Source organism: Nonomuraea sp. B1E8 (assembly GCF_039871515.1).
Lineage (GTDB): Bacteria > Actinomycetota > Actinomycetes > Streptosporangiales > Streptosporangiaceae > Nonomuraea.
On record NZ_JBDPLS010000009.1, the window covers coordinates 57,672 to 169,055 of the forward strand.

A 111,384-nucleotide genomic window follows, 5' to 3' on the forward strand; every position below is an offset into this window, starting at 1 on the left:
CCGCGCCGTTCGCCGCGAAGCAGGGGCTCGAGCCGGCGCCGTTCGAGTCTCAGCCGCATGCCTCCGTGCCTCCTCACGCGCCCGAGTCGACGCACGCGGTGCCGACGCCGCAGTCCTCGGCGCTCGTCGACGCCCTGGTGGCCGGCGAGAGGGCATCCGCGGCTCCCCCGCCGCGGAAACGACGCCGGGCGAAGAAGGCGGTGATCGCCTGCGTCTCCGGTGTGTGCGCGCTCGCCCTCGGCGGCGCCATCGTCTGGCTCACCCCCACCACGCCCACCCCCAAGACCACGAGACTCGCCGTCGTCAGCGACGCGCCGACGGCCTCTCCGTCCGCCACCAAGGCCGAGCGGCCAAGGCGCGGCCGTACCACCACCTCCCAGCGCGACGACTCGACCGGCACCGGCCGCGCCACGAAAGGCCGGCTGAGGCTGGTCTACGTACGGGCCGGAGGCACCAGGACCGGCGACTGCTGGGCCGGCGGCGAGGCGACGCTGCAGGCGCTGGTCGAGCGGACCGGCGAGGCGGTGAACTTCGCCTACACCTGGTACGTCGACGGGTCCGCCATCGGCCGCGCGACGGCGGGGATCTCGCGGAACGGCCGGCGCTATCTGGCCGCGCCGCGCAACCTCACGAGTGCGGGGGGCGTCCACAAGGTCACGTTGCGGATCACTTCTCCCCTCACCACCCAGCGGACCGTCTCCGTCACCATGTGCCCGCAGTAGCCCTATGGACGCCTCCTCAGCTGGTCGATGAGGTCGAGGGCGGCGTCGGCGATCACGGTGCCCGGCGGGAAGATCGCGGCGGCGCCGGCGGCCCGCAGCGCGTCGTGGTCGTCCGGCGGGATGACGCCGCCGACCACGATCATGGTCTCGCCGGCGTCGTGGTCGGCCAGCGCCTTGCGCAGCGCGGGCACGAGCGTGAGGTGGCCGGCGGCCAGCGACGACACGCCCACGATGTGCACGTCGGCCTCGACCGCCTGCCTGGCGACCTCTTCCGGGGTCTGGAACAGCGGGCCGACGTCGACGTCGAAGCCCAGGTCGGCGAAGGCCGTGGCGATGACCTTCTGGCCGCGGTCGTGACCGTCCTGGCCCATCTTGGCGACCAGGATGCGCGGGCGGCGCCCTTCGGCGCGCTCGAAGTCGGCGCAGGCCTGGCGGACGCGTTCGACGGCGGCGGAGGGGCCTGACTCGTCGCGGTACACCCCTGAGATGGTACGGACCTGCTCGGCGTGCCTGCCGAAGACCCGCTCCAGCGCGTCGGAGATCTCGCCCACCGTGGCCTTGGCGCGGGCGGCGTCGACGGCCAGCTTGAGCAGGTTGTGCTCCAAGCCGGGCGCCGGGTTGTCGGCGGCCTTGGTGAGCGCGTTGAGCGCGTGCTGGACGTCGGGCTCGTGGCGCTCGGCACGGAGCCTGGCGAGCTTGTCGAGCTGCTGGGCGCGTACGGCACTGTTGTCGACCTTGAGCACCTCGATGTCCTCGTCACCGGTCGCGCGGTACGTGTTCACGCCGATGACGGGCTGGCGGCCCGAGTCGATGCGGGCCTGGGTGCGGGCGGCGGCCTCCTCTATGCGCAGCTTGGGCAGGCCCGCCTCGATGGCCCTGGCCATGCCGCCGGCGGCCTCGACCTCCTGGATGTGCTCCCATGCGCGTTCCGCGAGGTCGTGGGTGAGGCGTTCGACGTAGTAGGAGCCGCCCCAGGGGTCGATCACCTGCGTGGTGCCCGACTCCTGCTGGAGGAGGAGCTGGGTGTTGCGGGCGATGCGGGCGGAGAAGTCGGTGGGCAGGGCGAGTGCCTCGTCCAGGGCGTTGGTGTGCAGCGACTGGGTGTGGCCCTGGGTGGCGGCCATGGCCTCGACGCAGGTGCGGGCGACGTTGTTGAACACGTCCTGCGCGGTCAGGGACCAGCCGGAGGTCTGGCTGTGCGTACGGAGGCTCAGCGATTTCGGATTTTTCGCGTTGAATCCGGAAACGAGCTTGGCCCACAACAACCGGGCGGCCCTCAGCTTGGCGACCTCCATGAAGAAGTTCATGCCGATGCACCAGAAGAAGGACAACCGCGGCGCGAACCGGTCGATGTCCATGCCCGCGGCGACCCCGGCCCGCAGGTATTCGACGCCGTCGGCCAGCGTGTAGGCCAGCTCCAGGTCACACGTGGCGCCAGCCTCCTGGATATGGTAGCCGGAAATGCTGATCGAATTGAATCTCGGCATCTTCTCGCTGGTATACGCGAAAATATCCGAAATAATCCGCATCGACGGCGTCGGGGGATATATGTAGGTGTTGCGGACCATGAATTCTTTGAGGATGTCGTTCTGGATCGTCCCCGCGAGCTGCTCCGGCGCGACACCCTGCTCCTCGGCCGCCACGATGTACAGCGCGAGAACGGGCAGCACGGCGCCGTTCATGGTCATGGACACGGACATGCGGTCGAGCGGGATCCCGTCGAACAGCTGCCGCATGTCGTAGATGGAGTCGATCGCCACGCCCGCCATGCCCACGTCCCCGGCGACGCGGGGGTGGTCGGAGTCGTAGCCGCGGTGCGTGGCCAGGTCGAACGCGACCGACAGGCCCTTCTGCCCGGCGGCGAGGTTACGCCGGTAGAAGGCGTTGGAGTCCTCGGCCGTGGAGAAGCCCGCGTACTGGCGGATCGTCCACGGCTGGTTGACGTACATCGTGGGGTACGGCCCGCGCAGGTAGGGGGCCGCGCCGGGATAGGTGCGCAGGAAGTCGAGACCGTCGAGGTCGCCGGCGGTGTAGAGCGGCTTGACCTCGATGCCCTCGGGCGTCTCCCACACCTCGCCCGCCGGCTCGGGGGCGTTCGTCCCCGGCTTGGGACCGCCGTTGAGGGGGATGCCGGAGAAGTCCGGGATCATCGGGTCACCTCCAGGTCGTCGAAGGTCGTGCGGAGCACGGCCAGCGCGTCGCAACCCGCGTGGAGGGTGGCGTCCACGCCGTCGTAGTCCCCCTTCCCCGCCAGCCACACCTTCTTCGCCCCCGCCTCGCGCAGGGCGGTGGCGACGGCCGCGGCGTGCTGGGCGTACAGCTTGTCGCTCGAGCACAGGCAGGCGACCGCCGTGCCGCTGACGGCGAAGGCGGTGGCGATCTGCTCGGGATCAGTGCCCGGGCCCGCAGTCTCGGTCTCCAGCCCGCCCGCCTGGAACAGGTTCGCCGCGAACGCGGCCCTGGCGGTGTGGGCGGCCACGGGGCCGATGGTGGCGAGGAACACCTTGGGGCGCTCGGCCTGAGCGTCGGCCAGATCGCGCAACTCCTCGAACGGCTCGGCGTAGCGCACCCGCGGCAGCCCCGCGCTCCCGCCGGCCTCCGCCGGCTCCGGAGAGCGGCCTGCCCGCGACGCGCCTGGAGGGCCTGACCCTTCCGGCGGCGCGTCCCTCCGGACGTCGTCAGGTGTCGCCCGCGAGGGTGTGCCGGAGGCCGGGGCAGGGCGGAGGGGTTTCTCGTGGAGGTCGGGGTATTCGCTCACGCCCGTGATCGGGTGGCGCCGGTGGGCGATGTCGTCGGCGCGGCGGGCACGGGTGGCGGCGATCCGGCCGGACACCAGCCCGGCCCCAGCCTCGATCCCCCCGGAGGCCTCGATCTCCTGGAACCAGCCCCACGCCCGCTCGGCCAGGTCGGCGGTGCGGCGTTCGACGTACCAGGAGCCGCCGGCGGGGTCGATCACCCGCCCCGCACCCGCCTCCTCCAGCAGCAGCGCCTGCGTGTTGCGGGCGATGCGGCGGGAGAAGGCGTCCGGCGGACGGATGCGGGCGTCGAACGGGCGCACCGTGACCGCCTCGGCTCCGCCCACGCCGGCGGCGAAGCAGGCGAGCGTGGTGCGCAGCATGTTGACCCAGGGGTCGCGGGCGGTCATCATGGCCGCGCTCGTCACGGCGTGCTGCGCCTGGCCCCCGTGCTCGGGGGCGCCGCAGACCTCGGCGACCCTGGCCCAGAGGCGGCGCGCCGCGCGCAGCTTGGCGATGGTGGCGAACTGGTCGGCGGTGGCGGCGTACCGGAACTCGATCTGCCCCAGCGCCTGCTCGACGGAGAGCCCGCCGCCGGTGAGCGCCCGCAACTCCGCGACGCCCCGCGCCATCGAGCAGCCGAGTTCCTCGGCGTCGCTCGCGCCGGCGTCGTGGTAGGGGGTCGCGTCGACGACGACGGCCCGCAACCCGGGGAACCCGGCGACGCAGCGGCGCGCCAGCTCGGCCCCGAGCGCGCCGGAGGCCCCCAGGTTGCCGCTCAGCGTGGTGCCGCGGGCGGCGGCCAGGCCGAGCAGCGCCTCGGCGGCCTCCGCGGCGAGCTCGCCGGCCTCCAGGACGACGGGCGCCAGGTCGAGGTAGACGTTCTTCAGCACCGTGCCGAGCTCGCCCACCGGGATGGCGCCCGGCCCGACGACCAGCCACAACGAGGTGACACCGCTCTCCAGGTCGGCCAGCACGGCCTCGGGGTCGGCCACGGTGTGCCGCTGCCGCACGTCCCACCCGGGCACGGCCCTGGCCCCGCGGACGTAAGGGGCCGCGCCTGGCAGCCCCGGATCCTCAGGCAGGTCGCCGGCGTCGTAGAGCGGCGCGACCGTCACCCCGTCGTAGGTCAGGGTCGACAGCGCCTCCTCGGGAGAGTCCGCCTCGACCCCGGATTTGCGCAGGACCGCCACCGCCAGCGCCCGCCAGTCGTCGCGCGACACGGGCGCGAACCCCGCTGCCAGTTCCATGTTCGGATAGTAGGCGGAAGGCCGCGAACCCAGGAACCCAGGGTCCACCCCTACGCGAGATCAGCTGGTCGGGGCCTCCCACGCCAGCCGCCAGGTGATCGGGCCCACGATCCCGTCGTCGTCGATCTCCTGCACGCGCTGGAACCTGCGGCACACGTCGCGCGACTCGGGACCGTACGCGCCGTCCACGTCGAGGTCCCAGCCGCGCTTGCGCATCTGCGCCTGCCACGTCCGCACGTCCTCGCCGCGCGTCACCGGAGGGTATCTCAGCAGCCGCCCGGGGAACGGCGGCGTCGAGGGCGCGGGCGTGCCGGGACGCGGGGCGCCACGCCTGACCCAGGCGTACAGCGGGTCGCCGGGGCAGTCGGTGGCGTAGCCGTCGCGGTGCCCCTTGACCTCCTTGCCCGCGCGCCCGCGTGCGCGCAGGTGCTCGACCGCGTCGACGATCGCGTGCAGGACGCCGTCGGGCGGCTGCACGAGCCCCGCGTTGCCCACCAGCCCGAGCACGGCGTAGTGGCCGGAGTTGAGCCCGGGGCCGTTGGCGGCGGGCAGATGATGCGCCCCGCGCCCCTCGAACACCCTGCGGTGCGGGCAGGCGATCATGGTGTTGCCGGTGAAGTAGACGGTCCCGTCCCTGCGCGCCAGCCAGCTCTGGTTCTCGGTCCTGGGACACCAGATCGGGCCGTGGTACGTCTCCCTGCTGATGGTGAAGCCGCCGTCGCCGCGCTCTTCGGCCGGTCGCGGCACGACGTGCCGCCGTCCGTCGACGGAGACCATCCACCCGTCCGTCTCCGTGTCACCGGCCGGCGGCACGCGGCGCAGCGACGCTCCCGAGCCGGACAGCAGCAGGGCGACCATGAAGGACTCGGCCGCAGCCCGGTCCTCCAGCACGAGCCCCGCGGGCCCGGCCTCACCCGCCGCCAGGGAGGTCTCCACGAACAGGGCGAGCTGCGCCCTCGACAGGGAGAGCACGAAGTCGAGCGCGGGCACCCTGCCGGGCGCCACCTCGAGCAACCGCCGCCCCGCCCCGGCCGGGAGACGGAACGCGACGCGATCGCCCGTGACCGTCTCCCGCCATCGGGGACCGCCGCTCCCCTGCCGGCGGAGCCGATCGGCGGGAGGGCCGAAGACCCCGTGGAGCGCGGCGCGGATGCGTACGAGATGCGCCTCGTCCTCCGGCGACCGGTGGATCGCGACGCCGCCCCCAGCCCGGGCGCCCCCGGCGGCCCCCGCCGTCCAGAACCACGCGGCCAGCTCCACGAAGGCGTCCGACCATTTCGGCTCGGCCGGCAGGCCGGCGCAGGGAGCCGCGATCGTGATGCGGTCGTCACGGCCGATGGTCTCGGTGGTCGCCCACGTGCGCTCACGAAGGGTGACCGCCCGGCCCGCCCTCCCGGCGGGAAGCCACGTCGTGCCGGGCTCCCTCCACCGTACGGGGCCGGGGCCGCGGCGACGGCGCTCCACCGGCCAGCGGTGATGGGGCGTGGTCAGCGAGGAGTGGCCGGCGCCCTCCATCCGGATCATCTCCCGCTCCCGCGCGGGGAACACGCACACCTCCAGCACGGGCTGCCACTCCGACATGCCCGTTCCTTGGTCGAGCGTGAGCGCGATGTCGCCGGGGCGCAGCTCACGGTGGGACCTCCACCCCTGCCGGGTGAGGATCTCGGTCTTCTCGTCGACGCAGTAGCCGATGTCGATCCAGCCGTTGCCGTCCATGTGGTGGCCCTGGATGGAACGTACCAAGGCCGTGCAGGCGTCGTGGTCGGAGACGATGCCGGGGTCGACCCTGCCGCCCGTGTAGTGGACCTTCACACCTTTGGCGGAGTCGAGCTGCGTGTAGTCGCCGCGTGGCGGGCGAGCGTTCCAGTCGCGCCTTGATACCAGGTCGATGGCCACAGGTGAGCTCCGGGGGTCGCTGTCGGTGACGACCGAGCGTAACGCGGGTGGCGCGGACCGGTCCTGGAGATGGGGGATTTGGTCAGGGGCGGATCACCCGCTGGTCCGTCACGATCGCGGTGATGAGGTCGTGCGGCGTCACGTCGAACGCCGGGTTGACCGCGCGCGTGCCCTCCGGAGCCACGCGCACCCCTCTGATGGCCACGATCTCGTCCTCGCCTCGGTCCTCGATCGCGATCTGCTCGCCGGACGGGGTGTTCTGGTCGATCGTCGACTCGGGCGCGACCACCACGAACGGCACCCCGGCGCGTTCGGCGCCGAGCGCGAGCGCGTACGAGCCGATCTTGTTGGCGGTGTCGCCGTTGGCGGCGATGCGGTCGGCGCCGACGAGCACGGCGTCCACCTCGCCCTTGGCCAGCAGGTAGGGGCCCGCGGAGTCGGCGATGAGCCGGTGCGGCGCGCCCATCCTGGCCAGCTCCCACGTGGTGAGCCGGGCGCCCTGCAGCAGCGGGCGGGTCTCCAGCGCCAGCACCTCGGTCAGCCGCCCGCGCTCGTGCAGCGTCTGGACGACGCCGAGCGCCGTGCCGCGTTCGACGGCGGCGAGCCCGCCGGTGTTGCAGACGGTCATGATCCGCAGCCGGTCGCCGTCGAGGAGGTCGGCGCCGCGCTCCCCCATGGACCTGCAGGCGGCGATGTCGGCGTCGCGGACGCGCAGCGCGGCGGCGAGCACCGCGTCGTGGCCCTCCGGCAGGTGGGCGGCGACCTGGTCGACACCCCAGGCGAGGTTGACCGCGGTCGGCCTGGCGGCGCGGAGCCCGGCGATCCGGCCCGGGTCGCCGCCGGCCAGCACGACGCCCAGCGCCCCGGCCACGCCGAGCGCGGGGGCGCCGCGCACGGCCAGCCGCCGGATGGCGTCGACGAGGTCGTCCACGGTGTGGATGCGCACCATCACGCACTTGTCGGGCAGCAGCGTCTGGTCCACGAGCTCGACCGCGCCGTCGACCCAGTCAATGGTCCTCACGGGGCACACGGTAACCCACCGCGGCGCGGGGTCAGCGTTCGGCGAGCACGATCACCGAGTCCGCCTCCTCCAGGACGATGGGCTCGGACTTGTCCGGGTTGAGGACGATGCCGTAGTGCGGCGGATCGTTCCTCGCCGTGTTCTTGCGGTAGCCGATGGCCGTCTCGCCCCTGCGCCTGGCGGACTCCACGACCGTGGAGAACGACACCTTCACGCCCGTCCCCACGTAGGAGGCGGCGGGGCGCGGGTAGATCTCCGATCCGCGCGAGTCGAACAGGTAGCCGAACACGTCGGCCAGGTGCCGGTTCTCGGCGAGCTGGGCGAGGAGCAGGCCGATGACGGTGTCGCTGATGACGATGTCGTCGGCTTCGGTGACCTCGGCCAGGGAGCGGTTGTTCTCGTCGTGCATCTCGCTGACGATCGAGTAGTGCTCGCCGAGCGCGCGCTGCATGTCGCGGAGCTGGAGCAGCGTCATGAGCGTGCGCGTGTCGGAGTGGTGCGGCTCGAAACGGTCGTCGCTGAGCACGATGACGTGCTGGAAGAGGCCGACGCCGAGCGATTCGAGGGCGAAGCGGTCGGTGGTGTCGCAGTCCTTGACGTTGACGGTGAGGTTGGCCAGACCGGCCAGGCCGGTGCCGGCCTTGGGGTGGTCGGCGGCGATCTCCAGGACGGCGCCGGGGGCGACGTAGCCGTCGAGGTAGCGGACGATCTGCTCGGCCCTGCCGTTCCAGTTGAGCAGCAGCATGCGCTCCGGCTCGGCGGGCGTGCGCTCCGTCCCGACGATGGCGCCCTCCTCGATGTACGGCATGCCGGCCGCCAGGCGGACGTGGGAGTCGTCGTGGGCGATGACGATGACCTGGTCGTCGGCGTCGATGACGGTGTCGCCCGGCGGGTTCAGCACGACGCCGGACGGCCGGCGCAGCCCGATCACGGAGGCGGTCTGGTACGCGTGCAGCGCCTCGCCGTACGTGACACCGACGAGCTTCTTCGGGGTGCGCAGGTAGATCTCGCCGCCGTCGAAGTTGAGCAGGTCCATGCACACCACGGACATCCCGGACTGGCGCGAGGACTGCACGATGAGCCGGGACGCGGTGTCGTCGGAGTCGACCAGGAGCACCTCCTGGCCGCCGGCCAGGCGGGCGGCGGCGATGTTGCGGCTGGAGGTCAGCGCCGCGACGGCCGGCGGGTGCACGCCCTCGCGCTTGGCCAGCGCGAGCAGGATCTTGATGACGTGGGCGTCGGGATCCTCGCGCTCGGGAGAGAGCACGACGACCGAGCGGGCCGCCGCCAGGTTCATCAGGTCGAGGTCGTGCGGCTCGGTGGGCCGCCCGGTGCGGCAGACGACGCGAGTCCTGCCCAGGTCGCCGGCCTGCTCGCGGATCTGGTCTTCCATCTCCAGTTTGTCACGTTCCGCCAGGATGGCGATCACTGAGCTGCGCTGGCTCGCCTGCGCCTTGGACAGCTCGGCCACGATCGTGAAGATCTGGTCGGACCAGCCGAGCACCACCGTGTGGCCGGACTCGACGATCCGCGAGCGGCCCTTGCGCAGGCGGTCGACCTTCTGCTTCAACCCGTTGGAGAGCAGGCCGACGAGCATGCTGACGATGAAGATGCCGCCGAGCGAGCCGGCGAACATCACCGTCATGTACGCCGTCGAACCCTCGTCGCTGGAGATCTTGCCGGGGCTGAGCGCGTGCATGAGCGCGATCCACAGCACGTGTCCGGGCCCGGTCACACCCTTCGGCTCGTTGGGCGCGAGCCAGAGCGTCAGCACCGTGACCACGACGAGGAGCGCGACCGACACCATGGCCAGCCAGCCGATCAGCGAAGCCGTCCCCCTGGACATGGTGTTGTCGAACCAGTACCGCGCCCTTTCGCGGAACGTGATCTTCGGCACTTCCCCTGATACCTCCGCGTAAGGAGTGAAATAACGCAACGATCTAAAATACCGTTGGATCTTGATATCCGCATGGCGATGGGATCTTTGTCGCGTGCGTGACGACGGTAACGTATCGCCCATGGTGACCCCCCTGACACCAGACGACCCGGCGTCACTGGGCGATTACCGCCTGGACGGCAGGCTCGGCGAGGGCGGGCAGGGAGTGGTCTACCTCGCCCGCTCCCCCTCCGGCGAACAGGTCGCGGTCAAGCTGCTCGGCACCGGCGACAGCGAGACCAGGGCCAGGCTCGCGCGGGAGCTCGACGCGCTGGCGGGCATCGCCTCCTTCTGCACGGCCCGGGTGCTCGATGTCTCCACCGGCGGGCCACGGCCGTACGTGGTGAGCGAATACGTGGAAGGCCCCTCGCTGTCCGACCGGGTGCGCGAGCGCGGCCCGCTGCGCGGCGGCGATCTGGAGCGCCTGGTGGTGGGCACGGCCACGGCGCTGGCCGCCATCCACGCGGCCGGGATCGTGCACCGCGACTTCAAGCCGTCCAACGTTCTGCTCGGCCCCGACGGGCCCAGGGTGGTCGACTTCGGCATCGCCAGGGCGGAGGGGGCGGCGACCATGACCTCCGGCCTGATCGGCACGCCCGCCTACCTGGCGCCCGAGCAGATCAACGGCACTCCCGCGGCTCCGGCCTCCGACGTCTTCGCGTGGGCCGCCTCCATGCTGTACGCGGCCACGGGCACGAGCCCGTTCGGGGCCGGCACCGTCCCCGCCGTGCTGCACCGGGTGCTGCACACCGAGCCGGACCTGTCGCCGCTGCCGCCGCGCCTGCGCGGGCTGATCGCGTCCTGCCTGTCGAAGGACCCCGCGCACCGTCCGTCGGCGCAGCAGCTCATGGTGTCCCTGGTCAACCCCGGCCGCCCGGCCGGACCGCTCGCGGGCCCGGGATCGCCTTCCACCGGCCCGTCACCGCACACCGGCCCCGCGAACCCCGCTGCGCCTTCCACCGGCCCGTCACCGCATGCCGGCCGCACCGGCCCCACGGGGCCGCCCGGCAGCGGGGGGGTCACGCGTGAGGCGCGGCGCCGCCGCACACGTGGCCTGCTGATCGGCGCGACGGCGGTCGTGGTCGCCGCCGCCGCGGCCACCACCACGGTCCTGCTCGTACGCCCTCCGCTCGCGGGGGGCGACGGCTCGCCCACGGCCACCCCTCCAACGTCGTCGCCGGGCGGCCCGTCGGACAGCCCGTCGGACAGCCCGTCGCCCGCCGGATCCAGCACCGCGTCCGCCGGCGCGACACCCACCGGGTCCGAGCCGTCGCCCCGTGCGGGCCTGCGGATCCCGGCCCGCTTCGAGGGCGTCTGGACGGGCCGTACGACCAGCACCAACCCGATGGACCCCGACGACAACGAGAACACGGTGGAGCTGGAGGAGGGCGAGTCCACGGCCAAGTGGCGGGAACGCGACGGCGACGACGACTGCAGCGGCACCATCACCCTGACCAAGGTGGAGGAGACCCGGCTGACCTTCGCCCTGGGCCAGAACGAGGGCGGTTGCGTCCCCGGCACCATCGTGCTGGCGTTGGAGGGCGGCTCGCTCACCTATACCTGGCGCGACGTCCCCGGCCTCGATCTCATCTCCCAGACGGGTACCCTCAACAAGGAATGACCACTTCTCCTCCCCGAAACCCTTCGACATCCGACGACCCTGCGGAGATCATTACCGATATGTCAGTGATCAGGGAGGTGCCGTTCCCCAGCCCCGACGCGGCAGGGCTGCCGATGAACATCTGCGTCGACGACGCCGACTCCGCCATCGACCTCATCGACGCCCTGGCGCTGTCGCCGTTCGCGACGGGCGCGCAGCCCTGGTCCCGGCTGGCCAACCTGGAGCGCGTACGCCCTGAGGCCACGCTCAGCCCCGCCGAAGGCCGCGTGCTGCGCACGGCGCGGGTCGAGGACGGCCCGGAGTCGCGGCTCATCGGCGGCGACGGCTGGACCCTGCGCGTCGTGCGCCACCGCGACCGCACCGCCACGGTCAGCGTGACGGCGGTGAGCGAGGAACTGGCCAAGTCGGTGCTCCACGAGACGATCGACGGCGCCGAAGAGGCCATGCCGGACGTCGACCACGTCGAGATGGGCTTCTGGTGGCGCGGCACGCACGGCGGCACCCGCTCGGAGCGGCCGATCACGGCGCAGCCGTGGCACGAGATCAGCGCCAACTACTCCGGCAAGGTGCGCGCGTCCCTCGGCAAGCTGATGTCCGTCACGCCCTCCGACGTGAACGGCCGGCTCATCCTCCTGCACGGCCAGCCGGGCACCGGCAAGACCACGCTGCTGCGCACGCTGGCCAGGCAGTGGCACGACTGGTGCCAGGTCGACTGCGTGCTCGACCCCGAGCGGCTGTTCAACGAGCCGGGCTACCTGATGGAGGTGGCGGTCGGCTACGACACCGACGATGACGCCCAGCGCTGGCGGCTGCTCGTCCTGGAAGACTGCGACGAGCTGATCAGCGCCGGCGCCAAGGCCCAGGCGGGTCAGGGTCTGTCGCGCCTGCTCAACCTGACGGACGGCCTGCTCGGCCAGGGCCGCGACGTGCTGGTGGCGATCACCACGAACGAAGACCTCGCCCGCCTCCACCCTGCCGTCGTACGCCCGGGCCGCTGCCTGGCGCAGCTCGAGGTGGGGCCGCTGAGCAGGGACGAAGCGATCGCGTGGCTCGGCACGCCGCAGGGCGTGGGCCCGTCGGGGGCGACGCTCGCGGAGCTGTACGCGCTCCGCGCCGGCCGCGAGCTCCCCCACTCCTCCGGCAACGACTCCACGGGCCTCTACCTCTGACCGCCGGGCCCGCGCACCCGCTCAGGACAGGCAGGTGCGCGGCGTCCCCGGCCCCGGCACGGTTCCGCCCGTCGTGGAGGGCCGGGCGGGTACGTAAACCATCCGATGTGCGACATGGAGTGCGAAACCACAATATGGGTGGTGCTCACCGTCGACCCGCCCCCCGTGGCCTTCACCCGCTTCACGATGCCCGACACGATGCCCGCCGCAGGGCCCGGCACGATGCCCGACGCAGGGCCCGGCACAGGGCCCGGCACGGGGCCCGACGTAGGGCCCGGCAGGGGAGCCGACGCGGGGCCGCGCATCTGGATCGGTGAGGAGCACCCGATCGGTTTCGCCGCCACGCAGCTCGTGCCCTCGTGGACCGCTCGCACCCCGCCGGGCACGTGGATCGAGATCGCGCTGCGCGCCACGACGGAGTCCGGCGCCCGCACCAAGTGGTACGTCATGGGCCGCTGGTCCGAGCACGGCGATCCGCGCACCTCGGTGCCCGGCCAGGGCGACGGGGACGGCGACGTGGCGGTGGACACGTTCGTCGCCAGGCGTCCCGTCGTGTCCTGCCAGCTGCGCGTCACCCGGCACGGCGAGGGCGCCCGCGTCACCGGCCTGGGCGTGATGGCCTCGGCCCTGCCCCAGCACCCGCTCCCCCCGGCCACCGCCGCCGGGCCGGGCACTGACACCGGCGCGGTGGACGCCGCCGGGCCGGGCACTGACACCGGCGCGGTGGACGCCGCCGGGCCGGGCGCGGACACCGGGCCGGGCGAGCCGGGGACCGGCGGCGGGGCAGGGGCCGTCGAACTGGCGGTGCCCCGGCACTCGCAGTACGCGCACGCCGGGCACCACCCGCGCTGGGACGGCGGCGGCGCCAACTGGTGCAGCCCCGCCTCGGTGGCCATGGTGCTCGGCTTCTGGGGCCGCGGCCCCGGCCCCGGCGAGCTGGCCTGGGTCGGGGCGGACGACCCCGCGCCGACGGTGGACCACGCGGCCATGGGCGTGTACGACGAGAGCTACCAGGGCACCGGCAACTGGCCGTTCAACGTCGCGTACGCGGGCCGGTACGGGCTGGCCGGCTTCGTGACGCGGCTGCGGTCGGCGGCGGAGCTGGAGCGGTTCGTACGGGCCGGGATCCCCGTGATCACGTCCCAGTCGTTCAAGGCGCACGAGCTGCCCGGCTCCGGCTACTCCACGAACGGGCACATCATGGTCGTGACGGGTTTCACCGCCGGGGGCGACGTCGTCGTGAACGACCCTGCCGCGCCGGCCGAGGCCGAGGTCCGCCGGGTCTATCCGCGGGCCGCGTTCGAGCGCGTGTGGCTCAGGAGCCCAGGCAGCGGCGGCGGTAGCGGCGGCATCGTGTACATCCTCCACCCACCCGAGCATCCCCTTCCTCCCTGCATGAATGGTAATTGGTGAATAAATGAGTATTCGTCCGATCGATGTGGCCCGTACCGACGGCGGCCCTCAGTGGGTGGAGGCGGTGGCCACGCCCTCAGGCACCGAGGTCTGGTGGGACGAGCCCCGCCCGCACGAGGGCGGCCGGCGCTGCGTGGTGCGCCGCCTGCCGGACGGCTCCCGCGTGGACGTCCTGCCGCCCGGCTGGAACGCGCGCAACCGGGTGGTCGAGTACGGAGGCCGCTCCTGGCGCCCGCTGCCCGGCGGCGGGCTCGTCTTCACCAACTGGGCCGACCAGCGCCTCTACCGCCTCGACCCGGGTGGGGACCCGGTGGCGATCACTCCCGTGGGTACGTACCGCTACGCGGACCTGTACCTGCCCCCGGGACGTGAGGAGGTGTGGGCGGTCAGGGAGACGGACAACGTGCGGGACCTGGTGGCGGTGCCGCTGGACGGCGGCCGGACCAGCGTCATCGTCAAAGCCCACCATTTCCTGATGAATCCTCGGATTTCACCCAACGGCCGCCAGGTCGCATGGATCGGCTGGGACCACCCCAACATGCCCTGGGACGGCACCGAGCTCTGCGTGGCCGACCTGCGCGCGGACGGCACGGCCGGCCCTCACCGGGTGGTGGCGGGCGGCCCGCGCGAGTCGGTCGCCCAGGCCGAGTGGCGCGACGACACCGCCCTGTACGCGGTCACCGACCCCACCGGCTGGTGGAACGTGCACCTCGTGCCCGCAGGCGGCGGGCCTGGCCGCAACCTCACGCCGATGGAGCTGGAATTCGGCGGCGCGGCGTGGAAGCCGGGCATGACCTACCTGGCGCTCGCGGAGGACGGTGACCTGGTCGTCGTGTACGGCACCGCCGACCGCCGCCGCCTGGGCGTGCTGGACCCGGAGACGGGCGACCTGCGCGAGATCGGCGGCGCGGCCACCCACTGGTCCTCGACCGTGTCGGTGGCGGGCGGCCAGGTCGCGGCGGTGCGCGCGACGCCGTACACGCCGCTGGAGGTGGCGCTGGTCGGCCTCGACGGCGCGTACGAGATCGTGTCGGCGCCCAAGCCGCTGCCCGACGGGGACCTGCTGCCCACGCCGGAGGCGAAGACGATCGAGGGCGTGCACGCGCACCTCTACCCGCCGTCGGGGGCCACCGGCCCGAGCCCGTACGTGATCTTCGTGCACGGGGGCCCGACCGGGCACCTGCCGATCGTGCTCGACCTGGAGATCGCCTACTTCACCAGCAGGGGCATCGGCGTGGCCGTGGTGAACTACGGCGGCTCGACCGGCTACGGCAGGGCCTACCGGGAGCGGCTGCGCCACCAGTGGGGCGTGGTCGACGTGCAGGACTGCGCCAAGGTGGCCCGCGGCCTGGTGGAGCTGGGCCGGGCCGACGCGTCGCGGATCGCCGTGCGCGGCGGCAGCGCCGGGGGCTGGACCACGGTGGCGGCGCTCGTCCACAGCGACGTGTTCGCGGGCGGGGTCGCGCACTACGCGATCACCGATCCGGAGAGCTGGGCCGCGGAGACGCACGACTTCGAGTCCCGCTACCTGGACGGCCTGGTGGGGCCGCTGCCCGAGACGCGGCAGCGCTACACCGAGCGTTCGCCGCTGCTGAACGCCGCCCGCGCGTCGGGCCCGTGCCTGATGTTGCACGGCCTGGAGGACGCGATCGTGGACGTCGGGCAGGCGGAGCGGTTCACCGCCGAGCTGGACCGGCACGGCAAGGCGTGGGCCCTGCTGACGTTCCCCGGCGAGCAGCACGGCTGGCGCAGGGAAGAGACCATTGTCGCGGTGCTGGAGGCCGAGCTGGCCTTCTACGGGCTGATCTTCGACCTGGAGACGCCCGAGGTGCCGCCGTTGACGCTTAAGGGGAGAGCATGAAGAACGTTGCCGAGATCTGCTCGGATCTGATCAGGTTCGACACCACCAACCCGGGCTCGGGCGAACGGCCCGCCGCCGAGTACGTCGCCACGCTGCTGGCCGACGCCGGGCTCGAACCCGTGGTGTTCGAGTCGGCGCCGAAGCGGACCACCGTCGTGGCCAGGATCGACGGCGACTCCCCCGACGCGCTGCTCATCCACGGCCACCTCGACGTCGTGCCCGCCGACCCGGCCGAGTGGCGGATGCACCCGTTCTCCGGGGAGATCGTGGACGACTGCGTGTACGGCCGGGGCGCGGTCGACATGAAGGGCTCGTGCGCGATGACCCTCGCGACCGTGCTCGACCTGGCCGCGCGGGGAGTGCGCCCGAAGCGCGATCTGGTGCTGGCCTTCCTCGCCGACGAGGAGGCGACGGGCGACTTCGGCTCGCGGCACGCCGTCACCGAGCACCGCGAGCTGTTCGACGGCGTCACGGAGGCGATCAGCGAGTCGGGCGGCTTCAGCGTGGCCTCCGGCGAGCACCGGGTCTACCCGATCGCGGTCGGCGAGCGCGGCACCGCCTGGATGCGGCTCACCGCGCGCGGCGTGGCCGGCCACGGCTCCAAGCCAGCCGTGGACAACCCCGTCGCGACGCTCGCGCACGCCCTGTCGCGGGTGGCCTCCCACCGGTGGCCGGTACGCCTGACGCCGCCGGTCGCGGCGCTCATCGAGCACCTGTCGGAGATCACCGGGCAGCGCATCGACCTCGACCGCCTGGACGAGGAGGCAGCCCGGCTGGGGCCGCTGGGCAGCCTGTTCAAGGGCCAGATCCGCAACTCCGCGAACCCGACGATGCTGGACGCCGGCTACAAGGTCAACGTGGTGCCCTCGACCGCCGGGGCGCACGTGGACGGGCGTTACCTGCCGGGCCTGCGCGAGGAGTTCCTGGAGACGATCGACGCGCTGCTCGGCCCGAAGATCACCCGCGAGTTCGTCAACCTGGAGGACGCGCCCGCCGCGCCGTACCCGTCGGCGTTCTTCGACGAGCTGGCGGGCTCGCTCGTGGCCGAGGACCCGCTCGCGCGGCCGGTGCCGTACGTGATGGCCGGCGGCACGGACGCGAAGTCGTTCGCGCGGATCGGCATCAAGGGGTACGGCTTCGCGCCGCTCATGCTCCGGCCCGACCTCGACTATTTCGGGATGTTCCACGGCAAGGACGAGCGGGTGCCGGTGGAGGGGCTGGAGTTCGGCACCCGGGTGCTCGCCCGCCTGATCGCCTGAGCCGCCGGCGCCGCCTCCCGAGCTCAGGCGGCGCCGTGCTCGCCGCACGGTCACGTCAGCCGAACTTGGTCTTGGGACGCTCCTGCAGCTCCCCGTCGAGGTAGATGTCGAGCTTCTCGTCGTAGAAGGCGATCAGCCCGGCGACCCGCTCGCTCTCGGGCAGCGGTGTCCGGTAGGACCAGGCGAGGTCCTCCTTGCCGTTGACCGACCAGTATTCGGCCGTGCCTTTGTACGGGCAGTGCGTGATCGTGGCGGTGGGTTCCAGCAGGTCGAGCCGGACGTCCGGTTTCGGAAGGTAGTAGCGGGCCGGCAGCCCCGTCTCGAAGAGGATGTGCGGGCTGCGGGAGTCGGCCACGGTCACCCCGTCCACCTCGACGCGCACGTGCCGCGAGCTCGGCAGGATGTCCACCCGGGTGTACGGGTCGCGCGGGTGGAAGAAGACCTCCTCGTCCTCCTCGAACCAGGCGTCCATGGCGTCCCACTCGAAGCGCACGTGGCCGCGGATCTCCTCCAGTGGAGAGTCCTGGTAGACCAGCGCCGCGCCGGGGGCCTCCTTGGCGCCCGCGGTGACCGTGTGCACCAGGCCGTCGCCCCTGCTCGGCGAGTGCTCGGCCGTGCCGGCCGGCTTGAGCGCCGACGCGTCGACGTCCGCCAGCGGGAAGTAGTAGGCCGGATAGTAGGGGACCTCCCACACCAGCAGGGCGGAGGCGGTGTCGGCCACCACCCGGCCGCCGAGGTAGGTCCGCACCCGTTTGGCCGTGCGCTCGACGCGTACCCGGCCGCGTTTCGTGGCATCCATGCTCGCGGCAACCGCCGCGGGCACCCCGCTATTCCGCGATCAGCCCAGTGATCAGCTCAGTGATCAGCCCAGTGATCAGCTCAGGCCGAACGCGGCCAGCGTGGCCCACGTCACCAGGGCACCCACCGCCGTGCCCGCCACCACCTGCGGCCAGGTGTGGTGCGTCAGGCGCACCCTGGCCCAGCACACCAGCGCCACCACGGCCGCGCCGGCGACCGCAGCCGGCCAGGAGGGCAGCACGTGCGCGAACACCACCACCGTGCCCGCGCAGACGGCGGCGTGGAAGGAGATCTTCCAGCGCAGCGTGATCGGCACGGTCACCGCCAGCGCGGCCAGCATCGCGGTCACGGTGGCGACGAGCAGCCTCGGCGCACCCATGAGGACCAGCAGCGCCAGCGCCACCAGCACCGCCGCCACCGCGGCCAGCAGCGGGCGCGTGCGACGGGCGCGGTCGACGATGTGGTGCGAGTCGAGCCGCCCCGAGCGCACGCCGACCGCGATCACCGCAGCCGGCACTCCCCCGCAGAACGCCGAGGCGACCAGGCCCCACGCCGCCCCGCTCCAGCCCTGCGCGAGCAGGCCCACGAGTGGCGGCATGACGATGACCAGCACCTGCGGTGCCAGCAGGTTGGTCACCTGTCTCGCCACGAGGTCACCCGTCATGACAGCCAAGATTACGCGATCATGGCGCGCGGCCCCGGCGACATGCCCGCCGGCCGGCCCGCGCGCCATGCCCGGCTGGGCGCCAGGGGCGGGGTCAGCCCTTTCCCGCCGCGTTCACGATGCGGGTGGTCGAGCGGCCGGGGATGGCGTCCATCTCCCAGCACTCCGCGCCCAGGATCGCCGCGGCGGCGGCCCGCGCGCCCGCGTGCGGGTCGCCCGCCGTGTGCGCGAGCGCGCCCGGCCGCATCGGGGCGAGCAGGTCGATGTAGTCCTCAGGCCCGTGCGCCTCGGGCGGCCCCGTCACGATGAACACCCCGGTCACGAAGCGGAGCGCGGCCAGCACCTCGGCGCGTTCCGCCGCCGGGTTGAGCGGCCTGCTGGGACCCTTCCACGCCCGCACCCGCGGATCGTCCTCGACGCCGACGACCAGCGGCAGCCCGCGCTCGGCCACCGCTCCCAGATAGCGCACATGGCCCACGTGCAGGATGTCGAAGACGCCGGTCACGACCGCCGCACCCGGCCGGTCGTACGGCCGCACCCAGACGGCATCCAGGCTGTTCACGCCACCTCCTCGCACGCTGCGCTCCCCCGTGGTCCGGACGACTCGTCGATCGCAGCGTACTCGGTCGCCGCCGGAGGCAGCGCAGGCGACCTTGGGAAAGCCCATTCCTACCTTTTCGCGATAATCTCCAGCACCCCTCTGGCGCGTCTCATAAAGTCACCGGATTTGGGGGAGGTCGCCGTGGCACCGCCGGACTCGCACCGCGTCGATGGGACCGAGGAGAGCGATCCGCCCGCCGGCCACGATCTCGTGGCCCGGCTGCCGGGAAGCCCCTCCCAGGTCTCCAGGGCCAGGAGCCTCGTGACGGACGCGCTCGGCCGCGATCATCCCCTCCACGACGACGTCGTGCTGCTGACCAGCGAGCTGGCCACGAACGCGGTGCTGCACAGCCGGTCCGGCGCCGGGGGGTCGTTCACGGTGACCGTGACGCGCTCGGACACGCTGGTGCGGGTGTTCGTGGCGGACGCCGGGTCGGATGGGCCTCCCTGCGTGTGCCGTACGAGTGCGCAGGCGACCAGCGGCCGGGGCCTGCCGTTGATCGAGGCGCTCAGCCACCGCTGGGGTTTCACCCGCGAGGCCGGGTCGACGACCGTCTGGTTCGAGCTGCTCCAGGCTCGCGTGGCCGCGGGGCTGGCCGTCTAGGCTTTTGGAACGGTCCCCCGGCTTCCCGGGACGCCGGGGCGGTAGTGCCAGACGAATTCCAGCCAGGGCGGCGCCACCGTCATGAAGTGCTGCCAGCTCCCCGGTTCGGCGTCGCGGGCGTCACCGCGGACCTCGGAGAGCAGCCTCAGCACGAAGCCCTCCCTGGTCAGGCTGTTGACGATCCGGCCCAGCGTCTGCGTGTACTCCCTGGGTTCGCGGACGACGCGGCCCGAGGGTGTGCGGTCGTAGACCCAGTCCTGGTCGGGATAGGACGTCATGGCCCCGTCGGCGTAGGGCTGCCGGAGCGTGTAGCCCTCCCCGTTCCACGACTCGTGCGTGAGCCCGGAGAAGAACGGGTTGGCGCACATCAGGTAGTAGTGGCCGCCCGTCGCGACGACTCTCGCGACCTCGCGGAAGACGATCCGGGAGTCGGGGACGAACGTCAGCGAGTACGGATGCCAGACCAGGTCGAACGAGGAGCCGCCGAAGGCCGACAGATCCCGCATGTCCCCTTGGACGGTGCGGACGCCGACGCCGTGGTGCTCGGCGGCCGAGCGGTCACGCGCGAGCTGACCCGGCGAGATGTCGAGCACCGTCACGTCCGCTCCGAGCAGGGCGAAGGCCGCGGACTGCTGCCCGCCTCCCCCCGCCAGGCAGAGCACCTTCCTGCCCGCCAGGTCGCCGGGAAGGCCCAGCCTCTCCAGGCCCAGGTAGTCGCGGGCCTTCTCCGCGTCCAGGCCGAGCATGGGGCGGGTGAACACGGCATCCGCCCGCACCAGGGCTTCCCAGCGTTTCTCGTTGTAGCGGTGGACGTCATCCTGCACGGCGATCACCCTTCCACGGCCCTCAGGGCGGTTGCCACTCCTTTACTGCCCGGACGCACCCCGCACGTCGAGGCGGCACAGGCCCTCGGCGAGGGCCTTGGTGGTCAGGCGGGTGCGGCTGTCGCAGCCCAGCTTGGCGAAGATGTGCTCCAGGTGGGTGGTGACCGTGCGGACGCTGAGCACGAGCGCGGCGGCGATCTGCGGGTTGGAGTCGCCCGCGGCCACCCTGGTGAGCACGTCCACCTCCCGGCCCGTGAGGTCGTAGGGCAGCGGGCACGGGCGCTCGGCGGCGACGGCGCCCTGCAGCGCGCCCTGGAACCCGACGCCCGCCCTGAGCAGCCGCAGCTCGTGCCATCCGCCGGCGCCGTCGAGCCAGAGCCCGTGCCTGCTCAGCTCGCGCGAGTCGATGAACGCGCGGGCGAAGGCGGCCATCGCCGGGTCGTCCCGCAGCGCGGGCGAGATCTCGCGCCCCGGCACCTCGCGCCGGGCGCCGAGCCGGTCGAAGGCGACCGCGCGGAAGTCGGCCGGCAGCCCCACCGGGTCGATCACGCACCGGGTCAGGTCGGTGACGTGGGCCAGCATGGGGCTCACGGCGGCCACGAGCGCTTTCGTACGGCGCGGGAAGTCGCCACGGGTGACCAGGTGCAGCAGCCCGGTGTAGCGGCCGCCGCCGAGGAACAGCGGCGCGGTCAGCCCGGCCCGCCACCCGTAGGGGGCCAGATGGCGCCGGAAATAGCGCTCGGTGCCCGGCTCGGGCATGCCGACCGGCGCTCTGGTGGCCAGCGCCCTGCGGTAGGCCTCCAGCCCGGCGTACTCCTCCGCCGCGTCGCGGTCGATGCGCGGGTGCCCGTCGGACACGACGCTCTGGTGCCGCCCGGTGGCGGGGTCGAACGCGACGAACTCGTAGGCGTCGAGCGGGACCACGCGGCGCAGCGCCGCCATCGCGGCGCACGCGCCGCCACCGCCCGCGACCTGGTAGCCGACCTCGGCGAACACCTGCAGCTGGCGAACGTCCAGGGTGATCTCGGCCACGGGCTCTTTATATCATTTGCCATTCCTTGGGAGTCTCGTGAAGGTTTTCTTCACCCACATCCCCGAGGCGCGCCGGATGTTATGGTCGTCGCATGCAGCGCGCTCTCGTCACGACGACGCCGGACCTCGTCCCGGCGCGCTGATTCCATGCTTCCCGGGCGAACGCCCGGGAACGCGGTCGTTCGCCCTTTCCACGCAAAGGACGATCATGAACGACCACCGCAAACTCGGCCGCGAGCTGGGCATCTTCGACACCGATCCGCTGATCGGCTCCGGCCTGCCCTGCTGGCTGCCGGCGGGCGCGGCCGTGCGCAAGGCCATCGAGGACTACGTCCACGAGCTCGAACGTCGCAACGGCTACCAGCACGTCAACTCCCCCGTGCTCGGCAAGCGCGAGCTGTACGAACGCTCGGGGCACTGGGCGCACTACGCCGACGACATGTTCCCGCCCATGAACGTGGGCGGCGAGGAGTTCGTGCTGCGGCCCAGCCTGTGCCCGCACCACGCGCTCATCTACCGCTCGCGCGGGCGCAGCCGCCGGGACCTGCCCTTCCGTCTGGCGGAGCTGGGCGGGATGTACCGCTCGGAGCTGTCCGGCGTGCTCGGCGGGCTGACCAGGGTGCGCGCCATCCAGCTCAACGACGGCCACGTCTTCTGCGCTCCCGAGCAGGCCGCCGCCGAGGTGTCGGCCTCGCTCGACCTGATCGAGGCCGCGCACGCCCAGCTCGGCATCCGGGCCGCCCGCTACCGGCTGTCGCTGCGGGGCGAGGGCGACAAGTTCGTGGACGACCCCGCCATGTGGGCGCGGGCGGAGGCGGTGCTGCGCGGGGTGCTGAAGGAGCGCGGGCGCGACCACGACGAGGAACGGGGCGAGGGCGCCTTCTACGGACCGAAGATCGACATCCAGATCACCGACCCGGCCGGCCGCGAGACCACCCTGTCCACCGTCCAGGTCGACTATTTCCAGCCGCAGCGCTTCGACCTGAGCTACGCCGGCGGCGAGCGGCCCGTCATGGTGCACCGCAGCGTCGTGGGCGGGATCGAGCGCCTGGTCGCGCACCTCGTCGAGATACACGGCGGGGCGTTCCCCTCCTGGCTGGCGCCCGTTCAGGCCGTGGTGCTGCCGCTGTCCGACGCGGAGCTGCCCGCCGCCGAGTCGGTGCTGCGGCGCTGCCTGGCCGCCGGGCTGCGGGCGGAGCTGGCGCCCGCGGGCCGGGGCAGTCTCGGGGCCAGGATCCGGGCGCACCGGCTGGTGCCGTACCAGTTGGTCGTGGGGCCGCGCGAGGCGGCGGACGGCGGGGTCGCGGTGCGGCGGCGGGACGGCAGCCAGGCCGGTGACGTGCCCGTCGAGCGGTTGGCGGCCGATTCGCGTCCCTTGTACGGATAGCGGAAACCAAAAAGGTAACGGCCCCTTCCCAGATCAAGTAAGCGGCTCGTAAAGTCCCTGCAACGCGCCCCGTCGGGAGGACGACTTGACCGAGCTGAGCGACCGTGAGGCCGACCTGGTTTCCGCGCACGAACAGGAACGCCCGGCGCGGCGGCTCGGGGGGGCCCTGCGGCTCGGCGTGTGGATCCTCGGCGGGCTGCTGTCGGTCTATGCGCTGGTGGTGGTGTTCCGGCCGGTCGAGGCGTTGCAAAACCGGATGACGTTCCTGGCCGTGGCGCTGCCGCTGGTGTTCGTCTGCTACCGCTCGGGCCTGCCGGACCACCTGCGGCGGGTGACGGAGCTGCTCCGGTCGCGGCGCCCGTCCACGGCCTCCGGCGAGCGCCCGTCCGAGGCCCCTGGCGAGCGCCCGTCCGAGGCCCCTGGCGAGCGCCCGTCCGAGGCCTCTGACGTGCGCCCGTCCGAGGCCAAGGCCGGTGCGCTGCGGTCCGAGCGGCCGAGCGTCATGGACTGGCTGCTGGCCGCGGCCTCGCTGGCCGTGCTGGTCTATCCGCTGGCCGCCCTCGACGACTTCCGCAACCGGGGCTCGGGCGCGGCGCTGACGGACCTCGACATCGTGGCCGGGCTGGCGCTGACAGTGCTGCTGCTGGAGGCGGTACGCCGGACCGTCGGCATGGCGTTGAGCATCATCTGCGTCATTTTCCTGCTTTACGCCTATTACGGGGCATATCTGCCGATCGATTGGACCATCGGTCACCGGGGGTTCGATCTCAGCCAGATCGTCTCGCAGCTCTACACCGGCACCGAAGGCTTCTTCGGCGTCCCGATGCAGGTGGCGGCGAGTTACATCATCCTGTTCACCATCTACGGCGCCGTGCTGGACTATTCGGGCGCGAGCCGGTTCTTCATCGACCTGAGCTTCGCCGCCTTCCGCAAGTCACGCTCCGCCCCCGGGCGCACCGTCGCCACCGCGGGCTTCCTGCTCGGCACCGTGTCGGGCTCGGGCGTGGCGACCACGGTCAGCCTCGGCAGCGTCGCCTGGCCGGTGCTCAGGCGGGCCGGCTACCCGAAGGAGCCGGCCGGCGGCATCCTGGCCGCGAGCGGCATCGGCGCCATCCTGTCGCCGCCCACGCTCGGCGCGGCGGCGTTCATCATCGCCGAATACCTCCGGGTCGGCTACCTCGAGGTGCTGCTGTACGCGACGATCCCGACCCTTCTCTACTACCTGGGCATCTTCCTGGCCATCGAGATCGACTCGCGCCGCTTCGGCACCCACGCCGTGCCGGTCGACGCGCCCAGGGCGGGCCGGCTGCTGCTGCGTTTCGGCTACCACTTCAGCTCGCTGATCCTCATCATCGTGCTGATGGCGCTCGACCGGTCGGCGTTCCAGGCGGTGGTGATCGCCACGGCGGTCGCGTTCGCGCTGTCGTTCCTCGACCCGCACCACCGGATGGGCCCGAAACGCGTCGGGCAGGCGCTGGCCAAGGGCGCGCTGGAGGTGCTGCCCGTGACGGCCGTGTGCGCGGCGGCGGGCATCATCGTCGGCGTCATCACCCAGACCGGCCTGGGACTCAACCTCAGCGCGATCATCGTGGACTTCGCGGCGGGCCACCTGATCCTGACGACGCTCATGTCCGCCGTCGCGGTCATGCTGCTGGGCCTGGCCGTGCCGGTGACCGCGAGCTTCATCATCGCGGCGGTCATCATCGGCCCGGCGCTCACCGCGCTCGGGGTGTCGCAGGCCGAGGCGTACATGTTCGTCTTCTACTACGCGGTGTTGTCGGAGGTGAGCCCGCCCACCGCGCTGTCGGCGGTCGCGGCGGCCGCGATCACCGGCGGCAACACGTACCGCACGATGATGATGGCCTGGCGTTACACGCTGCCGGCCTTCCTGGTGCCGTTCGCCTTCGTGCTCACGCCCAACGGGCAGGCGCTGCTCGGGCAGGGGCCGATCGGCACCGTGCTGCTGATGGCCGCCGTGTCGGCCGTCGCCGTGGCCGCTCTGGCCGTGGCGATGGGCGGCCTGTCCGGCTGGTTCGAGCGGGTGCTGGCGTCCGTGGCCGCGGTGCTGCTGCTGTTCCTCGAGCCCGTCCCCATCGTCGCCGGTCTGGCCGTGCTGGCCGTGGCCGCCGCCGTGCATCTGGTCAGAAGAAGGAGAAGGGACCCAGCGTGAAGCGGATTCTTGCGATAGTCGCAGCGACCGTCCTGACCGTGGCGGGCTGCGGCGGGGGTGCGGGCGGCGGCTCGGGCAACCGGCTGTCGATCGCCACGGGCGGCACGACGGGCGTCTACTACGTCTACGGCGGCGGCCTGGCCAAGCAGCTGTCGTCCAACATCGCCGACACCCAGGCCACCGCGTCCGTCACCTCCGCGTCGGTCGAGAACATCAAGCTCCTCGCCGGCGGCAAGGCCGACATCGGCTTCTCCCAGGCCGACACCGCGGCCGACGCGGTCAACGCCAAGGACACCTTCACCGCGAAACAGCCCATCAAGGCCATCGCCCGCATCTACGACAACTACGCCCACGTCGTGGCCGCCCCCGGCGTCGAGGCGACCAAGGTCGCCGACCTGAAGGGCAAGCGCGTCTCGCTCGGACCCGCCAACTCCGGCACCCAGGTCGTGGCCAGGCGCATCCTGGAGGCGGCCGGCATCAACCCCGACAGCGACATCACCAAACAGCAGTTGTCCATCAACGAGTCGGTGCAGGCGGCCAAGGACGGCACCATCGACGCGTTCTTCTGGGTCGGCGGCCTGCCCACGGCCGGCATCACCGACCTGGCGACGAGCAAGCCCGACATGAAGCTGCTCGACACCAGCGACGTCCTGGAGAAGATGCGTGCCACCTACGGGGAGCAGTACGTCCCGCTCGACGTGGACCTGTCCGTCTACAAGCTGTCCGGCGCCATCAAGACCGTCGGCATCGCGAACCTGCTGCTGGTGCCCGACTCGATGGACGAGCAACTCGCCTACGACATCACCAAGACCCTGTTCGCCAAGAAGGCCGAGCTGACGGCCGTGCACCCCGAGGCGGAGAAGCTCGACGTCAAGCTGGGCCAGCAGGTGGCGCCGGTCGAGCTGCACCCGGGCGCCGCCCGCTACTACAAGGAACAGGGCTGACCCGGCTGCTCCTGGCGCTCGCCCTGGTGGCGGCGCTCGGCTGCGGCGGAGGCGCCGGGCGCCTCACCGTGAACGGCCTGCCCGTCGTCGCGGGTTCCTTCGCGATCGCGTACGTGCACTCGGTCTACAAGGCTCCCTCGGCGGAGGTGTTCACCGTCGAGGGGCGCCGGTTCACCATGCGGGCGGTCGTCTCGGCGAGCGACAGCGTGCTCGACTACTACGCCCTCGACGGCACGCGCTCCCGCACCCCCGAGGGCCTGTGGGTGCTGCGCCTGGCGTCGCCCGCGACGTACGACGGGCTGTCACTGCTCACCACCTCGATCGGCCGCAGGACCCTGCTCGCGGGCGGCCGCTGCCTGCCTCTGTACCCCGCGTCCGGCGCCGCTCAGGTGCGGGTGGCGGTGCGGCTCACGAACGACGTGCGCGGCCGGGCCTGCCGGCCGCCGTACGACGGGCTGCGCGCGGCCGGGCCGCCTCCCGTTCTCGAGGACGCCGTTCCGGTAGAGACGCGTACGCACTAGCAGAGTCCGGTGAAGCGTCGCGCGTCCCGCACCGCCGCTCCCCCCAGGTCGTTGTTGAAGTAGACGTAGGCGTCCTGCCAGCCCGCCTCGCGCACCCGCCCGGCCCACGTCCTCAGCGCGACGTCTCCGTACGAGATGCCGGCCCGCCCCTGGTGCAGGCGTACGTACCCCCATCCCGCGGTGCGCCAGAACGGGCTCTGCGGCCGGCCGCGGCGATCCGCCCAGCACAGCGCGGCGCCCCGGGCGCTCAGGATGTCGCGCACCTCGCGGGTCCACCACGAGTCGTGGCGCGGCTCCACGGCCACCCTGACGTGCGCGGGGAAGCAGGCCAGGCACCGGTCGAGGCGGCCGGGATCGACCTGGAGGGTGGGCGGGAGCTGCAGCAGGATCGGCCCGAGCTTGTCCTTCAGCTCCGACGCGGCGCCCATCAGCCGCCGCACGGGCTCCTCCGGCTCGGCCAGCCGCTTGATGTGGGTGAGGAACCTGCTGGCCTTGACGGCCATCACGAAGCGCGGAGGTGTCCTGTCGCGCCAGGCGGCGAACATCTCGGGGCCGGGCAGGCGGTAGAAGGCGTTGTTGCTCTCGACCGTGGGGAACTCCGCCGCGTACGTCTCCAGCCAGAGCCGCTGCGGCACCCCCTGGGGATACAGCACGCCCCGCCAGTCCTTGTACTGCCACCCCGAGGTGCCCACCAGGCATGTCATGCCGTTGCAGCTACCCAGGCCCGCCGCGTGCAGTACCGTCCTTGTTCGTCAGGCGAGGAGGACCTTTCACCCGATGGGCGTTATCTGATGGGCGCCGGGCACGGGCACGGGCACGGCGCGTCCGCACCCCGCTCGCGGCGCACGATGATGGCGAGCCTGGCCGTCCTGGTGCCGGTGGCCGTCGTCACGCTGGCGGCCCTGCTGTGGCTCTGGCCGGACGGCCGGGCGGAGCTGAGCGGCGCGCAACCGTCGGCCGTCGAGCGGCTGGCCGGCACCGTCACCGGCGTCACGCTCAAACGTTGCCCCGCCGCCCCCGAGGGCGCGCCGCGGCCCGACCCCGCCACCTGCGGCACCGCCACGGTCAAGCTCGGTGAGGGGCGCGACGCCGGCCGTGACGTCACGCTCCGCCTGCCGGGCGGCCCGGGGGCGCAGCGCTTCGCGCCGGGCGACGGCGTGATCCTGCTGCGCGACGCCGAGGGGGCCTACCAGATCTCCGACCATGACCGGGCGACGCCGCTGTGGTTGTTCGGCGTGGCCTTCGCGGTCGCGGTGATCGCGTTCGGCCGCTGGCGCGGGGTGACGGCGCTCATCGGGCTGGCGGTCACGTTCGTGCTGCTGCTGACGTTCGTCATCCCCGGCATCCTGGAGGGCAGATCCCCGATGCTGGTGGCCATCGTCGGGGCGGCGGCGATCATGCTGACGGTGCTCTACCTCACGCACGGCTTCTCACTGCCCACGTCCATGGCCGTGCTCGGCACGCTGGCCAGCCTGGCTCTGACGGGCGCGCTGTCGTACGCGGCGCTCGGGCTCGCCCGGCTCAACGGGATCACCGACGACAGCGCGCTGACGCTGGGCATGAGCCTGTCGATCGACACGCAGGGGCTGCTGCTGGCCGGGATCATCATCGGCGCGCTGGGGGTGCTCGACGACGTCACGGTCACGCAGGCGGTGACGGTGGCCGAGCTGGCCCAGGCCAACCCGTCGTACGGCTTCGCCCGCCTCTACCAGGCGGCCGGCCGCATCGGGCGGGCCCACATCGCCTCGGTGATCAACACCATCATCCTGGCGTACGCGGGGGCGTCGCTGCCGCTGCTGCTGCTGTTCAGCATCGGGGAGCAGCCTCTGGGGCAGGTGCTGACGACGCCGGTCATCGCCCAGGAGATCGTCCGCAGCGTGGCCGGCACGCTCGGCCTCATCGCCGCCGTCCCCATCACCACGGCCCTGGCCGCCCTGGCGGCCACCCGCCACCGGGCGAACCCCGAGCAGCCCGCGTCACGCCGCCGCTCGGCCCCTGGGGACACCGCCTCGCGCCGGCGCGCCGGTCCCGAGGACCACCCGGCGGGGCCCGAGGAGCCCGCGTCGCGCCGTGGGATGAGCCCCGTGGCCACGGATCCGCGGGAGGACTTCTTCACCCCGCACCCGTCCCAGGACCGCGACGCGTCCCCCGCCCAGGAGGCGGCGCCCCGCCGGGCACCCGATCGCCCGGCCCGCCACCGCCGCCGCGCGGGCGCCTGAGAGCGGCCGGGCCGTCCCCGTCCCCGCGCCCGGGCCGCCCGAGCGCGGGGACGGGGCGTGCCCGCTCCCCGAGCCCGGTCAGTACGCCTCGGTGCTGCCGTTCACGCGCAGCTTGCGCCGGGCCCGGTCGTAGAAGGTGGTGCCCAGCCGCACCACCTGGGCCGCCCCCGGCCAGGCGGCGACCGTGACGTGGTCACCCGGGCACAGGTGCCCGACCACGGCCCCGTCGACCTCGACCGCGAGCCGCCCGCTGGTGGGCAGCACCTGGAGCGTCACCTCCTCGTCGGCCGGCAGCACCAGGGCCCGGTTGAAGGCCGAGTGGGCGGCGGAGGGCACGACGAGCACGGCCTCCACGCGGGGCGACACGATGGGCCCGCCGGCGGAGAAGCTGTAGGCGGTGGAGCCGGTGGAGGTCGCCACGATCACGGCGTCGGCGGCGAAACGCACGAAGTCGCTGCCGGCCGGGCGCACCGCGATGCTCGCCAGCCCCTCTCCGGGGATCCGTACGAGGGCGATGTCGTTGAACGCGGTCACGTCCGCGCCCCCGACCTTGCTCCTGATCGCCATGCGCGGCTCGATCGTGTAGCGGTGGTCGTCGATCGCCGACAGCGTCTCGGCCAGTTCGCTCACGTCGATCTCCGCCAGGAATCCGAGCCGCCCCACGTTGACCCCCAGGATGGGCGTGCGCCGCCCGGCGAGCAGCCGCATCGTGCGCAGCATCGTGCCGTCGCCGCCGAGCCCGACCAGCAGGTCGGACCGGTCGACGAGCGTGTCGGCGTCGACCGGCACGGCGCTGCAGTCGATGCGGCCCACCTCCTCGGGCAGACCGAGCACGGTGGCGTCGTTGCCGGCCGCCCAGCTCAGGATGGTGTCGATCGCCTTCCTTGAGTCGCGCTGGGGGTGCAGCACCAGCCCGACCGTCGTGACCATGCCCATGGGGCCACACTAGGTCAGCGGTCGAGGCAGGGGCGTTTCGGGTCGAACACCCAGTCCTTCACGAGATACCGCATGGCCACGGCGTCGTCGCGGGCGCCGAGCCCGTGGCGGAGATAGAGCTCGTGGGCCTCGGCGAGGGCCGCGCGGTCGAGCTCGACGCCGAGCCCGGGGGCGGTGGGCACGTCGACGGCGCCGTCCACGATCCGCAGCGGCCTGGTGGTGAGGGCCTGGCCGTCCTGCCAGATCCAGTGGGTGTCCAGGGCGGTGATCTCGCCCGGGGCGGCGGCTCCGACGTGCGTGAACATCGCCAGCGAGATGTCGAAGTGGTTGTTGGAGTGCGAGCCCCAGGTCAGGCCGAAGTCGTGGCAGAGCTGGGCGACCCTGACGGAGCCGGACATGGTCCAGAAGTGCGGGTCGGCGAGCGGGATGTCGACGGCGTTCGCGCGTACGGCGTGCGCCATCTCCCGCCAGTCGGTGGCGATCATGTTCGTGGCGGTGCGCAGGCCGGTGGCACGCCGGAACTCCGCCATCGTCTCCCGGCCGGAGAAGCGGCCTTCGGCCCCGCACGGGTCCTCGGCGTAGGCGAGCACGCCGCCGAGCCCAGCGCACAGCCGGACGGCGTCGGCCAGCAACCAGCCGCCGTTGGGGTCGACGGTGATCCGCGCTCCGGGGAACCTGCCGGCCAGCGCCCTGACCGTCTCGATCTCCTCCGCGCCGGGCAGCACCCCGCCCTTGAGCTTGAAGTCGGCGAACCCGTAGCGCTCCTGGGCCGCCTCGGCCAGCGCGACCACCGCGTCCGGGGTCAGGGCCTCGCGGCGGCGCAGCCGCGACCAGGCGTCGTCGCCGCCGTCATCGACGCGGTAGGGCAGGTCGGTCCTGCCCGGGTCGCCGACGTAGAAGAGGTAGCCCAGCATCGGCACCCGGTCGCGCTGCTGCCCGTCGCCGAGCAGCTCCGCCACCGGGACGCCGAGGTGCTGGCCGTGCAGGTCGAGCAGGCTGGACTCCAGCCCGGTGACCGCGTGCACCGTGGTGCGCAGGTCGAAGGTCTGCGCGCCCCGCCCTCCGGCGTCCCGGTCGGCGAACCGGGCGGCCACCGAACGCAGCAGGCTGCGGTGGCGCGCCACGGGCTGGCCGGCCAGCAGCGCCGCCGCCTCCTCGACGGTGCGGCGGATCGCCTCGCCGCCCGGCACCTCGCCGAGGCCCGTACGCCCGTCGGAATCGGTCGTGATGACGACGTTGCGGGTGAAGAACGGTCCGTGGGCGCCGCTGAGGTTGAGCAGCATGCTGTCGTACCCGGCCACCGGGACGACCTCGACGCTTCGGATGGTGGGAGACACCGGCGGGGACCCTCTCAGCTGATCTTGTTGACGAGGGCGGTCAGCTCGGCGAGCTCGTCCTCCGTGAGGTTCTGCAGCGGCGGCCGCACGGGCCCGCCATGGCGTCCCGCGGCGGTCAGCCCGGCCTTGATGATGGACACGGCGTACCCCTTCTGGCGGTCGCGGATGTCCAGGTAGGGGACCACGAACTCCCTGATGCGGCGGTAGACCGCCTCCCGGTCCTGGGCGCGGACGTCGGCGTAGAAGTCGAGCGCGTACTGCGGGACGAAGTTGAAGATGGCCGAGGAGTACGTGCTCATGCCGAGCTGGAGCAGCGGCAGCGCGAAGGTCTCCGCGGTCGGGAGGCCGCCGATGTAGGCCAGGCGGTCACCGACGCCGGCGTAGATGCGGGCGAGGTTCTCGATGTTGCCGACGCCGTCCTTGAAGCCGACGAGGGTCTCGTTCCTGTCGGCCAGGATCTCGACGGAACGGTCGGTCAGGACGGCGTTGGCGCGGCTGTAGACGACCACGCCGAGCCCTGTGCTGCGGCAGACCGCGCTGACGTGCTCGATCAGACCGGCCTGACCGGCCTCCGTGAGGTAGGGGGGCATGAGCAGCAGCCCGTCGGCGCCCGCGGCCTCGGCGGCCTGGGCCTGCGCGACGGCGTTGGCGGTGCCGCCGGTGGCGGGGGCCACGACCGGCAGCCTGCCGCCGACCTCGTCGACCGCCGCGCGGACCACCTGGTCGATCTCGGCGGAGGTCAGCGAGAAACCTTCGCCGGTGCCCCCGGCGGTGAACAGACCTGCCACGGGGAAGCTGCTCAGCCAGGCGAGGTGCTCGCGGTAGCGTGCCTCGTCGAACTGGAGGTCCTCGGTGAAGTGGGTGACGGGGAAGGACAGCAGGCCGCTTTTGAGCTGGGTCGCGAGCTCTTGCGGGGTGAAGCTGGGCATGGCGGTCCTTTGCTTTGCATGCGGCAGTGGGATCCCCCGTGCGCCGCAGGTCAGGTCTGTTGCCGCCAGGCTAGAGAGCAGGAGCGATTCCTGTCCAAGTGCATTTTCGTATCCGGCGATGCCATCAGGGCATCGAAGACCGGTCCGGGAGCGAGGCGCCCAGGTCGGGCAGCAGGTCGAGCACGCGCCAGAGCGCGGGGTTGGTCGAGTCGCGGTCCCAGATCACGTGCAGCTCGACCGGCTCGCCCGTGGCGTTCTCGTCGCTCTCCAGCGGATCTCCGCCGCCGCGCGCCAGCTCGCAGAAGGTGACGCCGTCCACGCCGAGCGAGCGCGCGCTGGCGGGCGCCAGCGCGACGCCGCGGCCGGCCGCCACGAGGAGCACCGCGGTGAGGATCTGGTGCACCTGCTGTTCGATCCTGGGGTGGGCGTTGGTGAGGAAGTGCACGGTGAGCTCGTGGAAGTAACGCGACTGCACCGGGTTGTAGCTGATCACCGGCAGGCCGTCGAAGTCGTCGGGGACGAGCGGCCGGCCGAGAGCGGCGAGCGGATGCCCGAGGGGCAGCACGGCGCACAGCGGCTCGCGGAAGACGACCCGCGAGTCGAGCGTGGCGATGTCGAACGGCGGGCGCGCGAGCCCCAGGTCCAGCTCGCCGCGGAGCAGGCCGTCGACCTGCCCGGCGGTGACCCGTTCGTGCAGGATGACGTCGATCTCGGGCAGCTGCTCGGCCAGCCGCCGCAGCAGCGCGCCCAGCATGCTGATCGCCGAGACGGCCGTGAAGCCGAGCCGCACGGTGCCGGCGGCGCCGCTGGCGATCCTGCGGGCGCGGTCGCCCGCGGTGTCGGCGAGCGTGAGCATGCGCCGCGCGTCGTCCAGGAAGGAGCGGCCGGCGTCGGTAAGGACCACGCGCCGGTTGTCGCGTTCCAGCAGGGTCACGCCGACGACCCGCTCCAGCTTCTGGATGTGGCGGCTGAGCGGGGGTTGGGTCATGCGCAGCCGATCAGCGGCCCGGCCGAAGTGGAGCTCCTCGGCGACTGCCACGAATGCCCGAATCTGATCAAGTGTTAGCATGATGCGGAAAGAGTATCACTTAATACCGAATTGAGCCTGGACAGGCATCGAAGCTGGTCCCTAGTCTCCGGAGACTACAGAGAACGGAACAGAACCCCATTCGACGTCCGTCCGAATCCCCGCTTCACCGCACCCCACGCCCACCCCACGCGCACCCCACGCGGGGCATCGCCCGCACGAAGGAGAAGTCCATGCCGGCATCCCGGACAGCCCCCCGCCGCGTTCTCGCGGGAGTCCTCGGCACCGTCGCCGCCATCGCGCTGACCGCGTGCGGTGGGGTCAAGACGACCTCCACCGGCGGTGACGGCGGCGAATATCCGTCGGGCAACATCGAGTTCAGCGTCGGCGCCTCGCCGGGCGGCTCGACCGACCTCATCACCCGGGCGCTGGCCCAGGGCATGGCCAAGGAGCTCGGCGTCTCCGCGCCGGTGCTCAACAAGCCGGGCGCCAACGGCGCGCTCAACGCCAAGGAGCTGCAGTCGGCCGCCCCCGACGGCTACAAGATCGCCGTACAGAACGCCTCGCTCTTCACCATCACGCCGCTCACGGTGTCGCCCGCCGAGGCCACGAAGATCGACTCGTTCGACGTCATCACCGGCGTCTCGCGCGACGACTACGTCATGGCGACCAACCCCAAGTCCGGTTACACGTCGATCAAGGACATGAAGAAGGCGGGCAAGACGATCCGCTACGGCACGACCGGCGTGGGAACGGGCGCCCAGCTGGCCTCCGCGCTGACCTTCAAGTCGGCCGGCGTCGAGGCCACGGCGGTGCCCTTCGACGGCGGCGCCCCCGCGCTGACCGCCCTGCTCGGCAACCAGGTCGACGTCTCCACCATGCAGATCGGCGAGGCGATCGAGAACGTCAAGGCGGGCAAGCTCGTGCCGCTCGCGGTCTTCTCCAAGGAACGCATCCCCTACATGCCCGACGTGCCGACGGCCACGGAGCAGGGCTTCGACGTGCAGGTGACGCAGTACCGCTTCCTCACCGCGCCCAAGGGCACGCCGCAGGACGTCAAGACGAAGCTGCTCGACGCGGCCAAGAAGACGTTCGCCACGCCGGAGTACAAGAAGTTCAACGAGCAGAACTCGCTCACTCCGATGGAGGTCACCCCCGAAGAGGTCCTCAGCTCCCTGCAGAGCGACACCGCCACCTACAAGAAGCAGCTGGACGAGTTCGGGGTCAGCCTGGCCGGCTGACCGAGGTCCCGGCAGGCCGCCCCCACCCGCTCGTCCGCCCGCCACCAAGGAGTGTGCATGTCCATGCCCGACCCCGCCAGGTCGCCCGATCCGCTCGACGACGTCGCCGTCGAGACCGAGCGGCTCCAGGCCGAGCTGGACGAGTCACGGCCGCCGCACGCGGGACCTGTCTCGCAGACGGCGGCGGCCCTGGCAGGACTCGGCGCCGGGATCTTCGGCGCGGTCGGATCGTACGCGCTCGGGCTCGGCAGCCTCACCCAGCCGGGCCCCGGCCTGTGGCCGTTCGCCATCAGCGTCGTCATCGTCGTGCTGTCCGCGGCGCTCGCCGCCGCGGGCCGCCGCCTGGAGGACGCCGAGCGGTTCTCGAAGGCGAGCCTGCTCACCCTGGTCGCGCTGGTGACGCTCGTGCTGCTCGCCGCGCTCCTCCCCCTGATCGGCTTCGAGATCCCGTCGCTGCTGCTGATGTTCGTCTGGCTGCGGTGGCTGGGCAAGGAGTCGTGGGTGTCGTCCATCGTGATCAGCGTCTGCACCGTGGCCGCGTTCTACGTGCTCTTCGTCCTGCTGCTGCAGGTCCCGCTCCCGCGCCTCATCTGAGAAAGTCACATGGACCTCACCCCGATTCTCAACGGCTTCGGCGTCGTCCTGGAGCCGGCCAACCTGCTCTACTGCTTCGCCGGCGTCATCATCGGCATGCTCATCGGCGTGCTCCCCGGGCTCGGCCCCGGCGCGACGATCGCCATCCTGCTGCCCCTCACGTACGGCATCGGGCCCGTTCCGGCGATCATCATGCTGGCGGGCATCTTCTACGGCGCCCAGTACGGCGGGACCATCACCTCCGTGCTGCTGCGCCTGCCCGGCGAGGCGTCCTCGGTGGTGACCGTCTTCGACGGCTTCGCGCTGGCCAAACAGGGCAAAGCCGGCACCGCGCTCGGCATCGCGGCCATCGGCTCCTTCATCGGGGGCACCGTCTCGATCCTCGGCCTGACGCTGCTGGCCCCGGTCGTCGCCGGCTTCGCGCTCGACTTCGGGCCCCCGGAGTACGCGGCGCTGGGCGTGCTCGGCGTCCTGCTGATCTCGTCGGTGGGCAACGGCCACAAGCTCAAGGCCATCATCGCCGCCTGCGTCGGGCTGCTGCTCGCGACCGTGGGCCGCGACACCTTCACGGGCGCCGAGCGCTTCACCTTCGACAGCCTCAACCTGGCCGAGGGCATCGACTTCGTGCCGCTCGCCATGGGCCTGTTCGGGCTCAGCGAGATCCTCTACAACATCGAGGAACGCCACAACCAGGTCCACTCCCCCGCCAAGGTCGGCAACGTCTGGCCGTCCCGCAAGGACCTCGGCCAGTCCAAGGGCGCGATCGGGCGGGGCTCGCTCATCGGCTTCTTCCTCGGCGTGCTGCCCGGCGGCGGCGCGACGCTGTCCTCCCTGGCCGCGTACGCGTTCGAGAAGCGGCGCGCGAAGCGGCCCGAGCGCTTCGGCAGGGGCGCCGTCGAGGGCGTGGCCGCGCCGGAGACCGCCAACAACGCCGCCGCCACCTCGTCGTTCATCCCGCTGCTGACCCTCGGCATCCCGGCCAACGCCACGATGGCCCTCATCTTCGGCGCGCTGCTCATCCAGGGCATCCAGCCGGGCCCGCAGCTCGTCGCCCAGCACCCCGACGTCTTCTGGGGCGTCATCAACTCGATGTACATCGGCAACATCCTGCTGCTCATCATGAGCATCCCCATGGTCGGCGTCTTCGTGCGGATCCTGCGGGTCCGGCCCGCGATCCTGGCGCCGATCACGGTGCTCATCACGCTGCTCGGCGCGTACACGGTGAACAACCAGGTCTACGACATCTTCCTGGTGATCGTCTTCGGCCTGCTCGGCTACCTGATGAAGAAGCTCGGCTTCGAGCCGGGGCCGCTCGTGCTGGCGTTCGTGCTCGGTTCGATGATCGAGAACTCCTCGCGGCAGTCGTTGCTCATCTTCGGCGGCGACCCGACCGGCTTCTTCACCCGCCCGATCTCGGGCACGGTGCTCGCGCTGGTCGTGCTGGTCGCCGTCCTGCCCCTGATCCGCCCCCTGATCAGCAAGGCCGTGCGCCGCCGCAAGCCCGCCGGGGAACCGGCCGGGCGCGCGGACGACCCCGTGGAGGAGAACACGCAATGACCACCAGCGCCGGACACCGGCCCACGCCGGGCGGAGACGCCGCCACGGGCGGCCGGGTCAGCCGGGTCTCCGTCACCCCCGTCGCCTTCCGCGACCCGCCGCTGCTCAACGTCGTCGGCGTGCACCAGCCGTTCGTGCTGCGCGCCATCGTCCAGGTGCACACGGACGCCGGGCTGGTCGGGCTCGGGGAGACGTACGCCGACCAGGCTCACCTCCAGCGCCTCGAAGCCGTCGCCGCCGCCCTTCCCGGCCTCGACGCGTTCGACCTCAACGGGCTGCGCCGCGTGGTCGTGACGGCGCTGGGCGCGTCCACCGGCGGCGCGGGAGCCAGCTTCGGCGGCATGCTCGACCTGTCGAGCGCGGTCGACACCGTGGCGGCGCCGTTCGAGGTGGCCCTGCTGGACGTGCAGGGCAGGGCGCTCGGCCGCCCGGTCAGCGACCTGCTCGGCGGCGCCGTACGCGAGCGCGTGCCGTACTCGGCGTACCTGTTCTACAAGTGGGCCGGCCACCCGGGCCGGGACGACGACCTGTGGGGCGAGGGCCGCACGCCCGAGCAGATGGTCGCCCAGGCGCGGCGCATGGTCGACGACTACGGTTTCGGCGCGATCAAGCTCAAAGGCGGTGTGTACGAGCCCCGCCACGAGATCGAGACCGTGGAGGCGCTGGCCGCGGCCTTCCCCGGGCATGCCCTGCGCATCGACCCCAACGGCGCCTGGACCGTCGGGACCTCGGTCGAGGTCGCGGGCCGGCTCTCCGGCGTGCTCGAATATCTTGAGGACCCCACGCCGGGCATCGACGGCATGGCGGCCGTCGCCCGGCGCAGCGACCTGCCGCTCGCGACCAACATGTGTGTCATCGCCTTCGAGCATCTCCGGCCCGCCGTCGCCGCCGGCGCCGTGCAGGTCGTGTTGTCGGACCATCACCTGTGGGGCGGCCTGCGGCGCTCGGCGCTGCTGGGCGGCATCTGCGAGACGTTCGGCATGGGCCTGTCGATGCACTCCAACTCACATCTCGGCGTGAGCCTGGCGGCGATGACGCACCTGGCCGCCGCGACCCCCAACCTCACCTACGCCTGCGACACGCACTACCCGTGGAAGTCCGAGGAGGTCATCCGGCCTGGGGTGCTGGAGTTCCGCGACGGGAGCGTGGCCGTGCCGACCGGGCCGGGCCTCGGCGTGGAGCTGGACGAGGACGCGCTCGCGGCCCTGCACGAGCAGTACGTCACGTGCGGGCAGCGCGGCCGCGAGGACACCACGTACATGCGGACGGTCGTGCCTGACTTCACGCCCAACACGGCCCGCTGGTAGCTAGGGCGCCTGGAGCCGGGCGCGCGAGTTGGACAGGTGCAGCCGCATCGCGGCCCGCGCCGCCGCCGCGTCCTGGTCGGCGACGGCGCGGTAGACGTTCTCGTGTTCGAGCGTCACCCGGGTGAGGTGGGTGGCGTCGGAGACCGTGTAGCCGTGCGCCAGGCGCGTGCGCGGCAACATGATCATCATGGGGCCGAGCGAGGCGAGCAGGTCGGAGTAGAACCGGTTGCCGGAGGCCAGCGCGACCTTGAGGTGGAACCGGAAGTCGGCCTCGACGGCGTGGCCGGGGTGCCGGTCGGAGCTCCCGAGATCGACGAGGGCGCGTTCGATGGCCTTGAGCTGCAGGTCGGTGCGGCGCTCCGCGGCCAGCCCCGCCGACTCGGACTCGACCCCGATGCGGAAGTCGATCATGTCGAGGACGTCGCGGTGCGTGCGGACCCGCGAGGCCTCCACGGAGAACGGCGCGGGGGCGGGCAGGTCGAGCACGAACGAGCCGCGGCCCTGGAAGGTCTCGACGAGCCCCGCCGCCTGCAGCCGCGAGATGGCCTCGCGGACCACCGTGCGGCTCACGCCGAACTCCTCGACCAGCGAGGACTCGGTCGGCAACTTCTGGCCGGGGGCGATCTCGCCGGCCAGAATGCGGGCCTTCAGCCGTTCGACGAGCTCGTGGGCGAGGCCACGCCCGGTGTCGCGATCGAGCTTTCTGTCCGGCGGCACGGATGACAATCTACCCGCCCGCCGCGCGGAACTCGACGGCGTCGAGACGCCAGGCCGCGGCCTCGTCCGCGACGCTGAGCCCGAGGCCGGGCCGGTCGGGGACCCGCATGCGGCCGCCCTCGATCGTGAGCCGCTCGTTGAACAGCGGCGACAGCCACTCGATGTGCTCGACCCAGGAGTCGCGCGGGTGCGCGGCGGCCAGGTGCACGTGGATCTCCATCACGAAGTGCGGCGCGACCTGGAGGTCGGCGTGGTCGGCCAGCGCGGCGACCTTGAGGTAGGGGGTGATGCCGCCCGCGCGGGGCACATCGGGCTGGAGGACGTCGCAGGCGCGCAGGTCGATGAGGCGCACCAGGTCGGGGACGCTGGAGAGCATCTCGCCGGTGGCGATGGGGGTGTCGAGGGCCTCGGCGAGCCGGGCGTGCCCTTCGGCGTCGTACGCGTCGAGCGGCTCCTCGATCCAGACCAGCCCCAGCTCCTCCACCGCCCGCCCGAACCGCAGGGCCGAGTGGCGATCCCACTGCTGGTTGGCGTCCACCATGAGCGGAACGTCCTCCCCAGGTGCTCGCGCACCGCCGCCAGCCTGCGCAGGTCCTCCCGCATGTCCGGCTGACCGACCTTGATCTTGATCCCGCCGATGCCGCTCTCGATCGACTGCGTGGCCCGCGCCTTGACCTCCTCGATCGGGGCGTGCAGGAACCCGCCGGAGGTGTTGTACGTCCTGACGGAGTCGCGATACGAGCCCAGCAGCTTCGCCAGCGGCAACCCCGCCCGCCTGGCCTTCAGGTCCCAGAGCGCGACGTCGATCGCGGCCAGGGCCTGCGTGGCCACGCCCGAACGCCCGACGGACGCCCCCGCCCACAACAGCAGGTCGTAGACCCTGCCGATGTCGGACGGATCCTGGCCCAGCAGGCGCTCCCCCATCTCCTTGGCGTGGGCGTACTGGGCGGCGGTGCCGGCGCGGGTGGTGTAGGAGAAGCCCAGCCCGCCCAGGCCGCCGGCCGTGGCGACCTCGCAGGTCAGCACGTCGACCTGGGACAGCGGGCGCTGGCGTCCCGTGGCGACCTTGGCGTCGCTCACGGGGCACGGCAGGGGCACGGCGTAGCGGCGGAACCGTACGGACTCGACGCGGTCGCCCGGCGGCATCACGGTCACGCCCGCCCGAACTCGACGCTGTCGGCCACCCAGGCGCGGCACTGCCCGCTCAGCGTGAAGCCGAGACCGGGACGGTCGGGGACGATCATGCGGCCGTCACGGGTCTCCAGACGCTCGTCGAACAGGGGATTGAGCCATTCGAAGTGCTCGACCCACGGGTCGCGCGGGTAGGCGGCGGCCAGGTGGAGGTGGATCTCCATGGCGAAGTGCGGCGCGAGGTGCAGGCCCGCGTGGTCGGCGAGGGTGGCCAGGCGCAGGAAGGGGGTGATGCCGCCGACGCGCGGCGCGTCGGGCTGGATGATGTCGGCGGCGCGGGCCTCGATGAGCCGGACGTGCTCGGCGACGCTGGAGAGCATCTCGCCGGTGGCGATGGGGGTGTCGAGGGCGTCGGCGAGCCGGGCGTGCCCTTCGGCGTCGTACGCGTCGAGCGGCTCCTCGATCCAGACCAGCCCCAGCTCCTCCACCGCCCGCCCGAACCGCAGGGCCGAGTGGCGATCCCACTGCTGGTTGGCGTCCACCATGAGCGGCACGTCCTCCCCCAGGTGCTCGCGCACGGCCGCCAGCCTGCGCAGGTCCTCCTTCATGTCCGGCTGACCGACCTTGATCTTGATCCCGCCGATGCCGCTCTCGATCGACTGCGTGGCCCGCGCCTTGACCTCCTCGATCGGGGCGTGCAGGAACCCGCCGGAGGTGTTGTACGTCCTGACGGAGTCGCGATACGAGCCCAGCAGCTTCGCCAGCGGCAACCCCGCCCGCCTGGCCTTCAGGTCCCAGAGCGCGACGTCGATCGCGGCCAGGGCCTGCGTGGCCACGCCCGAACGCCCGACGGACGCCCCCGCCCACAACAGCAGGTCGTAGACCCTGCCGATGTCGGACGGGTCCTGGCCCAGCAGGTTCTCCGCGACCTCCTTGGCGTGGGCGTACTGCGCGGGGCCGCCCGCCCGCTTGGAGTAGCTGAAGCCGGTGCCGCTGTGGCCCTCCTCCGTCGTGATCTCGGCGAACAGGAAGACGACCTCGGTCATCGGCTTCTGCCGGCCGGTGAGGACCTTGGCGTCGCTGACGGGAACGGCCAGCGGGAGCGTGACGGAGGAGAGCGAGACGTGGCGGATCTGGTCGGCGGCCATGGCGGTCCCAAGGGTCGGCTTGCTGAAGTCGCTCGTCATCATACGAACCTGAAAGTCGTATGACAACATGGCCGCGGTGTGCGGCGGTCTTCGATAACGTCGCGTTCATGCGGCTTCATGTGGGATGCGCGATGTGGACCCACGCGCGCTGGCAGGGACGGCTCCTGCCCGCTGGGCTTCCCCCGGGTGAGCGCCTGCGCGCCTACGCGACCTGGTGCGACGCGGTGGAGGGCAACACGACCTTCTACGCCACCCCGTCGAGAAGCACGGTGGAGTCGTGGGCCGGGCAGACCGGCCCCGGCTTCCGCTTCGTCGTCAAGCTGCCCAAGGCGATCACCCACGAGCGCCGCCTCACCGGCGCCGAGGAGGACCTGCACACGTTCCTGGAGGCGATGGAGCCGCTGGGCTCGCGGATCCACGCGCTCTGGCTGCAGTTGCCCGGCTCGTTCTCGCCTGCCGACCTCGGCGCCCTCGCGGCCTTCCTGCACCGGCTGCCCCGCTCGCACCGATACGCCGTCGAGGTGCGGCACCGCGCGTTCTTCGAGGACGAGCGGTCGCAACGCCTGCTCGAACGCCTGCTGGCCGGCTTCGACGCCGAATGGGTGCCCTTCGACACCACCGTGCTCTTCCAGAGCCCGCCCACCAGCGACGCCGAGCGCGACGCGTGGACGAAGAAACCGCGTGTGCCGCGCCGCACGCGCGCCCTCACCGCCCACCCGATCGTGCGCTACCTCGGCAGGGACGACGAGGCGCGCACGATCGACGGCTGGGGCCCGTGGGCCGGCACCGTGGCGGACTGGCTGCGCGAGGGACGCTCGCCGACCGTGTTCATCCACACGCCGGACAACGCGGACGCCCCGGCGCTCGCCCGCCGTTTCCACGACGACGTACGCGCCCGCGTACCCGAGCTGGAGCCCCTGCCGGAGCCGATGCCCAGCGAGCCACCGACCCTCTTCTGACCACGTCCCGCCCGTCCCGCGGCGGCGACCGCCAGCAGCAGCTCCGCCGGCTCGCCCGGCGCCGTGACCATCGCCTCGTGGCCCGTGCGCCTCGGTCCGCACGTGTACCGCCGGCGGTTCCGCCCCTGGGCCGACCCCGTGCTCACCGGCGGGCGGCCCGGGAGGCAGCGCGGCGGGCGGCCAGGCGGCCGGGATCCGGCCAGCGTACGGAGTGCGCCCAGCCCGCGCGCTCGAACCAGCGGATCAGCCGCGCGCTCGGGTCGAGCTGGCCCTTGAGCACCCCGTGCCGGGCGCACGCCGGCTCCACGTGGTGCCAGTTGTGCCAGCCCTCGCCCAGCGTCAGCATCGCCACCCACCACACGTTCGACGAGCGGTCCCGTCCCGGGAACGGCCGCTCGCCGAACGTGTGCGCGACGGAGTTCACCGACCACGTGACGTGGTGCACGACCGCGTAGCGGATCAGGCCGCCCCAGAAGAAGGCGGACCAGGCGCCCTCCCACGACATCGACCACAACCCGCCTGCCGCGGCGGGCAGCACGAACGACAGCACCACGACGGCCGGGTAGGCGGCGTCGAACCGCCGGACGTCCGGATCGGCCAGCAGGTCCGGCACCCAGTGGCGTCTGCTGGAGCGCCGGCGCGCGGTGAAGAACCAGCCGACGTGAGCGTGCGCCATGCCGCGCAGCAGGGCCAGGCCGTCGTCGCCGTAGCGCCACGGCGAGTGCGGGTCGCCCTCGCGGTCGGCGTACTTGTGGTGGCGCCGGTGCTCGGCCGCCCACAGGGAGACGGGACCCTCAACGGCCATGCCGCCGGCGAGCATGAGCGCGACCCGCAGCGGCCTGCGGCACCTGAAGGCGCGATGGGTGAAGAGCCGGTGATAGCCGATGGCGATCCCGAAGATGCTCACGAGGTACATCACGACGGCGATGACCAGGTCGCGCGGGCCGATGCCCCACCCCCACGCGGCGGGCACGGCGACGGCCAGGAGCAGCACGGGAAGCACCACGAGGACGACCAGGTAGACCGCTCGGCGGCCGGTGGTGAGCGTCACCGTCTCCGAAGTGCCCGAGCCCGCCCGCGGGGTGGGTGACGCGTTCACAGTGCCTCCGTGATCGGTGCAGACGACAGGGCCTCCCCATTGATGACCGGGCCCCTGGGCTCCGGCTATGGCCTGGAAGTGACGAGCTCATCACCAAGAGGAGTCAAAACACTCCGCACGGTAGCGGCAACATTCTGTCTAGATTGTGGCTACACAACGTGATGATCTCTGTTGGCTCCGGTCTCAGCGGAAGGTGGGCAAACGGCATGGGTGCTGCCGATCAGGCGACCACGAGCGGCCATCTGGAGAGATACGACGAGGCGCTGGCCCGCGACCCGATGGCGGCGCTGGGGCTCGTCCAGCAGTGGATGCGCACCGAGTGGCGCACCCTGTTCGCCGAGCTGCGCGAGCGGCGGCCCGTCTTCGTCACGCCCGCCTTCACGGTCGTGACGCGCTTCGCCGACGTGATCGAGGTGCTCTCCCGGGAGTCGGTCTTCTCGGTCCGCGCCTTCGGGCCGCGCCTGGACGCCGCGCTGGGCGGCCCGTACATGCTGGGCCGGGACGCCACCCCGATGAACTGGCGGGAAAAAGGCCTGATGCGGGTCATGCTCGACCCGGGCGACACCGCCCGCGTGCGGGCGCTCGCGGGGCGCCTGGCCGACGAGGCCCTCGACGCCGCGCTGCCGAGCGGCCGCGTCGAAGCGGTCCACGCGCTGTTCCGCCACGTCGCCCTGGGCGTGTGCGCCGAATACTTCGGGCTTCCCGGGCCCGACCCCGGCACCCTGTCGCGGTGGACGCGGGCCATCGTCACCGACGGCTTCGCCAACTACGCGGGCGACCCGGCGATCCAGGAGGAGTCGGTGCGCGCGGGCGCCGAGATGACGGCCTACCTGCGCGACCGGCTCGCCGGACTCCGGGCTGCGCTGCGCGACGGGCGTGACCTGCCGGACGACGTCTTCACCCGGCTCGCCCGTACGAACCTGCCTCCCGGCCTCGACCTGGACGACGAGCGCATCGTCGTCAACATGGCCGGCCTGCCGCTCGGCTTCGTCGAGAGCGGGCCGGGAGCCATGGCCGAGGCGGTCGAGCAACTGCTCCTGCGCCCGCGGGTGCTGGCGAAGGCCGCCGAGGCCGCCGCCGCTCCTGCCCGTTTCGACCCGTACGTGTGGGAGGCGCTGCGCTTCAACCCGTTCTTCAAGCTGCTTCCCCGCATGTGCGAGCGCGACCACGTCCTGGCCGCCGGCACCCCGCGCGGCACGCTGATCCCCGCGGGCACGCTCGTGCTCGCCGCGCCTGCCTCGGCCATGTTCGACGCGGACGTGGTGCCGGAGCCCGCCGAGTTCCGCCTCGGCCGGCCGCGCCACCACCAACTGTTCTTCGGCCACGGTCACCATTCCTGCCTGGGCGTGCACCCCGCCGCCGCGGTCGTCTGCGAGGTCGTACGCCGCCTGCTGCTGCGCCCCGGCCTGCGCCCTGTCCCGCCGCCGGAAGGGGCCCTCGTCCGATCGGGCGGCATCTTCCCCGACCGGTTCGTTCTCGCGTTCGGCCCCGCGGGCCGGGAAGGGTGACGATGGCGACGAGCACGGCGCGCAGCGCCGCAACCGACGGGGTCGTCAACCGGCTCAGGTTCCTGGCGCTGACCGGCGGCAGGCCTGTCTGGGACGTCGTACAGGCCGTCCCGGCGCTGCGGCGGCGGGTCAACGCCGCGCTGATCGACAGCGCGATCCGGGAGATGCCGCCCCGGCCCGAGCCGCTCAGCACGATGGCCGGCTACACGTCGTGGCCCTCACTGACCGACCGCACCTACAGCGGCAGGCACCTGCCCCCGCTCCCCCTGCCCGAGGCGAACCGGCCGGCCCCCGAGCGCGCCGCCGACCTGTTCGCCCGTGGCGACACCATGATCCCCTGTCCGCGCTCCTCCGTGTTGTTCGCCTACTTCGCCCAGTGGTTCACCGACGGCTTCCTGCGCGGCGACACCAACGTCCCGCGCGATCCCCGTAAGAACACCTCCAACCACCACATCGACCTCAACCAGCTCTACGGCCTGGACGAGACGGCCACGGCGGCGCTGCGCACGTTCGACGGGGGCCTGCTCAAGAGCCAGACCATCAACGGCGGGGAGTTCCCGCCGCACCTGTGCGAGAACGGCAAGATCAAGCCGGAGTTCGCCCCGCTGAGCGTGATCCGCTTCGACGAGCTCACCGACGCGCAGCGCGACACCCTGTTCGCGACGGGAAGCGACCGGGGCAACATCCAGATCGGGTTCACCATGCTCACGGTGCTGTTCCTGCGCGAGCACAACAGGGTGGCGCGGCTGCTCGCCGGACGCCATCCGCGCTGGGACGACGAGCGTGTCTTCCAGACGGCGCGCAACATCCTCATCGTGCTGCTGATCAAGCTGGTGGTCGAGGAGTACATCAACCACATCACCCCCTACCACTTCCGGTTCACCCTCGATCCGCGGCTGACGGCGATGCTGGCCCGCGCGCCCTGGCACCGCGAGAACTGGGCCTCGGTGGAGTTCAACCTCGTCTACCGCTGGCACAGCCTGATCCCGTCCCGCCTGTCGGTGGGCGGCCGTGACCTGCCGATGGCGCAGACCATGGCCGGCGGCGCGCTGATCCCCGAGCCCGGCCTCGGCCGGCTCTTCGAGGACGCCTCCCTCCAGCGCGCCGGGCGCATCGGCCTGTTCAACACCGACCCCCTCCTGAGGCAGGTCGACGTGGCCAGCATCGCCGACTCGCGGGTGCTCGGCCTGGCGCCGTACAACAGCTACCGGCAACACTGCCGCTTTCCGCGGGTGCGCCGCTTCGAGCAGGTCTCCGGCGACGCGCGGGTCAGCGGCGCGCTGCGCGACCTCTACCGCGGCGTCGACGACCTCGACCTGTACGTCGGCCTGTTCGCCGAGGAGCCCGGCTCGCCCGACGCCATCCTGCCGCCGCTGCTCACGAAGATCATCGCCATCGACGCGTTCTCCCAGGCGCTGACCAATCCCCTGCTGGCCCCGAGGGTGTTCAACGCCGCGACCTTCTCCCCGGAGGGCATGCGGATCATCGCGACCACGAGAACGTTGTCGGACGTGCTGCACCGCAACGTCCCGGAGGACCCGCGCCCCCACTTCGTCAGCATGACCCGGCGGCCGCCCCGGTGACCGCCCCAAAGAACGGACCGGAGAACGGACCGTCCAGCAGATCGGCGGACGCGCCGGTGGGCGGACCGTGCGGCGGGACGGCGGACGCGCCGGTGGGCGGCGGGGCGGGAGCCGCCGGCGGGCCGCTGCGGGGGGCGGCCCGCGAGCTCGTCGACATCGCCGTCACCATCAGGCAGGCCGGAGTGCACGCCACGGCCGCGCTGACCGACGGGACCCTGCTCACGGCCCTGCCCCACGCCCCCGCGGCGGGTCTCCTGGCCCACCGCACGCTCCTGCACGCCCTCACCGACGGCGAAGGGCTCGGGTACGCGCCCGCCGGCGGCCGGCTGGGCACCCTGGCGGCGCGGCTGGGAGCGCTGGCGGGCCAGGAGAGCCTGGCCGTCCGCGTGCTCGCCACCTCGCTGCGGCTGCGCATCGCCGCCGTCGCCACCGAGCACCCCGAGCTGGCGCGCGATCCGCTCATCGTCCGGCTCGTCGAGGCGGCCGCCGCCGACCGCGATCTGGAGGCCGTACGCGCGCTGCGCGCCCTGCTCAAGGACCGCGGCGTGGTACGCGCGCTCAGCCAGATCGCCCCGGTCTTCGGCGAGGTCCTCGCCCTGCGGGCGCTCCTGGACGAGAACCCGCTGAACGACCGCACCGCCTGGCTGATCGCGACCGGCACCGGCCACGCCACCGCCGACCCGATCACCGGCATCAGCAACCGGGCCGTCGCCGCGCTCGACACGGGGGCGGGCGCCGCGCGCAGGACCGGCCTGACCGCGGCCGAGACCGCCCGGATCGGCTCCGAGACGTCTCTGCTCGGCTTCCTGCGCAACATCAGCGTGCTCGGCACGACGGGCCGGGTGCTCATCCAGAGCGTCGAGGGCCCCGACGGGGTCGTGCGCCACGTCGTCCAGGCGCCCGGCATGCGGGCCGGGCGCCCCGACCACGACTCGCCCCAGGACCTGCTCGGCGCCTTCAGCAGCACCGTGCTCGACAGCAACCCGTACAGCCGCGCGCTGGCCGCGGCCGTACGCGACTACGGCCTGCCGCAGGGCGCCGAGGTGGCCCTCATCGGTCACAGCGCGGGCGGCGCGGCCATCATGAACCTGGCCCAGGACGCCGGGTTCTGCGCCCGCCACACCGTCACCCACGCCGTCGCCGTCGGCGCGCCCGTCGACTTCAAACGGCCCGCCGACCCCCGCACCTGGGTCGCCAGCGTCACCAACCAGCACGACATCGTCCCCACCCTCGACGGGCAGGGCGCGGGAGCCTGCTTCGACCCGCACCCCGACTGGTACGTGGTGGACTATTCCGACGCCACGCACCTGTTCCCGCTCTGCCACGGCATCGACCGCTACATCGCCAACCTCGCCGAGGACCTGCCCGAGGCCCGTGACCTGATGGACGCGCGGCTCGCGCCGTACCGGGGGCCGGTCGTGCGCTCGCAGGCGTACCGGCTGTTCGACCACGCGCCGCGCCCTGACGGCTTCCCCTTCCTCACCGTGCCCACCCACACGGTGGACGGCCCTGACGGGCCGGTCGAGCTGCCGATCAGGTGCGAGGACGGCAGCGCTCTGACGGCGTACTTCGCCGCCGACACCGCCGCGGTCGCACGCCTGCTGCACGGGACGGGCCTCGGCCGGGCCGTCGGGGTCGCGGGCCGCGCGCTCGTCACCGTGCACGCCTCCTGGAACCGGCGCACCAGCGTGGGCGGCTACCGCGAGTTCCACGTCGGGCTCGTCGTGGCGGACCCGTGGCACCCCCGGCCATCCCGCCTCGGCCTGCTCGGAGGTGCGGACCTGCTGCGCAGGGCCGACCGGCGGTGCTCGGGCGGCTTCATGGCGGGCTCCGTGGTCGACACCGCCGCCGTCCACGCCGTGGCGCCGAGGTTGTGGGGCGCCTGGCCGTACCTGGTGCCGCTGGAGTTCGGGCTCACCGCCAGGAGCGTCCGCGTCGCCGTCGGCGGCCCCGGGGACCGGCTGCTCACCCTGCACGGCCTGCTCGGGCCCGGGCTGCCCGTGAACGCCCTCGACCTGGTCGGGTACGCGCGGGGAGCGGCGGGAGAGACGCTGCGCTCCTGCGCGCGCGCCCGCGGGCGCGGCCGCCTGCACCCCCTCCCCCGGCTGCGGCTGACCGTTCAGCCGGGGTCGGCGCACCCGCTGGCCCACCGGCTTCGTGAGCTGGGCCTCGACGGTGCCCGTCCGCTGCTGTGCCTGTCGGCCGGCACCCGCCGGCTGCTCCAGGACGCCGCCGTACCGTTGCCCGCCCCCTGACCATCCGGAGGAGCCATGCCGGCCGATCCCGCGGTGATCGCCGCCCACGCCGAGGTCCTGCAGTCCGACGCCCGCGCGCTCGCCGACTGCGCCGAACGCCTGCGGACGCTCGGGGCGAGGTTGGAGGCCGACGGCATCGCGCCTCCTTGGCTGCACGAGGCGGTCAACGCCCACTTCGCCGCCTGCGCCGCCGCCGCCACGGACCTGAGCGCGGCGGCGGCCAGCCTCAGTGGCTACGCCGGTCGGGCGCGCCGCTGACGCGTCGCGCTCAGCGCGCCTTCGCGGGCCGCGCTCAGCTCGCCTCGTGGACGGCGCGGGCGGCGCTCAGCCCCGACTCCAGGGCACCCTCGATCCACGCGTGCCACAACGAGCAGTGCTCTCCGGCGAAGTGCACGCGGCCCTCCGGCGCGATGATCGCGTCATGCAGGCTGCTCTGCTGGTGCGGCTCGAACAGGGCGAAGGCGCCGGCCGCGTAGGGGTCGTTGTACCAGGCGTGCGTGACCCCGAACTCGAAGTGGTCGTGGATCTCCGGGTGGATCTTCGCGACGTCTTCCAGGGCCTGGTCGATCCGCTTCTGCGGCGGCATCGCGCCCCACCGCAGCGCGTCCTGGCCCCAGGTGTAGCCGGCCAGCAGGACCGAGCGGTCCTCGCCGGGAACCGGGTGCGAGGGATAGCAGATGCGCCGGATCGGCAGGTCGGTGACCGTGGTGCCGCCGACGATCCCGTCGGTCTGCTCCCAGAACGCCCGGCGCACCTGGAAGAGGATCTTGGTGGAGGCGTTGTAGTTGAGCTCGCGGATCGCGCGCTGCTTGCGGCGGGAGAACGCGGGCCTGGTCTCGATGTCGCGCAACACCGAGAACGGGATCGTGCAGATGGCGTGGTCACCGGTGAGCGTCGTCCGGCCGGAACCCGTCCTGACGTGCAGGGTGACCGCGCGGTCGTCCTGCTCGATGGCGGTGACCTCGTGGCCGAACCTGATGTGGGCCTTGAGCTCCTGGTAGAAGGCGGTCGGCAGCCGGTCGGCGCCGCCCTCGATCTCCTGCATGTCCTCGAACGCCCGCCCGATGATCTCGCGGAACTGCTCGATGACCGCCGCGTTGAGGTTGGACTCCCTGAAGCTCATCACGCCGTAGAGCTCGATGGCCCCCTCGGAGAACCCGCGCTCGCGCAGGAAGCTGCGGATGGAGTAGCGGTCGTACTCGGCGCAGATGCGGTCGAGCGCGTCCTCACCCTCCTGCGCGTACAGGTCGTGGATCTCCTGCGTGGCGGTGCGCCACAGATCCTCGTAGGTGCGGCCGCGTTCGTGCTCGGCCAGGTCGAAGTCGACGAGCCCGGGGTCGGCGTTCAGCTTCCCCATCGTGGTCCTGACGCCCTGGAGGTAGGCGAGGGCGCTGGGGTTGCCCATGACGAACGGGCGCAGGGTCAGGCCGAACTTCGCGCAGTAGGCGAGGGTGAGGTCGTGCACGCGGGGGATCCGCATCGCGCCCGCCTCGGCGTACAGGCCGGGGGCGAAGCCGCGCAGGGTGAGCACGCGCCCGCCCACCCGCTGCTGCGCCTCCAGGACGACGGGCTCGTGCCCCTGGCGCATCAGCTCGTAGGCGGCGACCAGCCCGGCCATCCCCGCTCCGATGACGAGCACGCGCTTGCCGGGGCGGCCTCCGCCGGCGAGCCCCTGCTCGGCCGTGGCGACCACCTCCGCCGGCACCCTGAGCTCGCGACTCGGTCTCGGCGCTCCCACGCCGGCCGGCTCAGGCATGGCCGCTGGCTCCATCCGCACTCCTCCACGGTCACGTAAAGCACATTCATGGTCACGCAAAGCGATGATACTCGCCGAGGGGCGACCTCTTGGAGTGCCCGGTCGCGGGCGAGGTGGGTCACGGCTCCGGCCAGACATGGGCCCCCACTATCTAGGCCAATATGGGGGATTGCAGCATGTGAGGCCGGATGTGCCCCACAATGGTGTGATGGCACACCCGCAGCAACCCCCGCCCCATGGGCCCTGGGGGCAACAGGGGCAGCAGGGGTACGGGCCGCCATCAGGCCAGGGCACCCCGGCGCCCGGATACGGCCCCCCTGGCCACCAGCAACACGGCCAGCCCGGTCGGCAGGGTCCCGGGCCGCACCCCGGTCCAGGCGCCCCACCACCCGGCTACGGGCAACCGCCCGCCCAGGGGCCCACGCCGTACGACCCGGGCGCGGGCCAGTACGGCCAGAACCCGGGCGGCCAGTACGGCCAAGATGCGGGCCAGTACGGCCAGGGCGCGGGTCACGGCCAGGGCCGGCCGCCTTACGGTCAGAGCCCGGGACAGTACGGCCAGGGCGCCGGCCAGCAGTACGGCCAGGGGCCTGGACAGTACGGCTACGGCAACCAGGCGGGTGCGCCGCCCTACGGTTCCCCGCCGCCGGGCGGCCGGAACAACAACGCCGTGCTCATCGGCGTGATCGTCGTCCTGTCGGTGCTCCTCCTCGGCGGCGGCGCGTTCGGCGCGTACAGCTATCTCAACGCCCCCGGCCCCGCACCCACCACCATCGCCCAGCCGAGCACCTCACCGTCCGCACCGCCCACCTCCGCGCCGCCGACGTCCGCGCCGCCGACGGCCACGCCGACCGACACCCCTGAGCCTTCCAGCACGTCCAGCGACAGTCAGGACACGCCGCTCGACCACACCGAGTTCGACGACTGGAACTTCTCCCTGAAGGGCGAGAAGTACGCGGCGCGCAAGGTCGGCGGCTGGACGTACGACTCGTGCGACCCGCTGGACGCCGAGGGCGTGATGGCCGACAACAACTGCGAGAGCGCCGTCCAGCTCGCCTACAGCGCGTACGGGGGGAACCTCAAGGCGGTGCAGATCATCCTGGCGTTCCCCTCCAGCACCGACGCCAGGAACACCGCGAAGCGGCTGAAGAACACCGCCGACAAGAACGTGGCCTGGCGCAGGAGCAGCGCCCACAGGAGCTACTCGTACGGCAAGATCTACACGGGCGCGTACGTCAAGCACCTGGTCATCACGATCGTCACCGCCAACTCGTCGGCCAAGTCCAAGGCCCAGAAGTTCCACACCGCCATGCAGACCGACCGCGGCGTCTACTTCTTCATGGGCCGCCAGAGCGAACGGCCCGTCACCAGCTGACCCGGAGTCCCCGACGTCAGGCGAAGTCGGCCGCCGTCATGCCCGCCGGATGTCCGGGCGGCCACTGCACGAGCTCGATCCTGTGGCCGTCAGGATCGGTCAGCCATGAGGTCCGTATCCCCGGCCCCGGCTCCGCCGGCGGCTCGGCCGTGACGCCCCTGGCCGCGAGCTCGGCGATCGTGGCATCGAGGTCGTCCACCTGGACGACGAGGTGGTTGACGGCGCTGATGTCCTTGACCGGTCGTGCGGGGTCGTGCACGAGCTCGAGGCTGACGAACGGGTCGTCGGGCAGCTTGAGCATCGTCAGGCTGCCGAACCCCGTCTCGGGGACCCGGCCGAGTTCGGCGTACCCGAGCGCGGTGTAGAAGGCGAGCGAGCGTTCCAGGTCGGTGACCCGCAGCCCGAGGTGCAACATGCGCATGCCCGGCAGACTAGCGCCGACGTGACAAGGGTCACCATCGCTCCGCTGTCACCGACTTCTCCCACCACGCGGCGTACGGGAGCCCAGCCGGGGTCCTCACGCCGCGACGTCCCCAGTTCCTCGGGTCCCTGCCCGCGGTGGATCCGGGCGCGATCGAGGGACCGCTCGGCCGGAGGCGTCTAGAGCTTGAAGCCGCCCGAGATCTCGATGTTCTGAGCGGTGACCCAGCGGCTCTCGTCGGAGACCAGGGCGGCGATCATGGCACCGATGTCGTCGGGTTCGCCGGTCCGGCCGAACGCGGTTTTCGCGGCGAGGGCCGAGACGACCTCGGGGAACCGGGTGAACGCGTCGCCGCCGAGCCGGGTGCGGGTCGGACCGGGTGAGACGGCGTTGACGCGGATGCCTCTCGTGGCGAACTCCTTGGCCATGTACCGGGTCAGCACGTCGAGACCGCCCTTCATCGACGCGTAGGCCGAGTATCCCGGCTCCAGGCCCGCCGTACCTGACGAACTGCTGCTCGTGTTGACGATGGCCCCGCCGTCCGCCATCAGGGGCAGCAGCCGCTGCGTGAGGAAGTACGGCCCCTTGAGCAGGACCCGCATGAGCCTGTCGAACGTCTCCTCGGTCGTGTCCTCGATCAACGACATCTCGGCGTGACCGGCGTTGTTCACCAGGTGGTCGAAGGTGTCGCGCTGCCACGTGTCGCGCAGCACGCCGGCCACCGCATCGCGGAAGGCCGCGAAGGTGCCGACGTCGCCGAGGTCCAGCGGCAGCGCGACGGCCCTGCCGCCCTCCTTCTCGATGGCGGCGGCCGTATCCAGCCCTGCTCGCGCGTTGGTGCCGTAGGTCAAGATGACTCCGGTTCCGCGCTTGGCGATCTCGATGGCGGCACTCTGTCCGATGCCGGAGCTGGCGCCCGTGATGACGGCGACCTTCATGGTGTGTTCCTCCTGCGTACGTGTCCGTGTTTGAGCAAGGCGGCGCCATGCGGCGGGGGCAGGTCTCGGGCGAGCCGATCGGTGCCATGGCCATGGCGGCGGTGGAATGAGGTGATTCCATCCAACCGGCTTGACCTGGGAGAACGTTAGAACGATCCTCGCCCGTACATGCACGATCCTCTCGCGTACGGGAACCACGCCCCGAATCGTGCTGCAATGGCCACATGCGGCTCGAAGAACTCCGCGATCAGCTGGTCCGGCATGCCCGGCCCGACTGGACCACCGCCATCGACGGTGTCCTCGTCTCGAAGATCGACCGTTCGGACCCGCCGGCGCTCTCGATGTCCGGCACGGTGCTGGCGGTCATCGCCCAGGGCGCCAAGCGCCTCGCGCTGGGCGACCGGATCTTCGAGTACGGCGCCGGACAGTACCTGGTCGCGTCCGTCGACCTGCCGATCACCGGGCAGTTCCTTCAGGCGAACCCCGAGCAGCCGGCGCTGGGCTTCGGGCTCACCCTGGAACCGTCCGCCGTCGCCGAGTTGCTGCTGGCGGCCGGGACTGGCGACCTTCCCCCCACCGGGGGCGGCGCGTCGCCGGGGATCGCCGTCAGCGACGCTCCGGCCGAGTTGCTCGACGCGGTGGTCCGGCTGCTGCGCCTGCTCGACGAGCCTCGCGACCAGGCCGTGCTGGCCCCGCTGATCAAGCGCGAGATCCTGTGGCGCGTGATCACCGGCGAGCAGGGTGCGACGGTCCGCCAGCTCGGCCTCGCCGACAGCGGTCTCAGCCACATCTCCCGCGCCGTGCGCTGGATCCGCGAGCACTACGCGCAACGCTTCCGGGTCGAGGACGTGGCGAGGCTGTCCGGCATGAGCGTCTCCGCCTTCTACCGCAACTTCCATGCGGTGACCGCGATGAGCCCCATCCAGTTCCAGAAGCAGATCCGGCTGCAGGAGGCCAGGCTGCTGCTCGCCATCCACCCGAACGACGTCACGGGAGTCTGCCACCGGGTCGGCTATGACAACCCGTCACAGTTCAGCCGGGAATACCGCCGCCAGTTCGGCCTGCCTCCCAGCCAGGACGCCGCGCGCCTGCATCACGCCGCGCGTACCCCTGCGAGTGCCCTCCCCTGAGCCGTCTCGGACGGGCGCTTCTCGCGTGTGCCCTCGGGAGGGCGCGTCAGATGGGGGTGACGGGTCCACCTCGCAGGAACAGCGGAAGCTGGTGCTTCAGGGCAGATCACACGACACCCGCCTGCAGCAGCACCGCCAACACGTTCAGGGCGACGGCAAGGACGCCGAGCCGGAGCCAGGCGATCGGATGGCCGAGGTCGAGGGTCCACGATGAGGAGCCGAGACGGTCGTGCACGAGCAGGGCCGGGTCGCGGCGGTTGACGTAGACGGCGCCGGCTTGCTGCCGATCCCGGCGGCGGACCGCGTGACCAGCAGCGCCGGGATCGTGACCATCGCGACGACGGCGACGAGCGCGCCCGCCGCCACGGTCAGGCGCGCGTAGGAACGACGCGCGGCGATGACGGCCGGATCGTCCACCCGCCTGCTCGCGTACACCGTCTGACGTTCGCCGACAGCCACCAAGGCTGGCTCGTGACCGGCCACGCGGCTGCCCGCGCGGTCCTGGCGAGCCCGCACTTCAGCAACCGGCCGGAGGGAGCGCACCCCGTGATCCCGGCCCGGATGGAGCTGGTCAAGGAGTTCCGGGTCCCGCCCGGGTTCTTCCTGCGCATGGACGCCCCCGAGCACACGCGCTTCCGCAAGCTGCTGGCCGGGCAGTTCACCGTACGCAGGATGAAACTGCTCGAACCCAGGATCGAGGAGATCACCAACGCCTGCCTGGACGAGATGGAGGCCGCCGGCGGCACCGTGGACCTCGTGCAGGCGTTCGCGCTGCCGATTCCGTCGCTGGTGATCTGTGAGCTGCTCGGGGTCCCGTACGAAGATCGTGCGCAGTTCCAGGAGGACTCCAACGTCCTGGTCAACCTCGAGACCAAGGCCGACGACGCCCGGGCGGCGATGCGGCGGATCTGGGCGTACCTGGGCGCACTCATCCAGCACAAGCGCAAGGAACCGGCCGACGACCTGCTCAGCGGACTCGTCGAGAGCGGAGAGCTGAACGACGAGGAGCTCGCCGGGGTCGGGGTCCTGCTGCTGGCCGCCGGACACGAGACGACCGCCAACATGCTGGGCCTGGGCACCTACGCGCTGCTCACCAACCCCGATCAGCTCGCCGCCATGCGCGACGACCCCTCGGCCATGGACAACGGCGTCGAGGAACTGTTGCGCCACCTCACGATCATCCACCCCGGCCTGGTACGCACCGCGCTGGAGGACACGGAGATCGAGGGCGTCGCCATCGAGGCGGGCGAGAACGTCGCCATCCATCTGCCCGCCACCAACCGCGACCCCTCCCGCTTCCCCGACGGAGATCGGCTCGACCTCACCCGGCCCGCCGGCGGGCACCTCGCCTTCGGCCACGGCATCCACCAGTGCCTCGGCCAGCAGCTCGCCCGCGCCGAGATGCGCATCGCCTACCCTGCGCTGCTGCGGCGCCTGCCTGGCCTGCGCCTGGCGGTAACACCCGAGGAGGTGCCGATGCGCTCGGACATGAGCATCTATGGAGTGCACCGCCTCCCTGTCACCTGGTAGGTCGTGAAGATCCCCGACTCCGGCGGATCGACGGTGACCGTTGATCGGACCGGAAACGACGAAAGCCCGTCATCTTGGAGAACTCTCCAGATGACGGGCTTTGCCCTACCGTCGGGACGACAGGATTTGAACCTGCGACCCCTTGACCCCCAGTCAAGTGCGCTACCAAGCTGCGCTACGTCCCGGTTGTGTCGGCCGCCCCCCCTGCGGGGCGGGACGTCATAACCTTAGCGCACATCGAAGGTGCACGCGTACACGGAGAGCGGGAGCGGAGGGGGCCGGGTGGGGCGTAAGCCGACCATTGATCGGGATGAGCTGGCCAGGCTGGTCGCCGAGGGGAGGAGCGTGCAGGAGCTGGCCGCTCACTTCGGTGTCAGCACGTCCGGGGTGTTGCAGGCCAAGCGGGCCGCCGGGCTGGCCAAGCCGATGCTCGACCACCGCGCCGCCGTCCCGTGGAAGCTGGCCCGCGCGCACGTCCAGTCGGGGCCCGCCACCAATCTGCGCAACCTGTCGGCGGCCGCTCAGGGGAAGCCGCCGGGGTCCGACCGGCTGAACACGGCGCTGCGCTGGGCGCAGCGGCTGGTGGACGAGGGGCTGGACGTGCGGTACGACCCCGATGCGGGATTCAGCGAGGTCCCCGCTTCACCAGCGGGCTCACATGTCGCAACGGTGCTGGCCGCGGCGCGGAAGGCGCTCGAAGCCAACTGAGGGCAAAAGTTTCGGCACGGCTCTCCCGGGAAGTCGCTGGTCTCGACAAAGAGACCGGAGGCGAACATCATGACCACCTACATCTGGGTGGCCGTCGTCGTCATCGCGGTGGTGGCGCTCGCCGCAGTTGCCTACGTGGCGCAGCAGCAGAGGCGCCGTCATCACCTGCGTGAGCGTTTCGGCCCCGAGTACGAGCGCATAGTCGCAGACCATGACAACCGCCGCGACGCCGAGCAGGAGTTGCTCGACCGCGAGCAGCGGCATTCCGAGCTCGACATCCGTCCCCTGCCGGAGGAGTCGCGGGAGACGTACGCCAACCGGTGGACCGAGGTGCAGGAGCGCTTCGTGGACGCGCCGGGCTTCGCGGTGACCGAGGCGGACCAGCTGGTCACCGCGGTCATGGCGGAGCGGGGATATCCGACGGAGGACTTCGAGCAGCGGCTGTCCGACCTGTCGGTGGGGCACGCGGAGACCCTCGATCACTACAGGACGGCTCACGAGATCAGCGGGCGGGCGGCCAAGAAGCAGGCCTCCACGGAGGAGCTCCGGCAGGCCATGGTCCACTACCGCGCGCTGTTCGAGGATCTGCTGCACGAGACCACGCGAGGACGGTGAAGGTGATGAGGAACAGCCACGACGAGCTGAAGGTGCCGTCGCAACGCGCTGACGAGGTCCGTGGCGACGACCGTGACGACGACCGGGCGGTCGCGGACCGCGGGCCCGGCGAGGAGGCCGGAGGGCCGATCGCCGGCCGTCTCGACGACATGGGGCGCGCCGACGGCCGCCCCGAAGGGCTGGAGCGCTCCGCCGACGCGTACGACCCCGCCGTTCCCGGCGCTGCCCCATCGGCCGGCCCGGGTGATGACGCCGCCCACCGGGACCCGTACGCGAGGGCCGGCGGCGACATGCCGGCCGAGCCCGGCCCGGTCGACGGCCAGGCCGAGCCCGAGGAGGTCCCGGCGCGCGCGGCTCCCCAGGACGTCGTCCTGTTCGACCAGGACCCCACTCAGGTGCAGGCGCGCTGGCGCGATCTGCAGGCGTCGTTCGTGGACGACCCCGGCGAGGCCGTACGGCGCGCCGACGGTCTGCTCGGCGAGGTGGTGGAGTCGTTCACCAGCAGCCTCACGAGCCGCACGGACGCCCTGCGGGACGGCTGGAAGGACACCGGTGCGCAGGACACCGAGCATCTGCGGCTGGCGTTGCGCGACTACCGGAACGTCCTGGAGCGCCTGCTCGCCCTGTCGGGAGCCCCCGGCCAGGGCACCGGCCCGGCGCCCGGACAAGCGCACGTCCACACGCACGACCAGGGCCACAGCCACGGGATGAGGTGATCTGACATGCTCGCGATAGTCGCGGCGATCGTCTTCGGGCTGGGCTTACTGCTCGACCTGCTGGGCGTGAACATCCCCGGAGGAGTCTCCGGTATGACGTTCGTCCTGCTGGGGCTGACCCTGCTGGCTCTGCACCAGGCGGGCATAGGCACGGCGAGCGTACGCAGCTACGGCGGCTGGCGTGGCCGGGCCAGGCGCTGACGGCGTGCGGTCCGCGCGCCGTCAGGGTGATGTGGCGGCGCGCGGTGTCGCGCGTCGCCGTTCTCCGGGTCACGCCGTGCCGCAGGCCCTTCGCCTGATCACGCATGGCCTGGAGTTCCGCCTCCGGGTCACGCATTCCGGGAGCCCTCTCCCCCGGGTCACGCCTTGCCGGGGAAGCGCATGACGACGCGGCTGCCGGCCTCTCCGGTGTGCACGATCAGCTCCGAGGAGAGCAGGCGGGCCACCCAGAGCCCCATGCCGCCCACGGCCCCCGGCAGAGGGCCGGGTTTCCATGGGCCCTTGTCGTGAACCTCGACGACCAGGTCGCCGCCGGCCGCCCACGTGCGCAGGAGGGCCTGATCGCCGCCGTGGGTGACGGCGTTGGTGGCGATCTCGTTGATCGCGATGACGAAGTCGGCGACGGCGTCCTCCGCCATGCCGGCCTCGCGGGCCTCCTCCTCGGCGAACTGCCGGACCTTGGGCAGGTCCGGCAGCCGGAAGCGTAGTCGTTTCACGGGCGCGCCGGGGGGCGGGCCCGTGTGGCCCGGCTGGGGCTCCACGTCCTCGTTCACCCGGCGACCGCCCCTGTTCAGCCGACGAGTTCGGCGCGTAGTTGATCGAGTACTTTGCGCAGGATGCGTGACACGTGCATCTGCGAGATCCCGAATTCGGCGGCGATCTCGGCCTGCGTCATGTTGCCGAAGAAGCGCAGCAGCAGGATGTGCTTCTCCCGGGAGGGCAGGGCGTCGATGAGCGGCTTGACGGCCTCCCTGTCGACCATGGTGCTCAGCGTGTCGTCGTCCTCGGGGATGACGTCGCCGAGGGAGGCCGCGTCGTCGTCGGTGCCGAGCGGGGCGTCGAGCGACAGGGTGCTGTAGGCGGCAGAGGCGTCGAGCGTGAGCAGGACGTCCTCTTCGGTGATGTTCATCTTCGCCGCGAGTTCGGCGACGGTGGGCGACCTGCCGAGGTCCTGGCTGAGATCGGCGACGAGCCTGTTGAGCTCGGAGCGGCGTTCCTGGTAGAGGCGCGGCACCCGGATGGCCCAGGTGCGGTCGCGGAAGTGCCGTTTGACCTCACCGGTCATGGTCACGACCGCGTAGCCCCTGAACGCGTGCCCGAGGCTGGGGTCGAAGCCGTTGACGGCTTTCATCAGGCCAACATATGCGGCTTGGAGAAGGTCCTCCAGTGGTTCGCCCCGGTAGCGGTATCGCCTGGCGATCTCCATGGCGAGCGGACGGTGCATTTCGACGATGCGCTCGCGCAGCCGCTCGCGGTGGCTGCTGGAGGTGCCCTCCCTGACCATCTCGGCCAGGAGCTCTTCCGCGCTCATCTCCTCGAGGATGTACTCCTGCACAGCCATGGCTGCTCCTCGTATGGCTCGCAGGCGGCCTCCACCCAAGCAGAAAAGCCCAGGCAGAGGCACGCCTCGCTCAACTCTCGAGACGGAAGCCCTCTGCTGGACCTCGCGAGAAGTGTCCCCCGTGCCACCAGAAGTATTCCTCCCTGGCGTGGTGACAGTAGGGTTGCTCCGTGACAATGCCGGAAAACGGCGACGGGCCCGCGGCGGCTCTGAGCCTGACGTCATCGACCGTCGACTCGGTCACCGTGGTGCGGGTCGACGGTGTGCTCGACGCCACGACGCGCGAGCAGTTCGCCGACTACCTGTCGTTGGCGGGCACCGATCTGATCCTCGATCTGGCCGGAGTGACGTTCATGGACTCGCGCGCGCTCGGTCTGATCGTGCACCACTGGCAGACGAGTCTGACCTCGGGCGCGAAGTTCGCGCTGATCGGGGTCGAATACTCCAAGTCGAAGGTGATGTGGATCACGGGGCTGGCCCAGCGCCTGCCGATCTACGACACGGTCGACGACGCCCTGGCCGCCATCGGGTGAGGCTCAGCCCTTCGACTTGCGCTGGTGCTCCTCGACCAGGAGCCTGGCCAGGTCGGCCACCTTGACCTGGTGGTGCTGGGAGATCCTGCGCAGTTCCTCGAAGGCGGCCTCGGCCGTGCATCCGCTGGTCTGCATGATGATGCCCTTGGCCTGGTCGATCACCGACCGGCCGGCGAGGGCCTCCTGCAGCTGGGCGGCGTCCGTACGCACCTCGTCGAATTCCGAGAGGTTGGCCATGGCCACCCCGAGTTGCTCGGTGAGCATGTCGGAGAGCGAGTGGGCGCCCTGCGGCGAGAACGCGCCGGGGCGCACCGAGTAGAGGCCGACGACCAGCACGGCGGGCGCCACGTCGATGGGGACGGCCAGCACCGAGCGCACGCCCCAGCGGGTGGCCAGCGCGTCGTAGCGCGGCCAGCGGGTCTCGGTGAGCACGTCGGCGACGGTGGCCCGCCCGCCGCTCTGCCTGGCCTCGGTGGACGGCCCCTCCCCCAGCTCGTGCTCGCCTTCGACGAGCATGATGAGCTCGCTGTGCGAGCCGGAGACCAGGACCCGATGATCGCGCCAGTGCTCGGCGGAGGCTCCGGAGCAGCCGGGCACTCCTGCGGTCAGCGCGGTCGTCAGGCCGCGCAGCACGCTCTCCGTCGAGGTGTCCTCACCGAGGCGGCCCAATGCCGCCAGGTCACGGGCGAGTCCGGGGGTGAGCATCGCGGTGGATTCCATAGCAACAAGCCTCTACCCCTTATGGCTAGCATTATCCCGCGTGGCGTAGCGTCAGACCATGACCACGCCGGACTTCGAACACGCGCTGGACGCGCTGGCCGGGCGCGTCTCATCGCTGCGTGCGGCGAGGGCCGCCTATCCCTCGGACCTCGCGCCCACGCTGGACGCGGCGCTCGCGGAGCTCGACACCGCCGCCGAGCTGCTGGCCGAGGCCAGGGAGCAGTTGCGCAAGTCCCCGAAGCGGGGAGGGGCGAAGAAGGACGGCGGCGCGCAGCGCGAGCTGAAGTTGCTGCGCCAGGTGTTCAGGGCCTTCCCCGTGCCCGTCATCGTCCTCGACGGCGGCGGCGTGGTGCGGCGGATCAACCCGGAGACCTCACGGATGCTGGGCAGCCCCGACGGCTACCTGGTGGGCCGGTCGTTCCCGCTGCTGGTGGACGTGTCGCGGCGGGCGGCGTTCCGGTCGCACCTGACGTCGGTGCTGCAGACCGGGCAGCCGTCGGCGTTCGAGACCCGGCTGGCGCACCAGGGGCGCACGCACACCGTGCAGCTGGCGATGACCAGGCTGACCATGCCGGGCGAGCCGCAGCAGATGGTGGCGGCGGTCGCGCTGCCGGTCGAGGTGCAGTTGCCCGAGCCGGGCGCGCGCAGGCCCGAGCAGTCCGACGGAGCGCTGCTGCTGGCGGCGGCCAAGCGGCAGGACCTGCTCGTCAAGATGGCCACGTTGCTGCTCGACGAGGAGGCGCTGCGGCGTCCGGTCGCGCTCCCGCGGGCGACGCGCCTGCTGGCGGCCGAGTGGGCCGACTGGGTGATCGCGGACGTGGTGCGCGACGGGGCGCCGCGTCGTTCGGCCGTGATGGCGCCGAAGGACCAGCCTCTCGGTGAGCTCGCCCGCCAGGTGGAGTCGGCCGACCCGGCGACCAGCCAGGTGGTGCTGCAGGTTCTCGACCGGGGCTCCGGCGTGGTGCACGAGATGGTCGAGGACGAGACGCTGCTCGGTTTCTGCGCCGACGGGCCGGTGCTGACGGCGATGGGCGCGAGCTCGCTGCTGAGTGTCCCGATCGGGGGCGCCGACGGCGTGCTGACGCTCGTACGCACGCACGACAGGCAGCCGTTCGCGCTGGCCGACCTGGCCGTCATGCAGGAGGTGGGGCTGCAGCTGGGCCTGGCGGTACGCGCGCAGAGCAGTTTCCAGAGCCGCGCGCGGGCGGCCGACGCGCTGTCGGCGAGCGTCGCGCCGCGCAACCTGCCCGACATCCCCGGCTACGAGGCGGCGGCCGTCTACCACCCGGGGTCGTCGGTGGGCGCGGAGTTCTACGACGTGTTCCCGGTCGCCGGCGGGTGGGGGTTCGCGTTCGGCGGCGCGGCGGGCAAGGGCGAGGAGGCCGCGTCGGTCACCGCCATGGTGCGGGGCGGCCTGCGGGTGCTGAGCGTCTGGGAGTCCGACCCCGACCTGGTGATGCGGAAGGTCAACGAGGCCCTGGTCGCCCAGGGTTCCGGCCTGTTCGTGATGGCCGTGGCGGGGTTCGTGCAGGGCCGTACGATCCGGCTGTCGTCGGCGGGGCACCATCCGGCGGTGCGGGTGGGCAACGACGGCACCGTGCGCTTCGTCGCGGGCGGCGGCGTGCCGCTGGGCATCGCGGCCGAGGCGGAGACGCAGGTCGAGACGTTGACGGTCCCTCCTGGCGAGACGCTGGTGTTCTATTCGGAGGGCCTGGTCTCCTCCAGGAACGCCGGGGGCGAGCCGTACGGCGACGAGCGGCTGGCCGACGTGCTCGGCCGGTGCGCGGGCCAGTCGCCGTCCACCGTGGTCAAGGCGGTGGAGGCGGACCGGCACGCGTTCTCGGAGGGCCAGGTGTGGGATGAAATCGTGGTGTTCGCGCTCCGAGGTGTCTGATCTGTAGGGGTTTGCGTTTCCGCCGAACCTGGGTATGGTCGATGCAGAACGACGTGCCTAAGACGCAGGCACACCTTTGAAGCTTTCCACGCTGGGGTGTGCCATGAATATCGCGATCGTCGCTTCGTCCAACGGAAACCAGCGCCACCGCATCATGTCGGTCGCACGTGAGCTGGGGCGCGAACACCACGTCACGATCTACTCCCGCCGTGACGACGCCGAGGGCAGGCCCAGGACGCGGGTGGCCCCGGGAGTCACCCTGGAGCACATCGACGTGGGCCCGGCCTGTGATCTTTCCGCGAACGACGTGGTTCCCTACCTCAACGACGTCGGCGCCCACCTGAAGAAGCGCTGGCGCCAGGACAGGCCCGACATCATCCATGCCCACTCGTGGACCAGCGGCCTGGCCGCCGTGGCGGGCGCCAAGGGGCTTGACGTGCCGGTGACGCAGACGTTCCACACGGTCGACACCGCGCACCAGAAGCTGGAGCGGGCGCTGGGCCGCCGGGCCAACGCGGTCATCGCCGGCTCGGGTGACGAGGAGTCGGCGCTGATCCGGCTCGGGGTCCCCCGCCACAACATCGCCATCGTCCCCTACGGCATCGACATAGAACGTTTCCAGCGTCGCGGCGCGGTCGCCACGAAGGGCTCGCGCAAGCGGCTCCTGCACGTCGGCCCTCTCTCGACCGAACGCGGCGCGCACACCGTCGTGCGGGCGCTGCAGGGTCTCGGCGACGTGGAACTGGTCATCGCCGGCGGACCCGACCCCGAGGAGCTGGAGAACGACCAGGACGCGCAGCGCCTGCGGGACCTGGCCGAGCAGCTCGGCGTGGCCGACCGGGTCACGCTCCTCGGTCAGGTGAAGCGCACCTCCGTACCGAAGCTGATGCGCAGCGCGGACGCCGTGGTGTCGGTGCCGCGGGAGGCCGTCACGGGGATCGTCGCCCTGGAGGCGATGGCCTGTGGCGTGCCGGTGATCGCCTCGGCCGTCGGCGCCCACCTGGACTCCATCGTCGACGGCGTCACCGGCCTGCTGGTGCCGCCCGACCAGCCGGCGCGCACCGCGCGCCTGGCACGCGAGCTGCTGTGGGACCCGACGTTGCGGACCGCGCTCGGCTACGCGGGGGCCGACCGGGCGCGCTCGCGCTACTCCTGGGAGCGGGTCAGCCAGGAGCTGGTACGCGTCTACGAGGCGGCCTGCGCCTAGACGCACCCCATCACTCCGGCAGGCGGCGCGAGCCGCCTGCCGGCACCATGTCCGGAGCGCCGTGACCGGTCCGCTGGTGTATGTGACGAAACTGACTGATGTGACGGATGGGGTGTTATCAGAGTGAAATCTTTGCTTCGATGGAGCGCATGTCCCAACGCAGTCCGATCCTGGCGGCCGCGGCGCTCGCATGCGTCGCCGCCCTCCCCCAGACCGCGCAGGCACAGACGACGGGCTGGGGCGACCCGGTCCTCGTGGAGCACTTCAACGGCTCGTCGATCAACACCAAGAAGTGGATGATCTACCACTCCCCCGAGGCCGAGCGGAACCCCCGCACCGGCAAGGCCGCGTCCGTCTCGAACGGCGTGCTGCGCCTCAAGGGCGGCATGTACGGCGGCAAGGACCTGTCGGGCGGCGTGGCCACCCGGCTCGCGCAGGAGTACGGCCGGTGGGAGGTCAGGTTCAAGGCCGAGGCGGGCGCCGGGTACACGCCGGTGGCGCTGCTGTGGCCGACGCGGCAGGGTGAGGGCGGCGGCTACGCCGAGGTCGACTTCGCCGAGATCGTCGACCCGAAGCGGCAGGGCGGCGGCATCTTCGTGCACGACGGGCACAGCCGGGCGCGCAAGACGCTGAAGGCCGACTTCACCAAATGGCACACGGTGGCGGTCGACTGGCTGCCGGGCCGGCTGACGGTCTGGCTGGACGGCGAGAAGTACTGGGACTACCGCGGCGCGCACGTGCCCAGCGGCCGCCGCATGGGCCTGGCGCTGCAGAACGACGTGGTGTGCGAGCCCCGCTGCCGCGACTCCTCCACGCCCCGCACCGTGTCGATGTACGTCGACTGGGTGAAGGTCTACCGGGCGTCCTGACCGCGCAGCCTGGCGGCCTTGAGACCGAGGTGCACGGCCAGGCGGTCGTCGCCGTCCGACAGATCCCTGCGGGTGAGGCGCTCGGCCTTGCCCAGCCGGTAGTAGAGCGTCTGGCGGTGGATGCCGAGCTCGGCGGCGGTCTTCTGGGCGTGGCCGCCGCGGTCGAGATAGGCCTCCACCGTGTGGGCCAGCTCCCCGTCGAGGGCCGCGGTCTCGGCCGCCAGCTCGCGCAGGTCGGACGGGCCGAGCCGGGCCAGCAGGCGGTGCACGCCGAGGTCCTCCCACCGGGCGACCGGCGCGTGGCGGGGGAAGTGCTCGGCGATGCGCAGGGCGTGGCGGGCCTCGCGCCAGCTCAGCCAGGCCTCGCCCGGGTCGTTCCGTGGCCCGCCGATGCCGGCCGCGGTGCCGTACGCGCTCTGGAGGGTCTGCGCGACCTCGCCCGCGAGGTGCGCGGGGGCGAGCAGGGCGACGGGTGAGCCGGCGCGGGCGAGCACGCCGCGCGGCAACGTCCAGAGGGCGGCCACGCGCTCGTGCGACTCGCGTACGGCGACGGCCGCGACCGGGCCGGGAACCTCGATGGCGGCCTCGGCGCGCTCCTCGGGGTCGGGCGAGAACAGGCCGAGCAGCCCGCGCCCGACGTCCTGCCGGCTCCTGGCCTCCTGGGCGAGCACGGCGGCCGCCCTGGCGACGAGCGGCGCGACGGCGTGCAGGGTCGCGTCGCCCAGCTCGCCCGAGTCGAGCAGCCACAGGTAGCCGTAGGTGACGCCGCGATGGCGCAGCGGCCAGCAGACCCTCGCCAGGACCCGCAGCTCGGCGTCCGCGGGGATCCTGACCGGGCCGTCGGCCCCGGCGATGCCGTAGCGCTCGAAGTAGTCGCGCACCTCGCCCGTCGCGCGCCTGCGCAGGATCGACTCCTGGCGGACCGTGTCGATGGCGCCGTGCTGCGCGCCGTAGGCCAGCAGCCGGAACGAGCGGTCCTCCAGCGTCGCCGACGCCCCCAGCCGGGCGGCGATCTCGTCGACGATCTCTTGCAGGTCTGCCGATTTGTGCATGTGTATGACAGCCTGCCACATCCGGCGTTACGCGCGTCGATGGCCCCCGCTGAGCTGGGTTTTTAGACTGGACGCATGCTCCGTCACCTGCTGCTCGCCGCCTCCAGGAGCGGTGCCGTCCGCCGCGCCGTGTCGGGCTTCCCGCCCACCAGGAGAGTGGTCGGGAGGTTCGTCGCCGGGGAGGGTGTCGAGGAGGCTCGCGACACGGTCGAACGGCTGCGCGACACCGGGCTCGCCGTGACCGTCGACCATCTCGGCGAGGAGACGTGCGACGCGCGGGCCGCGGCCGCCACCACGGACGCCTACCTCACCCTGCTCCGCGCGATCAGGCCGCTGGAGCTCGGCGCGAGGGGCGAGGTGTCGGTGAAGTTGTCGGCACTCGGGCAGCGGCTCGACGAGACCATGGCGCTGGAGCACGCCCGCGAGATCTGCGCCGCCGCCGCGGTCACCGGCTCGGCCGTCACGCTCGACATGGAGGACCACACCACCGTCGACTCCACCCTGGCCGTCCTGCGCAAGCTGCGCGAGGACCATCCTTCGACGGGCGTGGCGATCCAGGCCTACCTGTTCCGCAGCGAGCAGGACTGCCGCGACCTGTCCTCCGAAGGCTCCCGGGTACGCCTGGTCAAGGGCGCCTACCGCGAGCCCGCCTCGGTCGCCCACCAGGGCCGGACCGCCGTGGACAAAGCGTACGTACGATGCCTGCGCATCCTCATGGCGGGGAAGGGTTACCCCATGGTGGCGACGCACGACGATCGCATGATCGCGATCACGGAGCTGCTCGCCGACCGGTTCGGGCGGACGATCGGCGACCACGAGTTCCAGATGCTCTACGGAATCAGGACCGACCTGCAGGAGGCCCTGGCGGGGGCCGGCCACACGGTCCGCGTGTACGTGCCCTACGGCGACGACTGGTACGGCTATTTCATGCGCCGTCTCGCGGAGCGTCCGGCCAACGTCGCCTTCTTCCTTCGTGCCCTTGGGGGTAAGTAATGGATGCCATCAGCAACGTCCCCGTCCCCGCCAACGAGCGGGTGTACGGCTACGCGCCCGGCAGCGCCGAGCGGACCACGCTGGAGGACCGCATCAAGGAGCTGGCCGGGTCGCAGACCGACCTGACCATGACCATCGGAGGCGAGCAGCGCATGGGCGGCGGCGCTCCCATCGACGTGGTGCAGCCGCACAACCACGCCCACGTCCTGGGCCGCACCAACGACGCTACGGCTCAGGACGTGCGGGACGCCGTCGACAGCGCGCTGCGGGCGGCGCCCGCCTGGCAGGCGCTGCCGTTCGACGAGCGGGCGGCGATCTTCCTGAAGGCCGCCGACCTGCTGGCGGGGCCGTGGCGGGCCACGATCAACGGCGCGACCATCCTGGGCCAGTCGAAGTCGGTGCACCAGGCGGAGATCGACGCCGCCTGCGAGCTGATCGACTTCCTGCGGTTCAACGTGTCGTACGCGCGGCAGCTCTACGCCCAGCAGCCGAACTCATCGCCCGGCGTGTGGAACAGGATGGAGTACCGCCCGCTCGAAGGGTTCGTGCTGGCGATCACGCCGTTCAACTTCACCGCCATCGCCGGAAACCTGCCGACGTCGGCGGCCCTGATGGGCAACGTCGTCGTCTGGAAGCCGTCGCCCACCCAGCAGCTCGCGGCGCACTACACGATGCGGCTGCTGGAGGCCGCGGGGCTGCCGCCCGGCGTGATCAACCTCGTCACCGGCAACGGCCATGCCGTCTCCGAGGTGGCGCTGGCCCACCCCGCGCTGGCGGGCATCCACTTCACCGGCTCGACCGGCACGTTCCAGCACCTGTGGCGCACGATCGGGGCCAACATCGCCTCTTACCACGGCTATCCGCGCATCGTCGGCGAGACCGGCGGCAAGGACTTCGTGCTCGCCCACCCGTCGGCCGACCCTGAGGTGGTCTCGACGGCGCTGATCAGGGGCGCCTTCGAATACCAGGGGCAGAAGTGCTCGGCCGCCTCGCGGGCGTACGTGCCGCGGTCGGTCTGGAACCGCATGCGCGACGACTTCGTCTCCGTGACCGAGTCGCTGAGCGTGGGCGACGTGGCGAGCGACCTGTCGACGTTCATGGGCGCGGTCATCGACGGGCGGGCCTTCGCCAAGCACAAGGAGGCCATCGACCGGGCCAGGGCGTCCTCGACCATCGACGTGCTGACCGGCTCGTACGACGACTCCGTCGGCTATTTCGTGAAGCCGACCATCATGGAGTGCGCCGACCCGGCGGACGAGATCTTCGTCAAGGAGTACTTCGGGCCGATCCTCGGCGTGCACGTCTACGACGACGGCGACTTCGACGCGGTGCTCGACCAGATGGAGGGCATCGCCCCGTACGCGCTGACCGGGGCGGTCATCGCCCAGGACCGCTACGCCATCAAGGCGGCCAGCGACCGGCTGCGCTTCGCGGCGGGCAACTTCTACGTCAACGACAAGCCGACGGGCTCCATCGTCGGCCAGCAGCCGTTCGGCGGCGCGCGCGCCTCGGGCACCAACGACAAGGCGGGCTCGATCTTCAACCTGATCCGCTGGGCGAACGTCCGCACGATCAAGGAGACCTTCGTCCCGCCGACCGACCACCGCTATCCGCACATGGGCTGATCGTCCCCCGAACGCCCCCGGCCACCGCGTGTGCCGGGGGCGTTCGTCGTGCGGGGAGCCGGACGGATGGCGTGATCTGCAATGAATGTGTCGTTGACGCCACCATGCCGCGCGACCAGCATGAAAGCATGCAGCGACGCATCCTGGTGGTCGTCTTTCCCGGCTTCCAACTGCTCGACATGGCCGGGCCCGCCGACGTGTTCGCGACGGCGGCCCTGATCGCGCGCGGCTGCTACCGGGTCGAGGTGGCGGCCGTGGGCGGCGGCTCCGTGCCGGCGGGGAACGGCGTCACCGTCATGGCCGCGCCGCTCGGCGAGGTCGAGGGGCCGGTCGACACGCTGCTGGTGGCGGGCGGGTGGTCCGTGCCGCAGCAGATCGCGGACGGCGAGCTGGTCGCGCAGGTGGCCCGGCTGGCAGGATCCGCCCGGCGGGTCGCCTCCGTCTGCAACGGCGCGTTCGTGCTGGCCGAGGCCGGGCTGCTGGACCAGCGGCGGGCCACCACGCACTGGCTGGCCGCGGACGAGCTCGCGGCCCGCTACGCGTGCGTCGAGGTGGACCCCGATCCGCTCTACATCGAGGACGGCCGCGTCTGGACGTCCGCGGGCGTCCTGTCCGGCGTGGACCTCGCGCTGGCGCTGGTGGCCAGGGACCACGGCCACGAGCTGGCCCGCGACGTCGCCCGCGGGCTCGTGGTCTACCTGCACCGGCCGGGCGGGCAGAGCCAGTTCAGCACGCCGATGCGGGCCATGACGCCGCGCAGCGAGCCGATCAGGGAGCTGCAGGCCCACATCGACGCCAACCCCACGGCCGACCTCAGCGTGGCCGCGCTCGCCGCGCTCGCCGGCATGAGCGAGCGCCACTTCTCCCGCGTCTTCACCGAGCAGACGGGCCTGTCACCCGGCCGGTACGTCGAGCGCAGCCGGGCCGACGCCGCCAGGCGGCTCCTGGAGGTCACCGGTCACCCGCTGGCCACGGTGGCGAGGGAGTCGGGGCTCGGGACGCCGGAGACGCTCTACCGCGTCTTCCGCCGCCACTGGCGGATCTCACCCGGCGACCACCGTCGCCGGTTCCAGTCGAAGGAGAGTTGACCATGCAGGTGGCCATCCCGCTCTATCCCCGTTTCACCGCACTGGACGCGGTCGGGCCGTACACCGTGATGGCCTTCGCGCCGGGCTGGACGGTCACGTTCGTCGCGGAGGAGCCCGGCCCCGTCACCGACGACCAGGGCACGCTCACGCTGGCCGCCACGGCCTCCTACGCCGACATGCCCCGGCCCGACGTGATCGTCGTGCCTGGCGGCCTCGGCACCCTGGACGTCATGGGTGACACCGCGCTGACCGGCTGGATCCGGCAGGCGCACGAGCACACCATGTGGACGACCTCGGTGTGCAGCGGCTCGCTCCTCCTGGGTGCGGCGGGGCTGCTGGAGGGGCTGAAGGCGACCACGCACTGGGCCCTGCTCGACTTCCTCAAGCAGGTCGGCGCCCAGCCGGTCAGCGAGCGTGTCGTCACGGAAGGCAAGATCGTAACCGCGGCCGGGGTGTCCGCGGGCATCGACATGGCGCTGACGCTGCTGGCGCAGGCCACGGACGAGCCGACCGCGCAGAGCGTGCAGCTGGTGATCGAGTACGATCCGCAGCCGCCCTTCACGAGCGGCTCGCCGAAGACGGCGCCGGAGGGGCTGACCGAGCGCGCGCTCCGCCTCCTCGCCTGACCGGCGCCCGGGTGACGAGCCCGGGTGGCGAGCCCGGGTGACGAGCCCGGGTGACGAGCCCGGGTGACGAGCCCGGGTCCTGCGCCCTCCACGTGCGCACGTGTCAGGCGCTCTCCTCGCCCGCCTGCGTATGCCTGGCAGCGGTCGGGCTGGTGTGGCGCGCTGTGTCGGATCGAATTTCTAGGCCGTTGACCAGCACACCCGCACATTCCGACATATCCAGATCACGTTAGGCACCCAAAGGCCTGTGTTGAAGTGACATGATTATCCCCGAGCTTGAGGGGATGGTATGCGGGAGATCGGCGGACGGTACCTCCTGAACGAGGAGGCCGGTCGTGGGGGTATGGGCGTCGTCTGGCGCGCGTTCGATCAGCTTCTCCACCGTACGGTGGCGCTTAAGGAGCTGACCTTGGCCGGCGAGGCCGAGATGGTGCGCCGCCGGGTGCTGCGTGAGGCCAGGATGGCTGCCGGGCTGACGCACCCCAACATCGTCACGGTGCACGACCTGATCGAGGAGGGCGGCAAGCTCTGGATCGTGATGGAATATCTCGACGGGCTCTCGTTGCACCAGTTGCTCTCCCAGGTGGGCACGCTGCCCGCGCAGTCGGTGGCGGCCATCGGCCAGCACCTGCTCGCCGCGCTGCGCACCGCCCACCAGGCCGGCGTGCTGCACCGCGACGTGAAGCCGGCCAACGTCATGCTGACCGGTGACCGGGTGGTGCTGACCGACTTCGGCATAGCGACCGCCGAGGGCGACATCCGCATGACGACGTCGCGGCGCCTGCGCGGCACGCCCGCGTTCATGGCGCCCGAGCGGCTGCACGGCGGGCCGGCCAGCAAGGAGGCCGACATGTGGTCCTTCGGCGCCACCCTCTACAGCGCCGTCGAGGGCCAGCCTCCCTATCCGGGGCAGGACGCCGCGACCGTGCTCGGCATGGCCCGCAGCGGGCCCTATCCGCCGCCGCGGCGGGCAGGCGTGATGCGCCCGCTGATCGACGGGCTGCTCCACCACGACCCCGTGCGCCGCTACACCCTGGAGCAGACGGCGGGTTTATTGGCGGGCATGCGCGCCAGCGCCTACCAAGCAGCCATCTGACACCCCCGCTCCGATCACCGGGCGGGGGTCACGCGCGTCGGCGGTCAGTCCTTCTTGGCCCGGGCCTCCGCCTCGGCCGCGTCCATGGCCGCCGCCTCCTCGGGGGTCGGCGCGGTGCCGCCGAGATGGGCGGGCTGCCACCACACGCCCTGCGGCACCTCCGGATAGGTGTGCTGCGCCCGGTCGACCAGCTCCGACAACCGCGTGTGCAGGTCCGTCACGTGATCGTTGACGTTCTCGCCGCGTTTGGGGTGCATCGGCTCGCCCACCAGGATGGTGAGCGGCACGTGCCGCTGCAGGAGCTTCTTCGGCCGCCCCTTGGTCCACAGCCGCTGGCTGCCCCACAGCGCCACCGGGATCACCGGCACGTTGGTCGCCTGGGCCATCCGGATCGCGCCGTTCTTGATCTCTTTGACGGTGAACGACCGGCTGATCGTGGCCTCCGCGAAGACGCCCACGATCTCACCGGCCTTGAGCATGCGCAGCGCCGTCGCGTACGAGCCCGCGCCCGCCCCCCGGTCGACGGGGATGTGGTGCATGCCCCGCATCAGCGGGCCGGAGATCCGGTGCTCGAACACGTCCTGCTTGGCCATGAAGCGCACCAGCCGCTTCGACGGCAGCGCGGCGAACCCGGCGAAGATGAAGTCGAGGTAGCTGATGTGGTTGCTCACCAGCACCGCTCCCCCCGTCTGCGGCACGTGTTCGGTCCCCTCCAGGTGGAAGCGGATGTCGAGCACACGAAAGAGGGTCCGCGCGGCGGCGATCACCGGCGGGTACACGATCTCAGCCATGACCAGAAGGTAGCTGTTCAGGCGGGTCTCACGGTAGTCGGGGCCCGAGGCGCAAGGTGACGGCCTCCTGGTCGCGTGAGCGCCGGGCGGCCACCGCCCGGCGCCGACGCTTGCGTGGCCGTCAAAACGGGCAGATGTACACACCATGAAGAAGCTCATCAACGCTGCGGACTCCGTCGTCGAGGACGCGCTGAAGGGCATGGCCGCGGCCCATCCCACGCTGCGGATCCGCGACCAGGTGGTCTACCGGGCCGATGGCCCGCGCCGGGGAAAGGTCGGCCTGGTGTCGGGCGGCGGCTCAGGGCATGAGCCGCTGCACGCCGGTTTCGTCGGGTACGGCATGCTCGACGCGGCCTGCCCCGGCGAGATCTTCACCTCACCGGTGCCCGACCAGATCATCGAGGCGACCAAGGCCGTGGACGGCGGCGCCGGCGTGCTGCACATCGTCAAGAACTACACCGGCGACGTGCTCAACTTCGAGATGGCCGCCGAGCTGACCGAGGACGTCGAGGTGGCCAGCGTGCTGGTCGACGACGACGTGGCCGTCCAGGACTCCCTCTACACGGCGGGCCGCCGGGGCACCGGCGCGACCCTGTTCGTCGAGAAGATCGCGGGGGCGCTGGCCGAGGAGGGCGCGCCGCTGGACGACGTGGCCGCCGTGGCCGGCGCGGTCGACGAACGCAGCAGGTCGTTCGGCATCGCGCTGACCTCGTGCACGACGCCGCACGCGGGCAAGCCGACGTTCGACCTGCCGGAGACGGACGTGGAGCTGGGTATCGGCATCCACGGCGAGCCCGGCAGGGCCAGGGTGCCGATGGCGCCGGCGCGCGAACTCGCGGCCACCGCCATGGACGCGATCCACGGCGACCTGCCGTTGCAGGGCGACCTGCTCGTCATGGTGAACGGCATGGGCGGCACGCCCCTCATGGAGCTGTACGTGGTCTTCGCGGAGGTGGCGGCGTACGTCAAGGGCACGGGGGCGCGGATCTCACGGTCGCTGGTCGGCAACTATGTGACGAGCCTCGACATGCAGGGCTTCTCCGTCACCGTCTGCCGGCTCGACGACACGCTGACCCGCCTGTGGGACGCCCCGGTCGACACGCCGGGCCTGCGATGGTGACGTCTCCGTCCCGCGCCGGAGCGCACCGTGCGGCAACCGATTCGCCAGGACACCTGTGGAAGGGAGGGAGCGCGGACTCCTCCGCCGGCTGAGGCAGGCGGGGCACTCCGCGCGCATCCGATGGACACCGACCTGTTCGTGGCCTGGTTCGAGGAGACGGCCCGGCTCGTACGCCGCGACCGCGACCGCCTGACCCGGCTCGACGCGGCGATCGGCGACGCCGACCACGGCACCAACCTCGACCGCGGGCTCACCGAGGTCTGCAAGGCGCTCACCGAATGGCCACCCGAGTCGCCGGTGCAGGCGCTGACCTCGGCGGGCACGGCGCTGATCCGCCGCGTCGGCGGCGCTTCCGGGCCGCTGTACGGGTCGGTGTTCCGGCGGATGGGCAAGGTGCTGGAGTCGCCGGTGACGCTGGCCGGCTTCTCGGCGGCGTTCGAGGAGGGCGTCGTGGCGGTCGAGCGGCTGGGCAAGGCCGCGCCGGGCGACAAGACCATGGTGGACGCGCTGGCGCCGGCCTCGCGGGCCCTGGCGCTGGCCGTACGCGATGGGGTGGGGGTGCGCGAGGCGTTCGAGCAGGCGGCACGGGCGGCCGCGGAGGGGGCCGAGGCCACGATCCCGATGCAGGCGCGCAAGGGCCGTGCCAGCTACCTGGGCGAGCGCAGCATCGGGCACGAGGATCCGGGGGCGGCGTCGTCGGCGCTGTTCATGGCGGCCCTGGCGAGCGTGGCGTCATGACGGGCCGCACGGAGGACGCCGGGACCGGCCGCACTGGAGGCGCCACGACCATGAACGCGGGAGGCGCCACGGCCGGGCACAACGCGGCGCACACCCGTGCCCGCCCCGTCTCGCCTGGTGGGGTGGCGTGATGGTGGGGCTGGTGCTGGTCTCGCACAGTGCCGGGCTGGCGGCGGAGGCCGTGGCGCTGGCCAAGGGGATCGCGGGCGCCGGGGTGCCCGTGGCGGCGGCCGGGGGCACGGAGGACGGCGGTCTCGGCACGAGCGTGGACCTCGTCGAGGAGGCGGTGCGCGGCGTCGACCAGGGGGACGGTGTGGTGCTCATCCCCGACCTGGGCAGCTCGGTGCTGACGGCCCGCCTGCTGGAGGAGGACGGGCGCATCGTGGTGGCGGACGTCCCGTTCGTGGAGGGCGCGATCGCGGCGGCGGTGGCGGCCGGCGCGGACGCGCCACTCGCCGACGTGCTCGCCTCGGCCGAGGAGTCCCGCACCTTCCGCAAGCTCTGACCCGCCCGCCCAGCCGTGGCAGGTCCCACGTGACCGCCCATGGGAGGTACGGCGGTCAGTGGGACGTGAAGGCGTTCTCCAGCCACCAGGAGGCGTGGTCGCGGGTGACCTTGGCGTGGACCAGCAGCGCACGTTCCCGGGGGCCGTCGAGCCAGGCGGCCACGCCCGCCAGGTCGGCCTGCTCGGTGACCGTGACCGCGTCGAGCCCGTGACCCCTGGCGATGGCGGCGAAGTCGGCGGGCGGGAAGGTGACCGTGCCGAGCGGGTGCCCGTGGGGGCCGAAGTGGTGGACCTCGGCGCCGTACGCCTCGTCGTCGTAGACCACGATCACCATGGGCAGGCCCAGCCGGACGACGGTCTCGAGGTCGGCGAGGCCCATGAGGGCGCCGCCGTCGCCGAGCGCCGCCACCGGCAGCCGGTCGGGACGGGCCACGGCCGCGCCGATCGCGGTCGCGAGGCCCAGCCCGATCGACTGGAACGCCTGGGTGAAGCAGAACCCGAATTGGTCAGGGACGTCCATCAACATTGAGGGGTATCCCATGAAATTTCCGGAATCGGGAGAGACGATCCGCTCGTGCGGCAGCAGGTCGTCCAGCCCGATGGTGAGCGTCCTCGGGTCGATCCGGCCGCCCGCGCTCTCGTCGTCGTACGGGACGTCCCGCCAGCGCCCCTCGGCCTGGATGCGCCGCCCGGTCTCGGGCGAGCGGTAACCGCCTGCTTCGGCGACGCGGGCGGTCACGGCTCCCGCCACGGCGGCCACGTCGCCGACCACGCCGAGGTCGGGGGACGTGTACGCCGTGAAGACGCCCGGGTCGAGATCGACCTTCACCACCTTCGTCCCCGGCGAGATGAGGCCGCCGTGGCCGGTGGTCCACATGTTGAGCGCGCATCCCCATCCGACGACGAGGTCGGCGCCCCTGATCAGCTCGGTGGCGAGCGGGGTGGCGAAGCCGCCGCTCACGTCGAGGTCCCAGGGGCTGCCGCGGAACAGGCCCTTGGCCACCGCGGAGGTCGCCAGCAGCGCGCCCACCCGGCCGGCCAGCCCTTCCAGTTCGTCACGCGCGTGCCGGGCCCCGCGCCCCGCGATGAACACCGGCCGCCGGGCCGCGCCCAGCAGCCGCGCCAGGTCGTCGAGCGCCTCGCCGTCCTCGGGCCGGTCCGCCGCCAGGGCGGTGGGCGCGGATGTGGGCCCGGATGTGGGCCCGGATGTGGGCCCGGTGAGCGGGCGTACGGCGTCATCCCAGGTCGAAGGAGGGTCGAAGGGGGCGACCTGGACGGGGAGCGGCAGGTTCAGCAGGACCGTACGCCGCTCCTCCACGGCCACCCGGACGGCCTCGGCGGCCTGGGCGACCGCGGTGCCCGCCGAGGTGACCCGCATCGGCACGACCCCCACTGCCGTGGCCAGCGCGTCCTGGTCGACGTGGAAGTTGGAGCGCACGTCGGTGGCCTCCCCGGCGAGCACGATGAGCGGCGTGCGGCTCTTGGCCGCCTCGGTGATGCCGGTCATCGCGTTCGTCAGCCCTGGCCCCTGGTGCACCGACACCACCGGGACGCGCCCGCTCATGCGGGCGTACGCGTCGGCCATGGTGGCGGCCCCGCCCTCGTGGCGGGCGGCGATGTAACGCACGCCGTGGGCCACGAGCGCGTTGGTGACGTGGAAGTTGCCGCTGCCGACCACCCCGAAGGCGGTCTCGACCCCGCAGGCGGCCAGGGCCCGGCCCACGGCCTCCGCGACGATCAACGTTCGACCAGGGCGAGCACGCGCACCGGGCTGCCGGAGCCGCCCACGATGGGCAGCGGCGGCGCGAGCACCACGGCGCCGGTCACGGGCAGGCGGTCGAGGTTGCGCAGCTGGGTGAGCCCGTACTTGCCGGCGCCGAGCAGGAAGGAGTGGCAGGGGAAGGGCGGGGTGAAGGAGTGGGCGGCGCCCGCGTCGGTGCCGACGGTCTCGACGCCGAGCCCGGCGATCGGCGTCTCGGCGGCCAGCCACTCGGCGCACTCCACGGAGACGCCGGGCGTGTGGGAGCCGTTGAGGAAGTCGTGCTGGTCGCCGGAGCGCGTGTCCCAGCCGGTGCGGTAGAGCAGCCAGCCGCCGTCGGGGAGCGGGCCGTTGGCGCGCTCCCACTCCTTGACGTGGTCGATGCCCAGCAGGAAGTCGGGGTCCTTCGCCGCCTCGTCGGCGAAGTCGAGCACGACGGCGGGCGCGATCAGGCTGCGCGGGGGCACCTGGGAGACGTCCTCGCCGTCGCGCCCGGTGATCCAGTGCACGGGCGCGTCGAAGTGTGTGCCGGTGTGCTCGCCGGTGTGGATGTCGTTCCAGTACCAGGCGGGGCCGCGGTCGTCGTAGTGGCTGATCTCCTCGAGAGAGAACCGGATCGTGTTGCTGAACGGCTCGGGCAACTGGAGGATCGGCGTCTGCGACGACAGGGGCGCGGTGAGGTCGACCACCTCGATCGCGCCGCCGCGCACACCGTCGACCAGGCTCTTCAACACCGACATGACCTTCTCCTTCGTGGGGCTGTGCGCATCCTCCTACGCACGCCCTACCCGCGCAAACCTGCCATGTTCAGCCCTGAACAGCGTCATACAGGAGTCCACTCCGCGCATCCGCCGGTCTGGAACGCCTTGTCCGTGGCCTCGATGGTGACCGTGGCGGCGCCCGTCGGCATGCCGGTCGCGATCACATCGCCGTCCGCGCTCCTCATGCGGGCCCAGTAACACATCGTGAACCCGGCCGCCGGTCCGGACGTTCTGTAGGTGCCTGGCTGGACGTCCCTGCCCACGACGAGCGTCCGCAGGGACGCGGGATTGCCGGCCGGCGCGGTGCTCGCGCCGCCGGTCTGCGCGGGCCCTGTCTGCGCGGGCCCGGTCGGCGCGGGCCCCGTTTGCGAGGGAACGGGCTGCGAGGGCGCCGTCTCGGACGGCGCGGGCTGCGACGTGGCCGTCCGGGTGGGCGCCGTGGGCCCGGGCGCGCCCGTCACCTCGGTCGTCACGGTGATCCTGGGCGGGGGCGCGTCCGTCGACGTGCTCGCGCCGAACCCCACGAACACCCCCAGCAGGAACCCGAGAAGGGCGGCGAGCCCCGACACGAGCAGGATGATCGTCGGACTGCTCGTCGCCCGGCGATACTCAGGTGGAGGAGGCCCGTACATCACGGACCAAGCGTCCCACCACTGTCAACGGTGCAGATAGTCGACGAGCGACGCCTTCTCCGTCTCCAGCTCCTCGATCGCGCTCTTGACCACGTCGCCGATGCTGACGATGCCCACGAGCCGGCCGCCGTCGACCACGGGCATGTGCCGGACCCGCTCGGTGGTCATGGTGCGCCGCAGCGACTCGACGTTCTCGCCGGGGCCGACGGTGTGGACCTCGGTGGTCATGATCGCGGACACGGGGAGGTCCAGCACCATGGCGCCACGGTCGTGGAGGCGGCGTACGACGTCGCGCTCCGAGACGATGCCCTCGATGACGGCCCCGTCGCCGGAGACCACGACGGCCCCGATGTTGTGCTCGGAGAGCTTGGCGAGCAGCTCCCGCACGGTCGCCGCCGGGGTCACGGTCGTGACCTGACTGCCCTTGTCGCGAAGGATCGTCCCGATGAGCATCTGCATCACCTCTGCACCTCAGTGTTCCAACCCCTGCGCCAAGGCAAACTGCCCGCAGGGGAAGGAGTCAAGCGCTCACGTAGGCTGCCTGCCAGATAGCACGTCCGGCACGAAGGGGACCGCCGCATGACCGAGCCGCTCAACATCGGAAGCCACGACCTGCCCGTCACCGACGAGCTGGCCGCGTTCATGCGGACCGGCTGGGGGCCTGCCCGGCGGGACGACGTGCGCGCGCGGCCGGTCGCGCCGTGGGCGGCCAAGCGCCGCGCCGCGCTGGCCGCGCGCTTTCCCGGCGAGCGGCTCGTGATCCCGTCGGGCACGCTCAAGGTGCGCAGCAACGACAGCGACTACCGGTTCAGGCCGCACAGCGCGTACTCCTACCTGACGGGCGCGGGAGAGTCCGACGACGTGCTGGTGATCGAGCCGTCCGGCGAGGCGGTGTTGTACGTCAGGCCGCGCGCGCCGCGCGAGGAGGGCCAGGAGTTCTACCGCGACCGCCGCTACGGCGAGTTCTGGGCCGGTCCCAGGCCGGACCTGGCGGAGGCCGAGGAGCTCTACCAGCTGCGCTGCGCGCACATCCGCGAACTGGAGCTGGAGGGCCGCCCGGCCAGGGTGCTGCGCGGCGTGGACGCCTCAGTGGACGCCTCAGTGGACGCCGCAGTGGACGCGCGGGTGGCCGGTGGCGACGGCGACGCCGAGCTGGCGTCCTTCCTGTCGGAGATGCGGCTGGTCAAGGACGAGTGGGAGCTGGGCGAGCTGCGGCACGCCGTGGACGCGACGGCACGCGGATTCGAGGACGTGGTCCGCGCGCTGCCGCAGGCGCTCGGGCACCCGCGCGGCGAGCGTTACCTGGAGGGCGTGTTCGGGTTGCGGGCGCGGCTGGAGGGCAACGCGACCGGCTACGACAGCATCGTGGCCGCCGGGTCGCACGCCTGCGTGCTGCACTGGATCCGCAACGACGGCCGGCTGTCGCCCGGCGACCTGCTGCTGATGGACGCGGGCGTCGAGGCCGACACTCTCTACACCGCCGACGTCACCCGTACGATCCCGCTGTCGGGGCGGTTCAGCCCGATCCAGCGGCAGGCGTACGAGCTGGTGTACGAAGCGCAGACGGCGGCCATCGCCACGCTCAGGCCGGGGGCCCGCTTCCGCGACTTCCACCTGGCGGCCATGCGCGTCATCTGTGACGGCCTGCGCGACTGGGGCCTGCTGAAGGGCTCCACCGACTCCCTCATGGACAGCGGCCTCTACCGGCGTTACACGCTGTGCAGCAGCGGCCACATGCTCGGTCTCGACGTGCACGACTGCGCGCGGGCGCGGGCGGAGGTCTATCTGGACGGCGTGCTGGAGGAGGGCCACGTGCTCACCGTGGAGCCCGGCCTGTACTTCCAGCCCGACGACCTGACGCTGCCGGAGGAGCTGCGCGGCATCGGCATCCGCATCGAGGACGACCTGGTCGTCACCGCCGGCGGCGCCACCCTGCTGTCCGGCGGGCTGCCCCGTCACCCGGACGAGATCGAGTCCTGGATGGCCACCCTGGCGTAACGGGCCGGTCACGTTTCGTGCGGAGCTGACAAGGTGTGAGCTGCGTCTCATACCTTTTCCTCAAATTACCGGCAGAGCATCGACTGCTGGACAACCCGTCAGTAGGGTGACTGATCCGTAGGCGGCGGAGGTGGTCAGCTGATGGCCTTGTCCGGGTTCGTCGGACGTAGGGCCGGGTCGGTGCTCGGCCAGGTCGGCGACCTGTTCGTCATCGTCCTGGAGGGGCTGCGCCGCAGCTGGGACGTGCGCCGCTGGTGGTGGGAGTTCGTCGACCAGTGCTGGTTCCTGGCCCGCGTCACCAGCGTGCCCGTGCTGCTCGTCTCCCTGCCGCTCGGCGCGACCGTGGCGCTCCAGGTGGGCGAGCTGGCCTGGCAGCTGGGCGCGGGCTCGGCCACCGGCAGCGCCGTCTTCGTCGGCCTCATCCGCGAGGTGGCGCCGCTGGCCAGCGCGCTGCTGATCGCCGGCGCCGGGGGCAGCGCGATGACGTCCGACATCGGCGCGCGCAACATCCGCGACGAGCTGAGCGCGATGGAGGTCATGTCGGTCAACCCGATCCACCGGCTGGTCACCCCGCGTATGTGGGCGGCCAGCACGATCGCGGTGTGCCTGTGCCCGCTGGTCATCCTGGCGGGCGCGAGCGGCGGCTACTTCTTCAACGTCGTCGTGCAGGGCGTCACGCCGGGCGCGTACTTCGACGGCGCGCTGTCGCTGGTCGTCGCCTCCGACCTGTACGTCACCCTGTTCAAGGCGTGGATCTTCGGGTTCGTCGCGGCGGCGGTCGCCTGCTACAAGGGCATGACCTGCGCGACCAGCCCGGTCGGCGTGGGCCGGGCGGTCAACCAGTCGACCGTGGTGACGTTCATGCTGGTGTTCACGTTCAACTACGTGATCTCCGCCGTCTATTTCCTGGCCTACCCGCCGAGGTCGCTCTGATGGCCATGACGCGCACGGCAGGTCCCAGGCTCGCCTTACGTGGCCGGGACATCGCCGAGCGGTTCGCGGCGCTGGCCGACTGGCCGCTGTTCGTGTGGAAGGTGCTCTTCTACTCCGTACGCGACGTGGTGTTGCGGCTGAAGTACGCCAAGGTCGTCGTCAGGCAGGTCAGCGACGTCGTGGTCGGCGTCGGGGCGACGGTCATCGGCGGCGGCATGATCTTCGTGGTGTTCACGATGGCGTTCGTCGTGGGCGCGACCGTCGGCCTGCAGGGCTACCAGGGGCTGCAGGCGATCGGCGCCGAGTCGTTCATGGGCCTGGTGGGCTCGTTCGCCAACGTCCGCGAGATCACCCCGATCATCGCGGCCACGGCGCTGGCGGCGCAGGTGGGCTCGTCGTTCACGGCGGAGCTGGGCGCGATGCGCATCTCGGAGGAGATCGACGCCCTGGAGGTGATGGGCATCAACGCCTTCACCTACCTCGTCTGCACCCGCGTGGTGGCGGCGCTGCTGGCGCTGATGCCGATCTATCTCATCGCGTTGTTCGCCAGCTTCTTCGCCACCCGGCTGATGTGCACGGTGTTGTTCGGGCTGGCGCCCGGGGTCTACGACTACTACTTCTACCTGTACCTACCGGTCAGCGACATCGTGTTCAGCGTCGCCAAGGTGGGCGTGTTCGCCTTCGCCGTCATCGTGATCCACTGCTTCTACGGCTTCCACGCCACCGGAGGGCCGGTGGGCGTGGGCGTGGCGGCGGGGCGCGCCATCCGCCAGTCGATCGTCACGATCGTGCTGCTCAACCTGCTGCTGTCGTACCTGTTCTGGGGCGGCGGGGGCAACATTCCGCTGACGGGGTGAGCCGGTGAGCCGATCCGAACTCTCCCTTCCCGCCCGGGCCGGCGTCGCGCTCGCCGTCCTCGTGGTGCTCGCCGGGGCCACGCTGTACGTCGTACGCACCGCCACCGAGATCAGCGGCACCAGGATCGACGCCGTGTTCGCCCGGGCCGGGCAGGGCCTGGACACCAACTCCCCCGTCAAGATCCGCGGCATCACGGTCGGCGACGTGACGAGCGTGGCGCTCGACGCCAAGGGTGACGCCGTGGTGACCATGCACGTCGAGCCCGGCGTCAAGGTGCCCGCGTCCACGGTCGCCTCCGTCGAGCCGACGTCGGTGTTCGGCCCCAAGTACGTCAACCTCAAGCCCGGATCCGGCGAGACCACCGGCCCCTACCTGAGCAGCGGCGCGGTCATCACCGACACCGAGGGGCCGCTCGACCTGTCGGACACGCTCGGCGCCGCCTACCGCGGCCTGGACGCCGTCGACCCTCGCGAGGTCACGGTCATCGTGCACACCCTGGCCAAGGGACTCGACGGGAAGGGCGAGCACCTGCGCGAGCTGATCGGCGACGCCGGCGACCTCGTCGGCGTCGCGCACCGGCACCGGGACAGGGCCAGGCGGTTCCTGCGCGACGGCGCCCTGCTCGGCACCACACTGTCGGACAAGGGCGACGAGATCGTCGGGATCGCGTCCGACGTCAACGTGATCACCCCGGATCTGCTGGAGCGGGCCGACAAGGTGCGCGCGCTGCTGCAGGAGGTCACCTCGGTCAGCGGCCAGACCGCGCACGGGCTGGCCGAGCACCGGGGCAACCTGCGGGCCGGCGTGCATTCCGGCGAGCGGGTCGCCGCGCTCATCTACGCCCAGCTCGGGCTGGCCGGTGACGGCGTACGCGGCCTGAACCGGCTGGTCGACCTGCTCAACGAGCTGATCGAGGCGCCGGGCCCGGGCGGCACCCGCCAGCTCCAGGTGGAGGCGTTCGTCGCGACCGACGTCTGCGAGCTGATCGTCGGCGTCTGCGGCCCCACCGACGGGAGGCGCTGATGGAGCGCACCCGCCGCTGGTGGACGTTCGTCAAGTTCGTGCTCTTCGTCGGCCTGACCGTGGCGCTGATCGTGGTGATCAGCGTGCAGATCGCGCGGGTGAGCACGGGCGGCGGCTACCGGCTCGTCGCCACCTTCGACGACGTGTCAGGGCTGGTCGAGGGCGACCAGGTCAAGATCGCCGGCGCGCCCGTTGGGCAGGTGGACACCATCCGGGTGGTCGACGGCCGGGCCGAGGTGACCATGGAGGTGCGGGACGCGGTCAGGGTGCCCGCCGACACCGAGGCCGCCGTCCGCTGGCGCAACGCCATCGGCCAGCGGGTGATCTACCTGCTGCCCGGCACCGCGCCCGGCATGTTGCCGCCCGGGTCGCGCATCGCGCGTACCTCCTCGCTCGTGGACATCGGCGAGCTGGTCAGCGATCTCGGCCCGCTCACCCGGAGCCTCGACCCCGACCAGATCAACCAGCTGCTCACCGCCGCCGCCAAGTCCCTCAAAGGCAACGACAGGAACATCCCGAGGTTGCTCGACAACGTCAACGCCATCACCACCACGGTCAACGCGCGCAAGAGGACCATCGAGCAGCTCCTGCGGGACTACGCCACCGTCACCGGCGTGGTCGCCAGGCGCGACAAGCAGCTCGAGCAGCTCGTCGACAACCTCGTCACGCTGACGGAGGCGTTCGCCGACAACCGCGAGCTCATCGACGACGCGCTGGTGGAGCTGTCGGCGACCGTGCGCACCTCCAACGAGGTGCTCGGCAGGAACGCCGACGAGCTCGGCGCCCTGGTCGACAACCTGTCCGGCCTGACCGGCGGCATCAGGAGGAACGTGGACGACATCGGCAGGACGATCAGCACGTTCCCGCCGCTGTTCACCCGCGCCCGCTCCACCGTCGACCGCGGCCACTACTTCATCACCGCGGTCCCGTGCGTGGCACTGGGGCCCGCGCCCTGCCCGTACCCGATGAAGAAGCCGCCGCCGCTGCGCAACACCCGGGTGCAGAGCACCAAGGACCTCCGGAAGCTGCTGGTGGGCGACTGATGGCGCTCAAGTCCTTCCGCGACCGCAACAAGATCGCCGTCGGCCTGGTGTCGGTGGCCACGCTCGCCACGCTGCTCGTCGCGACCTTCCTGGTCGGCAACCTGGGGCTGCTGGAGAGCGGCTACCACATGTCCGGGATCTTCGTGGACTCCGGCGGCGTGCGCACCGGCAACGACGTACGGGTGGCGGGCGTGCGCGTCGGCAAGGTCACCGAGGTGCGCCCCGACTACACGCGCGGTCACGTGGTCGTCACCTGGAAGGTCGACAGCGACGTCCGCCTCGGCCGCGGCACCCGCGCCGACATCGCGCTGTCCAACCTGCTCGGCGGCCGCTACGTCAAGCTCACGGGCCCTGTCTCGCCCCCGTACCTCGACCAGCTGCCCGAGGCCCAGCGGCGCGTCCCCGTGACGCGGACCGGCGTGCCCACCCTGATCAACGACGCCATCAACGACGCGACCCGGCTCGTCGAGCGGCTCGACACCGACGCCGTGGACGAGCTGCTCACCGAGCTCGGCAAGATCGACACGTTCAAGCGCGGCCGCGTCACCCGGCTGCTGGAGAACGTCGGCGACCTGTCGGACACCATCAGCAAGAGCGAGCCGCAACTGCGGCGGCTGCTCGACAACGGCACCAAGATCATGAAGGTCATCGAGAGGAAGGACGAGCAGCTCGCCCGGCTCGTCGACGCCATCGAGGTCATGCTGGCCGAGCTGCGCCACCGCCGCGCCGAGCTGCGCACGCTGCTCGGCGACGGCAGCGACCTGGTACGCAGCACGACACGCCTGATCGACCGGCACGAGAAGAGCCTCGTGCGGGTCCTCGACGACAACGCGGCCATCACCACCAGGCTCGGCGACGACAACAAGCAGCTCAACTCCCTGCTGGCGTGGGCGGGCCCGACGTTCTCCGGCCTGTCCACGATGGGCGGCCAGGGCCCGTGGCTCGAAGCCATCGCCACGGGCCTCGGCCCCATCGACCCGGAGGTGCTCGCCGCCATCGCCAAGGACAGGAGGGCCGCCCGATGACCCGGCTGGTCACGGCGCTGCTGGCCTGGGCGCTGCTGGCGTCGGGCTGTTCCGTGCTGGGCGCGGAGCCGTACCGGCTGGTGGCGATCTTCAGCAAGGCGCCCTCCCTCTACGAGGAGGCACGGGTGAAGGTGATGGGGCTCGACGCCGGGTACGTCGACGACATCCGCATCGAGGGCGACCGCGTACGGGTCTCCCTCCGCGTCGACCGCCACGTACCGCTCCCCGCGGACGTCAAGGCCGTGGTCGCGCCGCAGAACACGCTCGGCGAACGCAACGTCGTGCTCTATCCCCCCTGGAAGCCCGGCGACCGGCGGATCCAGCCGGGGACGACGATCCCGCTGAAGCGCACCGAACTGCCGGTGGAGATCGACGACGCGCTCGACGCGTTCACCAAGCTGACCGACGCGCTCGACGACGAGAAACTCGGCGACGTGGCCGGCGACCTGGCCGACGGGGTGAGGGGACGCGGCAGGACCATCGGCGACGCCGTCTCCGACACCTCCAAGCTCACCGGCGTCCTGGCCGAGCAGGACCAGCAGCTCGTCGCCCTGGCCAAGGGGCTGAACCGGCTGGCCGCCGGCCTCAACAAGCGGGAGCGCCAGGTGACGGGCGCGATCGACTCCTTCGCCGAGGCGAGCTCGATCCTGGCGGAGGAGCGGCGCAGGCTGCGCGGGTTCGTCTCAAGCATGGCCGGCTTCGTGCGCCGCGGCGACGTGATCATCGAGCAGTACGCGCAACGGCTCCCCCAGGCCGCGAGCACCCTGGCCGAGCTGGTCCTGACGGTCAGGGCCAACAGCGCGTCCGCGGCGCAGGCGGTCAAGGGCGCGGCCGACTTCGCCGACGTGATCATCGACTCGTGGGACAGGAAACAGCACGTGCTGAAGATCCGCGTCGTGCTCAACGCGCTGACCAGGGCCTGGCTGACGCCACTGTTCGACTCGCTGAACCTGGGCGACGTGCCGTGCCTGCCCGCCGGGCTGAGCAACTGCCCCTACCAGAGGAGGCCGCGATGAGGGCCGCCGCGCTGGCCGGGCTGCTCGTGTTGTCGCTCACGACGTCGTCGTGCTCGCTGCAGACGCTCGGCGCGACCACCGGCGACCTGACCCTGCACGCCGTCTTCGACGACGTGCAGAGCCTGGTGGCGGGGCACAGCGTGCAGATCTCCGACGTACGGGTGGGCACCGTCACCGGCATCCGGCTGCAGGGCTACCGGGCCAGGGTGACCATGTCGATCACGTCGGAGCACCGGCTTCCGGAGGGCAGCACGGCCACCGTGGCCAAGACGTCCGTGCTGGGCGAGAACTACGTGCTGCTCGCCCCGCCCAAGGGCAAGGACCTCTCCGCGGGGCCGTACCTGAAGAGCGGCGCCACCATCGCCGACACCTCGGTCGAGCCGGACATCGAGCAGGTCACCGCCAAGGCCGGGCCGCTCATCGAGGCGCTCGGCGCGCAGGACGTGAACGCCATCCTGGACGCGGCCTCGACCGCGTTCGCCGGACAGGGCGACGACGTCAACAAGCTGATCAAGCAGACGGCCGAGGTCACCGACGCCTACGCCGCCGCCCGCCGCGACCTGGGCACCAGCATCGACGCCCTGGCCGAGCTGGGCGACGACCTCGCCAAGGGCAGCACCGAGCTGGACCGGCTGCCGGGTACCCTCGCCTCGGCCACCACGCGCATCGCGCACGGGCGCAAGCACGTGAAGAAGACCATCGTCGCGCTGACCGAACTGGCCAAGGAGGCCAACCTCACCGTCTACCCGCGGCACGCCGCGCGGTTGCGCACGCTGCTGCGGGAGCTGGCGGCCATCTCCTCGGCGATGCAGCGCGGCGGGGAGGACCTGAAGGCGCTGGTGGCCGAGCTGCAGAAGTTCATCGACGCCCCGCCGATCACGGTGAACGGGCAGGTGCTGATCTATCTGTGGCTCAAGGGTGTGCTGCTGCCCCAGCGGCGCGACGCCGACCGGCCGGCGCTGCCGAACAGGATCGAGGACTTCCGCCTGCTCCTGGAGCCGCCGCGATGAGCCGGCGGATCTACCTGAACCTGGGGTTCTTCGTCGTTCTGGGCGTCGTCATGACGGTGTGGGCGTTCAGCACCATCATCCGGCTCGACGCCATCGAGCGGCCGTACCGGGTGTCGGCCGAGTTCGTCTCGTCGCCCGGTCTCGTCCGCGGCTTCGACGTGGCCTACCTGGGCGTCCGGGTCGGCAAGATCGGCGACGTGCGGCTGGCACCCGGCAAGATCGTCGTCGGTCTCGACATCGACCGGGAGGTCCGGCTGCCGAAGGGCGTCTCGGCCGAGGTGCGGCGCAGGTCCGCCGTCGGGGAGCCGTACGTGGAGCTCTCGCCGCCAGCCACCGGGGCGGGCGGCCCTCCGCTCGCGGCCGGTGACACGATCACGCTGGCCAGGACGTCGGTGCCGCTCGACTACAAGAAGTTGTTCGAGGGCGTCGGCAAGCTGCTCAACGCGGTGCCGCCCGAGGACGCCAAAACGATCACCCACGAGCTGGCCGTCGCCCTCGACGGCCGGGCGCCGGCCATCAGGCGCATCATCGATGATGCCCACACCCTGACCGGCACCCTCGCCGACAACACCGAGGTGCTCGACGATCTGGCGGTGCAGCTCACCCGGCTCACCCACACGCTGGCCGGCAAGCGGGGCGAGCTGGCCTCCGGCATCACCGACCTCAGCACGGTGACGGCCGCCCTGCGCGCCTCCCGCGCCGACCTGAACACCTTCCTGGACCGGGGGCCGGGCGTGTTCGGGCAGCTCGACGAGGCCGTCCGGCGGTCGAGGCCGGGGTTCTCGTGCCTGCTGACCGCGGCGGGGCTGCCGCACAAGCCGGTCTTCTCCCCCGAGACCGAACGCAACGTGCACCACCTGCTGAGCATCATGCCGACCGCGCTGAGCCTGGCCGACGACATCAGCGACCGGCGCGGCGACACCGTGTACGGCCGGGCGTCGTTCATCTTCAGCGTCCCTGGCGGGCCGCAGCCCGCCGAGGAGTACGCGCGGGCGGCCGGGCCGCCCACCGTGCCGAAGCTGCGTGCCTGCCCGGACCGCGCGCCCGTTCCCGACAGCGCCGGGGACGGCACCCGCTCCGGCCGCGACCGGTCCGAGCGAGATCACCAGGACGCCGCCGCACGGCCGGACGCCGCCGCACGGCCCGACGGCACCCCACGACCGGACGGCACCGCACGACCGGACGGCACCGCACGACCGGGCGCCTCCGGACGGCCGGGCGCCGGGGACACCGTCAGGCCGGGCAGGAGCCCGCAGCCCGCACCATCGTCCAGTGACGTGGCCGCCACCGGCGCCACGTCCCCTGACCCGCCGAACACCGCCCCCCTGATCGCCGCGATCTTCCTCGCCGTAGTGGCCTTCGGTGGCATGGTGGGCTGGATCGCGGCAGGTCGGGCCGCCCGCCGCCGTGAGGAGTCACGATGACCACCGAGCAGGACCTCTCCGCAGCCCTCCGCACCGAGGAGGCCCGTCCGGAGACCCCACTCGCCGACGCCCCGCCTCCGAGCACCAAACCGGCCGAAACCCCACCACCCGTGACCGCGCCGTCCGAGACCTCACCATCCGGGACCGCGCCGTCCGAGACCTCACCATCCGGGACCGCGCCGTCCGAGACCGTGGCCGCGGGGGATGGCGAGCCCGCCCGGCGGGGCACGGCGGAAGCCGCAGACGGCGAGCCCGGCGCCCAGGAGCAGGCGCAGGCGGGAGACGGCGGGCGGCGGGACGTCGCCGTGGCCGGGCGCTTCTCCAGGGCTCGCGCGTGGTGGACGCTGGCGGCCATGGTGGTGGCCGCGATCACCGCCACGGCCGTGCTGCAAGGCATCTCCGCCGCCCAGGCCCGCGACGCCCGCGCCGCGCTCGAGGCCGAGCGGGCGCTGCGCCTGGAGGTGTCGGGAGCCGCGGGCGCGTTCAGCAAGGCCCTGCTCAGCTACGACTACCAGGACCTGCAGACCACCCGCTCAGCCCTGGCCGCCCAGGCCACGGGCGACTTCCTGAGCACCTACGACGCGGCGTTCGGCGGCGCGATGGCGCAGGTCATCGTCAAGCTCAAGGCGACCTCGCAGGCCACGGTGCGGGAGGTCTACCTCGCCGACGTGGACGAGGCCACCGCGCACGCCATCGTGGTCGTCGATCAGCAGGTGAACACCTCGGAAGCGATCCGCTCGGTCAAGGACTCGCACCTTAAGATCTCTCTTGTGAAGGAGAAGGGGGCCTGGAAGATCCACGACGTGACCGTGCTCGGCGCGTCCTCGGAGGACCAGTACACCCTCGACGGCGACGAGAAGAAGAAGGAGTGACGATCGGCCCCTTGGCGATGGGCGGCCGCCCCGACGAGGTGCGAGCCCCTGATGACTGGCTGACCGAGGTGGAACGCGAGCGGGCGGCACGGTTCAGGTTCGAGGCTGACCGTGACTGCTTCGTCGCCGCGCACCTCCTCGTACGCGTCTGCGCCGCCGCCGTGCTCGGCGTCGAGCCGCGCGAGCTGACGCTGCTGCAACACTGCGATCTGCACGGCCCCGGGCACGGCAGACCCTCCATCGAGCAGGCCCCGGAGCTGGGGGTCAGCCTCAGCCACACCCGCGGTTACGTGTGCGCGGCCGCCGGGCCGGGCAAGGTCGGCGTGGACGCCGAGCACGTGCCGCCGGGGCCGCTGGACACGTTGCTGGCCGACCGGGTGCTCAACCCGCGCGAGCGCTCGCTGGTCACCGGCAACGACGAGCTGATCAGGCACTGGACGCGCAAAGAGGCGCTGATCAAACGCGGCGAGCTGACCATGGACAAGCTGCGGGCCTGCGAGGACGACCTGTCGGGCCGGCATCTGCTGGAGTGGAGCGCCGGGCCGGACATCAGGGTGGCGGTCATCACAGACGCCCCCGCCAGGAGGGCGCCCCTCCCCGAATAGACTCGACGCATGTTCTACCGGAAGCCTCTTGAGGAGCGCATCGCCGACCGCATGGCGCAGCGTAAGCCGCTCGAAGAGGGCAAGACCTTCGAGCACGGACCGGCCAAGTTCGTGTTCGTGTCGCTGATCGTCGCGGTCGTGCTGATGCACGTCGTCGGCGTCGCGATCGTCATGGCGTTCAGCTGAGCGGTTTGCTGGGTCGCGGCCTGGCCGATGAGAGCCCCCGCGCGAACGAGATGCCCTCGAACACGAACGAGGCCGCCCGGCACCATGTACGCCGGGGTGAGGTTCGACAGGTCCTCGCCGTGACCGATCTCGTGCAGGCCCTTCGTGATGGCGAACCCGGCCCCGCCCACCAGGCCCGCGACGAGTTCCGCCAGAGCGATGGCGAGGTTGGCCGCGGCCGCCACGAGCACGGTGCGCAGGCTCTTCCCCTTCATGGAGCACGACTTCACGTGCGCTAGATTGGGGATCATGAGCGCGCCTCGCTGGCTTTCCCCCGCCGAACAGCGTGCCTGGCGCACGCACCTGGCGCTGCACAGGCTGCTCATGCACCGGCTCGACCGCGAGCTCCAGGAGTTCTCGCTGACGGTCAACGACTACGAGATCCTGGTCAACCTCTCCGAGAGCCCCGGGCGGCGCATGCGGATGAGCGACCTGGCCGACGCGACGATCCAGTCACGCAGCCGGCTGTCGCACCAGATCTCCCGCATGGAGGCCAAGGGCCTGGTCACCAGGGAAGACTGCCACGACGATCGGCGGGGCACGTTCGCGGTGCTGACCGACGAAGGGTGGGAGACGATCCAGCGGGTGGCGCCGTTCCACGTGGCCAGCGTGCGCGAGCACTTCGTCGACCGGCTCACCGACGATCAGCTCGAAACGATCGAGGCGGCCTACGCGCCGATCGTGGAGCAGCTGAAGAAGCTGCGCTGACACCCAACCGATATCGGCGAGGGTACGCGGACCTCCGTACCGCTCGCTACGATCCGCTCATGCTCAGAAAGCTACTGATCGTGGCCGTGCTGGCGCTGGCGGCGGCGTGCTCGTCCGGCGGTGACGCCGGCGCGTTGCCCGCCGGGCCCGAGCTGATGAAGAAGGCCTCCGAGGCCATGAAGGCCGTCAAGTCGGCCACCTTTGCGATCGCGACCGAGGGCGAGCCGAAGGTGCCGGTCAAGAAGGCCGACGGCAGGCTCACCGCCGCCGGAGACGCCGACGGCACGATCACGCTTGACGTGCTGGGCACCCTCCAGGAGGTCAGCTTCGCCCTGGTGGGGGAGACCGTGCACTTCAAGGGCCCGACGGGTGGCTTCCAGAAGATGACCCGGCAGCAGCTGGCGCAGTTCTACGACCCTTCGGTGATCCTCGAGCCGACCAAGGGCATCGCCCAGTTGCTCGCCTCGGCCACGGATCCGAAGGTCGAAGGCGTGGAGGACGGCGCCTACCGCGTCGCCACGACGTTCCCCGGGCAGGTCGTCGGCCAGATCGTTCCCGGCGTCACGCAGGGCGTCACCGGCAAGGTCTGGCTCGACCAGGGTTCCAGCCGGCTCACCAGGGCCAGCCTGCCGTTGCAGGGCGGCACGGTGACGGTGTCGTTCAGCGACTACGACGCGCCGGTCACGATCACCCCGCCCGCTGCGAGATGAGGCGCGCCCGCCGGGTCGTGCTCGGCGCGGGCGGCGCGGTGGTGCTGCTGGCCGCGCTCGACGCGTACGTCGTGGTGACGGTCCTGATCGACATCGCCGAGGACGTCGGCATCCCGCTGAACCACCTGGAGCGGGCCACGCCGATCGTGACGGGTTTCCTGCTGGGATACGTCGCCGCGATGCCGCTGCTCGGCCAGCTCTCCGACCGCTACGGCCGGCGGCCGCTGATCCACGCGTGCCTGGCGGCGTTCGCCCTCGGCTCGGTGCTGACGGCGCTGGCGGCCGGGGAGGTCATGGTGGTGGCCGGGCGCGCCGTCCAGGGGGTGGCGGGCGGGGCGCTGCTGCCGATCACGATGGCGCTCATCGGCGACCTGTGGGACGAGCACGAGCGGCCCGTGGCCTTGGGGGCGGTGGGTGCGGCCCAGGAACTGGGCAGCGCGCTGGGGCCGCTGTACGGCGGGGTGCTGGCGCTGGTCCCCAGCACCGTGGTGGCGGGGGTGGAGCTGGGGGGCTGGCACGCCATCTTCTGGATCAACCTTCCCCTCGCCGCCCTCGCGGCCGTCGCCGTGCACCTCACCGTCCCCGGCGGCCCCGTACGCTCTGCCCGGACGGCCACCGTCCCCGCGGACGTCACCGAAGCGGGACAGCCCCGCGCGGGCACGGCCGCGGGACGATCGTTCCCCCCGCACGCGACCGAAGCAGGCGACGCTCCCGCGGGCACGACCGCGGGGCGATCGATCCCCGCGCGGGCAGAAGCGGGCGACGCCCCCACCGGCAGCACCTCCCGAGGGCGATCGGCCGCCGCGGGCGGTGGTGGGCGGGTGGATGTGGTCGGCGGCGGGCTGCTGGCGCTGGCGCTCGGGCTGCTCGTGGCCGGCCTGTACAACCCCGACCCCGCCAAGGCCGTGCTTCCCCCGTGGGGCCCGCCCGTGATCGCCGCCGGCGCGCTGGCTGCCGTGATCTTCGTCTGGTGGGAGATCCGCTCCCCCGTCCGCCTGCTCGACCTGTCCGGCACCCGCAAGGGCCCGCTGCTCGCCACCCTCGCGGTGAGTTTCCTGGCCGGGGCCGCGCTGCTCGTGACCATGGTGTTCGTCCAGTTCACCGCGCAGACGCTGCTCGGCGCCGACGCGCTGGGGGCGTCACTGATCCTGGCCAGGTTCCTGGCCGCGCTGACGGTGGGTGCGCTGCTCGGCGGGCTCCTGGCGCGCAGGACGGGTGACCGGGCCGTGGCGGTGGCGGGCATGGTGCTGGCGGCGGCCGGCTACTGGCTGATGAGCCGCTGGCCGCTCGACCTGGAGAGCGCGGGCCTGCTGATGGACCTCCACCTGGTCGTCGCCGGGCTGGGCCTGGGGCTGGTGATCGCGCCGGTGTCGTCGGCGGTGCTGCGGGTGAGCCCGGCGGCCCGGCACGGCGTCGCCTCGGCGGCGGTCGTGGTGGCCAGGATGATGGGCATGCTGATCGGCATCGCGGCCGTGTCGGCGTGGGGTTTCTACCGGTTCCAGTCGCTGACCGCCCACCTGGACACGCCGCTCCCGTTCGGCGTGGACGCCGCGACCTACCAGCGGCGGTTGGCCGACTACACCGCGAAGGTGCAGGCGGCGCTGCACGTCGAGTACACCGAGATGTTCCTGGTCACGGCGTTCATCTGCCTGCTCGGCGCGGGCGTCGCGCTGCTCATGCCGTCCATCGCCCGGGCCCGCTGAGGGGCCCGGGCGATGGCGGCGGGCGATGGCGGCGGGCGGGTTACGGGGAGAGGCGGTGCAGGTCGCGGGGGAAGGCGGTGGTCTGGCGGATGTTGGCGGCGCCTGTCAGCCGCGCCGTCCACCGTTCGAGCCCCAGCGCGAACCCGCCGTGCGGCGGCATCCCGTGCTTGAAGGCCTGCAGATACCCTTCGTACGCCTCCGTCCCCTCGCCCCGGGCGGCCAGCGCGGCGACGTAGTCCGCGTACGCGTGCAGCCGCTGCCCGCCCGTGACCAGCTCCAGCCCTCGGAACAGCAGGTCGAACCCGTTGGAGTAGCCCGGCCTGGCGGGGTCGGGGTGGGTGTAGAAGGGCCGTTTGGCCATCGGGTAGCCGGTGACGAAGAGGAACTCCGACCCGTGTTCCCGCAGCGCCCACTCCGACAGCCGGCGTTCCTGCGCGGGTGACAGGTCGGGCTCCCCGGAGGACGTCAGCCGCTGGGCCTCGGTGAAGTGGACGGCCGGGATCTCGGCGGGCACCTCGGGCAGCGTGGCGCCGAGCAGGGCGGCCGCGGAGGCGGCGCGGAGGCGTACCGACTCCAGCATGCCCGCCACCGTCTCGCGCAGCACCGCCATCACGTCCCGGTGGTCGCGGACGAAGCCGAGCTCGGCGTCGAGGCTGGTGTACTGGGCCAGGTGGCGTACGGTGTCGTGCGGCTCGGCGCGGAAGACGGGCCCGACCTCGTAGACCCGCTCGAACACCCCGACCATCGCCTGCTTGTAGAACTGCGGCGACTGCGCCAGGTAGGCGGGCCGGCCGAAGTAGTCGATGCCGAAGACGTTCGCGCCGGACTCGGTGGCCGAGCCGACGATCTTCGGGGTGTGGATCTCGGTGAAGCCGAGCCGGTCGAGCGTCTCGCGGAACCCGGCCACGCTGGCGGCCGCGATCTCCAGCGGCGCCCTGAGACGGGGGTGCCGCAGCGCGACGGGCGCGTGGTCGAGGATCGTCGGGAGCGTCGCGCCCGGCTCCGGCCGGTAGAGGTCGAACGGCGGCGCCGCGCACGGCTCCGCCAGCACCTCGATCTCCGGCGCGACCAGCTCGAACCCTCCGGGGGCCCGCGGGCTGGCCGTCACGGTGCCGGTGACCTCGACGACGCTCTCCTCGCCCGGCAGGTCGCGCACGGTCACCGCCTGGGCGAGGCCGGTGCGGTCTCTGACGACGAGGAAGGACACGGACTTCAGTTGCCGGCGGCGATGGACCCAGCCGGCGATCGTCACTCGTTGCCCGGCGTGCTCAGCGAGCTCCGCCGACATGACACGAGAGATCATCACAACTCCTCACGAGGAAATGCATGATCCCTTGGGAGTGCGGGGGAGAAGGGAGCTCCCGGTGCCACCGCACTTTCGCCGCCTCTGGTCGAGGCGGCCTCGAGGACCCGATGACGCTGGTCAGGCGGCGGGGCATTTCCTCCCCGCACTCGGGAGTGTCTTCGCCGGAGGTGCACGGGACCGCCTTCACAGCTGCCGGCGGCTCTCTCGGCCCGTGCGGGACCTCGGCTACTCGTCTCCGTCGACGTTTGCGGTCGATCCTACGAGCCCGCGGAGGGGACGGCAAAACCTTTGCCGCCCCCGGCGCGCTATCGGTCCTTCTTCGAGCGCTTCTCCCGGATCTTCATCGTGACCTCGATCGGCGACCCGGCGAAGCCGAACTCCTCGCGGATGCGGCGCTCGACGAAGCGGCGGTAGGTGTCTTCGAGCCAGCCCGAGGTGAACAGCACGAACTTGGGCGGCTCCACCGACGCCTGCGTGGCGAAGAGGATCTTGGGCTGCTTGCCGCCCCGCACCGGCGGCGGCGTCTGCTGCACCAGCTCGGTCAGGAACGCGTTGAGCCGGGCCGTCGGCACCCGCGTGGACCACGAGTCGAGCGCCTTCTCCAGCGCGGGGACCAGCCGGTCGACGTGCCGTCCCGTCTTGGCGGAGATGTTGACGCGCAGCGCCCACGGAGTGCGTACGAGCTGGCGGTCGATCTCCTTCTCCAGGTAGTAGCGGCGGTCCTCGTCGACCAGGTCCCACTTGTTGAAGGCGACCACCATCGCCCGCCCCGACTCGATGACCAGGCCGATGATGCGGAGATCCTGCTCGGTGAGCGGCTGGCTGGCGTCGATCAGCACGATCGCGACCTCGGTGCGCTCCAGCGCCGCGCGCGTGCGCATGGCGGCGTAGAAGTCGGCGCCCTGCAGCTCGCGGTCGCGCCGCCGGATGCCGGCCGTGTCGACGAAACGCCAGGTGCGCCCGCCCAGCTCGACCAGCTCGTCGACCGGATCGCGGGTGGTGCCGGCCATCGGGTCGACCAGGACCCGCTCCTCCCCCGCCAGCTTGTTGAGCAGCGAGGACTTGCCGACGTTGGGCTTGCCGAGCAGGGCGACGCGGGCGGGCCCGCGCTCGGCTCCGAACGTCACCTCGGGCGTCTCCGGGAGCGCGTCGAGCACCACGTCGAGCAGGTCGCCGCTGGAGCGGCCGTGCAGGGCGGAGACGGGATGGGGCTCGCCCAGCCCGAGCGACCACAGCGCGGCGGCCTCCAGCTCCAGCTGCTGGTTGTCGACCTTGTTGGCGGCCAGGATGACCGGCTTGCCCGACTGCCGCAGCACCGAGCCCACGGTCTCGTCGGCGTCGGTCGCGCCGACGGTGGTGTCGACCACGAACACGATCACGTCGGCCAGCTCGGCCGCGATCTGGGCCTGCTCGGCGATGCGCAGGTTCATCCCGGTCGCGTCAGGGTCCCACCCTCCGGTGTCGACCACGGTGAAGCGGCGGCCGCGCCAGTTGGCTTCGTAGGTGACGCGGTCGCGGGTGACGCCCGGCACATCCTCGACGACCGCCTCGCGGCGGCCGATGATGCGGTTGACCAGCGTGGACTTGCCGACGTTCGGCCGCCCCACGATGGCGACGACCGGAAGCGGCGCGGCGTCGCCGTGCTCGGTTATCTCAAGATCGTCGAGGTCGGCCTCGACCCAATCCCCCGTTGACACGATGTTTCGTCCTTAGTGAGTACCGCACCTGCTCGTCAGGTGCGCTCGCGAATGCGGTCGCCGCCGGGCCCGCTCGGGCCCGTCTGCTCGGCGACCAGTCTCAGCACCTCCGCGATGACCTCGTCGAGGCTCATGGCGGTGGTGTCGAGCTCGACGGCGCCATCCGCCATCGAGAGTGGGTCGGCCTTACGTGTCGAGTCGAGGGTGTCACGCCTGGCCATGGCCTCCTGCTGCGCCTGGACGGTCGAGCCGGCCAGTTCCGCGCTGCGTCGCAGGGCACGCGCCTCGGCGCTGGCCGTCAGGTAGATCTTGACGGCGGCGCCGGGGCAGACGACCGTGCCGATGTCGCGGCCCTCGACCACGACGCCGCCGTCGCCGATGATCTCCCGCTGCCGCGCGACCAGGCGGGCGCGCACCTCGGGGACGGCGGCGACGACGGAGACGGCGCCGGTGACGTCGGCTTCCCTGATCGGCCCCGCGACGTCGACCTCGCCGACATGGATCGCCGGGCTGTCGGGGTCGGTGCCGGAGACGATCAGCGGCTCGCCGCAGCGGGCCGCGATCGCGCCGGGGTCGGCCAGATCGACGCCCTGCCGGAGCATCCACCAGGTCATCGCGCGGTACATCGCCCCGGTGTCGAGGTAACGCAGGCCCAGCGCGCGGGCCACTCCGCGCGAGACGCTCGACTTGCCCGACCCCGAAGGGCCGTCCATGGCGACGACCAGACCGGTCACGGTCTCTCCCTCTTCACGTTGTTCCACCCGACTTGAAGAGGCTACAGCCTCCGGCTCGGTCGGCGATCCAGCTTTCGAGCGGGCCGAGCGGCACCCTGACCGGCAGGCGGGGGCGGCATCGATGACCGGAAGGGCCGGGTTCGCCCTCATCCGCCTGCCGGAGACCTTGGCTCGGTCGTGTTCGCGGTCACCGATTCCTGGCGGTGAACGTGAGGTGCGTGACGCCGGACGGCGTGTAGGCGTCGAGGTTGTGGAACGTGGTGCCGCCCTCCATCTCGATCGATGGCCGCGGCCGGTGGGTGAGCACGAAGACCGGCGTGTGGAACGGCGGGTTGGCACCCCACGCGCCCGCACGCCATCCTCGACGGTCTCGAACACGCCATCGCCCGGCGCCCCGCCCCGGCTCTGATCAGGACTAACGACCGCCGCCCCGGTAAGTGACCGGGTGTGACAGGGACGGACAACGCACGGGTCACCGTCGTCGTGGCCAGTAAGGATCGGCTGCGGGCGCTGGCCCGTTCGCTCCCGAAGCATCCGCGCCCGGTGATTTTGGTGGACAACGGCTCGACCGACGGGACGGCGGGATTCGTCAGCCGGCACTTTCCCGACGTCCGGCTCGTGGAGCAGGGCACGAACCTGGGCGCGCCCGCCCGCAACATCGGCGTGCGGATGGCCGCGACGCCGTACGTGGCCTTCGCCGACGACGACTCCTGGTGGGCGCCCGGCGCGCTGGAGCGGGCCGCCGACGTGCTGGACGCCCATCCCCGGCTGGCCGTGCTCGGCGCGCGCGTGCTGGTGGGTCCCGAGGAGCGGCTGGATCCGGTGTCGGAGCTGATGCGTCACTCGCCGCTCGGCATCGAGCCGGATCTGCCGGGGCCGAGCGTGCTGGGGTTCCTGGCGTGCGGGGCGGTGGTGCGCAGGGAGGCGTTCCTGGAGGCGGGCGGCTTCGACGACGTGATCTTCTTCTTCGGGGAGGAGGAGCGCCTGGCGGTCGACCTGGCCGCGAAGGGGTGGGGGCTGGCGTACGTGGACGACGTCGTGGCCCACCACCACCCGTCGCCGGCCAAGGACCCGCGTGGCAGGCAGGCGCTGGCCCTGCGGAACGCCGTACTCACCGCGGTGTTGCGCCGCCCGTGGCCGGTGGTCGCGCGGCGGGCGCTCGACGCCCTGCGTGCGGGACCCGCCGGGTGGGAAGGGCTGCGTACAGCCGTACCGCGCCTTCCAGGGGCGCTGGCGGAGCGGCGGGGGTTGCCGCGCGCCGTGGAGCGGGCACGGCGGCGGCTGGAACGGGCCGGCGGCTGAGCGCGGGCGTGCGGTTACGTCTCACGGAACGGGGGCAGCAGGCGGGCATGAGTACCGCACCTAACCCGATCGACCTGCAGAAACACCTGGGTGGTGTCGACTACCCGGCAGGCAAGGCCGATCTGATCAAGGCCGCGCGCGACCACAACGCGAGCAAGGACATCGTCGAAGCCCTGGAGGCCATGCCCGACCGCGAGTACGACGGCCCGAACGCCGTCAGCGAAGCCGTCACGAAACGCTGACTCGCGGGAACGCGGCGGGCGGGGCTGGGGGCCTGCCCGTCCGCGGCGGCGGCTGAACGGAGATCGCGCGCCGGCTCGCCCGCGCACCCTCCACCATCAGCCGGGACGCCGTCGCCGCCGAACTGAGCGGTTCGGCCGGCATACGTCATGATGACCACATGACTGACATATTGAGGTACGCCGCTTTCACCACCACTCCCACCGGCGGCAACCCCGCCGGAGTGGTCTTGGACGCCCGGGAGTTGTCAGACGCGGAGATGCTCGCCATCGCCGCCGAACTCGGCTACTCCGAGGCGGCCTTCTTGCACCCCACCACGGATGAGCGCCAGTACCGGATCCAGTACTTCAGCCCGCTGAGCGAGGTCGCCTTCTGCGGCCATGCGACGATCGCCGCCTCGATCGCGCTCGGCGAACAGATCGGCCCCGGAACCGTGAACCTTGCTACCCAGGCGGGCGCGGTCCCGGTGGAGATCGCCGCGGATCCGACCGGTGGGCTCATCGCCACCTTGACCAGTCCGCCGACCTCCACCCGCCAAGCCTCCGAAGAGGAGACACGGCCCGCGCTGGCCGCACTGGGCTGGTCGGCCGACGATCTGGACCCCGACTACCCGGTGCACGTCGCCTCCGCCGGCAACGACCATCTCGTCCTGGCCGCGTCAAGCCGGAGCCGTCTGGCCGATCTCGACTACGACTTCGATGCCCTCAGCAAGATCATGTCCGACTTGGGATGGATTACCATCCACCTTTTCTGGCACGAATCCCCCGCCGTCTTCCACGTCCGCAACCCGTTTCCGCCCGGTGGCGTGGTCGAGGACCCCGCCACCGGTGCCGCGGCCGCCGCCTTCACCGGCTACCTGCGTACGCTGGGACGTCTCGAAGATGGCGTCGTTCTCACCATTCACCAGGGCGTCGACATGGGGCGGCCCAGCCTCTTGACGTGTACCACCGTTCCCGGCGACGCCCGTGTCAAGGTCTCGGGCACCGCAGTGCCCATTCGCTGACCTCCTCCCCGGCCTGAAGGCCGGAGCACCACGGACGAATCCGGTAGCGGCAGTTCAGGGCTCGCTGTCCAAGGTCGACACCCGAGGCCCCGCCACACCCGATCAGTGGAGTTGTCCGGCAGGGCCACCCCGTGGCTCCACTGGCCGGTGCCGATATCGACGGCGCGATGGCTCCGGGCCGTCCCTCGGCAGCAGGACGACGTGCAGGCACGGGTGCGTCTCGGCGAGGCCGACTCGACGCCGGTCAGCCGCCGCCCACCACGACCACCGTGCACTGCTCGAAAGCTCCATGGCACGACATTTGCCGAGACTGATCGGGGCTGCCAGAGTGACGAGGTGTCTAGACTCGTTCCCGAACTGAGCTGCTCCGACATCCAGGCCAGCCTGGCCTTCTACCGCCTGGTGGGCTTCGAGGTCCGCTACGAGCGTCCCCAGGAGCGGTTCGCCTACCTGGAACGTGGCGGAGCGGACCTGATGCTGGAGCAGCCGTTGACCCGGGACCGGCTCTACCCACGCGCCGCACTCGATCATCCCTACGGGCGTGGGGTCAACCTCACTGTCGAGGTGGAGTACGCGGGCCAGATTCACGCCACGCTGCTCGCCGCCGGCCACGATATGTGGCTCGCGCTGGAAGAGCGCTGGTACGAGCGCGCCGTCGATGCCGTGGGCGTGCGCCAGTTCGCGGTGCAGGACCCGGACGGCTATCTCCTGCGCATCTCCCAGCACCTGGGGACTCGCCCCCGATAGCCGCCCACGTCACCGAACGCCGGACTCGAACTTCGTACGGGCCGAGAAGTGCTGAAGCAGTCCTGGAATCCCACACCGGACATCGCCGACGGATTCCGGGCGGATGACACTAGGGAACCTGCCAGCCGCGTTCGCGCAGGGCCTCGGAGAGCGTGGCGGCCGCGTCGGGCTCCACCGACAGCTCGGCGATGCCCAGCGGCAGCCCGGGTGCGTGCTCAAGGCGCACGTCCTCGACATTGACGCCGACCTCGTCGCACACCTGGAACAGCCGGGCCAGCTGGCCGGGGCGGTCGCCGATGACGACCTGGACGACGGCGTAGGAGGAGGCGGGGCCGCCGTGCTTGCCGGGGATACGATCGTGGCCGACGACACCCCGCTTGAGCAGCTGCGTGATCTCGCCGGTCGCGGTGCCGTCGCCCTCGGCCAGGGCCCGCAGCGCGCTCGCCGCGTCGGCCAGGTCGTGCGCGACGGCTTCCAGCACCTCGGCGACCGGGGAGGCGTTGCCCGACAGGATGCCGAGCCAGAGCCCGGGGTCGCTGCCCGCGATCCGGGTGACGTCGCGCACGCCCTGTCCGGCCAGGCCGAGGGCGACATCGGTGGCGTCGGCCAGGCGCGCGGCCACGGCGGAGGCCGCGACGTGGGGCGCGTGGGAGACGACGGCGACAGCACGGTCGTGGTCGGTGGCGCTGACCTCGACCGCGTTGGCGCCGCACAACTCGATCAGGCGCAGCACGGCTGCCTTCGCCTCGGGGTCGGCCTCCTCCGTGGGGCACAGCGCCCACGGCCGGCCCAGGAAAAGGTCGTCCCTGGCCGCCCCCGGGCCGGACTTCTCGCGGCCGGCGAGCGGATGGGAGGCGACGTAGGCGGACAGGTCGCAGCCGAGCTGCGCTGCCCGGTGGATGGGCTCCGCCTTGACGCTGGCGACGTCGGTGTAGAACCTGGCCGCCTGGAGCCGCTGCAGCTCGAGCAGCTCGGTCGCCACGTGGGCGGGAGGCACCGCGATGATCGCCAGGTCGGCCTGCTCGGTGGCCCGGCCCTCCTGCGGCCCCGCTTCCGCGACGGCCTGGCCGCCGGGCCTGGCGGGGTGCGGGCCGCCGGGCCGCCACTCCTCGCCCGCCCCGAGCTCCCGTGCCAGCCGTACGGCTCCCTGATCGCGGTCGGCGAGCAGCACGCGCACACCGCGCTTGCGCAGCGCCAACGCCGCGGAGGTGCCGATGAGACCGGTGCCGACGACGAGCACGGTGCGAAGTTCCATCTGGTGTCCTGATTTATCGGGCCATTGGGATAGCCAGTATCTCGTTATGTGATGCCCGGTCGCTCACTGCGCGATGTCCTGCCGCAGCGCCACCGCGCCACGCAGGTAAACATGCTGGATCTCGGCCCTCGGCCGGTCGGTCTCCACGTGGGCCATGAGCCGCACCACGCGGGGCAGCGCACCCGGCACGGCGATCTCGGTGCAGCAGATCAGCGGCACCTCGTGGAAACCCAGCTTCCGCGCCGCGAGCGCGGGGAACTCGGCGGTCAGATCGGGCGTGGCCGTGAACAGCACGCTGATCACGTCATCCGGGGTCAGCTCGTTACGCTCCATGATCGCGCTGACCAGCTCGGTCGTCCCTTCGATGATCGAGCCACGGTCGTCGGCGTCCACCTGGATCGCCCCACGAATCGCGCGCACCATGTGGTCAGTCCCCTTCCCCTAACCGGGAGAGCCCGCGCGAGGATCGCACGGGCTCCTTCTTCCGGCCAGGTTACAGCTTCACGGCGGCGTAGAGCTCGCCGACCTCCTTCAGGCTGAGCGCCCGGATGGTGCCCGGCTTCGTACGGCCCAGCTTCACCGGACCGAACTCGATTCTGGCCAGGTCGATCACCCGGTGGCCCGCCACCTCCAGCATGCGCCGCACGACGTGCCTGCGGCCCTCGTGCAGCACGACCTCGACCAGCGCCTGCTGCCCGTGCTCCTGCACGACGGTGAAGCTGTCGGCCTTGACGATGCCGTCCTCCAGCTCGATACCCTGCTTGAGCCTGCGGCCCAGGTCACGCGGGATCGGCCCGGGCACCTTGGCCCAGTATTTCTTCTGCACCCCATAGCTCGGGTGCGTCAGCCTGTTGGCCAGCTCGCCGTCGTTGGTGAGCAGCAGCAGGCCCTCGGTCTCGGTGTCGAGCCTGCCCACGTGGAACAACCTCGGCGCCAGCTCCTCGACGTAGTCGGCCAGGCACGGGCGGCCCTGCGGGTCGTCCATCGTGGAGACGACGCCGATGGGCTTGTTGAGGGCGTAGTAGACCAGGTCGGGGGCGGTGGGGATGCGCTTCCCGTCGACGTGGATGACCTGCGTCGCGGGATCGACCTTGGCGCCGAACCTCCGTACGACCTGGCCGTTCACCGTGACCCGGCCCTCGCCGATCATCTCCTCGCACGCCCTGCGGCTAGCGACACCCGCCTGGGCGAGCACCTTCTGCAGCCGCACGCCGTCAGGGACCTCGGTGGTGTCGCGCTCGTCGGAGTAGCCCTCAGGGTAGAAGTCACGGTCGCGCAGGGGCTGGCGGGCCGCCTTCACCCGATCGTGCTGAGGGCTGCCGTAGCCCTTTCCGCCGCCGCGCCCGCCCCCGATCGTCTGGACGTCGTCCCGCCGGGGAGTACGACCTGTACGCCCGGCGTCGCGCCCGGTGCGGGCATCACCGTCGCGCCTGCCGTAGCGGGACCTGGTGGACTCGGCGCCCCGGGGAGCGGCCTCACGGCGCCCGCTCCTGTCGGCCCGGAACCCGCCGCGCTCCTCACGCCGCTCGCCTCCGTAACCACCCCGGTCGGACCTGCCGCCGCCCTGTTCGGAACGGTAACCGCCACCACGCTCGTCACGCCGCTCGGAACGGTAACCGCCGCCACGCTCGTCACGCCGCTCGGACCTGTCACCACGCTCGGAACGGTAACCGCCGCCACGCTCGTCACGCCGCTCGGAACGGTAGCCTCCCCGGTCGCCACGAGGCCGCTCACCACGTCCGTAACGATCCTCGCGGCCATCGCGCTGGTAACGGTCGTCGCGGTTGTAACGGTCATCGCGGTCGCCGCGTGTGAAGCGGTCGTCGCGCGCGGAGCGGTCGTCGCGCGCGAAGCGGTCGTCGCGGCCGGCTCCGCGCGAGTAGCGGCCGCCGCCGGCGTCGTCGCGCCCGGCGGGCCTGCCGTACCGGGCGCGGGTGCCGCCCCGGTCGGCGCGGAGGGAGTCGCGGGAGGGCCGGGAGTCGTGGGAGGGCCGGGAGTCGCGTACGGAGTCGCGACCGCGGCCACGGTCGTCGCCCCGGAAGTCGTCACGGCGGGACGAGTCTCTGGAGTCTCTTCGGCCGGTCCCACCGCGGAAGTCGTCGTCACGCCGGGAGTCGCCACGGGCGTCGTCGGAGCGGAAGGCGGGACGCCCACCACGGCCGGAGCCGCCCGTGCGTCCACGACCGCGTCCATCACCGGACGGGGTGCTGCGCCTGTTGATCACTTTGTTGTCTCCTCGAGGTTTTCCACGTCGTCGGGGAGGAAGGGCGCGAGCTCGGGGAGCTCGCTCAGATCCCGTAGTCCCAGACGTTCAAGGAAGTATGAGCTTGTCCGGTAGAGCACCGCTTGGCTCTCCGGGTCGGTGCCGGCCTCTTCGACCAGCCCCCTGGCGACGAGTGTGCGCATGACACCGTCGCTGTTGACGCCGCGTACGGCGGCGACGCGGGAACGGCTCACCGGTTGCCGGTAGGCCACGACCGCGAGTGTTTCGAGCGCGGCCTGGGTCAGCCGCGTCTGCTGGCCGTCGCGTACGAACCTTTCGACCAGCGGCGCGCAGTCGGCACGCGTGTAGAAACGCCAACCACCCGCCACTTCTCTCAAGTCGAAACCCCGTCCGGTGGCGGTGTATTCCGCCGCCAGCCCACGCAGTGCCACGGCGACCTCGTGGGTGGGCCGTTCGAGCACCTGAGCCAGGGTCACCTCGGCGACCGGCTCGTCAACGACAAGCAGGATAGCCTCCAGCGCCGCCTCGAGCCTCGGCCCCTCCCCCGGCTCGGTTTCCACCGCGGGTCCGGCAGCGGCGAAGTGCGATCCGCCGGCCCTCGCCACCGGCTCCTCTTGCGGCGCTCTCTCCCTGACCGGCGCCACGTCCCCGTCCGATCCCAGGTCCTCGCGCGGTTCAAGGTCCTCATCCGGTCCCAGGTCCTCGTCCGGCCGTGTCCCGGCTCTGGGCGGCGTGTCGTCCTGGGACGGCGTCTCCCCACGGACGGGCCTGCCCCTCTGGACCACCGGCTCGCCCAGGCCGAGGGCGTCGTCCGCGGCCCGCGCCTCCGCGGACAGCGTGTCGTCGGCGACGGACGTCTCCGCACGAGACAGCGCGCCTTCCTCGACGCGCGTGTCGTCCGCGACGGACGTCTCCGCACGAGACAGCGCGCCTTCCTCGACGCGCGTTGGGTGGTCCGTGACCGGTGCCTCCGCGCGGGATGGCGGGTCGTCCTGGAGCGGGTCCTCGTGGGGCGGTGGCTGGTCGTCGGGTGGGGAGGTCTCCGCCTCCGGGGCGCCGGGCTGGACGAGGGAGCCGGGGAGGGTCATCCAGGCGGGCAGCGGCGGCTCCGAGTCGGGAGATTTGCGGGGGTTGGGCAGTGGGTTGTCAGTCATGGGATGGTTTCTCCGCGGATTCCTCGTAGTCGTCCCCCACCGCGACGTCGCCGTCGTCGGCGCCCGTCCAGGTGACGTGCAGGTCGCCCAGCGGCTCGACCTGCTCGAACGTGACCGCCGACTCCCGGAACAGCTCCAGCACGGCCAGGAAGCGGGCGATGACCTCGAAGGTGCCCTCGCAGTCGGCCACCAGCGCCCTGAAGGTGGCCCGCCGGAGGCGCCGCAGGTGCATGACCAGGATGGCCGCCTGCTCCTTGACGCTCGCCAGCGGCTGGTAGATGTGCCCCACGTTGACCGTGGGCGGCAGCTTGGGCGTGAAGGCCCTGGCGGCGATCTTGGCAAGTTCTTCGGGCCCGATGCCCAGGATGAGCTCGGGCAGCAGGTCGGCGAACTGCGGCTCGAGCGGCGCCGTACGGGGAAAGCGCAGGGACTCCTCGGCCATCCGCCCGGCGAAGATCTTGGCGACCTCTTTGTACGCTTTGTACTGCAGCAGCCGCGCGAACAGCAGGTCTCTGGCCTCCAGCAGGGCCAGGTCTTCCTCGTCCTCCACCTCGCCCGACGGCAGCAGCCGGGCCGCCTTGAGGTCGAGCAGGGTGGCCGCGACCAGCAGGAAGTGGCTGGTCTGGTCGAGGTCCCACTCGGGGCCGCGGGAGCGGATGTAGGCGATGAACTCGTCGGTGACCTTGGAGAGCGAGACCTCGGTGATGTCGAGCTTGTGCTTGGCGATGAGGCCGAGAAGCAGATCGAAGGGACCCTCGAAGACGTCCAGGTGAACCTGGAACCCTTGGGGCTCGGTCTGCTCTGCGGTCACCTGGCCATTGTGGCAGGCGCGGGCCAGCGCGAGAGCACTTCGCGCGCGAGCTCACGGTAGGCGTTGGCGCCGAGGGACGAGGGGTCGAACGTGGTGATCGGCTCGCCGGCGACGGTCGCGTCGGGGAAGCGCACCGTGCGGTTGATGACGGTGTGGAACACCTTGTCGCCGAACGCGTCGACCACGCGGGCCAGCACCTCGCGGCCGTGCAGGGTGCGGGCGTCGTACATGGTGGCGAGCAGGCCCTCGATCTCGAGGTCTTCGTTGAGCCGCTCCTGGACCTTGGAGATGGTGTCCATCAGCAGGGCCACGCCGCGCAGCGCGAAGAACTCGCACTCCAGCGGCACCATGACGCCGTGGGCGCACGTGAGCGCGTTGATGGTGAGCAGGCCGAGCGACGGCTGGCAGTCGATGAGGCACACGTCGTAGTGCGGCAGCAGTGGCTTGATCACGCGGCCGAGCACCTGCTCGCGGGCGACCTCGGTGACGAGCTGCACTTCGGCGGCCGACAGGTCGATGTTGCTCGGCAGCAGGTCGAGCCCCTCGACGCCGGTCTCGAGCAGGACGTCCTCGGCGGTGACGCCGCGCTCCATCAGCAGGTTGTAGACGGTCAGGTCGAGCTGGAGCGGGTTGATGCCCAGGCCGACGGAGAGCGCGCCCTGCGGGTCGAAGTCGACCAGCAGCACCTTGAGCCCGTATTCGACGAGGGCCGCGCCCAGGTTGATGGTGGTCGTGGTCTTGCCGACCCCGCCCTTCTGGTTGACCATCGCGACCACGCGCGCCGGGCCGTGCACGTCGGGCACCACCGGCTCGGGGAACACGGGTCTGGGCCGCTGCGTGGGCCCGAGGTTGACGCCGTTGGAAGGCGCGTTGGTCTTCGTGTCGCCCCAGGGGTTGTCGGGGGTCCCCGGGGTCGAACCCTTGGTCGTCACAGTCACCAGCTCGAACCTCCCTGACGATCCCGAACCGGACCGTCCGGACGGACACTATGGCGTCACCACTTAACGCGGCAAGGCGGCACGCCGAGGGTGCCGCACACCGCAAAGACTATAGATCACTGCCGGGCCCGTGGATGCGCCGCGGCGTAGACCTCGCGGAGCTTGTCGACCGTGACCAGGGTGTAGACCTGGGTGGTCGTCACCGAGGCGTGGCCGAGCAATTCCTGGACCACCCTAACGTCCGCGCCGCCGTCCAAGAGATGAGTTGCGAAGGAATGTCGGAGAACATGGGGAGATATGTTTTTCAGCCCGGCTCGCTCGGCGGCCGCGTGGAGCACCTCCCACGCTCCCTGCCTGGTCAGACGGCCTCCCCTGGCGTTCAGGAAGACGGCCGGCGTGCCGCGCCCGTGGGCGAGCAGGCCGGGCCGGGCGCGGACGAGATAGGCGTCGAGGGCGGAGCGGGCATAGCGTCCCAGCGGCACGACGCGGGTGCGGCCGCCCTTGCCGCGCAGGCGCACCTGCTCGTCCTCGAGGTCGTCAACGGCCAGCCCGACGGCCTCCGAGATGCGGGCGCCCGTGCCGTACAGGAGCTCCAGCAGGGCGCGGTTGCGCAGCGTGAGGGGCGCTCCGTCCGGGCCCGAGGCGGCGATGAGCCGCTCGACCTCGTCGACGGCGATGGCCTTCGGGAGCCTGCGCATCGGGCGCGGCGGGCGTACCTCGTGGGCGGGGTCATGGGCCGTGACGCCTTCGCGCAGGGCGAAACGGTGCAGCCCGCGCACGGCCGACAGGGCGCGGGCGGCGGAGCTGGCGACGAGCGCCGGGTGCTCCCCGTCGCCCTCGCGCAGCGCGGCGAGGAAGGCCAGGACGTCGGCCTCGCCCACCTCGTGGAGCTCCAGCCGCCCGCGCGCCCGCAGGTGTTCGGAGTAGCGGCGCAGGTCACGGCGGTAGGACGCGAGCGTGTTGGCAGCCACGCCCTGCTCCACCGCCAGATGGGCGAGGTAGCTGGAGAGCACGGCCTCCACGATCGGTCCTTCCGTCACGCCTCCGGGGCGTCGGCGGGGCGCAACAGGGCGAGTCCCTCAACCGAAGCCGCGTACGCGGCGAGGATACCGGCCACGGCCGGGGAATTGTGGATCATTCCCATGAGCGCCTTTTCTACCGCGTCGGGCAGAGGGACCCATTCGACTGGCATGTCGATTTCTTCGTGCCGGTGCACGAAGCCGTTCTCCTCGTCGGGGATCTTGGTCAGGTCGCGGGCCAGGAACACCCTGATGCGCTCGTCGCTCATGCCGGGCGAGGTGCGCAGGTCGATGAGCGTGTGCCAGGTGGCGGCGCGGTAGCCGGCCTCCTCTGCGAGCTCGCGCGCGGCCGCGTCGACCAGCGGCTCGCCCGGCACGTCGCGGATGCCGGCGGGCAGTTCCCACATCAGGCGGCGGGTGGGGTGACGGTATTGCCTGATGAGCAGGACGCGGTCCTGGTCGTCGAGCGCGAGCACGGCGACGGCCCCGGGATGGACCACGTAGTCGCGCTCGGCCGCCTCGTCGCGCGGCATCCTGACGGTGTCGGTGACCACCTTGATGATGTGGCCCTCGAACCGCTCCTTCGTCTCGAGCACGTCCCACGACTCGGGCGTGTCCTGGATCATGCCCGGCACGCGCCGGTCGGGCGAACCGTCGCCGCCGGCGGTCACTGGCCCACCGTCGTCGCGCCCACGCGGCCGTCGGCGTAGGCCAGGGCCGCGCCGATGAGGCCCTTGAACATCGGGTTGGCCCTGGTGGGCCGGGAGCGGAACTCCGGATGCGCCTGGGTGCCGATGAAGAACGGGTGGATGTCGGGGGGCAGCTCGGTGTACTCGACCAGGCGGCCGTCGGGCGACACACCGGAGAAGACCAGGCCGACCTTCTCCAGCTGCTCGCGGTAGGCGTTGTTGACTTCGTAGCGGTGGCGGTGGCGCTCGTCGGCCTTGGCCACGCCGCCGTAGAGCTGCCGGGCGAGGGTGCCCTCGGCGAGCTTGGCGGTGTAGCTGCCCAGCCGCATCGTGCCGCCCATGTCACGCTCGCCGGCGACGACGTCCTCCTGGTCGGCCATGGTGGAGATGACCGGGTGCTTGGTGTCGGGGTCGAACTCGGTGGAGTTGGCGTCCTCGACGCCCGCCATGTTGCGGGCGGCCTCGATGACCATGCCCTGCATGCCGAGGCAGATGCCGAGCAGCGGGATCTTGTTCTCGCGGGCGTGGCGGATGGCGCCGATCTTGCCCTCGATGCCGCGCACGCCGAACCCGCCGGGGATCAGCACGCCGTCGACGCCGTCGAGCTCGCGCGCGGCGCCCTCGGGGGTCTCGCAGTCGTCGCTCTTGACCCACCGGATGTTGACCCGAGCGTCGTTGGCGAACCCGCCGGCCCGCAGGGCCTCGGTCACCGAGAGGTACGCGTCCGGCAAATCAATATATTTCCCCACAAGGGCGACAGTGGCTTCCCTCGCCGGGCGGTGCACGCGGCGCAGGAGCTGCTCCCACTCCTTCCAGTCGACGTCACGGAAGGGCAGGCCGAGCCGGCGCACCACGTACGCGTCGAGGCCCTCGGAATGGAGCACCTTGGGGATGTCGTAGATCGAGGCCGCGTCCACGCAGGAGACGACGGCGTCCTCGTCGACGTCGCACATCAGGCTGATCTTGCGCTTGATCGACGTCTGCACGGGCCGGTCGGAGCGCAGCACGATCGCGTCCGGCTGGATGCCGATGCTGCGCAGCGCGGCCACGCTGTGCTGCGTCGGCTTGGTCTTGAGCTCCCCCGAGGGCCCGATGTACGGCAGCAGCGAGACGTGCAGGAAGAAGACGTTGTCGCGCCCCACCTCGTGCCTGATCTGCCGCACGGCCTCCAGGAACGGCAGCGACTCGATGTCGCCCACCGTGCCGCCGACCTCGGTGATGACGACGTCCACCTCGGGACCGGCCATGCCCCTGATCCGGTCTTTGATCTCGTTGGTGATGTGCGGGATGACCTGGACGGTGTCGCCCAGGTATTCGCCCCGCCGCTCCTTGGCGATGACGTTGGAGTAGACCTGCCCGGTGGTGACGTTGGCCGAGCCGTGCAGGTCGGTGTCGAGGAAGCGCTCGTAGTGGCCGACGTCGAGGTCGGTCTCCGCGCCGTCGTCGGTGACGAAGACCTCGCCGTGCTGGAACGGGTTCATCGTGCCGGGGTCGACGTTGAGATAGGGGTCGAGCTTCTGCATGGTGACCCTGAGACCGCGCCCTTTGAGCAGGCGACCGAGGCTGGATGCCGTGAGGCCCTTGCCGAGACTGGAGGCGACACCGCCGGTGACGAACAGATGCTTGGTTTGCGATGCGCTGCGCAAAGGGGCTCCCGTGGCTCGAGGTGTGGTCGAAGTGTCCACGGGCTCTCAGGATATCAAACAACGCCCCTCACATGGGCGAACGGCATGACCTGAGGGTAACTTTGGACTCTATGTCACTCGTACGGCGGGCAACGGGCGCGCTGATTCACCGTGTCTACCGGGCGATCCGCCGCGCGGGCGCGATCACTCCGGCCAGCCCGGCGGGCCACCGGTTCCGCCGGCTCGGTGACGGGGTCAGCATCGCGTTCCCCCCTGGCGCGATCTTCGGCGAGCAGTGGATCGAGGTCGGCGACCACACCCTGATCGGCGAACGGGTGTCGCTCTCATGCGGCATGGGCCCGGGCGTGGACCTCGGCCCGGGATCGATCCTGCGCATCGGCGGCGGCTGCTCGATCGGCCGGGGCACGCACATCGTGGCCCACCAGTCGATCGACGTGGGCGACGACGTCTTCACCGGCCCGTACGTCTACATCACCGACCAGAACCACGTCTACGACGACCCCGACGTGCCGATCGGCAGGCAGTGGCCGCGCAACAGCCCGGTCTCGATCGGCTCGGGCTCGTGGCTGGGCGCGGGCGCGATCGTCCTGCCCGGCACGACGCTCGGCCGCCAGTGCGTGGTGGCCGCCGGGGCGGTGGTGCGCGGCGAGTTCCCCGACCACAGCGTGGTGGCCGGGGTGCCGGCCAGGCGGGTACGCGGTTACACGCCCGAGTTAGGCTGGCACGCCCCCGACGTCGTCCTGGCCGACAGCGGATCCTGATCTGGACCGAACATCGTTCTGACGGTTAGCGTCACATCATGCGAACCGCCATCTGCGAACGCCTGGGCATCGAGTTCCCCCTGTTCGCGTTCAGCCACTGCCGCGACGTGGTGGCCGCGGTGACGAACGCGGGCGGCTTCGGGGTGCTGGGCGCGATCGCGTACTCGCCCGACCAGCTCGACACCGAGCTCACCTGGATCGACGAGCGGGTGGGCGGCCGGCCGTACGGCGTCGACGTGCTCGTGCCGGGCAGGGTCGACGCCTCCGCGCTCGACCGGCGCGCGCACCTCATGGACTTCATCCCCGAGCGGCACCGCGACTTCGTCACCCACCTGCTGTCCAAATACGGCGTGGGCGCGGCCCCGCAGCCGATGACGGCGGTGGCCGACGAGTTCGGCCGGCGGGTGACGGCGCCGGGGGCGACGGAGCTGATCGACGTCGCGCTCGAACACCGGATCGGGCTGATCGCCAGCGCTCTGGGCCCGCCGCCGCCCGAGATGGTGGCCAGGGCCAGGGAGGCGGGCGTGCCGGTGGCCGCGCTGGTCGGCACGGTCGAGCACGCGCGCAGGCAGGTCGCGGCGGGCGCGGACCTCATCGTGGCGCAGGGCACCGAGGCGGGCGGGCACACCGGCGAGATCTCCACGATGGTGCTGGTGCCGCAGGTCGTGGACGCGGTGGCGCCGGTGCCCGTGCTGGCGGCGGGCGGCATCGCTTCGGGGCGGCAGATGGCCGCGGCCATGGCGCTCGGCGCGGACGGCGTGTGGTGCGGCTCGGTCTGGCTCACGACGGAGGAGGCGGAGACGCCGCCCGCGGTCAAGCGCAAGTTCCTGGCGGCCTCGTCGCTGGACACGGTCAGGTCCAGGTCCCGTACGGGCAAGCCGGCCAGGCAGCTCAGGTCGGCCTGGACCGACGAGTGGGACTCCAGCCAGGAGAGCCCTGGCCCGCTGGGGATGCCGCTGCAGCTGCTGGTGGCCGAGGGGGCCATGGCGCGCATCGCGGCGGCGGCGGAGAAGGGCGAGCCGGGGGCGGTGGAACTGGTCAACTACTACGTCGGGCAGGTCGTGGGCCAGCTCGACCAGGTCAAACCGGCCAGGCAGGTGGTCTACGACCTGGTCAGCGAGTTCGGTGAGGCCGTGGAGCGGCTCAAGCACCTGTCCGGGTGATGCCCGGCCGCGGGGAGCCGCCGAGGGATGGCCGGGCTACGATGCGCGTGTGGTCGGGACACCGCCTCAGCTGGAGCGCGGCACCGGCGTCCCCGCGCACGTGCAGATCGAGCGGTGGCTGCTCAGGTCCATCTCCAGCGGCGAGCTGGCGCCGGGCGACCGGCTGCCCGGCGAGCGCGAGCTGGCCGGGCGGCTCGGCGTGAGCAGGATGACGCTCAGGCAGGCGCTGGCCACGCTGGAGCGCGACGGCGTGCTCGTCAGGACGCCCGGCAGGGCGGGCGGCGCGTTCGTGGCCGAGCCGCGCATCGAGTGCGACCTGACCGGGCTGACGGGGTTCACCGAGCAGATGCGGCGGGCGCACCTGCGGGCCGAGGCGCGCATCCTGGTGGCGGCGACGGTGCCCGCCCCCGCGGCGGTGGCCAGGGCGCTGCGGATCGCTCCCGGCTCGCCGGTGCACGAGGTGGCCAGGGTGCGCTCGGCCGGCCGGTCGCCCGTGGCGCTCGAACGCTCCTACTTCCCCGACCTGCCCGGCCTGCTCGACCAGGACCTGACCGGCTCCCTCTACGCGCTGCTGGCCGGCCGCTACGACCTGGCGCCGCGCACGGCGGTCGAGCGGCTCGACCCGGTGATCGCCCGTCCGGCCGAGGCCGCGGAGCTCGGCATGACGCCGGGCGCGCCGCTCATGCTGATCGAGCGCACGGCGTACGCGGCCGGCGGCATGCCCGTGGAGTTCGCCCGCGACCTGTTCCGCCCCGACCGGGTGCGGATCTCGGTGCGCAGCGGCGTCACGGAACCAGCGGGGTCCTGAC

110 protein-coding genes, 1 tRNA gene and 2 pseudogenes (2 of these 113 running past the window's edge) are annotated in these 111,384 nt (G+C 71.8%); 65 read left to right on the forward strand and 48 right to left on the reverse strand.

What is annotated here, in order from left to right; genetic code table 11:
- A protein-coding gene (locus ABGA98_RS27755; protein ID WP_347621351.1) for a protein kinase crosses the window boundary here: on the forward strand, nt 1–722 show its final stretch. Its footprint begins 1,861 nt before the window's first position; 722 of the gene's 2,583 nt are visible here — the last part of the coding sequence; its start codon lies off the left edge, out of view; the stop codon is at nt 720–722.
- A 2-nt stretch (nt 723–724) separates the two neighbouring features.
- On the opposite strand, the gene scpA is transcribed toward ABGA98_RS27755, so the two are convergent.
- The 5 genes from scpA to ABGA98_RS27780 form a co-directional block, all read right to left on the reverse strand.
- Nucleotides 725–2,872 (reverse strand): methylmalonyl-CoA mutase, encoded by a 2,148-nt coding sequence (gene scpA, locus ABGA98_RS27760; RefSeq protein ID WP_347621352.1) that lies wholly within the window; start codon nt 2,870–2,872, stop codon nt 725–727.
- A complete protein-coding gene (locus ABGA98_RS27765) occupies nt 2,869–4,707 on the reverse strand; it encodes a methylmalonyl-CoA mutase subunit beta (RefSeq protein ID WP_347621353.1) in 1,839 nt (612 codons plus the stop codon). The genes scpA and ABGA98_RS27765 overlap by 4 nt, the downstream gene beginning before the upstream one ends.
- 60 nt (nt 4,708–4,767) lie before the next feature.
- Nucleotides 4,768–6,603 (reverse strand): peptidoglycan-binding protein, encoded by a 1,836-nt coding sequence (locus tag ABGA98_RS27770; protein WP_347621354.1) that lies wholly within the window; start codon nt 6,601–6,603, stop codon nt 4,768–4,770.
- Nucleotides 6,604–6,685: 82 nt separating this feature from the next.
- A complete protein-coding gene (mtnA, locus tag ABGA98_RS27775) occupies nt 6,686–7,624 on the reverse strand; it encodes an S-methyl-5-thioribose-1-phosphate isomerase (RefSeq protein ID WP_347621355.1) in 939 nt (312 codons plus the stop codon).
- Between the two features lie 31 nt (nt 7,625–7,655).
- Entirely contained in the window at nt 7,656–9,521 is a 1,866-nt protein-coding gene (locus ABGA98_RS27780) for a TrkA C-terminal domain-containing protein (RefSeq protein ID WP_347621356.1), read from the reverse strand.
- A gap of 121 nt (nt 9,522–9,642) precedes the next feature.
- Between ABGA98_RS27780 and ABGA98_RS27785 the strand changes: the two genes are divergently transcribed.
- From ABGA98_RS27785 to ABGA98_RS27805, 5 genes are all read left to right on the forward strand, one after another.
- Nucleotides 9,643–11,181, forward strand: a complete 1,539-nt coding sequence (locus ABGA98_RS27785) for a serine/threonine-protein kinase (RefSeq protein ID WP_347621357.1) — start codon at nt 9,643–9,645, stop codon at nt 11,179–11,181.
- Nucleotides 11,182–11,240: 59 nt separating this feature from the next.
- Nucleotides 11,241–12,350 carry a DUF5925 domain-containing protein gene (locus ABGA98_RS27790; RefSeq protein WP_347621358.1) on the forward strand — a complete coding sequence of 370 codons (1,110 nt, stop codon included), beginning with the start codon at nt 11,241–11,243 and terminating at the stop codon, nt 12,348–12,350.
- A 114-nt stretch (nt 12,351–12,464) separates the two neighbouring features.
- Nucleotides 12,465–13,763: a C39 family peptidase gene (locus ABGA98_RS27795; RefSeq protein ID WP_347621359.1), complete on the forward strand. Its 1,299-nt coding sequence runs from the start codon at nt 12,465–12,467 to the stop codon at nt 13,761–13,763.
- A 4-nt stretch (nt 13,764–13,767) separates the two neighbouring features.
- The gene (locus ABGA98_RS27800) at nt 13,768–15,624 is read left to right on the forward strand and encodes a prolyl oligopeptidase family serine peptidase (RefSeq protein WP_347621360.1); all 1,857 of its coding nucleotides are present in this window, start codon (nt 13,768–13,770) and stop codon (nt 15,622–15,624) included.
- On the forward strand, nt 15,621–16,883 hold the full coding sequence (locus tag ABGA98_RS27805; protein ID WP_347621361.1) for a M20/M25/M40 family metallo-hydrolase: 1,263 nt from the start codon (nt 15,621–15,623) through the stop codon (nt 16,881–16,883). Before ABGA98_RS27800 ends, ABGA98_RS27805 begins: the two co-directional genes overlap by 4 nt.
- 55 nt (nt 16,884–16,938) lie before the next feature.
- Here ABGA98_RS27805 and ABGA98_RS27810 read toward each other — a convergent pair whose 3' ends face one another.
- The 3 genes from ABGA98_RS27810 to ABGA98_RS27820 form a co-directional block, all read right to left on the reverse strand.
- On the reverse strand, nt 16,939–17,682 hold the full coding sequence (locus ABGA98_RS27810; RefSeq protein ID WP_347621362.1) for a DUF427 domain-containing protein: 744 nt from the start codon (nt 17,680–17,682) through the stop codon (nt 16,939–16,941).
- 75 nt (nt 17,683–17,757) lie between these two features.
- Complete coding sequence (locus tag ABGA98_RS27815) at nt 17,758–18,345, reverse strand: hypothetical protein (protein WP_347621363.1); 588 nt, start codon at nt 18,343–18,345, stop codon at nt 17,758–17,760.
- A gap of 94 nt (nt 18,346–18,439) precedes the next feature.
- Nucleotides 18,440–18,907: an adenylyltransferase/cytidyltransferase family protein gene (locus tag ABGA98_RS27820; RefSeq protein ID WP_347621364.1), complete on the reverse strand. Its 468-nt coding sequence runs from the start codon at nt 18,905–18,907 to the stop codon at nt 18,440–18,442.
- 180 nt (nt 18,908–19,087) lie between these two features.
- Here ABGA98_RS27820 and ABGA98_RS27825 point away from each other — a divergent pair, with 180 nt between their 5' ends.
- Complete coding sequence (locus tag ABGA98_RS27825; protein ID WP_347621365.1) at nt 19,088–19,549, forward strand: ATP-binding protein; 462 nt, start codon at nt 19,088–19,090, stop codon at nt 19,547–19,549.
- On the opposite strand, the gene ABGA98_RS27830 is transcribed toward ABGA98_RS27825, so the two are convergent.
- Nucleotides 19,546–20,373: a methyltransferase domain-containing protein gene (locus ABGA98_RS27830; protein ID WP_347621366.1), complete on the reverse strand. Its 828-nt coding sequence runs from the start codon at nt 20,371–20,373 to the stop codon at nt 19,546–19,548. The genes ABGA98_RS27825 and ABGA98_RS27830 overlap by 4 nt on opposite strands.
- A 42-nt stretch (nt 20,374–20,415) precedes the next feature.
- The gene (locus ABGA98_RS27835) at nt 20,416–21,405 is read right to left on the reverse strand and encodes a LuxR C-terminal-related transcriptional regulator (RefSeq protein WP_347621367.1); all 990 of its coding nucleotides are present in this window, start codon (nt 21,403–21,405) and stop codon (nt 20,416–20,418) included.
- 76 nt (nt 21,406–21,481) lie between these two features.
- Between ABGA98_RS27835 and thrS the strand changes: the two genes are divergently transcribed.
- The 4 genes from thrS (at nt 21,482) to ABGA98_RS27855 (ending at nt 26,427) form a co-directional block, all read left to right on the forward strand.
- Complete coding sequence (gene thrS, locus ABGA98_RS27840; RefSeq protein ID WP_347621650.1) at nt 21,482–22,792, forward strand: threonine--tRNA ligase; 1,311 nt, start codon at nt 21,482–21,484, stop codon at nt 22,790–22,792.
- A gap of 85 nt (nt 22,793–22,877) precedes the next feature.
- Complete coding sequence (locus tag ABGA98_RS27845; RefSeq protein WP_347621368.1) at nt 22,878–24,962, forward strand: TRAP transporter fused permease subunit; 2,085 nt, start codon at nt 22,878–22,880, stop codon at nt 24,960–24,962.
- A complete protein-coding gene (locus tag ABGA98_RS27850) occupies nt 24,959–25,906 on the forward strand; it encodes a TAXI family TRAP transporter solute-binding subunit (RefSeq protein WP_347621369.1) in 948 nt (315 codons plus the stop codon). The genes ABGA98_RS27845 and ABGA98_RS27850 overlap by 4 nt, the downstream gene beginning before the upstream one ends.
- Before the next feature lie 26 nt (nt 25,907–25,932).
- On the forward strand, nt 25,933–26,427 hold the full coding sequence (locus tag ABGA98_RS27855; protein ID WP_347621370.1) for a DUF1850 domain-containing protein: 495 nt from the start codon (nt 25,933–25,935) through the stop codon (nt 26,425–26,427).
- Here ABGA98_RS27855 and ABGA98_RS27860 read toward each other — a convergent pair.
- Nucleotides 26,424–27,131, reverse strand: coding sequence for a DUF72 domain-containing protein (locus ABGA98_RS27860; RefSeq protein WP_347621371.1), 708 nt, complete (start codon nt 27,129–27,131; stop codon nt 26,424–26,426). The genes ABGA98_RS27855 and ABGA98_RS27860 overlap by 4 nt on opposite strands.
- Before the next feature lie 87 nt (nt 27,132–27,218).
- Between ABGA98_RS27860 and ABGA98_RS27865 the strand changes: the two genes are divergently transcribed.
- Nucleotides 27,219–28,646: a YibE/F family protein gene (locus tag ABGA98_RS27865; protein WP_347621372.1), complete on the forward strand. Its 1,428-nt coding sequence runs from the start codon at nt 27,219–27,221 to the stop codon at nt 28,644–28,646.
- A gap of 78 nt (nt 28,647–28,724) precedes the next feature.
- Here the strand turns inward: ABGA98_RS27865 and ABGA98_RS27870 are convergent, their stop codons facing one another.
- From ABGA98_RS27870 to ABGA98_RS27885, 4 genes are all read right to left on the reverse strand, one after another.
- A complete protein-coding gene (locus tag ABGA98_RS27870) occupies nt 28,725–29,582 on the reverse strand; it encodes an NAD(+)/NADH kinase (protein WP_347621373.1) in 858 nt (285 codons plus the stop codon).
- A gap of 14 nt (nt 29,583–29,596) precedes the next feature.
- A complete protein-coding gene (locus tag ABGA98_RS27875; protein WP_347621374.1) occupies nt 29,597–30,919 on the reverse strand; it encodes an enolase C-terminal domain-like protein in 1,323 nt (440 codons plus the stop codon).
- 14 nt (nt 30,920–30,933) lie between these two features.
- Entirely contained in the window at nt 30,934–31,848 is a 915-nt protein-coding gene (kdgD, locus tag ABGA98_RS27880; RefSeq protein ID WP_347621375.1) for a 5-dehydro-4-deoxyglucarate dehydratase, read from the reverse strand.
- A gap of 124 nt (nt 31,849–31,972) precedes the next feature.
- Nucleotides 31,973–32,917 (reverse strand): LysR family transcriptional regulator, encoded by a 945-nt coding sequence (locus ABGA98_RS27885; protein WP_347621376.1) that lies wholly within the window; start codon nt 32,915–32,917, stop codon nt 31,973–31,975.
- A 191-nt stretch (nt 32,918–33,108) separates the two neighbouring features.
- Here ABGA98_RS27885 and ABGA98_RS27890 point away from each other — a divergent pair, with 191 nt between their 5' ends.
- Genes ABGA98_RS27890 through ABGA98_RS27905 form a run of 4 tightly spaced genes read left to right on the forward strand, consistent with a single transcriptional unit; the run spans nt 33,109 to nt 37,574 of the window.
- Nucleotides 33,109–34,116 carry a tripartite tricarboxylate transporter substrate binding protein gene (locus ABGA98_RS27890; RefSeq protein ID WP_347621377.1) on the forward strand — a complete coding sequence of 336 codons (1,008 nt, stop codon included), beginning with the start codon at nt 33,109–33,111 and terminating at the stop codon, nt 34,114–34,116.
- A gap of 57 nt (nt 34,117–34,173) precedes the next feature.
- Nucleotides 34,174–34,710, forward strand: a complete 537-nt coding sequence (locus ABGA98_RS27895; RefSeq protein WP_347621378.1) for a tripartite tricarboxylate transporter TctB family protein — start codon at nt 34,174–34,176, stop codon at nt 34,708–34,710.
- Nucleotides 34,711–34,719: 9 nt separating this feature from the next.
- On the forward strand, nt 34,720–36,267 hold the full coding sequence (locus ABGA98_RS27900) for a tripartite tricarboxylate transporter permease (RefSeq protein WP_347621379.1): 1,548 nt from the start codon (nt 34,720–34,722) through the stop codon (nt 36,265–36,267).
- A complete protein-coding gene (locus ABGA98_RS27905; RefSeq protein ID WP_347621380.1) occupies nt 36,264–37,574 on the forward strand; it encodes an enolase C-terminal domain-like protein in 1,311 nt (436 codons plus the stop codon). Before ABGA98_RS27900 ends, ABGA98_RS27905 begins: the two co-directional genes overlap by 4 nt.
- Here the strand turns inward: ABGA98_RS27905 and ABGA98_RS27910 are convergent, their stop codons facing one another.
- The gene (locus ABGA98_RS27910; protein WP_132597708.1) at nt 37,575–38,291 is read right to left on the reverse strand and encodes a FadR/GntR family transcriptional regulator; all 717 of its coding nucleotides are present in this window, start codon (nt 38,289–38,291) and stop codon (nt 37,575–37,577) included. It abuts the gene before it with no gap.
- A 10-nt stretch (nt 38,292–38,301) separates the two neighbouring features.
- Nucleotides 38,302–38,832: an enolase C-terminal domain-like protein gene (locus tag ABGA98_RS27915; protein ID WP_347621381.1), complete on the reverse strand. Its 531-nt coding sequence runs from the start codon at nt 38,830–38,832 to the stop codon at nt 38,302–38,304.
- Nucleotides 38,833–38,928: 96 nt separating this feature from the next.
- Between ABGA98_RS27915 and ABGA98_RS27920 the strand changes: the two genes are divergently transcribed.
- Nucleotides 38,929–39,168, forward strand: coding sequence for a hypothetical protein (locus tag ABGA98_RS27920; RefSeq protein ID WP_347621665.1), 240 nt, complete (start codon nt 38,929–38,931; stop codon nt 39,166–39,168).
- Here ABGA98_RS27920 and ABGA98_RS27925 read toward each other — a convergent pair.
- Together ABGA98_RS27925 and ABGA98_RS27930 are read right to left on the reverse strand one after the other, a co-directional pair.
- Nucleotides 39,093–39,437: pseudogene (locus ABGA98_RS27925) on the reverse strand (enolase); the annotation flags it as partial. The gene ABGA98_RS27920 and the pseudogene ABGA98_RS27925 overlap by 76 nt on opposite strands.
- Before the next feature lie 5 nt (nt 39,438–39,442).
- Nucleotides 39,443–40,570: a mandelate racemase/muconate lactonizing enzyme family protein gene (locus ABGA98_RS27930; protein ID WP_347621651.1), complete on the reverse strand. Its 1,128-nt coding sequence runs from the start codon at nt 40,568–40,570 to the stop codon at nt 39,443–39,445.
- Nucleotides 40,571–40,677: 107 nt separating this feature from the next.
- Here ABGA98_RS27930 and ABGA98_RS27935 point away from each other — a divergent pair, with 107 nt between their 5' ends.
- Entirely contained in the window at nt 40,678–41,529 is an 852-nt protein-coding gene (locus ABGA98_RS27935) for a DUF72 domain-containing protein (protein WP_347621382.1), read from the forward strand.
- A gap of 142 nt (nt 41,530–41,671) precedes the next feature.
- Here the strand turns inward: ABGA98_RS27935 and ABGA98_RS27940 are convergent, their stop codons facing one another.
- Nucleotides 41,672–42,628 (reverse strand): acyl-CoA desaturase, encoded by a 957-nt coding sequence (locus ABGA98_RS27940; protein WP_347621383.1) that lies wholly within the window; start codon nt 42,626–42,628, stop codon nt 41,672–41,674.
- A 206-nt stretch (nt 42,629–42,834) separates the two neighbouring features.
- On the opposite strand from ABGA98_RS27940, the gene ABGA98_RS27945 reads away from it, so the two are divergent.
- From ABGA98_RS27945 to ABGA98_RS27960, 4 genes are read left to right on the forward strand one after another with little or no spacing between them, the layout of a single operon-like run.
- Nucleotides 42,835–44,136, forward strand: a complete 1,302-nt coding sequence (locus tag ABGA98_RS27945) for a cytochrome P450 (protein WP_347621384.1) — start codon at nt 42,835–42,837, stop codon at nt 44,134–44,136.
- A 2-nt stretch (nt 44,137–44,138) separates the two neighbouring features.
- On the forward strand, nt 44,139–45,719 hold the full coding sequence (locus ABGA98_RS27950) for a peroxidase family protein (protein WP_347621385.1): 1,581 nt from the start codon (nt 44,139–44,141) through the stop codon (nt 45,717–45,719).
- A 56-nt stretch (nt 45,720–45,775) separates the two neighbouring features.
- A complete protein-coding gene (locus ABGA98_RS27955; protein ID WP_347621386.1) occupies nt 45,776–47,974 on the forward strand; it encodes a hypothetical protein in 2,199 nt (732 codons plus the stop codon).
- Between the two features lie 15 nt (nt 47,975–47,989).
- Complete coding sequence (locus ABGA98_RS27960) at nt 47,990–48,232, forward strand: hypothetical protein (RefSeq protein WP_347621387.1); 243 nt, start codon at nt 47,990–47,992, stop codon at nt 48,230–48,232.
- Nucleotides 48,233–48,266: 34 nt separating this feature from the next.
- On the opposite strand, the gene ABGA98_RS27965 is transcribed toward ABGA98_RS27960, so the two are convergent.
- Nucleotides 48,267–49,730, reverse strand: coding sequence for a flavin monoamine oxidase family protein (locus ABGA98_RS27965; protein WP_347621388.1), 1,464 nt, complete (start codon nt 49,728–49,730; stop codon nt 48,267–48,269).
- Between the two features lie 208 nt (nt 49,731–49,938).
- On the opposite strand from ABGA98_RS27965, the gene ABGA98_RS27970 reads away from it, so the two are divergent.
- Nucleotides 49,939–51,105 carry a hypothetical protein gene (locus ABGA98_RS27970; protein WP_347621389.1) on the forward strand — a complete coding sequence of 389 codons (1,167 nt, stop codon included), beginning with the start codon at nt 49,939–49,941 and terminating at the stop codon, nt 51,103–51,105.
- Nucleotides 51,106–51,121: 16 nt separating this feature from the next.
- Here the strand turns inward: ABGA98_RS27970 and ABGA98_RS27975 are convergent, their stop codons facing one another.
- Together ABGA98_RS27975 and ABGA98_RS27980 are read right to left on the reverse strand one after the other, a co-directional pair.
- Nucleotides 51,122–51,526: a VOC family protein gene (locus tag ABGA98_RS27975; protein WP_347621390.1), complete on the reverse strand. Its 405-nt coding sequence runs from the start codon at nt 51,524–51,526 to the stop codon at nt 51,122–51,124.
- 179 nt (nt 51,527–51,705) lie between these two features.
- Nucleotides 51,706–52,464 (reverse strand): SDR family oxidoreductase, encoded by a 759-nt coding sequence (locus ABGA98_RS27980; RefSeq protein ID WP_347621391.1) that lies wholly within the window; start codon nt 52,462–52,464, stop codon nt 51,706–51,708.
- A 224-nt stretch (nt 52,465–52,688) separates the two neighbouring features.
- Here ABGA98_RS27980 and ABGA98_RS27985 point away from each other — a divergent pair, with 224 nt between their 5' ends.
- Nucleotides 52,689–53,594, forward strand: coding sequence for an AraC family transcriptional regulator (locus ABGA98_RS27985; RefSeq protein WP_347621392.1), 906 nt, complete (start codon nt 52,689–52,691; stop codon nt 53,592–53,594).
- Between the two features lie 106 nt (nt 53,595–53,700).
- Here the strand turns inward: ABGA98_RS27985 and ABGA98_RS27990 are convergent, their stop codons facing one another.
- Nucleotides 53,701–53,829 carry a hypothetical protein gene (locus ABGA98_RS27990; RefSeq protein WP_347621393.1) on the reverse strand — a complete coding sequence of 43 codons (129 nt, stop codon included), beginning with the start codon at nt 53,827–53,829 and terminating at the stop codon, nt 53,701–53,703.
- Here ABGA98_RS27990 and ABGA98_RS27995 point away from each other — a divergent pair.
- Nucleotides 53,824–53,976, forward strand: coding sequence for a hypothetical protein (locus ABGA98_RS27995; RefSeq protein WP_347621394.1), 153 nt, complete (start codon nt 53,824–53,826; stop codon nt 53,974–53,976). The two genes, ABGA98_RS27990 and ABGA98_RS27995, sit on opposite strands and share 6 nt — an antisense overlap.
- Before the next feature lie 89 nt (nt 53,977–54,065).
- On the forward strand, nt 54,066–55,124 hold the full coding sequence (locus ABGA98_RS28000; RefSeq protein ID WP_347621395.1) for a cytochrome P450: 1,059 nt from the start codon (nt 54,066–54,068) through the stop codon (nt 55,122–55,124).
- 111 nt (nt 55,125–55,235) lie between these two features.
- On the opposite strand, the gene ABGA98_RS28005 is transcribed toward ABGA98_RS28000, so the two are convergent.
- Nucleotides 55,236–55,309: transfer RNA gene (locus ABGA98_RS28005), tRNA-Pro, on the reverse strand.
- A gap of 97 nt (nt 55,310–55,406) precedes the next feature.
- On the opposite strand from ABGA98_RS28005, the gene ABGA98_RS28010 reads away from it, so the two are divergent.
- From ABGA98_RS28010 to ABGA98_RS28025, 4 genes are all read left to right on the forward strand, one after another.
- Nucleotides 55,407–55,832, forward strand: a complete 426-nt coding sequence (locus ABGA98_RS28010; protein WP_347621396.1) for a hypothetical protein — start codon at nt 55,407–55,409, stop codon at nt 55,830–55,832.
- A 69-nt stretch (nt 55,833–55,901) separates the two neighbouring features.
- Entirely contained in the window at nt 55,902–56,447 is a 546-nt protein-coding gene (locus ABGA98_RS28015) for a hypothetical protein (RefSeq protein ID WP_347621397.1), read from the forward strand.
- A 5-nt stretch (nt 56,448–56,452) separates the two neighbouring features.
- Entirely contained in the window at nt 56,453–57,163 is a 711-nt protein-coding gene (locus ABGA98_RS28020; RefSeq protein ID WP_347621398.1) for a hypothetical protein, read from the forward strand.
- 6 nt (nt 57,164–57,169) lie between these two features.
- On the forward strand, nt 57,170–57,364 hold the full coding sequence (locus tag ABGA98_RS28025) for a hypothetical protein (protein WP_347621399.1): 195 nt from the start codon (nt 57,170–57,172) through the stop codon (nt 57,362–57,364).
- Between the two features lie 158 nt (nt 57,365–57,522).
- Here the strand turns inward: ABGA98_RS28025 and ABGA98_RS28030 are convergent, their stop codons facing one another.
- Both ABGA98_RS28030 and ABGA98_RS28035 read right to left on the reverse strand, forming a co-directional pair.
- Complete coding sequence (locus ABGA98_RS28030) at nt 57,523–57,879, reverse strand: ATP-binding protein (protein WP_347621400.1); 357 nt, start codon at nt 57,877–57,879, stop codon at nt 57,523–57,525.
- Between the two features lie 74 nt (nt 57,880–57,953).
- The gene (locus ABGA98_RS28035; RefSeq protein WP_347621401.1) at nt 57,954–58,724 is read right to left on the reverse strand and encodes a SigB/SigF/SigG family RNA polymerase sigma factor; all 771 of its coding nucleotides are present in this window, start codon (nt 58,722–58,724) and stop codon (nt 57,954–57,956) included.
- Nucleotides 58,725–58,900: 176 nt separating this feature from the next.
- On the opposite strand from ABGA98_RS28035, the gene ABGA98_RS28040 reads away from it, so the two are divergent.
- A complete protein-coding gene (locus tag ABGA98_RS28040; protein WP_347621652.1) occupies nt 58,901–59,257 on the forward strand; it encodes an STAS domain-containing protein in 357 nt (118 codons plus the stop codon).
- Between the two features lie 3 nt (nt 59,258–59,260).
- On the opposite strand, the gene ABGA98_RS28045 is transcribed toward ABGA98_RS28040, so the two are convergent.
- Complete coding sequence (locus tag ABGA98_RS28045; RefSeq protein ID WP_347621402.1) at nt 59,261–59,977, reverse strand: GAF and ANTAR domain-containing protein; 717 nt, start codon at nt 59,975–59,977, stop codon at nt 59,261–59,263.
- Nucleotides 59,978–60,035: 58 nt separating this feature from the next.
- On the opposite strand from ABGA98_RS28045, the gene ABGA98_RS28050 reads away from it, so the two are divergent.
- The 3 genes from ABGA98_RS28050 to ABGA98_RS28060 all read left to right on the forward strand — a co-directional run bounded on the left by ABGA98_RS28050 (nt 60,036) and on the right by ABGA98_RS28060 (nt 63,947).
- The gene (locus tag ABGA98_RS28050) at nt 60,036–61,871 is read left to right on the forward strand and encodes a SpoIIE family protein phosphatase (protein WP_347621403.1); all 1,836 of its coding nucleotides are present in this window, start codon (nt 60,036–60,038) and stop codon (nt 61,869–61,871) included.
- Between the two features lie 103 nt (nt 61,872–61,974).
- Nucleotides 61,975–63,078: a glycosyltransferase gene (locus ABGA98_RS28055; RefSeq protein ID WP_347621404.1), complete on the forward strand. Its 1,104-nt coding sequence runs from the start codon at nt 61,975–61,977 to the stop codon at nt 63,076–63,078.
- A 149-nt stretch (nt 63,079–63,227) separates the two neighbouring features.
- Nucleotides 63,228–63,947, forward strand: a complete 720-nt coding sequence (locus ABGA98_RS28060) for a glycoside hydrolase family 16 protein (RefSeq protein WP_347621405.1) — start codon at nt 63,228–63,230, stop codon at nt 63,945–63,947.
- Here ABGA98_RS28060 and ABGA98_RS28065 read toward each other — a convergent pair.
- Complete coding sequence (locus tag ABGA98_RS28065; protein ID WP_347621406.1) at nt 63,932–64,999, reverse strand: helix-turn-helix domain-containing protein; 1,068 nt, start codon at nt 64,997–64,999, stop codon at nt 63,932–63,934. The genes ABGA98_RS28060 and ABGA98_RS28065 overlap by 16 nt on opposite strands.
- 75 nt (nt 65,000–65,074) lie before the next feature.
- Between ABGA98_RS28065 and ABGA98_RS28070 the strand changes: the two genes are divergently transcribed.
- The 5 genes from ABGA98_RS28070 to ABGA98_RS28090 all read left to right on the forward strand — a co-directional run bounded on the left by ABGA98_RS28070 (nt 65,075) and on the right by ABGA98_RS28090 (nt 70,427).
- Entirely contained in the window at nt 65,075–65,992 is a 918-nt protein-coding gene (locus ABGA98_RS28070) for a proline dehydrogenase family protein (RefSeq protein ID WP_347621407.1), read from the forward strand.
- Complete coding sequence (gene pruA / locus ABGA98_RS28075) at nt 65,992–67,617, forward strand: L-glutamate gamma-semialdehyde dehydrogenase (RefSeq protein ID WP_347621408.1); 1,626 nt, start codon at nt 65,992–65,994, stop codon at nt 67,615–67,617. The genes ABGA98_RS28070 and pruA overlap by 1 nt, the downstream gene beginning before the upstream one ends.
- A gap of 128 nt (nt 67,618–67,745) precedes the next feature.
- The gene (locus ABGA98_RS28080) at nt 67,746–68,705 is read left to right on the forward strand and encodes a GlxA family transcriptional regulator (protein WP_347621409.1); all 960 of its coding nucleotides are present in this window, start codon (nt 67,746–67,748) and stop codon (nt 68,703–68,705) included.
- Between the two features lie 2 nt (nt 68,706–68,707).
- The gene (locus tag ABGA98_RS28085) at nt 68,708–69,331 is read left to right on the forward strand and encodes a DJ-1/PfpI family protein (RefSeq protein WP_347621410.1); all 624 of its coding nucleotides are present in this window, start codon (nt 68,708–68,710) and stop codon (nt 69,329–69,331) included.
- 289 nt (nt 69,332–69,620) lie between these two features.
- Entirely contained in the window at nt 69,621–70,427 is an 807-nt protein-coding gene (locus ABGA98_RS28090; RefSeq protein ID WP_347621411.1) for a serine/threonine-protein kinase, read from the forward strand.
- 44 nt (nt 70,428–70,471) lie between these two features.
- On the opposite strand, the gene ABGA98_RS28095 is transcribed toward ABGA98_RS28090, so the two are convergent.
- Entirely contained in the window at nt 70,472–71,218 is a 747-nt protein-coding gene (locus tag ABGA98_RS28095) for a lysophospholipid acyltransferase family protein (RefSeq protein WP_347621412.1), read from the reverse strand.
- A 145-nt stretch (nt 71,219–71,363) separates the two neighbouring features.
- On the opposite strand from ABGA98_RS28095, the gene dhaK reads away from it, so the two are divergent.
- The 4 genes from dhaK to ABGA98_RS28115 all read left to right on the forward strand — a co-directional run bounded on the left by dhaK (nt 71,364) and on the right by ABGA98_RS28115 (nt 73,581).
- A complete protein-coding gene (gene dhaK, locus ABGA98_RS28100; RefSeq protein ID WP_347621413.1) occupies nt 71,364–72,338 on the forward strand; it encodes a dihydroxyacetone kinase subunit DhaK in 975 nt (324 codons plus the stop codon).
- A gap of 120 nt (nt 72,339–72,458) precedes the next feature.
- A complete protein-coding gene (dhaL, locus tag ABGA98_RS28105) occupies nt 72,459–73,076 on the forward strand; it encodes a dihydroxyacetone kinase subunit DhaL (protein WP_347621414.1) in 618 nt (205 codons plus the stop codon).
- Nucleotides 73,073–73,207, forward strand: a complete 135-nt coding sequence (locus ABGA98_RS28110; RefSeq protein ID WP_347621415.1) for a hypothetical protein — start codon at nt 73,073–73,075, stop codon at nt 73,205–73,207. Before dhaL ends, ABGA98_RS28110 begins: the two co-directional genes overlap by 4 nt.
- A complete protein-coding gene (locus tag ABGA98_RS28115; RefSeq protein ID WP_132507935.1) occupies nt 73,207–73,581 on the forward strand; it encodes a phosphoenolpyruvate--protein phosphotransferase in 375 nt (124 codons plus the stop codon). Before ABGA98_RS28110 ends, ABGA98_RS28115 begins: the two co-directional genes overlap by 1 nt.
- Nucleotides 73,582–73,636: 55 nt before the next feature.
- Here ABGA98_RS28115 and ABGA98_RS28120 read toward each other — a convergent pair whose 3' ends face one another.
- The 4 genes from ABGA98_RS28120 to ABGA98_RS28135 form a co-directional block, all read right to left on the reverse strand.
- Nucleotides 73,637–75,322, reverse strand: coding sequence for a thiamine pyrophosphate-binding protein (locus ABGA98_RS28120; RefSeq protein ID WP_347621416.1), 1,686 nt, complete (start codon nt 75,320–75,322; stop codon nt 73,637–73,639).
- Nucleotides 75,319–76,080: a cyclase family protein gene (locus ABGA98_RS28125; RefSeq protein WP_347621417.1), complete on the reverse strand. Its 762-nt coding sequence runs from the start codon at nt 76,078–76,080 to the stop codon at nt 75,319–75,321. Before ABGA98_RS28125 ends, ABGA98_RS28120 begins: the two co-directional genes overlap by 4 nt.
- Nucleotides 76,081–76,163: 83 nt before the next feature.
- Nucleotides 76,164–76,670, reverse strand: coding sequence for a hypothetical protein (locus ABGA98_RS28130; RefSeq protein WP_347621418.1), 507 nt, complete (start codon nt 76,668–76,670; stop codon nt 76,164–76,166).
- A gap of 87 nt (nt 76,671–76,757) precedes the next feature.
- Entirely contained in the window at nt 76,758–77,186 is a 429-nt protein-coding gene (locus ABGA98_RS28135; protein WP_347621653.1) for a CBS domain-containing protein, read from the reverse strand.
- Nucleotides 77,187–77,312: 126 nt separating this feature from the next.
- On the opposite strand from ABGA98_RS28135, the gene ABGA98_RS28140 reads away from it, so the two are divergent.
- The 15 genes from ABGA98_RS28140 (at nt 77,313) to ABGA98_RS28210 (ending at nt 91,886) form a co-directional block, all read left to right on the forward strand.
- On the forward strand, nt 77,313–78,731 hold the full coding sequence (locus tag ABGA98_RS28140; protein WP_347621419.1) for an aminopeptidase P family protein: 1,419 nt from the start codon (nt 77,313–77,315) through the stop codon (nt 78,729–78,731).
- Between the two features lie 141 nt (nt 78,732–78,872).
- Nucleotides 78,873–79,664 (forward strand): ABC transporter permease, encoded by a 792-nt coding sequence (locus ABGA98_RS28145; protein ID WP_347621420.1) that lies wholly within the window; start codon nt 78,873–78,875, stop codon nt 79,662–79,664.
- A complete protein-coding gene (locus ABGA98_RS28150) occupies nt 79,664–80,521 on the forward strand; it encodes an ABC transporter permease (RefSeq protein WP_347621421.1) in 858 nt (285 codons plus the stop codon). Before ABGA98_RS28145 ends, ABGA98_RS28150 begins: the two co-directional genes overlap by 1 nt.
- A gap of 4 nt (nt 80,522–80,525) precedes the next feature.
- Nucleotides 80,526–81,545 carry an MlaD family protein gene (locus tag ABGA98_RS28155; RefSeq protein WP_347621422.1) on the forward strand — a complete coding sequence of 340 codons (1,020 nt, stop codon included), beginning with the start codon at nt 80,526–80,528 and terminating at the stop codon, nt 81,543–81,545.
- Nucleotides 81,545–82,588 (forward strand): MlaD family protein, encoded by a 1,044-nt coding sequence (locus ABGA98_RS28160; RefSeq protein WP_347621423.1) that lies wholly within the window; start codon nt 81,545–81,547, stop codon nt 82,586–82,588. Before ABGA98_RS28155 ends, ABGA98_RS28160 begins: the two co-directional genes overlap by 1 nt.
- On the forward strand, nt 82,588–83,613 hold the full coding sequence (locus ABGA98_RS28165) for an MlaD family protein (RefSeq protein WP_347621424.1): 1,026 nt from the start codon (nt 82,588–82,590) through the stop codon (nt 83,611–83,613). Before ABGA98_RS28160 ends, ABGA98_RS28165 begins: the two co-directional genes overlap by 1 nt.
- Nucleotides 83,610–84,629, forward strand: coding sequence for an MCE family protein (locus ABGA98_RS28170; protein ID WP_347621425.1), 1,020 nt, complete (start codon nt 83,610–83,612; stop codon nt 84,627–84,629). The genes ABGA98_RS28165 and ABGA98_RS28170 overlap by 4 nt, the downstream gene beginning before the upstream one ends.
- The gene (locus ABGA98_RS28175) at nt 84,626–85,639 is read left to right on the forward strand and encodes an MCE family protein (RefSeq protein ID WP_347621426.1); all 1,014 of its coding nucleotides are present in this window, start codon (nt 84,626–84,628) and stop codon (nt 85,637–85,639) included. The genes ABGA98_RS28170 and ABGA98_RS28175 overlap by 4 nt, the downstream gene beginning before the upstream one ends.
- Nucleotides 85,636–87,063 carry an MCE family protein gene (locus ABGA98_RS28180; RefSeq protein WP_347621427.1) on the forward strand — a complete coding sequence of 476 codons (1,428 nt, stop codon included), beginning with the start codon at nt 85,636–85,638 and terminating at the stop codon, nt 87,061–87,063. Before ABGA98_RS28175 ends, ABGA98_RS28180 begins: the two co-directional genes overlap by 4 nt.
- A complete protein-coding gene (locus tag ABGA98_RS28185) occupies nt 87,060–87,935 on the forward strand; it encodes a hypothetical protein (protein ID WP_347621428.1) in 876 nt (291 codons plus the stop codon). Before ABGA98_RS28180 ends, ABGA98_RS28185 begins: the two co-directional genes overlap by 4 nt.
- Complete coding sequence (locus ABGA98_RS28190) at nt 87,932–88,540, forward strand: 4'-phosphopantetheinyl transferase superfamily protein (RefSeq protein WP_347621429.1); 609 nt, start codon at nt 87,932–87,934, stop codon at nt 88,538–88,540. Before ABGA98_RS28185 ends, ABGA98_RS28190 begins: the two co-directional genes overlap by 4 nt.
- A gap of 9 nt (nt 88,541–88,549) precedes the next feature.
- Nucleotides 88,550–88,726, forward strand: coding sequence for a hypothetical protein (locus ABGA98_RS28195; RefSeq protein WP_165974486.1), 177 nt, complete (start codon nt 88,550–88,552; stop codon nt 88,724–88,726).
- Between the two features lie 288 nt (nt 88,727–89,014).
- Nucleotides 89,015–89,473, forward strand: a complete 459-nt coding sequence (locus ABGA98_RS28200; protein WP_347621430.1) for a MarR family transcriptional regulator — start codon at nt 89,015–89,017, stop codon at nt 89,471–89,473.
- A gap of 59 nt (nt 89,474–89,532) precedes the next feature.
- Complete coding sequence (locus ABGA98_RS28205) at nt 89,533–90,183, forward strand: LppX_LprAFG lipoprotein (RefSeq protein ID WP_347621431.1); 651 nt, start codon at nt 89,533–89,535, stop codon at nt 90,181–90,183.
- A complete protein-coding gene (locus tag ABGA98_RS28210; protein ID WP_347621432.1) occupies nt 90,180–91,886 on the forward strand; it encodes an MFS transporter in 1,707 nt (568 codons plus the stop codon). The genes ABGA98_RS28205 and ABGA98_RS28210 overlap by 4 nt, the downstream gene beginning before the upstream one ends.
- 40 nt (nt 91,887–91,926) lie before the next feature.
- Here the strand turns inward: ABGA98_RS28210 and aspS are convergent, their stop codons facing one another.
- The 4 genes and pseudogenes from aspS to ABGA98_RS28230 form a co-directional block, all read right to left on the reverse strand.
- Nucleotides 91,927–93,189, reverse strand: coding sequence for an aspartate--tRNA(Asn) ligase (gene aspS / locus ABGA98_RS28215; protein ID WP_347621433.1), 1,263 nt, complete (start codon nt 93,187–93,189; stop codon nt 91,927–91,929).
- Between the two features lie 308 nt (nt 93,190–93,497).
- A complete protein-coding gene (der, locus tag ABGA98_RS28220) occupies nt 93,498–94,889 on the reverse strand; it encodes a ribosome biogenesis GTPase Der (protein WP_347621434.1) in 1,392 nt (463 codons plus the stop codon).
- Nucleotides 94,890–94,924: 35 nt separating this feature from the next.
- A complete protein-coding gene (gene cmk, locus ABGA98_RS28225; RefSeq protein ID WP_347621435.1) occupies nt 94,925–95,623 on the reverse strand; it encodes a (d)CMP kinase in 699 nt (232 codons plus the stop codon).
- 238 nt (nt 95,624–95,861) lie between these two features.
- Nucleotides 95,862–95,966, reverse strand: a pseudogene (locus ABGA98_RS28230) (dihydrofolate reductase); the annotation flags it as partial.
- Between the two features lie 104 nt (nt 95,967–96,070).
- Here ABGA98_RS28230 and ABGA98_RS28235 point away from each other — a divergent pair.
- From ABGA98_RS28235 to ABGA98_RS28250, 4 genes are all read left to right on the forward strand, one after another.
- A complete protein-coding gene (locus ABGA98_RS28235; RefSeq protein ID WP_347621436.1) occupies nt 96,071–96,925 on the forward strand; it encodes a glycosyltransferase in 855 nt (284 codons plus the stop codon).
- Nucleotides 96,926–96,972: 47 nt separating this feature from the next.
- Complete coding sequence (locus ABGA98_RS28240) at nt 96,973–97,167, forward strand: DUF2795 domain-containing protein (RefSeq protein ID WP_347621437.1); 195 nt, start codon at nt 96,973–96,975, stop codon at nt 97,165–97,167.
- Between the two features lie 158 nt (nt 97,168–97,325).
- A complete protein-coding gene (locus ABGA98_RS28245) occupies nt 97,326–98,168 on the forward strand; it encodes a PhzF family phenazine biosynthesis isomerase (RefSeq protein WP_347621438.1) in 843 nt (280 codons plus the stop codon).
- Between the two features lie 336 nt (nt 98,169–98,504).
- Complete coding sequence (locus ABGA98_RS28250; protein WP_347621439.1) at nt 98,505–98,915, forward strand: VOC family protein; 411 nt, start codon at nt 98,505–98,507, stop codon at nt 98,913–98,915.
- Between the two features lie 109 nt (nt 98,916–99,024).
- Here ABGA98_RS28250 and ABGA98_RS28255 read toward each other — a convergent pair whose 3' ends face one another.
- The 9 genes from ABGA98_RS28255 to ABGA98_RS28295 all read right to left on the reverse strand — a co-directional run bounded on the left by ABGA98_RS28255 (nt 99,025) and on the right by ABGA98_RS28295 (nt 108,651).
- The gene (locus ABGA98_RS28255; protein WP_347621440.1) at nt 99,025–100,170 is read right to left on the reverse strand and encodes a prephenate dehydrogenase; all 1,146 of its coding nucleotides are present in this window, start codon (nt 100,168–100,170) and stop codon (nt 99,025–99,027) included.
- Nucleotides 100,171–100,233: 63 nt separating this feature from the next.
- Entirely contained in the window at nt 100,234–100,593 is a 360-nt protein-coding gene (gene aroH / locus ABGA98_RS28260) for a chorismate mutase (protein WP_132606764.1), read from the reverse strand.
- Nucleotides 100,594–100,663: 70 nt separating this feature from the next.
- Entirely contained in the window at nt 100,664–102,394 is a 1,731-nt protein-coding gene (locus ABGA98_RS28265) for a pseudouridine synthase (RefSeq protein WP_347621441.1), read from the reverse strand.
- Nucleotides 102,391–102,954 (reverse strand): SMC-Scp complex subunit ScpB, encoded by a 564-nt coding sequence (scpB, locus tag ABGA98_RS28270; RefSeq protein WP_347621654.1) that lies wholly within the window; start codon nt 102,952–102,954, stop codon nt 102,391–102,393. The genes ABGA98_RS28265 and scpB overlap by 4 nt, the downstream gene beginning before the upstream one ends.
- 586 nt (nt 102,955–103,540) lie before the next feature.
- A complete protein-coding gene (locus tag ABGA98_RS28275; RefSeq protein ID WP_347621442.1) occupies nt 103,541–104,359 on the reverse strand; it encodes a segregation/condensation protein A in 819 nt (272 codons plus the stop codon).
- A complete protein-coding gene (locus ABGA98_RS28280) occupies nt 104,356–105,297 on the reverse strand; it encodes a ParA family protein (RefSeq protein WP_212746156.1) in 942 nt (313 codons plus the stop codon). Before ABGA98_RS28280 ends, ABGA98_RS28275 begins: the two co-directional genes overlap by 4 nt.
- 116 nt (nt 105,298–105,413) lie before the next feature.
- Entirely contained in the window at nt 105,414–106,337 is a 924-nt protein-coding gene (locus tag ABGA98_RS28285; RefSeq protein WP_347621443.1) for a site-specific tyrosine recombinase XerD, read from the reverse strand.
- Nucleotides 106,334–106,942, reverse strand: coding sequence for an NUDIX hydrolase (locus tag ABGA98_RS28290; protein ID WP_347621655.1), 609 nt, complete (start codon nt 106,940–106,942; stop codon nt 106,334–106,336). Before ABGA98_RS28290 ends, ABGA98_RS28285 begins: the two co-directional genes overlap by 4 nt.
- A gap of 41 nt (nt 106,943–106,983) precedes the next feature.
- Nucleotides 106,984–108,651, reverse strand: a complete 1,668-nt coding sequence (locus ABGA98_RS28295; RefSeq protein ID WP_347621444.1) for a CTP synthase — start codon at nt 108,649–108,651, stop codon at nt 106,984–106,986.
- A 110-nt stretch (nt 108,652–108,761) separates the two neighbouring features.
- On the opposite strand from ABGA98_RS28295, the gene ABGA98_RS28300 reads away from it, so the two are divergent.
- The 3 genes from ABGA98_RS28300 to ABGA98_RS28310 are packed head-to-tail and all read left to right on the forward strand — an operon-like array spanning nt 108,762 to nt 111,383.
- Nucleotides 108,762–109,412: an acyltransferase gene (locus ABGA98_RS28300; protein ID WP_132593857.1), complete on the forward strand. Its 651-nt coding sequence runs from the start codon at nt 108,762–108,764 to the stop codon at nt 109,410–109,412.
- A 38-nt stretch (nt 109,413–109,450) separates the two neighbouring features.
- A complete protein-coding gene (locus ABGA98_RS28305) occupies nt 109,451–110,575 on the forward strand; it encodes a nitronate monooxygenase family protein (protein ID WP_347621445.1) in 1,125 nt (374 codons plus the stop codon).
- Nucleotides 110,576–110,624: 49 nt separating this feature from the next.
- Nucleotides 110,625–111,383, forward strand: coding sequence for a GntR family transcriptional regulator (locus tag ABGA98_RS28310; RefSeq protein WP_347621446.1), 759 nt, complete (start codon nt 110,625–110,627; stop codon nt 111,381–111,383).
- Here ABGA98_RS28310 and ABGA98_RS28315 read toward each other — a convergent pair.
- Nucleotides 111,361–111,384: the 3' portion of an FAD-dependent oxidoreductase gene (locus tag ABGA98_RS28315; protein WP_347621447.1), read on the reverse strand. 2,340 nt of this gene lie beyond the right edge of the window; the window shows 24 of its 2,364 coding nt (coding positions 2,341–2,364); its start codon lies beyond the right edge, outside the window; it ends in the stop codon at nt 111,361–111,363. The two genes, ABGA98_RS28310 and ABGA98_RS28315, sit on opposite strands and share 23 nt — an antisense overlap.

Bases quoted from the DNA above. Each gene is read 5' to 3' on its own strand.
- scpA (WP_347621352.1), bottom strand. From the start codon at position 2,872: ATGATCCCGGACTTCTCCGGCATCCCCCTCAACGGCGGTCCCAAGCCG.
- ABGA98_RS27765 (WP_347621353.1), bottom strand. From the start codon at position 4,707: ATGGAACTGGCAGCGGGGTTCGCGCCCGTGTCGCGCGACGACTGGCGG.
- ABGA98_RS27785 (WP_347621357.1), top strand. From the start codon at position 9,643: ATGGTGACCCCCCTGACACCAGACGACCCGGCGTCACTGGGCGATTAC.
- ABGA98_RS27790 (WP_347621358.1), top strand. From the start codon at position 11,241: ATGTCAGTGATCAGGGAGGTGCCGTTCCCCAGCCCCGACGCGGCAGGG.
- ABGA98_RS27795 (WP_347621359.1), top strand. From the start codon at position 12,465: ATGGAGTGCGAAACCACAATATGGGTGGTGCTCACCGTCGACCCGCCC.
- ABGA98_RS27800 (WP_347621360.1), top strand. From the start codon at position 13,768: ATGAGTATTCGTCCGATCGATGTGGCCCGTACCGACGGCGGCCCTCAG.
- ABGA98_RS27805 (WP_347621361.1), top strand. From the start codon at position 15,621: ATGAAGAACGTTGCCGAGATCTGCTCGGATCTGATCAGGTTCGACACC.
- ABGA98_RS27810 (WP_347621362.1), bottom strand. From the start codon at position 17,682: ATGGATGCCACGAAACGCGGCCGGGTACGCGTCGAGCGCACGGCCAAA.
- ABGA98_RS27815 (WP_347621363.1), bottom strand. From the start codon at position 18,345: ATGACGGGTGACCTCGTGGCGAGACAGGTGACCAACCTGCTGGCACCG.
- thrS (WP_347621650.1), top strand. From the start codon at position 21,482: ATGTTATGGTCGTCGCATGCAGCGCGCTCTCGTCACGACGACGCCGGA.
- ABGA98_RS27860 (WP_347621371.1), bottom strand. From the start codon at position 27,131: ATGACATGCCTGGTGGGCACCTCGGGGTGGCAGTACAAGGACTGGCGG.
- ABGA98_RS27865 (WP_347621372.1), top strand. From the start codon at position 27,219: ATGGGCGCCGGGCACGGGCACGGGCACGGCGCGTCCGCACCCCGCTCG.
- ABGA98_RS27870 (WP_347621373.1), bottom strand. From the start codon at position 29,582: ATGGGCATGGTCACGACGGTCGGGCTGGTGCTGCACCCCCAGCGCGAC.
- kdgD (WP_347621375.1), bottom strand. From the start codon at position 31,848: ATGCCCAGCTTCACCCCGCAAGAGCTCGCGACCCAGCTCAAAAGCGGC.
- ABGA98_RS27885 (WP_347621376.1), bottom strand. From the start codon at position 32,917: ATGCTAACACTTGATCAGATTCGGGCATTCGTGGCAGTCGCCGAGGAG.
- ABGA98_RS27890 (WP_347621377.1), top strand. From the start codon at position 33,109: ATGCCGGCATCCCGGACAGCCCCCCGCCGCGTTCTCGCGGGAGTCCTC.
- ABGA98_RS27895 (WP_347621378.1), top strand. From the start codon at position 34,174: ATGTCCATGCCCGACCCCGCCAGGTCGCCCGATCCGCTCGACGACGTC.
- ABGA98_RS27900 (WP_347621379.1), top strand. From the start codon at position 34,720: ATGGACCTCACCCCGATTCTCAACGGCTTCGGCGTCGTCCTGGAGCCG.
- ABGA98_RS27905 (WP_347621380.1), top strand. From the start codon at position 36,264: ATGACCACCAGCGCCGGACACCGGCCCACGCCGGGCGGAGACGCCGCC.
- ABGA98_RS27915 (WP_347621381.1), bottom strand. From the start codon at position 38,832: ATGGTGGACGCCAACCAGCAGTGGGATCGCCACTCGGCCCTGCGGTTC.
- ABGA98_RS27920 (WP_347621665.1), top strand. From the start codon at position 38,929: ATGCCGCTCTCGATCGACTGCGTGGCCCGCGCCTTGACCTCCTCGATC.
- ABGA98_RS27930 (WP_347621651.1), bottom strand. From the start codon at position 40,570: ATGGCCGCCGACCAGATCCGCCACGTCTCGCTCTCCTCCGTCACGCTC.
- ABGA98_RS27935 (WP_347621382.1), top strand. From the start codon at position 40,678: ATGCGGCTTCATGTGGGATGCGCGATGTGGACCCACGCGCGCTGGCAG.
- ABGA98_RS27945 (WP_347621384.1), top strand. From the start codon at position 42,835: ATGGGTGCTGCCGATCAGGCGACCACGAGCGGCCATCTGGAGAGATAC.
- ABGA98_RS27950 (WP_347621385.1), top strand. From the start codon at position 44,139: ATGGCGACGAGCACGGCGCGCAGCGCCGCAACCGACGGGGTCGTCAAC.
- ABGA98_RS27960 (WP_347621387.1), top strand. From the start codon at position 47,990: ATGCCGGCCGATCCCGCGGTGATCGCCGCCCACGCCGAGGTCCTGCAG.
- ABGA98_RS27965 (WP_347621388.1), bottom strand. From the start codon at position 49,730: ATGCCTGAGCCGGCCGGCGTGGGAGCGCCGAGACCGAGTCGCGAGCTC.
- ABGA98_RS27970 (WP_347621389.1), top strand. From the start codon at position 49,939: ATGGCACACCCGCAGCAACCCCCGCCCCATGGGCCCTGGGGGCAACAG.
- ABGA98_RS27975 (WP_347621390.1), bottom strand. From the start codon at position 51,526: ATGCGCATGTTGCACCTCGGGCTGCGGGTCACCGACCTGGAACGCTCG.
- ABGA98_RS27980 (WP_347621391.1), bottom strand. From the start codon at position 52,464: ATGAAGGTCGCCGTCATCACGGGCGCCAGCTCCGGCATCGGACAGAGT.
- ABGA98_RS27985 (WP_347621392.1), top strand. From the start codon at position 52,689: ATGCGGCTCGAAGAACTCCGCGATCAGCTGGTCCGGCATGCCCGGCCC.
- ABGA98_RS28015 (WP_347621397.1), top strand. From the start codon at position 55,902: ATGACCACCTACATCTGGGTGGCCGTCGTCGTCATCGCGGTGGTGGCG.
- ABGA98_RS28020 (WP_347621398.1), top strand. From the start codon at position 56,453: ATGAGGAACAGCCACGACGAGCTGAAGGTGCCGTCGCAACGCGCTGAC.
- ABGA98_RS28025 (WP_347621399.1), top strand. From the start codon at position 57,170: ATGCTCGCGATAGTCGCGGCGATCGTCTTCGGGCTGGGCTTACTGCTC.
- ABGA98_RS28035 (WP_347621401.1), bottom strand. From the start codon at position 58,724: ATGGCTGTGCAGGAGTACATCCTCGAGGAGATGAGCGCGGAAGAGCTC.
- ABGA98_RS28040 (WP_347621652.1), top strand. From the start codon at position 58,901: ATGCCGGAAAACGGCGACGGGCCCGCGGCGGCTCTGAGCCTGACGTCA.
- ABGA98_RS28045 (WP_347621402.1), bottom strand. From the start codon at position 59,977: ATGGAATCCACCGCGATGCTCACCCCCGGACTCGCCCGTGACCTGGCG.
- ABGA98_RS28050 (WP_347621403.1), top strand. From the start codon at position 60,036: ATGACCACGCCGGACTTCGAACACGCGCTGGACGCGCTGGCCGGGCGC.
- ABGA98_RS28055 (WP_347621404.1), top strand. From the start codon at position 61,975: ATGAATATCGCGATCGTCGCTTCGTCCAACGGAAACCAGCGCCACCGC.
- ABGA98_RS28060 (WP_347621405.1), top strand. From the start codon at position 63,228: ATGTCCCAACGCAGTCCGATCCTGGCGGCCGCGGCGCTCGCATGCGTC.
- ABGA98_RS28065 (WP_347621406.1), bottom strand. From the start codon at position 64,999: ATGCACAAATCGGCAGACCTGCAAGAGATCGTCGACGAGATCGCCGCC.
- ABGA98_RS28070 (WP_347621407.1), top strand. From the start codon at position 65,075: ATGCTCCGTCACCTGCTGCTCGCCGCCTCCAGGAGCGGTGCCGTCCGC.
- pruA (WP_347621408.1), top strand. From the start codon at position 65,992: ATGGATGCCATCAGCAACGTCCCCGTCCCCGCCAACGAGCGGGTGTAC.
- ABGA98_RS28080 (WP_347621409.1), top strand. From the start codon at position 67,746: ATGCAGCGACGCATCCTGGTGGTCGTCTTTCCCGGCTTCCAACTGCTC.
- ABGA98_RS28085 (WP_347621410.1), top strand. From the start codon at position 68,708: ATGCAGGTGGCCATCCCGCTCTATCCCCGTTTCACCGCACTGGACGCG.
- ABGA98_RS28090 (WP_347621411.1), top strand. From the start codon at position 69,621: ATGCGGGAGATCGGCGGACGGTACCTCCTGAACGAGGAGGCCGGTCGT.
- ABGA98_RS28095 (WP_347621412.1), bottom strand. From the start codon at position 71,218: ATGGCTGAGATCGTGTACCCGCCGGTGATCGCCGCCGCGCGGACCCTC.
- dhaK (WP_347621413.1), top strand. From the start codon at position 71,364: ATGAAGAAGCTCATCAACGCTGCGGACTCCGTCGTCGAGGACGCGCTG.
- dhaL (WP_347621414.1), top strand. From the start codon at position 72,459: ATGGACACCGACCTGTTCGTGGCCTGGTTCGAGGAGACGGCCCGGCTC.
- ABGA98_RS28110 (WP_347621415.1), top strand. From the start codon at position 73,073: ATGACGGGCCGCACGGAGGACGCCGGGACCGGCCGCACTGGAGGCGCC.
- ABGA98_RS28115 (WP_132507935.1), top strand. From the start codon at position 73,207: ATGGTGGGGCTGGTGCTGGTCTCGCACAGTGCCGGGCTGGCGGCGGAG.
- ABGA98_RS28125 (WP_347621417.1), bottom strand. From the start codon at position 76,080: ATGTCGGTGTTGAAGAGCCTGGTCGACGGTGTGCGCGGCGGCGCGATC.
- ABGA98_RS28135 (WP_347621653.1), bottom strand. From the start codon at position 77,186: ATGCTCATCGGGACGATCCTTCGCGACAAGGGCAGTCAGGTCACGACC.
- ABGA98_RS28140 (WP_347621419.1), top strand. From the start codon at position 77,313: ATGACCGAGCCGCTCAACATCGGAAGCCACGACCTGCCCGTCACCGAC.
- ABGA98_RS28145 (WP_347621420.1), top strand. From the start codon at position 78,873: ATGGCCTTGTCCGGGTTCGTCGGACGTAGGGCCGGGTCGGTGCTCGGC.
- ABGA98_RS28150 (WP_347621421.1), top strand. From the start codon at position 79,664: ATGGCCATGACGCGCACGGCAGGTCCCAGGCTCGCCTTACGTGGCCGG.
- ABGA98_RS28160 (WP_347621423.1), top strand. From the start codon at position 81,545: ATGGAGCGCACCCGCCGCTGGTGGACGTTCGTCAAGTTCGTGCTCTTC.
- ABGA98_RS28165 (WP_347621424.1), top strand. From the start codon at position 82,588: ATGGCGCTCAAGTCCTTCCGCGACCGCAACAAGATCGCCGTCGGCCTG.
- ABGA98_RS28170 (WP_347621425.1), top strand. From the start codon at position 83,610: ATGACCCGGCTGGTCACGGCGCTGCTGGCCTGGGCGCTGCTGGCGTCG.
- ABGA98_RS28175 (WP_347621426.1), top strand. From the start codon at position 84,626: ATGAGGGCCGCCGCGCTGGCCGGGCTGCTCGTGTTGTCGCTCACGACG.
- ABGA98_RS28180 (WP_347621427.1), top strand. From the start codon at position 85,636: ATGAGCCGGCGGATCTACCTGAACCTGGGGTTCTTCGTCGTTCTGGGC.
- ABGA98_RS28185 (WP_347621428.1), top strand. From the start codon at position 87,060: ATGACCACCGAGCAGGACCTCTCCGCAGCCCTCCGCACCGAGGAGGCC.
- ABGA98_RS28195 (WP_165974486.1), top strand. From the start codon at position 88,550: ATGTTCTACCGGAAGCCTCTTGAGGAGCGCATCGCCGACCGCATGGCG.
- ABGA98_RS28200 (WP_347621430.1), top strand. From the start codon at position 89,015: ATGAGCGCGCCTCGCTGGCTTTCCCCCGCCGAACAGCGTGCCTGGCGC.
- ABGA98_RS28205 (WP_347621431.1), top strand. From the start codon at position 89,533: ATGCTCAGAAAGCTACTGATCGTGGCCGTGCTGGCGCTGGCGGCGGCG.
- ABGA98_RS28210 (WP_347621432.1), top strand. From the start codon at position 90,180: ATGAGGCGCGCCCGCCGGGTCGTGCTCGGCGCGGGCGGCGCGGTGGTG.
- aspS (WP_347621433.1), bottom strand. From the start codon at position 93,189: ATGATCTCTCGTGTCATGTCGGCGGAGCTCGCTGAGCACGCCGGGCAA.
- ABGA98_RS28240 (WP_347621437.1), top strand. From the start codon at position 96,973: ATGAGTACCGCACCTAACCCGATCGACCTGCAGAAACACCTGGGTGGT.
- ABGA98_RS28245 (WP_347621438.1), top strand. From the start codon at position 97,326: ATGACTGACATATTGAGGTACGCCGCTTTCACCACCACTCCCACCGGC.
- ABGA98_RS28255 (WP_347621440.1), bottom strand. From the start codon at position 100,170: ATGGAACTTCGCACCGTGCTCGTCGTCGGCACCGGTCTCATCGGCACC.
- aroH (WP_132606764.1), bottom strand. From the start codon at position 100,593: ATGGTGCGCGCGATTCGTGGGGCGATCCAGGTGGACGCCGACGACCGT.
- ABGA98_RS28290 (WP_347621655.1), bottom strand. From the start codon at position 106,942: ATGATCCAGGACACGCCCGAGTCGTGGGACGTGCTCGAGACGAAGGAG.
- ABGA98_RS28300 (WP_132593857.1), top strand. From the start codon at position 108,762: ATGTCACTCGTACGGCGGGCAACGGGCGCGCTGATTCACCGTGTCTAC.
- ABGA98_RS28305 (WP_347621445.1), top strand. From the start codon at position 109,451: ATGCGAACCGCCATCTGCGAACGCCTGGGCATCGAGTTCCCCCTGTTC.